General features: G+C 66.2%; 102 protein-coding genes and 1 pseudogene (2 of these 103 cut by a window edge). 61 read left to right on the forward strand and 42 right to left on the reverse strand.

Going from position 1 to position 115,343, the window contains the following annotated elements; translation table 11 throughout:
* Positions 1-406, reverse strand: the 5' end (the start) of a protein-coding gene (locus CNE_RS22775) for an AraC family transcriptional regulator (protein WP_041228597.1). It extends 593 nt beyond the left edge of the window; the window shows 406 of its 999 coding nt (coding positions 1-406); the start codon lies at positions 404-406; the stop codon falls past the left edge of the window.
* Between the two features lie 161 nt (positions 407-567).
* Between CNE_RS22775 and CNE_RS22780 the strand changes: the two genes are divergently transcribed.
* From CNE_RS22780 to CNE_RS22805, 6 genes are all read left to right on the forward strand, one after another.
* Entirely contained in the window at positions 568-1,548 is a 981-nt protein-coding gene (locus tag CNE_RS22780; RefSeq protein ID WP_013952636.1) for a quinone oxidoreductase family protein, read from the forward strand.
* 12 nt (positions 1,549-1,560) lie between these two features.
* Positions 1,561-2,403 carry a TauD/TfdA dioxygenase family protein gene (locus CNE_RS22785; RefSeq protein WP_013952637.1) on the forward strand — a complete coding sequence of 281 codons (843 nt, stop codon included), beginning with the start codon at positions 1,561-1,563 and terminating at the stop codon, positions 2,401-2,403.
* A gap of 50 nt (positions 2,404-2,453) precedes the next feature.
* Positions 2,454-3,512, forward strand: coding sequence for a BKACE family enzyme (locus tag CNE_RS22790; protein WP_013952638.1), 1,059 nt, complete (start codon positions 2,454-2,456; stop codon positions 3,510-3,512).
* Between the two features lie 113 nt (positions 3,513-3,625).
* Positions 3,626-4,636, forward strand: a complete 1,011-nt coding sequence (locus tag CNE_RS22795; RefSeq protein ID WP_013952639.1) for a Bug family tripartite tricarboxylate transporter substrate binding protein — start codon at positions 3,626-3,628, stop codon at positions 4,634-4,636.
* A 134-nt stretch (positions 4,637-4,770) separates the two neighbouring features.
* A complete protein-coding gene (locus tag CNE_RS22800; RefSeq protein ID WP_013952640.1) occupies positions 4,771-5,154 on the forward strand; it encodes a hypothetical protein in 384 nt (127 codons plus the stop codon).
* Positions 5,155-5,211: 57 nt separating this feature from the next.
* Positions 5,212-5,553, forward strand: a complete 342-nt coding sequence (locus CNE_RS22805; RefSeq protein WP_013952641.1) for a zinc ribbon domain-containing protein YjdM — start codon at positions 5,212-5,214, stop codon at positions 5,551-5,553.
* A gap of 22 nt (positions 5,554-5,575) precedes the next feature.
* Here the strand turns inward: CNE_RS22805 and CNE_RS22810 are convergent, their stop codons facing one another.
* The gene (locus CNE_RS22810; protein ID WP_013952642.1) at positions 5,576-6,541 is read right to left on the reverse strand and encodes a LysR family transcriptional regulator; all 966 of its coding nucleotides are present in this window, start codon (positions 6,539-6,541) and stop codon (positions 5,576-5,578) included.
* A gap of 137 nt (positions 6,542-6,678) precedes the next feature.
* Here CNE_RS22810 and CNE_RS22815 point away from each other — a divergent pair, with 137 nt between their 5' ends.
* The gene (locus CNE_RS22815) at positions 6,679-7,998 is read left to right on the forward strand and encodes an MFS transporter (RefSeq protein ID WP_013952643.1); all 1,320 of its coding nucleotides are present in this window, start codon (positions 6,679-6,681) and stop codon (positions 7,996-7,998) included.
* A gap of 29 nt (positions 7,999-8,027) precedes the next feature.
* On the forward strand, positions 8,028-9,524 hold the full coding sequence (locus CNE_RS22820) for a M81 family metallopeptidase (RefSeq protein WP_013952644.1): 1,497 nt from the start codon (positions 8,028-8,030) through the stop codon (positions 9,522-9,524).
* 39 nt (positions 9,525-9,563) lie between these two features.
* Here the strand turns inward: CNE_RS22820 and CNE_RS22825 are convergent, their stop codons facing one another.
* A complete protein-coding gene (locus CNE_RS22825; RefSeq protein ID WP_013952645.1) occupies positions 9,564-12,851 on the reverse strand; it encodes a bifunctional cytochrome P450/NADPH--P450 reductase in 3,288 nt (1,095 codons plus the stop codon).
* A gap of 164 nt (positions 12,852-13,015) precedes the next feature.
* Here CNE_RS22825 and CNE_RS22830 point away from each other — a divergent pair, with 164 nt between their 5' ends.
* On the forward strand, positions 13,016-13,663 hold the full coding sequence (locus tag CNE_RS22830; protein WP_013952646.1) for a TetR family transcriptional regulator: 648 nt from the start codon (positions 13,016-13,018) through the stop codon (positions 13,661-13,663).
* A gap of 80 nt (positions 13,664-13,743) precedes the next feature.
* Here the strand turns inward: CNE_RS22830 and CNE_RS22835 are convergent, their stop codons facing one another.
* On the reverse strand, positions 13,744-14,187 hold the full coding sequence (locus tag CNE_RS22835) for a cupin domain-containing protein (protein ID WP_013952647.1): 444 nt from the start codon (positions 14,185-14,187) through the stop codon (positions 13,744-13,746).
* A 435-nt stretch (positions 14,188-14,622) separates the two neighbouring features.
* On the opposite strand from CNE_RS22835, the gene CNE_RS22840 reads away from it, so the two are divergent.
* Positions 14,623-15,921, forward strand: coding sequence for an MFS transporter (locus CNE_RS22840; protein ID WP_013952649.1), 1,299 nt, complete (start codon positions 14,623-14,625; stop codon positions 15,919-15,921).
* On the opposite strand, the gene CNE_RS22845 is transcribed toward CNE_RS22840, so the two are convergent.
* Together CNE_RS22845 and CNE_RS22850 are read right to left on the reverse strand one after the other, a co-directional pair.
* Positions 15,918-17,144, reverse strand: a complete 1,227-nt coding sequence (locus CNE_RS22845) for a cyanophycinase (RefSeq protein WP_013952650.1) — start codon at positions 17,142-17,144, stop codon at positions 15,918-15,920. The genes CNE_RS22840 and CNE_RS22845 overlap by 4 nt on opposite strands.
* A 426-nt stretch (positions 17,145-17,570) precedes the next feature.
* Positions 17,571-18,794 carry a polyhydroxyalkanoate depolymerase gene (locus CNE_RS22850; RefSeq protein WP_013952651.1) on the reverse strand — a complete coding sequence of 408 codons (1,224 nt, stop codon included), beginning with the start codon at positions 18,792-18,794 and terminating at the stop codon, positions 17,571-17,573.
* Between the two features lie 177 nt (positions 18,795-18,971).
* Between CNE_RS22850 and CNE_RS41065 the strand changes: the two genes are divergently transcribed.
* Positions 18,972-19,325, forward strand: a complete 354-nt coding sequence (locus CNE_RS41065) for a hypothetical protein (RefSeq protein WP_148271651.1) — start codon at positions 18,972-18,974, stop codon at positions 19,323-19,325.
* Between the two features lie 131 nt (positions 19,326-19,456).
* Here the strand turns inward: CNE_RS41065 and CNE_RS22855 are convergent, their stop codons facing one another.
* From CNE_RS22855 to CNE_RS22875, 5 genes and pseudogenes are all read right to left on the reverse strand, one after another.
* Positions 19,457-20,779, reverse strand: coding sequence for a CitMHS family transporter (locus CNE_RS22855; protein WP_013952653.1), 1,323 nt, complete (start codon positions 20,777-20,779; stop codon positions 19,457-19,459).
* A gap of 187 nt (positions 20,780-20,966) precedes the next feature.
* Positions 20,967-22,007: an isocitrate/isopropylmalate dehydrogenase family protein gene (locus CNE_RS22860; protein WP_013952654.1), complete on the reverse strand. Its 1,041-nt coding sequence runs from the start codon at positions 22,005-22,007 to the stop codon at positions 20,967-20,969.
* 313 nt (positions 22,008-22,320) lie between these two features.
* Positions 22,321-23,845, reverse strand: a pseudogene (locus tag CNE_RS43100) (CYTH and CHAD domain-containing protein).
* Entirely contained in the window at positions 23,846-24,076 is a 231-nt protein-coding gene (locus CNE_RS22870; protein ID WP_013952655.1) for a hypothetical protein, read from the reverse strand.
* An 88-nt stretch (positions 24,077-24,164) separates the two neighbouring features.
* Entirely contained in the window at positions 24,165-24,494 is a 330-nt protein-coding gene (locus CNE_RS22875) for a hypothetical protein (protein ID WP_013952656.1), read from the reverse strand.
* A 153-nt stretch (positions 24,495-24,647) separates the two neighbouring features.
* Between CNE_RS22875 and ppk1 the strand changes: the two genes are divergently transcribed.
* From ppk1 to CNE_RS39375, 4 genes are all read left to right on the forward strand, one after another.
* Positions 24,648-26,783 (forward strand): polyphosphate kinase 1, encoded by a 2,136-nt coding sequence (gene ppk1 / locus CNE_RS22880; RefSeq protein WP_013952657.1) that lies wholly within the window; start codon positions 24,648-24,650, stop codon positions 26,781-26,783.
* Positions 26,784-27,330: 547 nt separating this feature from the next.
* A complete protein-coding gene (locus CNE_RS22885; protein WP_013952658.1) occupies positions 27,331-28,581 on the forward strand; it encodes a hypothetical protein in 1,251 nt (416 codons plus the stop codon).
* A 383-nt stretch (positions 28,582-28,964) separates the two neighbouring features.
* The gene (locus CNE_RS22890; RefSeq protein ID WP_013952659.1) at positions 28,965-30,047 is read left to right on the forward strand and encodes an IS630 family transposase; all 1,083 of its coding nucleotides are present in this window, start codon (positions 28,965-28,967) and stop codon (positions 30,045-30,047) included.
* A 12-nt stretch (positions 30,048-30,059) separates the two neighbouring features.
* Positions 30,060-30,359 carry a hypothetical protein gene (locus CNE_RS39375; protein WP_013952660.1) on the forward strand — a complete coding sequence of 100 codons (300 nt, stop codon included), beginning with the start codon at positions 30,060-30,062 and terminating at the stop codon, positions 30,357-30,359.
* A 6-nt stretch (positions 30,360-30,365) separates the two neighbouring features.
* Here the strand turns inward: CNE_RS39375 and CNE_RS22900 are convergent, their stop codons facing one another.
* From CNE_RS22900 to CNE_RS22910, 3 genes are all read right to left on the reverse strand, one after another.
* Complete coding sequence (locus CNE_RS22900; RefSeq protein ID WP_238553121.1) at positions 30,366-30,911, reverse strand: cysteine peptidase family C39 domain-containing protein; 546 nt, start codon at positions 30,909-30,911, stop codon at positions 30,366-30,368.
* Between the two features lie 379 nt (positions 30,912-31,290).
* Positions 31,291-32,199, reverse strand: a complete 909-nt coding sequence (locus CNE_RS22905; RefSeq protein ID WP_041228840.1) for a DMT family transporter — start codon at positions 32,197-32,199, stop codon at positions 31,291-31,293.
* A gap of 112 nt (positions 32,200-32,311) precedes the next feature.
* Positions 32,312-33,631 (reverse strand): MFS transporter, encoded by a 1,320-nt coding sequence (locus tag CNE_RS22910; RefSeq protein WP_013952663.1) that lies wholly within the window; start codon positions 33,629-33,631, stop codon positions 32,312-32,314.
* A 177-nt stretch (positions 33,632-33,808) separates the two neighbouring features.
* Here CNE_RS22910 and cyoA point away from each other — a divergent pair, with 177 nt between their 5' ends.
* The 9 genes from cyoA (at position 33,809) to CNE_RS22955 (ending at position 43,803) form a co-directional block, all read left to right on the forward strand.
* The gene (cyoA, locus tag CNE_RS22915; protein WP_013952664.1) at positions 33,809-34,846 is read left to right on the forward strand and encodes a ubiquinol oxidase subunit II; all 1,038 of its coding nucleotides are present in this window, start codon (positions 33,809-33,811) and stop codon (positions 34,844-34,846) included.
* Between the two features lie 81 nt (positions 34,847-34,927).
* Complete coding sequence (gene cyoB, locus CNE_RS22920; RefSeq protein WP_013952665.1) at positions 34,928-36,931, forward strand: cytochrome o ubiquinol oxidase subunit I; 2,004 nt, start codon at positions 34,928-34,930, stop codon at positions 36,929-36,931.
* Positions 36,924-37,580, forward strand: a complete 657-nt coding sequence (cyoC, locus tag CNE_RS22925) for a cytochrome o ubiquinol oxidase subunit III (protein WP_013952666.1) — start codon at positions 36,924-36,926, stop codon at positions 37,578-37,580. The genes cyoB and cyoC overlap by 8 nt, the downstream gene beginning before the upstream one ends.
* On the forward strand, positions 37,577-38,002 hold the full coding sequence (cyoD, locus tag CNE_RS22930; RefSeq protein ID WP_013952667.1) for a cytochrome o ubiquinol oxidase subunit IV: 426 nt from the start codon (positions 37,577-37,579) through the stop codon (positions 38,000-38,002). The genes cyoC and cyoD overlap by 4 nt, the downstream gene beginning before the upstream one ends.
* Before the next feature lie 59 nt (positions 38,003-38,061).
* Positions 38,062-39,048: a hypothetical protein gene (locus tag CNE_RS22935; RefSeq protein WP_013952668.1), complete on the forward strand. Its 987-nt coding sequence runs from the start codon at positions 38,062-38,064 to the stop codon at positions 39,046-39,048.
* Positions 39,049-39,220: 172 nt separating this feature from the next.
* Positions 39,221-40,213 (forward strand): Bug family tripartite tricarboxylate transporter substrate binding protein, encoded by a 993-nt coding sequence (locus CNE_RS22940; RefSeq protein ID WP_013952669.1) that lies wholly within the window; start codon positions 39,221-39,223, stop codon positions 40,211-40,213.
* 220 nt (positions 40,214-40,433) lie between these two features.
* The gene (locus tag CNE_RS22945; RefSeq protein WP_013952670.1) at positions 40,434-41,414 is read left to right on the forward strand and encodes a quinone oxidoreductase family protein; all 981 of its coding nucleotides are present in this window, start codon (positions 40,434-40,436) and stop codon (positions 41,412-41,414) included.
* A gap of 71 nt (positions 41,415-41,485) precedes the next feature.
* Positions 41,486-42,547, forward strand: coding sequence for a BKACE family enzyme (locus CNE_RS22950; protein ID WP_010809758.1), 1,062 nt, complete (start codon positions 41,486-41,488; stop codon positions 42,545-42,547).
* 260 nt (positions 42,548-42,807) lie between these two features.
* Complete coding sequence (locus CNE_RS22955) at positions 42,808-43,803, forward strand: Bug family tripartite tricarboxylate transporter substrate binding protein (RefSeq protein ID WP_013952671.1); 996 nt, start codon at positions 42,808-42,810, stop codon at positions 43,801-43,803.
* A 160-nt stretch (positions 43,804-43,963) separates the two neighbouring features.
* Here CNE_RS22955 and CNE_RS22960 read toward each other — a convergent pair whose 3' ends face one another.
* Positions 43,964-44,875 carry a TauD/TfdA dioxygenase family protein gene (locus CNE_RS22960; RefSeq protein ID WP_013952672.1) on the reverse strand — a complete coding sequence of 304 codons (912 nt, stop codon included), beginning with the start codon at positions 44,873-44,875 and terminating at the stop codon, positions 43,964-43,966.
* Between the two features lie 127 nt (positions 44,876-45,002).
* Here CNE_RS22960 and CNE_RS22965 point away from each other — a divergent pair, with 127 nt between their 5' ends.
* Both CNE_RS22965 and CNE_RS22970 read left to right on the forward strand, forming a co-directional pair.
* Positions 45,003-46,028, forward strand: a complete 1,026-nt coding sequence (locus CNE_RS22965; RefSeq protein WP_013952673.1) for an AraC family transcriptional regulator — start codon at positions 45,003-45,005, stop codon at positions 46,026-46,028.
* A 140-nt stretch (positions 46,029-46,168) separates the two neighbouring features.
* Positions 46,169-46,981, forward strand: a complete 813-nt coding sequence (locus CNE_RS22970) for a GntR family transcriptional regulator (protein ID WP_013952674.1) — start codon at positions 46,169-46,171, stop codon at positions 46,979-46,981.
* Between the two features lie 37 nt (positions 46,982-47,018).
* On the opposite strand, the gene CNE_RS22975 is transcribed toward CNE_RS22970, so the two are convergent.
* Complete coding sequence (locus CNE_RS22975) at positions 47,019-47,300, reverse strand: hypothetical protein (RefSeq protein ID WP_238553122.1); 282 nt, start codon at positions 47,298-47,300, stop codon at positions 47,019-47,021.
* Between the two features lie 190 nt (positions 47,301-47,490).
* Positions 47,491-49,971, reverse strand: a complete 2,481-nt coding sequence (locus CNE_RS22980; protein ID WP_148271652.1) for a TonB-dependent receptor — start codon at positions 49,969-49,971, stop codon at positions 47,491-47,493.
* A 337-nt stretch (positions 49,972-50,308) separates the two neighbouring features.
* On the opposite strand from CNE_RS22980, the gene CNE_RS22985 reads away from it, so the two are divergent.
* The 10 genes from CNE_RS22985 (at position 50,309) to CNE_RS23030 (ending at position 60,609) form a co-directional block, all read left to right on the forward strand.
* A complete protein-coding gene (locus CNE_RS22985; RefSeq protein ID WP_041228601.1) occupies positions 50,309-51,304 on the forward strand; it encodes a tripartite tricarboxylate transporter substrate binding protein in 996 nt (331 codons plus the stop codon).
* On the forward strand, positions 51,304-52,080 hold the full coding sequence (locus CNE_RS22990; protein ID WP_013952678.1) for an ABC transporter ATP-binding protein: 777 nt from the start codon (positions 51,304-51,306) through the stop codon (positions 52,078-52,080). Before CNE_RS22985 ends, CNE_RS22990 begins: the two co-directional genes overlap by 1 nt.
* Complete coding sequence (locus CNE_RS22995) at positions 52,077-53,105, forward strand: PQQ-dependent catabolism-associated beta-propeller protein (protein WP_013952679.1); 1,029 nt, start codon at positions 52,077-52,079, stop codon at positions 53,103-53,105. The genes CNE_RS22990 and CNE_RS22995 overlap by 4 nt, the downstream gene beginning before the upstream one ends.
* Positions 53,098-54,303, forward strand: coding sequence for a type 1 periplasmic-binding domain-containing protein (locus tag CNE_RS23000; protein ID WP_041228602.1), 1,206 nt, complete (start codon positions 53,098-53,100; stop codon positions 54,301-54,303). Before CNE_RS22995 ends, CNE_RS23000 begins: the two co-directional genes overlap by 8 nt.
* A 7-nt stretch (positions 54,304-54,310) precedes the next feature.
* Positions 54,311-55,123 (forward strand): ABC transporter permease, encoded by an 813-nt coding sequence (locus CNE_RS23005; protein WP_013952681.1) that lies wholly within the window; start codon positions 54,311-54,313, stop codon positions 55,121-55,123.
* 17 nt (positions 55,124-55,140) lie between these two features.
* A complete protein-coding gene (locus CNE_RS23010) occupies positions 55,141-55,920 on the forward strand; it encodes a quinoprotein dehydrogenase-associated SoxYZ-like carrier (RefSeq protein WP_148271653.1) in 780 nt (259 codons plus the stop codon).
* Entirely contained in the window at positions 55,917-56,888 is a 972-nt protein-coding gene (locus CNE_RS23015; RefSeq protein WP_013952683.1) for a quinoprotein relay system zinc metallohydrolase 1, read from the forward strand. Before CNE_RS23010 ends, CNE_RS23015 begins: the two co-directional genes overlap by 4 nt.
* A gap of 201 nt (positions 56,889-57,089) precedes the next feature.
* Positions 57,090-58,832: a PQQ-dependent methanol/ethanol family dehydrogenase gene (locus CNE_RS23020; RefSeq protein ID WP_013952684.1), complete on the forward strand. Its 1,743-nt coding sequence runs from the start codon at positions 57,090-57,092 to the stop codon at positions 58,830-58,832.
* A gap of 120 nt (positions 58,833-58,952) precedes the next feature.
* Entirely contained in the window at positions 58,953-59,276 is a 324-nt protein-coding gene (locus CNE_RS23025) for a c-type cytochrome (RefSeq protein WP_013952685.1), read from the forward strand.
* Between the two features lie 79 nt (positions 59,277-59,355).
* Entirely contained in the window at positions 59,356-60,609 is a 1,254-nt protein-coding gene (locus CNE_RS23030; protein ID WP_148271584.1) for an IS256 family transposase, read from the forward strand.
* A gap of 129 nt (positions 60,610-60,738) precedes the next feature.
* Here CNE_RS23030 and pqqE read toward each other — a convergent pair whose 3' ends face one another.
* The 5 genes from pqqE to pqqA all read right to left on the reverse strand — a co-directional run bounded on the left by pqqE (position 60,739) and on the right by pqqA (position 63,962).
* Entirely contained in the window at positions 60,739-61,890 is a 1,152-nt protein-coding gene (pqqE, locus tag CNE_RS23035; RefSeq protein ID WP_193351095.1) for a pyrroloquinoline quinone biosynthesis protein PqqE, read from the reverse strand.
* A complete protein-coding gene (pqqD, locus tag CNE_RS23040; protein ID WP_010809775.1) occupies positions 61,862-62,134 on the reverse strand; it encodes a pyrroloquinoline quinone biosynthesis peptide chaperone PqqD in 273 nt (90 codons plus the stop codon). Before pqqD ends, pqqE begins: the two co-directional genes overlap by 29 nt.
* Positions 62,131-62,841, reverse strand: coding sequence for a pyrroloquinoline-quinone synthase PqqC (pqqC, locus tag CNE_RS23045; protein ID WP_013952688.1), 711 nt, complete (start codon positions 62,839-62,841; stop codon positions 62,131-62,133). The genes pqqD and pqqC overlap by 4 nt, the downstream gene beginning before the upstream one ends.
* Entirely contained in the window at positions 62,838-63,755 is a 918-nt protein-coding gene (pqqB, locus tag CNE_RS23050; protein WP_013952689.1) for a pyrroloquinoline quinone biosynthesis protein PqqB, read from the reverse strand. The genes pqqC and pqqB overlap by 4 nt, the downstream gene beginning before the upstream one ends.
* 132 nt (positions 63,756-63,887) lie before the next feature.
* Complete coding sequence (gene pqqA / locus CNE_RS23055) at positions 63,888-63,962, reverse strand: pyrroloquinoline quinone precursor peptide PqqA (protein WP_010809778.1); 75 nt, start codon at positions 63,960-63,962, stop codon at positions 63,888-63,890.
* A gap of 92 nt (positions 63,963-64,054) precedes the next feature.
* Here pqqA and CNE_RS23060 point away from each other — a divergent pair, with 92 nt between their 5' ends.
* Together CNE_RS23060 and CNE_RS23065 are read left to right on the forward strand one after the other, a co-directional pair.
* Positions 64,055-65,014 carry an alpha/beta fold hydrolase gene (locus CNE_RS23060; RefSeq protein ID WP_041228603.1) on the forward strand — a complete coding sequence of 320 codons (960 nt, stop codon included), beginning with the start codon at positions 64,055-64,057 and terminating at the stop codon, positions 65,012-65,014.
* Positions 65,014-65,976, forward strand: coding sequence for an MBL fold metallo-hydrolase (locus CNE_RS23065; protein WP_013952691.1), 963 nt, complete (start codon positions 65,014-65,016; stop codon positions 65,974-65,976). Before CNE_RS23060 ends, CNE_RS23065 begins: the two co-directional genes overlap by 1 nt.
* Before the next feature lie 30 nt (positions 65,977-66,006).
* On the opposite strand, the gene CNE_RS23070 is transcribed toward CNE_RS23065, so the two are convergent.
* Positions 66,007-67,995, reverse strand: coding sequence for a sigma-54-dependent Fis family transcriptional regulator (locus CNE_RS23070; protein WP_013952692.1), 1,989 nt, complete (start codon positions 67,993-67,995; stop codon positions 66,007-66,009).
* A gap of 276 nt (positions 67,996-68,271) precedes the next feature.
* Here CNE_RS23070 and pedF point away from each other — a divergent pair, with 276 nt between their 5' ends.
* Both pedF and CNE_RS23080 read left to right on the forward strand, forming a co-directional pair.
* On the forward strand, positions 68,272-68,751 hold the full coding sequence (pedF, locus tag CNE_RS23075) for a cytochrome c-550 PedF (protein WP_013952693.1): 480 nt from the start codon (positions 68,272-68,274) through the stop codon (positions 68,749-68,751).
* An 82-nt stretch (positions 68,752-68,833) separates the two neighbouring features.
* Positions 68,834-69,742: a substrate-binding periplasmic protein gene (locus CNE_RS23080; RefSeq protein WP_013952694.1), complete on the forward strand. Its 909-nt coding sequence runs from the start codon at positions 68,834-68,836 to the stop codon at positions 69,740-69,742.
* Between the two features lie 18 nt (positions 69,743-69,760).
* Here CNE_RS23080 and CNE_RS23085 read toward each other — a convergent pair whose 3' ends face one another.
* Positions 69,761-71,080 (reverse strand): type II toxin-antitoxin system HipA family toxin, encoded by a 1,320-nt coding sequence (locus CNE_RS23085; RefSeq protein WP_013952695.1) that lies wholly within the window; start codon positions 71,078-71,080, stop codon positions 69,761-69,763.
* Positions 71,077-71,337 carry a helix-turn-helix domain-containing protein gene (locus CNE_RS23090; RefSeq protein ID WP_013952696.1) on the reverse strand — a complete coding sequence of 87 codons (261 nt, stop codon included), beginning with the start codon at positions 71,335-71,337 and terminating at the stop codon, positions 71,077-71,079. Before CNE_RS23090 ends, CNE_RS23085 begins: the two co-directional genes overlap by 4 nt.
* Positions 71,338-71,683: 346 nt before the next feature.
* Between CNE_RS23090 and imuA the strand changes: the two genes are divergently transcribed.
* The 6 genes from imuA (at position 71,684) to CNE_RS23120 (ending at position 81,335) form a co-directional block, all read left to right on the forward strand.
* Positions 71,684-72,583, forward strand: a complete 900-nt coding sequence (gene imuA / locus CNE_RS23095; protein WP_238553124.1) for a translesion DNA synthesis-associated protein ImuA — start codon at positions 71,684-71,686, stop codon at positions 72,581-72,583.
* A complete protein-coding gene (locus CNE_RS23100) occupies positions 72,516-74,087 on the forward strand; it encodes a Y-family DNA polymerase (protein WP_013952698.1) in 1,572 nt (523 codons plus the stop codon). Before imuA ends, CNE_RS23100 begins: the two co-directional genes overlap by 68 nt.
* On the forward strand, positions 74,084-77,494 hold the full coding sequence (locus CNE_RS23105; protein ID WP_013952699.1) for an error-prone DNA polymerase: 3,411 nt from the start codon (positions 74,084-74,086) through the stop codon (positions 77,492-77,494). Before CNE_RS23100 ends, CNE_RS23105 begins: the two co-directional genes overlap by 4 nt.
* Positions 77,495-77,732: 238 nt before the next feature.
* Positions 77,733-78,692 (forward strand): MurR/RpiR family transcriptional regulator, encoded by a 960-nt coding sequence (locus CNE_RS23110; protein WP_238553125.1) that lies wholly within the window; start codon positions 77,733-77,735, stop codon positions 78,690-78,692.
* A gap of 228 nt (positions 78,693-78,920) precedes the next feature.
* Positions 78,921-79,106, forward strand: a complete 186-nt coding sequence (locus CNE_RS23115; RefSeq protein ID WP_041228605.1) for a hypothetical protein — start codon at positions 78,921-78,923, stop codon at positions 79,104-79,106.
* A gap of 48 nt (positions 79,107-79,154) precedes the next feature.
* Entirely contained in the window at positions 79,155-81,335 is a 2,181-nt protein-coding gene (locus CNE_RS23120) for a phosphocholine-specific phospholipase C (protein ID WP_013952701.1), read from the forward strand.
* Between the two features lie 350 nt (positions 81,336-81,685).
* Here CNE_RS23120 and CNE_RS23125 read toward each other — a convergent pair whose 3' ends face one another.
* Positions 81,686-82,513, reverse strand: coding sequence for an SDR family NAD(P)-dependent oxidoreductase (locus tag CNE_RS23125; RefSeq protein ID WP_013952702.1), 828 nt, complete (start codon positions 82,511-82,513; stop codon positions 81,686-81,688).
* A 99-nt stretch (positions 82,514-82,612) separates the two neighbouring features.
* Here CNE_RS23125 and CNE_RS23130 point away from each other — a divergent pair, with 99 nt between their 5' ends.
* The 7 genes from CNE_RS23130 (at position 82,613) to CNE_RS23160 (ending at position 89,441) form a co-directional block, all read left to right on the forward strand.
* The gene (locus tag CNE_RS23130) at positions 82,613-82,987 is read left to right on the forward strand and encodes a heavy metal-responsive transcriptional regulator (protein WP_013952703.1); all 375 of its coding nucleotides are present in this window, start codon (positions 82,613-82,615) and stop codon (positions 82,985-82,987) included.
* A 225-nt stretch (positions 82,988-83,212) separates the two neighbouring features.
* Entirely contained in the window at positions 83,213-84,070 is an 858-nt protein-coding gene (locus tag CNE_RS23135) for an ABC transporter ATP-binding protein (RefSeq protein WP_013952704.1), read from the forward strand.
* A 6-nt stretch (positions 84,071-84,076) separates the two neighbouring features.
* On the forward strand, positions 84,077-84,910 hold the full coding sequence (locus CNE_RS23140) for an ABC transporter permease (RefSeq protein ID WP_041228844.1): 834 nt from the start codon (positions 84,077-84,079) through the stop codon (positions 84,908-84,910).
* A 5-nt stretch (positions 84,911-84,915) separates the two neighbouring features.
* Positions 84,916-85,719 (forward strand): ABC transporter permease, encoded by an 804-nt coding sequence (locus CNE_RS23145; RefSeq protein ID WP_041228606.1) that lies wholly within the window; start codon positions 84,916-84,918, stop codon positions 85,717-85,719.
* 327 nt (positions 85,720-86,046) lie between these two features.
* Entirely contained in the window at positions 86,047-86,772 is a 726-nt protein-coding gene (locus tag CNE_RS23150; protein WP_041228607.1) for an SDR family NAD(P)-dependent oxidoreductase, read from the forward strand.
* Positions 86,773-87,274: 502 nt separating this feature from the next.
* Positions 87,275-88,417, forward strand: coding sequence for a 3-deoxy-7-phosphoheptulonate synthase (locus CNE_RS23155; protein WP_013952708.1), 1,143 nt, complete (start codon positions 87,275-87,277; stop codon positions 88,415-88,417).
* 229 nt (positions 88,418-88,646) lie between these two features.
* Positions 88,647-89,441, forward strand: a complete 795-nt coding sequence (locus CNE_RS23160) for an SDR family oxidoreductase (protein WP_013952709.1) — start codon at positions 88,647-88,649, stop codon at positions 89,439-89,441.
* Positions 89,442-89,579: 138 nt separating this feature from the next.
* Here CNE_RS23160 and CNE_RS23165 read toward each other — a convergent pair whose 3' ends face one another.
* From CNE_RS23165 to hppD, 8 genes are all read right to left on the reverse strand, one after another.
* Positions 89,580-90,581: a Bug family tripartite tricarboxylate transporter substrate binding protein gene (locus CNE_RS23165; RefSeq protein ID WP_013952710.1), complete on the reverse strand. Its 1,002-nt coding sequence runs from the start codon at positions 90,579-90,581 to the stop codon at positions 89,580-89,582.
* A 175-nt stretch (positions 90,582-90,756) separates the two neighbouring features.
* A complete protein-coding gene (locus tag CNE_RS23170) occupies positions 90,757-91,617 on the reverse strand; it encodes a MipA/OmpV family protein (RefSeq protein ID WP_404997172.1) in 861 nt (286 codons plus the stop codon).
* Positions 91,618-91,728: 111 nt separating this feature from the next.
* On the reverse strand, positions 91,729-93,942 hold the full coding sequence (locus CNE_RS23175) for a xanthine dehydrogenase family protein molybdopterin-binding subunit (RefSeq protein WP_013952712.1): 2,214 nt from the start codon (positions 93,940-93,942) through the stop codon (positions 91,729-91,731).
* Entirely contained in the window at positions 93,939-94,937 is a 999-nt protein-coding gene (locus CNE_RS23180) for an FAD binding domain-containing protein (RefSeq protein WP_013952713.1), read from the reverse strand. Before CNE_RS23180 ends, CNE_RS23175 begins: the two co-directional genes overlap by 4 nt.
* Before the next feature lie 9 nt (positions 94,938-94,946).
* A complete protein-coding gene (locus tag CNE_RS23185) occupies positions 94,947-95,519 on the reverse strand; it encodes a 2Fe-2S iron-sulfur cluster-binding protein (RefSeq protein ID WP_013952714.1) in 573 nt (190 codons plus the stop codon).
* A 237-nt stretch (positions 95,520-95,756) separates the two neighbouring features.
* Entirely contained in the window at positions 95,757-96,953 is a 1,197-nt protein-coding gene (locus tag CNE_RS23190) for an amino acid aminotransferase (RefSeq protein WP_013952715.1), read from the reverse strand.
* Between the two features lie 108 nt (positions 96,954-97,061).
* Positions 97,062-98,456, reverse strand: a complete 1,395-nt coding sequence (locus CNE_RS23195; RefSeq protein WP_013952716.1) for an amino acid permease — start codon at positions 98,454-98,456, stop codon at positions 97,062-97,064.
* Between the two features lie 187 nt (positions 98,457-98,643).
* Positions 98,644-99,723, reverse strand: a complete 1,080-nt coding sequence (hppD, locus tag CNE_RS23200) for a 4-hydroxyphenylpyruvate dioxygenase (protein WP_013952717.1) — start codon at positions 99,721-99,723, stop codon at positions 98,644-98,646.
* Positions 99,724-99,952: 229 nt separating this feature from the next.
* Between hppD and CNE_RS23205 the strand changes: the two genes are divergently transcribed.
* Positions 99,953-100,426: an Lrp/AsnC family transcriptional regulator gene (locus CNE_RS23205; RefSeq protein WP_010812428.1), complete on the forward strand. Its 474-nt coding sequence runs from the start codon at positions 99,953-99,955 to the stop codon at positions 100,424-100,426.
* Positions 100,427-100,432: 6 nt separating this feature from the next.
* Here CNE_RS23205 and CNE_RS42210 read toward each other — a convergent pair whose 3' ends face one another.
* Positions 100,433-100,681 (reverse strand): hypothetical protein, encoded by a 249-nt coding sequence (locus CNE_RS42210; RefSeq protein WP_013952719.1) that lies wholly within the window; start codon positions 100,679-100,681, stop codon positions 100,433-100,435.
* Entirely contained in the window at positions 100,678-102,243 is a 1,566-nt protein-coding gene (locus tag CNE_RS23210; RefSeq protein ID WP_238553126.1) for a PAS domain-containing sensor histidine kinase, read from the reverse strand. Before CNE_RS23210 ends, CNE_RS42210 begins: the two co-directional genes overlap by 4 nt.
* Positions 102,244-102,379: 136 nt before the next feature.
* On the opposite strand from CNE_RS23210, the gene CNE_RS23215 reads away from it, so the two are divergent.
* Positions 102,380-102,622 (forward strand): Hpt domain-containing protein, encoded by a 243-nt coding sequence (locus CNE_RS23215; protein ID WP_238553127.1) that lies wholly within the window; start codon positions 102,380-102,382, stop codon positions 102,620-102,622.
* Between the two features lie 211 nt (positions 102,623-102,833).
* Complete coding sequence (locus tag CNE_RS23220; protein WP_041228608.1) at positions 102,834-103,340, forward strand: hypothetical protein; 507 nt, start codon at positions 102,834-102,836, stop codon at positions 103,338-103,340.
* Between the two features lie 9 nt (positions 103,341-103,349).
* On the opposite strand, the gene CNE_RS23225 is transcribed toward CNE_RS23220, so the two are convergent.
* From CNE_RS23225 to CNE_RS23235, 3 genes are all read right to left on the reverse strand, one after another.
* Positions 103,350-103,949: a TetR/AcrR family transcriptional regulator gene (locus CNE_RS23225; RefSeq protein ID WP_013952721.1), complete on the reverse strand. Its 600-nt coding sequence runs from the start codon at positions 103,947-103,949 to the stop codon at positions 103,350-103,352.
* 150 nt (positions 103,950-104,099) lie between these two features.
* Positions 104,100-105,002, reverse strand: coding sequence for a patatin-like phospholipase family protein (locus CNE_RS23230; RefSeq protein ID WP_013952722.1), 903 nt, complete (start codon positions 105,000-105,002; stop codon positions 104,100-104,102).
* A 226-nt stretch (positions 105,003-105,228) separates the two neighbouring features.
* Positions 105,229-105,960, reverse strand: coding sequence for a YceH family protein (locus CNE_RS23235; RefSeq protein ID WP_041228848.1), 732 nt, complete (start codon positions 105,958-105,960; stop codon positions 105,229-105,231).
* A 195-nt stretch (positions 105,961-106,155) separates the two neighbouring features.
* Between CNE_RS23235 and CNE_RS23240 the strand changes: the two genes are divergently transcribed.
* The gene (locus CNE_RS23240; protein WP_013952724.1) at positions 106,156-107,892 is read left to right on the forward strand and encodes an FAD-dependent oxidoreductase; all 1,737 of its coding nucleotides are present in this window, start codon (positions 106,156-106,158) and stop codon (positions 107,890-107,892) included.
* A gap of 11 nt (positions 107,893-107,903) precedes the next feature.
* Here the strand turns inward: CNE_RS23240 and ada are convergent, their stop codons facing one another.
* Positions 107,904-108,974 (reverse strand): bifunctional DNA-binding transcriptional regulator/O6-methylguanine-DNA methyltransferase Ada, encoded by a 1,071-nt coding sequence (gene ada, locus CNE_RS23245; protein WP_013952725.1) that lies wholly within the window; start codon positions 108,972-108,974, stop codon positions 107,904-107,906.
* A gap of 8 nt (positions 108,975-108,982) precedes the next feature.
* Positions 108,983-109,789 (reverse strand): 2OG-Fe(II) oxygenase, encoded by an 807-nt coding sequence (locus CNE_RS23250; RefSeq protein WP_013952726.1) that lies wholly within the window; start codon positions 109,787-109,789, stop codon positions 108,983-108,985.
* A gap of 205 nt (positions 109,790-109,994) precedes the next feature.
* Between CNE_RS23250 and CNE_RS23255 the strand changes: the two genes are divergently transcribed.
* Complete coding sequence (locus tag CNE_RS23255) at positions 109,995-110,474, forward strand: nuclear transport factor 2 family protein (protein WP_013952727.1); 480 nt, start codon at positions 109,995-109,997, stop codon at positions 110,472-110,474.
* Between the two features lie 104 nt (positions 110,475-110,578).
* Here the strand turns inward: CNE_RS23255 and CNE_RS23260 are convergent, their stop codons facing one another.
* A complete protein-coding gene (locus CNE_RS23260; protein WP_238553128.1) occupies positions 110,579-112,297 on the reverse strand; it encodes a dipeptidase in 1,719 nt (572 codons plus the stop codon).
* Positions 112,298-112,602: 305 nt separating this feature from the next.
* Between CNE_RS23260 and CNE_RS23265 the strand changes: the two genes are divergently transcribed.
* From CNE_RS23265 to CNE_RS23275, 3 genes are all read left to right on the forward strand, one after another.
* Entirely contained in the window at positions 112,603-113,334 is a 732-nt protein-coding gene (locus CNE_RS23265; RefSeq protein WP_013952729.1) for a glutathione peroxidase, read from the forward strand.
* Positions 113,335-113,475: 141 nt separating this feature from the next.
* Complete coding sequence (locus CNE_RS23270) at positions 113,476-114,867, forward strand: dihydrolipoyl dehydrogenase (protein ID WP_013952730.1); 1,392 nt, start codon at positions 113,476-113,478, stop codon at positions 114,865-114,867.
* Positions 114,868-114,974: 107 nt separating this feature from the next.
* Positions 114,975-115,343, forward strand: the 5' portion of a protein-coding gene (locus tag CNE_RS23275; RefSeq protein ID WP_013952731.1) for a TetR/AcrR family transcriptional regulator. The gene runs 180 nt beyond the window's last position; only the first 369 of its 549 coding nucleotides appear in the window; the start codon lies at positions 114,975-114,977; its stop codon lies off the right edge, out of view.

Genomic DNA, 115,343 nt, shown 5'->3' on the forward strand with positions numbered 1-115,343 from the left:
TGCCGGGCTGGTGCCGGCCCGTCTGCAACGTCACATGCAGCACCGTGATCTCTGGATATTCCGTGACCAGGATGGAGATGGAGTCGCTGAGCCAGTGGCGGTAGCGCTCGATCTCCGCCAGCGCGTGGCGCAGCGTGGGCTGGTGCTGCAGCAGCAGGCTGACCGGGCCGAAGTCTGACAGGCGCCACGATTCCCCCACCATCAGGCCAAGCGAATGGCAGGCCGTGACTCGCGCCGATGCCTCCAGCACTTCGGCCAGGCGCGCTTCCGGGATGCGCAGGTCCGGGGTGTACAGGCAGGCCTGGTCCAGGCCTGCCTGGGCCACCATGCGCACCGGATCCAGGCCCGCGCCCCGGGCAATCTCCAGGTATTTGGTCAGGGAAGCGCTGCGAACAAGGACGGTCATAAGGCTGCCGCGAGAGTGGGTGGGGGCGTCGGTCGTGTCCGTCATCAAATGTCAAATCCTGGCGCGATCGGTCAAGGGTGCCGCGCCATGGCTGTCTGACAATCGTTACCGTCGCGCCAATGATAGCGGCGCGGGCAGGACACGACAATCAGGAGACAGCCTTGGCAAAAGCCATTCGCATGTACGAGACCGGAGGGCCCGAAGTCCTCCGCTATGAGGACGCCGAGGTCGGCGACCCGGGCCCGGGCGAGGTGCGGATCCGCCACGCCGCCGTCGGGCTGAACTATGCCGACACTTACTTCCGCAACGGCACCTACCCGGTGCCGCTGCCCATCGGCATGGGCGTGGAGGCAGCCGGCGTGGTGCAGGCGGTCGGGCCGGGCGTGACCCATGTCGCGGAGGGCGATCGCGTCACATACACCGGCTTTATCAACACCCTGGGTGCGTACAGCACCGAGCGCCTGGTGCCTGCCGCACCGCTGATCCGCCTGCCGGAAGCGATCAGCTTCGAAACCGCGGCGGCAATGACCATGCGCGGCCTGACCTCCGCCTACCTGATGCGCCGCATCTACCCGTTCAGCGGTGGCGAAACCATCCTGCTGCACGCGGCTGCCGGCGGCGTGGGGCTGATCGTCTCGCAATGGGCCAGGCTGCTCGGCCTGACCGTGATCGGCACCGTCTCGACCGAGGCCAAGGCAGAGATGGCGCGTGCCCATGGCTGCAACCACATCATCAACTACAGCCATGAGGACGTCGCAAAGCGGGTGCGGGAGCTGACCGATGGCGCGGGCGTGTCCGTGGTCTTCGACAGCGTGGGCAAGAGCACCTTCATGGCGTCGCTGGATTCGCTGAAGCGGCGCGGGTTGATGGTCTGCGTCGGCACGGCCTCCGGCACCATCCCGCCGTTTGATCCGCAGCTGCTGGCGAGAAAGGGTTCGGTCTACCTGACCCGACCGGCGCTGGCCGACTACATTGCGGACCCCGCCGAAAAGGCCGAACTGGCCGCCGAGGTGTTCGGCCACGTTGCCGCTGGCCGTATCCGCATCGAAATCAACCAGCGCTATGCGCTGCAGGATGCCGTGCAGGCCCACCGCGACCTGGAATCACGCAAGACCACCGGGTCTTCGATCTTTGTGCTGTAAAGGAGCGTCCCCATGCGAGCCCAACCCCTTACCTGCAATATCGGCGCCGAAGTCAGCGGCGTCAGCCTGGCCGATGCCGCGCGCGACGACGCGCTGTTTGCCGAGATCAAGTCCCTGCTGCTCACGCACAAGGTGCTGTTCCTGCGCGACCAGAAAATCTCCCGCGCGGATCACGTGGCATTCGCGCGCCGCTTCGGCGAACTGGAAGACCATCCCGTCGCCGGCAGCGATCCCGACCATCCGGGACTGGTCCAGATCTATCGCAGCGACAAGCGCGAGAACTACGAGAACAGCTACCACACCGACGGCAGCTGGCGCGAAACCCCGCCCATGGGCTGCGTGCTGCGCTGCATCGAATGCCCGCCGGTCGGCGGCGACACCATCTGGGTGAACATGGCGGCGGCCTACGAGCACCTGCCCGAGGACATCAAGCAGCGTATCGCCGGGCTGCGCGCCAAGCACAGCATCGAGCATTCGTTCGGCGCGGCGATGCGCCCGGAAAAGCGCGCCAGCCTTGCCGCGCAGTACCCCATGGTCGAGCACCCGGTGGTGCGCACGCATCCGGAAACCGGCGAGAAGGCGCTCTACGTCTGCGGCTTCTCCACGCATTTCGCCAACTTCCATACGCCCGAGAACGTGCGCTACGGACAGGACAAGACCCCGGGCGCCAGCCATCTGCTGAACTACCTGATCAGCCAGGCGGCGATTCCCGAATACCAGGTGCGTTTCCGCTGGCAGCCCAACAGCGTGGCCATCTGGGACAACCGCTGCACCCAGCACTACGCGGTGCAGGACTACTGGCCGGCGCCGCGCAAGATGGAGCGCGCCGCCATCATCGGCGACAAGCCGTTCTAAGGCGCGCCAGCCGCCGCCAGGCCACGTGCCTTTATCAATGGAGACATGCCGTGAATTACCTCGATGGATCCCTGTTCCCTGAAAACCAGCAGCCGTTGATCATCACGGCGGCACCCTACGCACCGGGCTGGCTGCCGTCCGATTTCCCGGAAGACATCCCCGTGACGATGGAAGACCAGATCCAGACGGCCGTGGACTGCTACAACGCCGGCGCGACTGTGCTGCACCTGCATGTGCGCGAGCTTGACGGCAAAGGCTCGAAGCGTCTGTCCAAGTTCAACGAGCTGATCGCCGGGGTGCGCAAGGCGGTGCCGGAGATGATCATCCAGGTGGGCGGATCGATCAGCTTTGCGCCGGAAAACGAGGGGGATGCCGCCAAGTGGCTGTCCGACGACACGCGCCACATGCTTGCCGAACTCGACCCCGTTCCGGACCAGGTGACCGTCACGGTAAACACGTCGCAGATGAACGTGACGGAGCATGCGGAACTCGCGGATTTCAAGGGCACCTCGCGAGAGAACCCCGCGATCTTCAATGCGTACAAGGAAATGACGGTTCCCGCCCAGCCGGGCTGGGTCGAAGAGCACATCCGGCGTCTTTCCGCTGCCGGCATCCAGAGCGCATTCCAGTGCTACAACATCAACAGCTTCGAATCCGTTGAGCGGCTGATCCGGCGCGGCGTGTACAAGGGCCCGCTGGTCATGAACTGGGTGGCGATCAGCGGCGGCATGGATGCGCCCAGCGTCTTCAACCTCGCCAACATCGTTCGCGCCGTCCCGGATGGCGCGGTGCTGACCGTCGAAAGCTCCGTGCGCAACGTGCTGCCTGTGAACATGATGGGGATTGCTCTGGGCCTGCATGTGCGATGCGGAACCGAGGACTGCCTCTGGAACCAGTCGCGCACGGCCAAGATGAGCACGGTGAAGCAGATCGAGCAGCTGGTGCGCATCGCGGGAGAATTTGGCCGCAAGGTGGCAACGGCCCAGGAAGCGCGCGAAATCCAGAAGATCGGCGTGTTCTACGACACCGTCGAAGAGACGCTGGAGGCCAACGGCTTCGCGCCGAACCGCAATGGCGGCAATCAGGGCTTCCTGCGCAAGGCCGCCTGACCCGGGCCGGTTTGCATTGGCGATCCGCCAGCAGAAGGGCAAGGGTGGCAAAGCACCGGCTCACGATGAAGCCGGCTGCTGCCCTGAACAACCCTCGCACATTGGAGACAACCATGAATCAAGCACAACCGTCGGCGCGCCGCAGGGCGTCGCTGTCATGCATGTTCGGCCTGGCGCTGTCGGTGGCGCTGCCGGCTGCGCTTCCATCGACCGCCCAGGCCCAGGCGTGGCCAACCAAGGTGGTCAAGATCGTGGTCGGCGGCCCCGCCGGCGGCACCGCCGATTTCCTCGGGCGCCTGCTGGCCGAGGGGCTGACGCAGTCGCTGGGCAAGCCGGTGATTGTCGAGCAGAAGCCTGGCGGCGCCGGGGCGATCGCCGTCAACACACTGCTTTCCGCACCGCATGACGGGCATACACTGCTGCTGATCCAGGGCGGCGTCGTCTCCGAGACGCCGCTGGCGCTGAAGGTCTCGTTCGATCCTTTCAAGGACCTGAAACCCGTTGCCCAGGTGGCCCGTACCGGGCTGGTGCTGGTGGCCAACCCCAAGCTGCCGGCGAAGAACTTCAGCGAATTGCTTGCCTACATCAAGAGCAAGCCCGGGCAGATCGACTATGCCTCTTATGCCGCCGGCATGCGCGGGCAGACCATCGGCGTCCAGTTCAACCGCCTGGCAGGCGTGAACATGAACCATGTCGGCTACAAGGGATCGCCGCCCGCGCTGCAGGACGTGATGGGCGGCCATGTGCCGCTGATGTTCGACGGCCTGGCCACGTCGCTGCCGCTGATCAAGTCCGGCAAGCTCAAGGCCTATGCCGTGGCGTATCCCAAGCGCATCCCCGCGTTGCCGGATGTGCCGACCTTCGCCGAAGTCGGCTTCGCGGCGATGACGGAGCCCAGCTGGATGGGGGTGTGGCTGCCACCGGACGTGCCGGCGGCGGTGCAGGAAAGGATCCGCAACGCCACGCTGGCCATCGTGCAGCAGCCCGGCTACCGCGAGCGCGTGGAGGCCATGGGCATGGACGCCGGGCAGCCGCTCAGCAGCGAGGCGCTGTCCAGGGAGGCGCGCGCCGCCCATGATCGGCAGGCGGAGTTGCTGCGGTCGATACATTTCGTGCCGGAGTAGGGGGCCGGCAAGGAGGGCAGGCGCCCTGCGGGCGCCTCAGCGCAGCGTTCAGCAAAGTTGTATGCTTTCTGAATGGCCTGCCGGGCGCCTCCAGCGCGTTCCCGTCACGGCGCAAACAGTATGGCGGTGACGACATGAAGCCTGCTCACGCATTGATTGTGACTTGCGTCATGCTGGCCGCCTGCGTATCGACGGGCGTCGAGGTGAAACAGGAGCAAATGTCGAACTTCCTGCTCGGTTTCTCCACCCTCGACGACGTTACCAGCCAGCTGGGGAAGCCCTCGTCGCAGACTACCCTGGTCAACGGGTCAACCATCCTGATCTATTCGTTTGCGGCCTCCAGGCCGCACCCTGAGAGCTTTATCCCGTTCATTGGCCCGCTGTTCGCCGGCGGCGCGATCCGGTCGTCGACGGTTTTCTTCGAGTTCGACGAGAACGGCGTCCTCAGGAGCCAACGCCTGACGACGTCCGGCAGCGTTTCGGGATGGAGCGTGCTGCCGCCCGATATGTTGCCATAGGCCGGGGCGGTATACTTCTGCTCCTTTACGGCCCTGGCCAGACACCCGAGAGTCCCCATGAGCGCTTTGCCTCCCTGCCCAAAATGTCATTCCGAGTTCACCTATGAAGACGGAGGCCTCTACATCTGCCCGGAATGCGCGCATGAATGGTCGGCGCAGGCCGCGGCGCCGACCGAACCGGAAGCCAGGGTGTATCGCGATGCGGCAGGCAATGTCCTGCAGGATGGGGACACCGTCACCGTCATCAAGGACCTGAAGCTGAAGGGGGCGGCCGGTGTGGTCAAGATGGGTACCAAGGTGAAGAACATTCGCCTGGTCGACGGTGACCACGATATCGACTGCAAGATCGACGGCTTTGGTGCCATGAGCCTGAAATCGGAGTTCGTCAGGAAGGTCTGACCGGGCGTTGCACCTTCGCCGCTCAGTCACCTGCGCGGCGGCTTCCTGGACGGGGTCGTCCCCGACTGCGCGAACGGGCTGTCGCGAACATCTGCATGTCGCGCAGGATGCAGTCCAGCAGCGTATTCGCGGCCACGCCCATCGGGCGGCCTGTCTTCACCAGCAGACGTGCCTTGGCGGCCTCGAACAGCGGATGGGCGATAGGCAGCGTAACCAGTTCGCCGGACTGCAATTCACGATAGGCCGCGAACCCGCCGATCAGCGTGATGCCATCATGCCGCTTCACGAAATGGCGCAGCACGGCCAGGGAGTTCGTGGTCAGCGTCGGGCGGATCTGGACATTCTCCGTGTAGGCCAGCATCTGCACGATCTGCCCGAGTCCGAATGCCGGCGGCATCATCGCCAGCGGGTAGTCGCCCAGTTCGCGCACGTCGACCTTGCCGCCCCGGCGTGCCAGGGGATGCCCGGCATGCACCAGCAGCACCACCGGTTGCGATGACGTGGCAACCCAGGTGATATCGGCATGCGCAGGCGGATTGTAGGCCAGCCCGATATGCGCGCGGCTTTCCGCTACCTCTTGCAGGACGTTGTTGACCGGGAGGATGTCGACGGTCACGTCGAGCCTGGGATAGCGCGCACAGAAATCCGTCAGCACTTCGTCCATCAGTCCGTCGACATAGCCCTCGCTGGTGGCGATGCGCACCTGGCCGTGCTGCAGGCCGCGCAAGGCCTGCAGGCGGTCCTCGAAGAGCTCCTGCTGTGCGCGGCAGCCGCGCCAGTACTCAAGCAGGTGTACTGCGGCTTCGGTCGGCTGCACCCCGCGTGCATGGCGGTCGAACAGCGGCGCGCCGACCTCCTCTTCCAGCAGCCGGATCTGGCGCGTGATCACCGATGGCGAGGTGTTGATGCTGTCGGCCGCACCACGGATCGAGCCATGTGTCAGTACCTCGTGGAAATAGCGCAGCCTGCGCTGGTTCAGTTCCCGCATGTCGGATCCCGCTGTTGCCAATAGGGCAACGATAGCGGACTTAAGTTGCTCTTGCTCTGTTTTTTCATATGCCAGAGGATCGACCCTGAACGACATCGCATCCACAAGAGATAGAGCCGACCACGGGAGAGACCGACATGTCCGCAACCCTGCCCCCACGTACCACGCCGGAGTACGCCAGCGCCGCGCAGCAGGCGCTGTACCGCAAGCTGAACTGGCGCCTGTTGCCGTTCCTGCTGCTCTGCTACACCTTTGCCTACCTGGATCGCGTCAATATCGGCTTTGCCAAACTGCAGATGCAAAGCGATCTCGGCTTTTCCGATGCGGTGTACGGGCTGGGCGCCGGCATCTTCTTCTTCGGTTACGTCCTGTTCGAAATCCCGAGCAACCTGCTGCTGCCCCGGATTGGTGCCCGCAAGACCATCAGCCGCATCCTGGTGCTGTGGGGTATCACTTCCGCGGGCATGATGTTCGTGCGTGACGAGACCACGTTCTATGTGCTGCGCTTTCTGCTCGGCGTGTTCGAGGCCGGCTTTGCACCGGGCATGATCTTCTATCTCACCTACTGGTACGGGCAGCGGCGCATGGCGCGCGTGATGGCCGTGGTGATGCTGGCCGGGCCCATCGGCGGGATCTTCGGCTCGCCGCTGTCCACGTGGCTGATGACAGGCCTGTCCGGCGCGCATGGCCTGGCGGGCTGGCAATGGATGTTCCTGGCCGAAGGGCTGCCTTGCGTGCTGCTCGGTGCCCTGGCGCTGCGCGTGCTGGCCGACAGGCCCGCCGAGGCGAAGTGGCTCAGCGACGAAGAGAAGCGCATGCTGGCGGCTGAACTGCAGGTGCCGGCAGGCGGCCACCAGTCATTCGGCCAGGTGGCACGCGATCGGCGTGTCTACCTGCTGGCCTTTGCCTACTTCACGATGATCTGCGGCATCTATGCCGTGAGCTTCTGGCTGCCGTCGATCCTCAAGGCCGACGGCGTCACGGACACCATGCAGATCGGGCTGTATTCGATGATTCCGTACATGGCGGCGGCGATTGCCATGGTCGTGATCGGCCGCAGCTCGGATCGTCGCGGCGAGCGCCGCTGGCACAGCGCGGTCCCCGCATTTGTCGGCGCCGTGGCGCTGGCCCTGGCCACGGTGTCGAGTGGAAACCTGCCGCTGTCATTGCTTTGCATGACCGTCGCCACGGCGATGATGTGGGCCGCCTACACGGTGTTCTGGGCCATTCCGTCGCAATACCTGAAGGGCGATGCCGCCGCGGGTGGTATCGCGCTGATCAATACCATCGGCCTGATTGGCGGCTTCCTGAGCCCGACCATCATTGGGGCGGTGCGCACCGCCACCGGCAGCATGCAGGCCGGCCTGCTGGTGATGGTGGCGCTGCTGATGGCCGGAGCGGCCGTACTGGTAGCCAACCGGATGCCATCGCCCCAGGGCGCGGTCTCGCCCGCCTGAGGCTGGCCATTCAACTTACGGAGACAACATTGGCAACACGGATTCTGATCGCCGGATTTCAGCACGAGACCAATACCTTTGCACCGTCAAAGGCCACCTATGCCAGCTTCGAGCGCGGCGAGGGCTTTCCGGCGATGGTGCGTGGCGATGACGTGCTGTCGCTGCGCGACGTCAACATTCCGGCCGGCGGCTTCATTGCCGCGGCAGAGCGGCGCGGCTGGACGCTGCTGCCGGTGATCTGGGCCGGCGCCAGCCCATCCGCGCACGTGACTGAGGATGCGTTCGAGCGCATTGCCGGCGAAATCGTCGAGGCCGCGCGCGCCGGCGGATTCGATGCGGTCTATCTGGACCTGCATGGCGCGATGGTTGCCGAACATACGGACGATGGCGAAGGCACCTTGCTCTCGCGCATCCGTGCCGTGGCGGGGCCGGGCGTGCCCGTGGTTGCGTCGCTCGATCTGCATGCCAACGTCACGCGGGCGATGCTAGAGGCTGCCGACGCACTGGTGGCCTATCGTACGTATCCGCACGTGGACATGGCCGAGACCGGCGAGCGGGCCGCGGCATTGCTGCAGCGCTTGCTGGAGGGCAGGGGGCCGCTGCATCGCGCAGTGCGCCGGCTGCCCTTCCTGATCCCGATCAACGGCATGTGCACGATGCTGGAGCCTGCCCGCGCCATGTATTCGCTGCTGCAGCAAGGGGAAAGCGGCGCCGTGGTGTCGCTGTCGTTCGCGCCGGGCTTTCCCGCAGCCGATTTCCCGGAATGCGGGCCGGTGATCTGGGGATACGGCGAGGATGCCGCAGCGGTCGACGCGGCGGTGCGGGCCTTGTACGACCGGATGCTGGCGGATGAGCCTGCCTGGGAGGTCCCGTTCCTCTCGCCGGACGAAGCAGTGCTCGAGGCCATGCGGCTGGCCGAGGGGGCGACGCGCCCGGTGGTCATTGCCGACACGCAGGACAATCCCGGGGCCGGCGGCGATTCGAACACCACGGGCATTCTGCGCGCCTTGCTGCGCCACGGCGCGCGGCACGCGGCCATCGGGCTGATCTGGGATCCGGCCGTGGCGGCCGAGGCGCACCGCGCCGGCGTGGGAGCCACCATCGACGTCGCTCTCGGCGGTGTTTCCGGGGTGCCCGGTGACGAGCCGCTGCGGGGGCGCTTCGAGGTGCTGAAGCTCTCCGATGGCGTATGCCGCTACGGCGGGCCGATGATGAACGGCATGCTGGCCGATGTCGGGCCCGTCGCGCTGTTGAGTATCGACGATGTGCTGGTGGTCGTCAGTGCCGGCAAGGCCCAGATGCTGGACCGCAACCTGTTCCGCGTAGGCGGGGTAGAGCCCGAGGCCATGAAGATTCTCGTCAACAAGAGCTCGGTGCATTTCCGGGCCGATTTCCAGGGCATCGCGCACGCCGTGCTGGTGGCCAAGGCGCCCGGCCCGATGACGGCGGATCCCGCAGACCTGCCCTGGACCAGGCTTGCCCCCGGCATCCGTCTCAAGCCGATGGGCAAGCCCTTCCAGGGCTAGTACCGCGCCAGCGACGCGACCGAGCGACCCGGCGGGGCGTCAGTTGAAGACATCCTGCCGGTACCTGCCCGTGCTGACCAACTCCGCCAGCCAGTCCGACGCAGCCTCTGGTGTCATCCCCCCTTGCTCTGCGCCGATCTGAATCAGCACCTGCCTGACCGCGGGCGCCATATGGCGGCCGTCGCCGCACACGTAGACGATCGCACCCTGGTTCAGCCGGGCCCAGACATCGGCACGGCGCTGCCACAACAGGTCCTGCACGTAGCGCGGCTCGCCATCCACGACGGAACAGGCCAGGTGGACCTGCACCACGCCCTGTGCCTGCCAGCGCGCCACGTCGTCGCGGTACAGCCAGTCGTGCGCGGGGTGGCGGCACCCGTAGTACAGCTGCACCGGGGCCACCGGCTGGCCGGCCGCCTGTTGCGCGGCCCGCTCCTCAAGAAAGCCTCGGAACGGGGCAATGCCCGTGCCGGGGCCGATCAGGATCATGGGCGTGGCCGGGTCCGCCGCAGGAGCGAAGGCGGGATTGGGCGTGCGGATGGCGCCCGCCACCATGGCGCCGGGCGCCAGGCCCTGCAGCCAGGCAGAAGCCACGCCGCGGAAGAGTCCGCGGCCCGACAGCGCCGCAGACCAGACCGTGCCGACGGTGATGGTTGCCACGTCGGGTGAGACCAGCGGCGATGAGGCAATCGAATAGAACCTCGGCCGCATCGGCACGGTGCAAGCCAGCAGGCCGGCCAGGTCCAACTCGATGGCGGGAAAGCGGTCCAGCACGTCGGCCAGCCCGAGCCGGCGCGGTGCCACCTGGGCGGCGTACCCGCTCTCGGCGTCGTCCGAGGCCAGCTGCTGCAGGGCCTGGCGCGTGACCGGGCAGCGCGAAGACTGCGACAGCAGGCGCAAGGTCTGGCGCGACACCACGTCCTGCAGTTCCACAAAATGGGTCAGCAGCTGCCGCACGGACAGGGCCTCGCCCAGCGGCAGGCCGCGCGCGGCCCCGCCGGAGGCGGACAAGGTGACGATGGCGTCCGGGTCGATGCCGATCCGCTCGCACAGGGCCGCGACCATCCCGGGCTGGTTCTGCGGATAGACGGCGAGGTGGTCGCCCGTGGCGTAGCGCACGCCTGCGGGCAGCCTGAGGCGGATATCGCGCGTGGAAGTCCGCGGCGCCTCGCGCGAGAAGTCCCACAGGCCGGATGGATCGTTCACCAGCTCGGTGTTGGCCAGGACCGTGAAGCCCTGGGTGTTTGCCGGCAGCGTGGACGCGCGGATCTCGGCGACGTCTCTCATCTGCACCCGGACCGGCGGCGTTCCGTGGGCCGGCCCGCCCACGCTGTCACCGGCCTGCAAGGCTTGCCACAGCGAGGCCAGCCAGCGTTCCGCGGCCTGGTCGAAGTCGCCGTTGCCGTCGGCTTCGCCACGCGGCAGCAGCGGACTGGCGCCGGCATTGGTGAAGAATTCATAGACCCGGCGCGGGAAGGCCTGGTACGTCGGCCATTGCGAGTTGCCGCAGCCCAACACGGCCACGCTTAGCCCTTCTGCGCGGTAGCCGCTGGCGGCGCCGCTATCGAGCAGCGCTTCGAGGCGCCTTGCCGAGTCCGGCGCGCGGCCATTATAGGTGGCGGCGATGATGACGGCCAGGCCGGTGGTCGGGAGCGCGTCGGCCACATCGTCCAGGTCGCGCAGCGTCGCATCAAAGCCCGCCGCCAGCGCGCCGGCATGCACCTGCTCAGCCAGTTCGCGCGCGGTGCCAAGGCTGGATCCGCACAGCACGGCAAGCGGCCTGCCGCCGCCCTGCACATCAGGGCCCGCCTGCGGCGCTTGCGCGGTCCCGGCGACCGGCGCCGCGGCGATGCGCTCATGCGGCCGGCGCCGGCGCGCACGCACCGTGAATCCGTCGGGTTTGATCGTCAGCGTTTCCTTGATGCGGAACTGGTAATCGTGCGCATCGGTGAACTGGAAATTGCGCAGCATCAGCGCCAGTGCCAGCTTGGCCTCGGTCAGCGCAAACTGGCGGCCGATGCAGGCACGCTCCCCGTTGCCGAAAGGCATGTAGGCGTGGCGCGGCAGCTTTGCCTCCTGCTCAGGCAGGAAACGGTCGATGTCAAAGCGTTCCGGGTCGGCCCACACCTTGGGGTCGCGGTGCAGCGCGGTCAGCACCACCGACAGGCGCCTGTCCTTGCGGATCAGGTAGCGGCCGCCCAGCAGCGTATCTTCAAACGGCGCTACGGCGAAGGCGGGCGCGGTGGGCCACAGGCGCAACGTTTCCTTCAGCACGCGGTCCAGTACCGGCAGCCGCGCCAGGTCGGCGTAGACCGGCGCAGCGTCGCCGGGCAACACGGCGTCCACCTCCGCGTAAGCCTGTGCCATCACGCCCGGGTTGCGCAGCAGTTCATACAGCGCAAAGGTGAGCAGCCCGCTGGTGGTCTCGTGGCCCGCGATCAGGAACGTGATCACCTGGTTGCGGATGTTCTCGTCGTCCAGCCGCTGGTCGGTGTCCGGATCCCGCGCTTCCAGCATCAGGCCGAGCAGGTCGTTGGCCGTGCCGCCCCGGCGTTGCGCCGCGTTGCCCGCGCGCCGCCGCCGGATCACGTCGTCAACCAGGTCGCGCATGAAGCGGGTGTCCTGGTCGAACTTCTGGTGTGCCGCATGCATGAAGCGGTCTTGCAGGGCAAAGCGCGTCAGCTTGGACATCGCCTCTTCCAGCGCGCCGACCATGGCCTCGATGAAGGGGTGCAGGTTTGCGCTGGCGAACGATTCAAAGTCGTAGCCGAAGCCGGACAGCGCGATGGTATCGAGCGTCAGCCGCGTCATGTCGTCCGCGACGGCGATATCGGCATCCGGGCCTTGCCGGTCCCATTTGTCCACCAGTCGGTTGGCCACGCGCAGCATGACGTCGAAGTAGCCCTTCATCGCGCGCTGGCTGAACGCCGGCATCAGGATGCGGTGCGCCTTGCCCCAGTTGGCCTCGTCGGAGCGTGCGGTGAACAGGCCGTCGCCGGCCATGCCGCGCAGGTAGGACAGCGGCGGGCCGATGTACTTACGGAAACGCGCGGCATCGCACAACTCGCTGGCCAGTGCCACCGACGTCACAAACGGCACGCGCCGGCCGGCGAAATTCAGCTCGAAGATGCCGTCATGATGGCGGCTGCGCGCCAGCAGGTGCTGGCCCAGCGCACCGGGTGTGATCTGCAGCAGGTTGCCCACCAGCGGCCAACCCGGGTCGCGCGGGATGGGCTCAGGGTTGGGGGCATGCATGGGGCGGGCAGGGGATGGATGCGGCGCGTCGGAGGCCTGGTCGGGGCTGGATAGCTCAATGGGCGGCGGCATGGCAGGGCGGTGTCTCCTGAACGGGCGCTGACACGCGATTTGCCACGTGCGGCCGTTTCATTTAACGTAGACATCTGTCTACCGGCGCAAGCGTAGACAACTGTAGACATGCTGTCAACGAAGCATGTCGGGCAAAAACCGAGTCCTGCTACTAAACCGCATTCATGGAAGCCATTGCCGACGGCAAACGCCGCCTGATCGACGCCGCGTTGCGGCTGGCCGCAGCCAAGCGCAGCTTTGCGGCACTCAAGCTGCGCGAGATCGCGCGCGAGGCCGGCCTGAATCCCAACACGTTCTACCGGCATTTCAGCGACATGGAAGACCTGGCCATCACCGCCATGGCCGAGGTAAGCGCCGAACTGCGGCCGATGCTGCGTGCGGTCCGATGGGCCGCTGCCCGCGACAACCCGGGTGAAGTGGCCACGCGTGCGTGCGAAGCCCTGTTCTTGTACGCGCAGCATCACCCGGATGCATTCATCGTTGGTGTGTGCGGGATCACGGGCCCGCAGCCCGCGCTTCGCGTTGCCATTCGCACGGTGCTGGATGACATCGCCGCCGAGATGGCGGAAGACATCGAACGGCTGGGGTTGTGTCCCAAGCTCTCACGCCCGGCCATTGACGACGTCTGCGCGTACGTCGTTTCCTACCTATTCCATCAATGCGTCGACTACATCGAAGCCGATGCTGCCGGACGGCGCAGGCTGATGGCGCGCTCGGTGCAGTTGAGCTGCTGGCTGCTGCAGGGCGCGGCAGGGCCGAATGCCCAGCCGGGAACGAAATCAGGCAGGGAGCGCAAGGCCGTGGCTGCGTAGCAGGTTGCGGCGAAACACGCAGAAGGAAGAACCTCAGCCGAGGCAGCGGTCGAAGCGAGGGGGTGTGTCCGGGCCAGCGCTCACCCTGAAATTTTGATGCCACACTCTTGCGCCACCGCCAATAGCTTCTCCATGTCAGGCGCGCCTGGCGGAATTTCCTCATCGAGCCGCGTGAACAAGCGCGATGCGCTTCCGCCGTGGCTGGTGACTGAAATCATTTCGCCGCCGCCGATGCCGAACCGGAAGTAATGCACGGTGCCCGCCGGCACATGAACAAAGGTGCCAGCGACAGCAGTGATCGCTTGATCGCCATAGCCGATCTCGATCGTCCCCCTGGTAACGTAGAACGATTCGTCCCAGTCATGGCTATGGGGCGGTGGGCCACTGCCTTCTTCGCCCTGCTGCAGAAATACCTCATAACCTTGCGTGGCGGCATTGGACGCCAGCACCGTGATCCTTTCCCCTACCACGTTGAGCGCGCGTGCATACGCATCCGGAGTCACTGCAAATGGTTCTGGTTTCATGTTTCTCTGCTCCGTCAGTGAGAACGTCGCCGTGGAGAGGGTAGCCAGGTCTGAGGCATGCGGTCGCTCCAAAGCGAGCCGGCCACGGTGCCAGGCGGTGCCCCTTTTTGATGTCTGGCAATCTTAGGCGCCCCACAATGGGAAGTCATCGCCAGGAAGCGAGGATTGCCGCGGCCAATGTGCGTCAGCAAACATTGCTTCCATGCGCAATGTCACTTGCCCCTGGCTCGTTTTCCCATTTCAATGGAGTTGAGAGAAAGAAGGGATGACATCATCCGGCGTCACATACGATCCGCGAGGTGGCGGCCACGCCGATGGATGGCCCGGAACCTGCGCTTCGTATTTGCCAATGAGCCGGTCGAGCGCCTGGCTGGCATTCGCGAGCGGATTCGCCTGGCGTGGGACATCTGATACGTGCAACGCTGAGCGACGAAAATGCTGGCCGCTTCTGGTCATGATGGTTCCGAGGGCAGCGACCGAACCCTGCTGTATTTCGGTTGCCTGACCCTGCTCATCGCTCTGGCAACACCAGCCGGTTCCCTGGTGGATATACAGACGTCGTACCTGCTCAAGAACCAGTTGCATGCGACCGCAACGCAGATCTCGATATTCCGGCTGGTGACGGGAATACCGGTGTATCTTGCGTTCGTTTTTGGTCTCGCGCGCGACCAATGGAGCCCGCTGGGATTGCGGGATCGCGGCTTCTTCCTGATTTTCGCTCCGGTGACCGCAGTGGCATTCATCTGGATGGCGTTTTCAGGTTTCTCATACGCGGGACTGGTCATCGGGTTGCTGCTGGCAATGCTGTCGTCCCGGTTTATCGCCGCAGCGTATCAGGGGCTGATCGCTCTGGTGGGCCAGGAGAAGCTCATGTCCGGGCGCCTGAGCGCACTGTTGAACGTGGTCGGCTCGGTCCCGGTTGTTGCGGCAGCGTTCGCCTCCGGGTACATCTCCGATCATCTGGCTGCAAAAGAAGCCTTCCTCCTGGTAGCGATGTTCGCCTTGTCGATTGCCCTGTTGGGGCTCTGGAAGCCCGTTTCCGTCTTCGGCCATCTTTACGAGAAGCCGCAAGCCAGGGGCTCGGATCTCGTTGGCAATGTCAGGCGGCTGGTGAAACATAAGGCTGTTTATCCAGCGGTCCTCATCTGCTTTCTGTGGAACTTTGCGCCAGGAGCGGCCACGCCGCTGCAGTTCTATCTGAGCAATGAGCTGCATGCATCGGATTCCGTTTACTCGTACTACAACGGGATCTTTGCCGCCGCCTTCATCCCGACATTCTTGCTGTATGGCTTCTTGTGCAAGAAGGTATCGCTGAACAAGCTGCTGTGGTGGGGAACGATCGTCGCAGTGCCGCAGATGATTCCGCTGGCATTCATTCACTCGGCCAATCTTGCCCTTGTCTTGGCGGCACCGATAGGGCTGATGGGCGGTGTCGCCACGGCAGCATACTTCGATCTCGCGATGCGGTCCTGTCCGCCAGGCCTGCAAGGAACCTTGATGATGCTGGTGGATGGCGTTCTCGCGCTCTCGGCGCGTGCCGGCGATCTCCTGGGCTCATGGATCTATAACAGCAGCCCAACGCACGGTTTCACATATTGTGTGATCGCGACTACCGTGGTGTACGCAATGATCCTGCTTCTGATCCCGCTGGCGCCAAAGGCATTGATTGCTACCAGGGATGGCGAACCAGGCCCGGAGGTCCAGGCGCTGGCGGGCGAGGAGGCGGGCACCTAGTAATGTATGGTGGCCGGGCTCTGGATGCCAGCGTTCTCGTCAACGACATACGCTTCGATTCCCGCGCTGCCGCCGTTCCACCAGTTTGTCATATCAAAGACAGTCTCGTCGTCCAGCCGCTGGACATGGACGCCGTAGATGGTTAGCGGCTTGCCGGGCGCGCAGACCGCGGGCGAAGTCAGTGGCCTCAGGAAGTGAACAGCGCTGGGCGATGTCGTGGATAGGTTGGTGACGCGCTGTGCAATGAAACGGCCTGAGATCTTCTGAATCTGCAATGCTGTCTCGACGTCAAGGCCAATCCCGCGGGCGGCCGACGGGTTCTTCAGGACTCCGCCCTCGCAGCCTGAACCGGACCATGGCGCAATGCTTCTTGACAGGAACGTGACCAGCCTGCCCATGCGATCGCGCGAGTCGAAGTGCGGATCGACGAACGTATCGTCCAGTGCCGTAGCGTTCAGGAAACTGGGCCCGGAGAACCCTTTCGGGTCAAATGTCATGTACTTGTTGTACGGATCGCTCAGCGCCTGCGTCGATGTGACCGTCCCTTCGATGGCGGAGAAAACGAACTGCCCCAGCACGTTGGCCCCGGCGCTGGTGCCGCCAACAGGTACGTTCTGCTGCATGAGCGCGGCGATGGTCGCGTTGAGCTTCGTACCTTTCCAGAACTTGATGTAGTTGCTCTGGTCGCCGCCCGCAATCCACAACGCGTTCGCGCTGCCGACAACGGCATTGACAAACGGGTCATTCGCCGCGGCAGTGTCGGTAATAACCAGCGTTTCCGCCGCAGTCAGGCCGAGGTACGCGCCACCGACATACCCGTCCACCGCGGGCATATCGGTCGCGTTCTTCTTGTTGCTGTAATAGAAGTAAGGGTCGTAAGCGTCGGTGCCGGTCGCGCGAATCACGACCAGGCGGCCGCCCGTTGCTTTCGTAATGCCCGCTTGCTGAATCATCCAGCGATACGCGCCGTCTACATCGGGCCCGCCACCCATGATGACCACCGGCTGCACCGCCTGTGGCTGCGGTGTGGGGAGGGTCTGCACCGGCACCGGATTGCCAGTCTCGAAGTACTTTGTGCCGGTTACGAAGTAGCTGTAGGAGGCGGTAGTCTTGTCACCTGCAAGCGCAGGGGGAATCAGCACCCCGAGGGCCACGCTGATGCAGGCGACCGCGTAGTACCCCAACATCCTGCAACGCTGGGTGAACTTCGAAATGGATTCCATGACGTGACACCCCCTGCCGCTATCTTCTTTGTACAACTCGGTGACGACAGAAAAGCAACGCGCCAGGCCCCTGGAAGGGCTGGCGGATGTCACGTCACCAGGCAAAAGCTCCCGCCGTTACTCCGAGCACGGGTGCGGGACGTGCAGGCGTTCCGTTATAGACGCTGGCGCACAAAAACTCCAGCCGACGCTGACCGCGGCAGCAGATGCGGTGAGGCAGAAACGGCCACCAGCAACAAAGCCCCTATCGCGGCCAGCTTTCAAAGGTCACTACTTGGCAGCGCTTTCGCATGCCGGATTGCCTTGAGAGCAAGGGCGCCACGGCAATCGGAAAGGTCTGTTCGCTGGCATACGCAGGCGTAGCACTGTTTGCCAGTCCCCGGCTTGGAAGCTTGCGCAACCGGCCTCGCCAATGCGACGCAGCGCTCAGTCTGCGCACCGCTGAATGAACTGCGTCATGGCAGGCAGGATGGACTCCCGGAAACGCTGGCCGGCGAAGGTGCCGTAGTGACCCACGCCGTCGACGACCAGGTGTTCTTTCCGGTCGGCGGCAAGGCCTGCGCAGAGCGCGTGAGCCGCTTCGGTCTGGCCGCGACCGGTGATGTCATCGTCGCTGCCTTCGATGGTCAGCAATGAAACGTTCCTAATGGCCTCGGGGTAGACACGGCGCTGGCCGACTTCCATGCAGCCGCGGCACAGGTGATGCTCCAGGAAAACCTTCTGGATGGTTTCCAGGTAGTACTCGGCCGGCACGTCGAGTACGGCGTTGTACTCGTCATAGAACTTGCGATGCCTGGCTGCCTCGCTCTGCCTGCCATCGACCAGGTGGCGGTAAAAGTCGAGGTGAGCACCGGCGTGCTGTGCGACGTTCATCGATACGAAGCCTGCAAGCTGGAGGAAGCCCGGATACACCCGGCGCCCGTTTCCCGGGTAGCCGGCGGGCACCCGTTCGATGACGTTGGCCTCGAACCACGCCAGCGAATGTTGCCGCGCGAACTGGTCGACCGCCGTCGGGCTGACGCGGGTGTCAATCGGCGCGGCGATCAGGGTCATGGAGCGGGGCTGCACCTGCTCGTTGTCTTCGGCCATCTGGGCGACCGCGCAAAGCACCGGGACCCCGGGCTGGCAAACCGCCACGATATGCGTGCCGGCGCCGAGGTATCGCAAGAACTTTTTCAGGTAATCGACATAGCCGCCAAGATCGAAGTGCCCGGCGTCAAGCGGGACCACGCGCGCATCGGCCCAGTCGGTGATATAGACATCATGACCGGGCAGCAATGCCTCGACCGTCGGGCGCAGCAGGGTGGCGTAGTGGCCGGAGAGCGGCGCCACCAGCAACACCCGGGGGCCAGGACTGGACATGTCCTTCCTGAAATGCAGCAGCCGGCAGAAGGGCTCTTCGATGAGCGCGGTCTCGGTGACGGCCACCCGTTGCCCATGTACCAAGACCTCGTCGATCTCAAAGCGAGGTTTCCCGTAGGACTTGGTCAGCCGGGTGAACAACTCAAGCGCGGCGTCGGCCTCGCGCAGTCCCGGAAGCCAGGCGACCGACTCGCCCCAGAAATTGACTGCGCGATAACCTGCTTCGATCATCGCCCCGAGCGGGCCAAGGGACTGCAGCGTGAGTTCCCGCAGAGCATAGAGCGCCATGGCGATTCCCGCCTTTTTGAATTGGTTGGTGTGTTGTTCTGGCGCAGGGGCCGGCAAACCGGGTGCTGCGCAATGCGGGCTTCAGCGCAGTTGGCGTGCCCGACAGCCGCACGGCCGGCTTCGTGCAAGGTGGGCGGGCGGGCGACAGGCTTCTGCCGCGGGTGCGTAGGTGGGAAGGTGGCGCTGGTGCACCCAGAAGTGCTGCGCGCGGCTCAGGTGCCGTCGATGTCGAATGGACTGGCTGCGGGAAGCACCGGTGTTGCCGTGGCGGCCGTTGCGGCCGGACTGATGCGCGCGGCCCAGGTCGCACGCGAATCGGCTGGAATGCTGCATGATGCCCCCCACTACTCAAGCCACCAGCATTGGCGTCGCAATGCCAGCGGTACAGCTTGTAATCAAGTTACGCCATTTACATTCAGTAACATACTCGATCTAACCCTATTGCAACGCTTTGCATACGTCCCTGGCAACGAAGGAAGGCTGGCGGGATCATTCGATGCGAATGTGGCCTTATGTGCCGGCGATATGTGATCCTCTATTGCCAGAAGGGCGGACCCAGCCGGACCGTCTGCCAGGCTATTTGTAAATTTTTGCAAGTTGCGTTCGGGTAAAACGTCAGGCAGGCGGATGTGGTTGACCCGCCCGGTCCCGCTTCCTCGCTGTCACGCTGCCCGGCCAATGAGCGGAATCACGCCGAAGGCAACAGTGGCCAGCATCATGACCACGGCCGCCGACAGCGCCCAGAGCAGCGTATAGCGCTGGTGATCGCCAAATTCGACCTCGGCCAGGCCGACCAGCAGGTAGGTCGACGCGACCAGGGGGCTCAGCAGATGAACCTGCTGCCCGATCAGCGAGGCGCGTCCGATCTCCGCCGCGCCGATGCCATAGACGGCGGCAGCCTTGGCCAGGATCGGCAGGATGCCGAAGTAGAACGCGTCGTTCGAGATAAAGAACGTGAACGGAATGCTCAACACCCCGGTCACCAGGGCCATGTACGGGCCCATCCAGTCCGGCACGGCGCTGATGACGCTGTTGGCGATGGCGTCGACCATCTTGGTGCCCGACAGGATGCCGACGAAGATGCCGGCGGCGAAGATCAGCGACACCACCGGCACGACGTTGGCGGCATGCGCGCCCATGCGCTCCTTCTGTTCGTGCAGGCTCGGGTAGTTGATCATCAGCGCGATGGCGGATGCGATGATGAACAGCGCAGGCAGCGGCAAGGTGCCGAGAATCAGCAGCACCATCAGGGCGATGGTCAGCAGGAGGTTGAACCACAGCAGCTTCGGCCTGGCGATCTGCGGATCGCCGGCGGCAGCCTCCGGCATGGCATGGCCGTCATCACCGGCCCCGGTGCGCATCAGTGCGATGGTGCCAAGCCGGTTGCGTTCGCGGCGGCCGAGCAGGAATGCCACGAACAGGCCCCACATGCCGGTGACAATCATCGGCAGGATCATCGGCACGAACAGCGAGCCCACGTCCACGCCCAGCGCGCTGGCGGCACGCGCGGTCGGGCCGCCCCAGGGCAGGATGTTCATCAGCCCGCCCGCCATCATGATCACGCAGGCCAGCACCAGCCGGCTGATGCCCAGGCGCTTGTAGAGCGGGAGCATCGCGGCGCAGGTGATCATGTAAGTGGTCGAGCCGTCGCCGTCGAGCGACACCAGCGCGGCCAGCACGAAGGTGCCCATGATGATCTTGACCGGATCGCCGCCCACTAATTTCAGGATCACCCGCACCACCGGATCGAACAGCCCGGCATCGATCATCAGGCCGAAATACAGGATGGCGAACATCAGCATCACGCCGGTCGGCGCCAGCTTCTTGACGCCGTCCAGCATCATCGGGCCGAGTTCCGGGCCGAAACCGCCGATCGCGGCGAACGCAATCGGAACGAGGATCAGCGCCACCATGGCGGAGAGCCGCTTGGTCATGATCAGTGCCATGAACACGATCACCATCGAATAGGCGAGCAGGGTCAACATCTTTCTCTGTATCTCTTTGCCGCCCTGCAGCGTGGGGCGCTTGGGGGCGGGTGTGTGTGCGTCCGTCTGGCGCACGAGGTCAAGGGCGAGGCCGATCCCGCCGGCACGGCAGGGCGTGCCGGGTATGGAATGACCGCGGAGGGAGGCAGTCTTGTGCGCTGGCCCAGGCGGGCCGCGCGGGTGTGGCTCAGTTGGCGGATTCGATGCGTTTCACTACCGCGTCCGCAAACTGCAGCGTGGAGGCCGTGCCGTGCAGGTCGCCGGTCTTCACCTGGTCCTGGCTGAGCGTCAGCTCGATGGCTGTGCGCAGGCGCGTGGCCAGGTCCTGTCGGCCCACGTGGTCGAGCATCAGGCCGGCCGCCAGCATCAGCGAGATGGGGTTGGCAATGCCCTTGCCGGCGATGTCGGGCGCGGAGCCGTGCACCGCCTCGAAGATCGCAGCGTCGTCGCCGATGTTGGCGCCCGGCGCCATGCCAAGCCCGCCAACCAGGCCGGCGATCTGGTCCGACAGGATGTCGCCGAACAGGTTGGTACAGAGCAGCATGTCGAAGCGCCACGGGTTGAGCACCAGCTGCATGGCGCAGGCGTCGACAATGATGTCGTCCATGTCCACGCGGCCGGCATAGTCCTGGGCGACTTCACGCGCCGCTTCCAGGAAGATGCCGGTGAGCGCCTTCAGGATATTGGCCTTGTGCACCACGGTAATCTTCTTGCGGCCGTTCCTGACGGCGTACTCGAAGGCGAAGCGGGCAATGCGCCGGCAGGCGTCGCGCGTGTTGGTGCCGGTGGACACCGCTACCGCATGCGGGTCGTCGCCGACCGGGATGTAGTAGTCATGGGCCACATAGAAGCCGCCGACGTTCTCGCGCACCAGCACCAGGTCGATATTCTCAAAGCGGCCCGGCACCAGGGTGCGGGCCGGGCGCACATTGGCATAGAGGTTGAACGCCTCGCGCAGGCGCACATTGACCGAGCGGAAGCCGCCGCCCACCGGCGTGGTCAGCGGCCCCTTCAGGGCCAGGCCGGTGCGGCGGATGCTGTCCAGCGTGTCTTCGGGCAAGGGATCGCCGCTGTATTCGACGCCTGCCATCCCCGCCCGTCGGATATCCCAGGCAAATGGGGCGCCAAGCGCATCCAGCACCCGGACGGTGGCGTCGACGACTTCGGGACCGATCCCGTCGCCGGGGATCAGCGTGGCCGGGATCTGTTCGCGTGCACCGTTTTCCATTTGCGTTCCTGTCGTGAGTTGAGCGTTTCGCTGGCCGGCCAGCCGGGGCCAGGGAGGCTGTGTTTCTCGTCCCTGGCGGGGATTCCGGCGTTCGCGGCCGATCCGGCTAACCAGGGGCCCGATTCTAGGCGGGGAAGGCTGTCAGGAAACTGTCAATGTGCCGGCTATGTCATTGGGGTTTACGCTGAGGGCGACAAACTCTGCTGGCGGGGATCGGCTGACGAATCGGGGCCGGCGACGGTGAAATCGTCTTCGCTGCAGTGCGCAGGGACTGGCCGCGACGATGAACGTGCGCCGATGTTCGGAAGCCGCGCTAAGCGGGCAGGCGCGCCGCCTTGAATTGTTTCCAGAAGCGGCGCAGCGGCTGCCTGTCAACGCTGACACCCTTTGCGATATAGCCGCGCGCATAGCCACAGCCAATCGCAAGTTGCTGCCGCTCTGTCCCCAGGCGCAGCAACAGTCCCTCTGCGACCGCCATATCATTGCGCCATCCCAGGTCATCCTGCAGGCGCGACAGTTGCCGGCGATAGCGGCGCAACTTATTCGCGGCAAACAAGGATTCAAAGAACTCGGTCGCGTAGCGCAGCTTCTTTGCGGCGATACGCGCACGATGGCGCCGCTGCTCATCGAGCCTGGCCATGCCTCGGCCCCGCTTGAGCAGCCTGCGTTGCCGCTTGCGCAACGTGGTCAGCGCGAAGTCCCTGGCGGATCCGGCAAGTGCCGCGCGCTGCGCTTCGTCCAGCCCATGGTCCCAGTCCGCGCTGCCCAGCCAGTGGCTCAGCGTCAGGACCAGCCGGGTGTAACGATCGGAATTCACGGCTTGGGCCGCGCGTTGCCGGGCATCGGCTGCGACTGCCTTCGCCGCGGCAAGCACCGCGCCCGCGCCCACGTCCTCCGGCGCCCCATCGAACGCCTCACGCAAGGTGGTGTTGGCGAGCACGTCCCAGTCGCGTGCGGGGCCCAGTTCATCCGCAATCCATTTGAGTTCCGCTTGCAATGCCGGCGGGCAGGCAATCAGCGGCTCAAAGCGCCGAGCGCAGGCGACGCAGGCCGACACGCATCTGGTGCACGCTTTCCGGATTGGAGCTGTTGACCACGCCGCGTTCGTTCCCCGAGATTTGCGCCAGGCAGTTCCGGGCAATGCACTGAAACACCGCTTCCGCCGACCCGGCGTCGGCCAGCCTGAGGGGCTGCGCCCGTACCGCTTCATTGGCCTCGTCAGCGACCAGTGCATAGCCACGGTCGCCTTTGCTGGCGCGGCTCAGGCGCATTGGCACTGCGTCGAGCAGCCGCAGGGCAAACGCTGACAGATGGGCCGGCTCCCCGGCCTGGATCTCCATCTCAAGCTCGCGGATTGGTTCCGTGGCATCGTTCGCACGGACCATGCCGCGATCGACAGCCAGTTCGACCTCGTCCCCCTGTGGCAAGCGCAACAGCAGGACCGTGCGCCGGACATCCGTGATGAAGATCGGCTTCAGGCGTTCTGCCAGGTCGCCTTCGCGGAGCAGCGTCCCCAACGCAGTGCCCTCGGGCAGCTTGTCTCGTAGTGCACCAAGATCTGGCGTATTTCCGGAAACCGCCGACTCAAACTCTTCCCGCTCGTAAAGCGCCCCATGCTGCGTGCCACAGGTCTTCAAGGTCTGCACGTAATGATCACCCGCTTGTCGTACGCGCAGCGATGCGTGCATACGCCGGAAAGCAAAATCCGACGTATCGAAATACGTGCTCACGAGCCTGTCTTCGTGCGGCGGCTCCACGCAGCAGGACGACACCAGGGGCAAGCCGATCAGGCCTTCGGTCTGGTCCTGCAGCAACTCGAGCTTGAGTTCGCGTTCCATTTATCCGAGCTTTGCCGTGTCCTCGAATTTTGCGTATACGCTGGCCTGGACTGCGTTCATCACTGCAAGGATCTCGTCACTGGCAGGGCCGCTGGTTGTTACGCCCGTGGCGTTCTTCGGCTTCGAACCGGGCGGGTCGAAGACAAAGAGCGTATCGAACTTTCCGGCCGACGCTTTCTTCAGGCGCCGGTTAAGTGCTTTCAGGTATCGCTTCTTGTCAGTCTTTGACATAGGTTCCAAGGTTATCCGCGGTGGTAATCACAACCAAAATCATTGAACTACCTGCTTAGTGAATTCACTGCGTCACCAGGCAGCACTGCTAGTGCGGCTGGCCTCCATTCGACTCCGCGCCGGTGAAAGGGATTTCGTGCTCCCGCAACTTCTGCAGTGATCGGGTCAGCCTGGCGCCGTACTTGCGGTCCGCGGCCAGCAGCAGGGCCTCTATGCCGTCGTCCAGCCCGGCAAGCTCGCGGTCACCCGGCAGCCTGGTCGCTTTCATCTCCTGCAATTCGTTGGCAATGCGCTTCGCCAGCTTGCGCACAAACTCCGGGTCAAGGTGACCTTGCGCTGCAGCATCTCCAATATGCTCGATCAAGCGCTTCAGGCCGTCCGGGGTGGTCTCGGTCGCAGAGAGTATTTCGTGTGTCATCGGCAGCTCCAGTGGGCGCGTAAAATCATTCTACGCATCGGATGCTCATAAGATGGTACGTATTTCGCGGGAGCAGTGCGATCCAATTCGCCCCGATATGCGTGATACGCCAGCTAGAATCTGGAAGGATTCCCCCGCACAGGCACTCACACCATGAAACCCGAATCCGATCCCATGCAAAATGCGTCGCCGACGGACGCGGGGGAGGAGCGCCTCGGCACCCCGGTCGATCCGGATGGCCTGCTGAATGGCAATGAGCTCTATATCAACCGTGAACTCAGCCAGCTGGAGTTCTTCGGGCGCGTGCTGCAGCAGGCCGCCGATCCCGCGGTGCCGCTGCTGGAGCGCCTGCGTTCCCTGTGTACCTTCAGCAGCAATCTGGATGAGTTCTACGAGATCCGCGTGGCCGGCCTGAAGGAGCAGTGCCTGCTTCAGTCACCGGTGGCCGGCCCGGACGGGCTGACGCCGCAGGCGGTCTATGCGAGGGTCAACCAACGGGTCCGGGAGCTGGTCGATCAGCAGTACCGCCTGTTCAATGACATGCTGATTCCGGCCATGGCCGAGCAGCAGATCCGCTTTTTGCGGCGGCCCTCGTGGAACCCTACGCAGGCGGAATGGATCCGGGAGTTCTTCTTCGCCGAACTGATGCCGGTCCTGACACCGATCGGGCTGGACCCGGCGCATCCGTTTCCACGGGTGCTTAACAAGAGCCTGAATTTCGCCGTCGAACTCGAGGGCAAGGATGCGTTCGGGCGCAACTCCGGCTATGCGATCGTGCAGGCGCCGCGAGCGCTGCCGCGGGTTATCGCTTTGCCACCGGATATCGCCGGATGCGAGCATGGCTTTGTTTTCCTTTCTTCCATCCTGCATGCCCACGTCGGCGAGCTGTTCAGTGGCATGACGGTGCGCGGCTGCTACCAGTTCCGCGTGACCCGCAACAGCGAGCTGTTCGTGGACGAGGAAGAGGTCAAGAACCTGCGCGAGGCGCTGCAAGGCGAACTGCCGCACCGTCATTATGGTGATGCGGTCCGGCTGGAGGTGGCTGATAACTGCACGCCGGCAATGACTGCGTTCCTGCAGCAGCAGTTCGGCCTGGCGGCAAGCGAGGTGTTCTCCGTCAACGGACCGGTCAACCTGGTTCGCCTGATGCAGGTGCCAGATCAGATGGACCGGCCGGAACTGAAGTACCTGCCTTTCCGGGCCGGCCTGCCGAAGGTGCTGCACGAGCATTCCGATATCTTCCGCGCCATTCGCGAGGGCGATATCCTGCTGCATCACCCGTTCCAGTCGTTCACACCGGTGGTGGACTTTGTCAGGCAGGCGGCACAGGACCCCGATGTGGTGGCAATCAGCCAGACGGTGTATCGGGCCGGGCACGACTCGGTCCTGCTCTCGGCACTCATCGAAGCCGCGCGCAACGGCAAGGAAGTCACCGTCGTGGTGGAACTGCTGGCCCGCTTCGATGAAGAGGCCAATATCGGTTGGGCAACGCAACTGGAGGAAGTCGGCGCGCATGTCATCTATGGGGTCGTCGGTTTCAAGGCGCACGCCAAGATGGTCATGGTATTGCGACGCGAGGGTGGGAAACTCCGGCGCTATGTGCATCTAGGCACCGGGAACTATCACCACCAGACCACGCGCACCTATACGGATTTTGGATTGCTCACATGCAATGAGTCGCTGACGCAGGATGTGGCGCAAGTGTTCAGCCAGCTGACCGGCCGTGGCCAGACCCATTGCATGACCCATATCTGGCAATCGCCCTTCACGATGAAGCAGGCATTGCTTGAGGCGATCCGGCGCGAAGCCGGGCACGCCAGGGCCGGGCGCAAGGGATGGATCATTGCCAAGATGAATGCATTGCTGGAGCCTGACCTGATCCAGGCGCTGTACGACGCCTCACGCGACGGTGTCCGTATCGACCTGATCATCCGGGGCGCCTGTGCGCTGCGCCCCGGCGTTGCCGGCTTGTCGGAGAACATTGCGGTGAAATCGGTCATGGGCCGGTTTCTCGAACACTCGCGCATCTTATATTTCCACGACGGCGGCGCGGAAAAGGTGATGCTGTCCAGCGGTGAATGGATGGAACGAAGCCTGTCCCGGCGGATCGAGATCTGCTTTCCCATCCTCGATGCCAGGTTGAAGGAACGCGTCATCGCGGAAGGGCTGAAGCCGTACCTGGCAGACCGGTGTGACGCCTGGCAGATGACGCCGGACGGTAGATACGAGCGTCAGGCCTCGCGTGACGGCGAGGCTGCGCAGAATATCCTGCTGTCGGCTTTGACGTGAGCCCTGCATAAGGCGCCGCATCATCCGCTCGTGAATGGCCGGTTGAATCCGCGGATCGAAGCAGGCCACCGCATATTGGATGTGGCCCATGACGTTTCATTTTCTATACATACTTTTTCCGATCGCTCTGGCGGCCTGTCTACTACTTCCTCGCTAAGCCGTTCAGCTCGCGCTAGCATTCCCCTTCAGTGGGGATTGACCGCATTTTTCGGCGCCCTGGATACCAGTTCCGCGGTGCCTGCCGGAACCTCCGGAAACGACTTTCCATGACCGGCAATGCCTTGTCCTGCAAGGCTTCACGGGAATCCCACAGCCTCGCGGCGACTGTTCCCCATGACCAGTGCCGTGCGCTCCGACATTATCCTGCGCGCCGGTGGCGCGGCGTATTTTCATCCGCGCCGCGGGATGCCATTCCGTATAACCGCGGCCTCGTCCATAGAGCCGATTTTCCATTCCAATTCCGCCAGCTAGATTGACCTCATCGTTGGCGCCGCCAAAGCCATCGAATTTTTACGTGCTCAAAAGGCCAAGGAAAGGGGGTCCATCCATGAAACGCATCCACATGAAGCTGGCGGCTTTGCCGCTCGCCTGTCTCGTCATCACGGTCGCAGGTTGCGGGGGAGGCGGGGGCGACTCGACCTCTACCACTGCCGCCACTACAGCACCAGGCACCGGAACGTCAACGTCAACGCCGACGTCACCCACGTCACCCACGTCGCCAACAACGCAGACCGCGGCCAGCAGCAGCGCCATGCTGTCGGGTACCACCGATCCCGGGCCCGAGATCGGTAAAGACGGGGACTTCTACCTGAATACCGTGACCTGGATGCTGTTCGGGCCCAAGGCAAACGGCGTGTGGCCGGCAGGGGTTTCGGTGGCGGGTACCGGCAATACCGGCACGGCCGGGAACACCATCCTGTCCGGCTCGGTCGATCCGACCGACAGCGTCGGCAACAATGGCGACTACTACATCAATACCTCCACCTCGACCCTGTTCGGGCCCAAGGCAAACGGCACGTGGCCACCGGGCGTCCCGATGGGTGGCGGCACCGGGTCGGGCACCGGCGGCGGCGTCGTCCTGACGGGCGCGGGGGCGCCAGCCAACAGTGTCGGCAACAATGGCGACTACTACCTCGACACCAACACCTGGACGCTGTACGGGCCCAAGGCCAATGACGTGTGGCCGGCAGGGGTCACGCTGGTCACCCAGCCGGGCGGCAGCGGCGGCACCGGCGGCACCGGCGGCGGCACTGCAGGCAATGGCGGTCACATCCTGTACGGCAGCGGTGCGCCGACCGACGACATCGGCGTCGATGGTGACTTCTATTTCGACACCACGACCTCGACGCTGTACGGTCCCAAGGCCGGCGGCAAGTGGCCGACGTCGGGCGCGACCGCGGGGACAGGCACCATCTACAACGGCAACTTCAACGTGCCAGCCACGCTAAGCCGCGGCCGCTATGCCATGACCGGCGCCGGCGGGGCGGTGCCGTTGCCGTCGGATTTCGGCGTCGTGATCCCCTACGATTGCGCCAAGGTCACGCTCACTGCCAGCACACTCGGCAAGGTGCAGGGAACGCTGGACATCTCGGTGTACAAGGTGACGGGGTCCGGCGCGTCAGTGAACCTTGCGCCCGTCAAGGATCTGAGCTGCAAAGTCACCAACGGCCTGCAGAACTGCAGTGAAGAGGTGCCGGCCGGTACCGTCAGCCACAACGACAAGCTGCAGGTACAGGTCGACAACAACCAGGCCACCGATTGGGGAGGACTCGCCGTCAACCTCGCCTGCGTCAAATAAGCCGGTTGGATGGAGGCGCGCGTCTGTCTCGGGGGAGGCAGACGCGCAACTGAGCGGCGGCAGGGCAAATTGTCCTGCCTCCTTTCATTTTTTCCGTGGTGCCTGGCATGGTGAACGACTGCGTGTAGCCCGCTCGGCTTGACCTGTTGCATGCTGGGACAGTGCGGATCGCGGAGGGCCCCGGCCGAGTTGATCGCTACGACGTGCGGTTTCCGCTCAACATGACCTATGGGTGGGGGATCTGGCCAAGCAGTTCGGGCAACACGTCGGCATCGCCGACGTCCTGATGCGTCATCAGAGCCGCGCCAGTCTGGCCGGACTCTGACTGGTACAACATCCCGTAAATAGCTTGAATAAATAATCGCCTCGGATATCATGGCGGGATGAGTCGAGGCCGCTATGCAACGCCAGTGAAGCTGGCGAAGAAAGAAAGACAGGAACTGTTATCGCTGATCGAGCGCGAGACGGCGCCGCAGCGAGATGTGATGCGCGCGCGAATCGCGTTGTGGGCCCACGAGGGCCACGCCAATACAGTCATTGCGCGGGAACTGGGTGTATCGGTGCAAACGGTCTGCCTGTGGCGCAAGCGTATTGCCCAACAAGGTGCCCAAGGCATTCGCGAGGGCGAGCGCAGCGGCCGTCCGCCGCGCATCACGCACGAGGCGCGACTACAGTTGATCGCGCTGGCATGTGAGACGCAGGAACCAGAGGGGCGGGTCACGCCCACGCTCGATGAGATTGTGGCGCGCGCCGTGGAGCGTGGCGTTGTCGAGCAGATCAGCCGCAGCCAGGTGCAGCGCATTTTGCAGGCCGGCGACGTGCGTCCGCACCGGGTCCAGCAATGGCTACATAGCCCAGACCCGGCCTTTCGCGAGAAGGTCAACGGCATTTGCAAGCTGTACCGCAAGGCGCCGCGAAACGCGGTGGTGCTCAGTATCGACGAGAAGACCGGCATTCAGGCCATCGAGCGTAAGCACCCAGGACGGGTACCCGCGCCGGGGCGACTGCGTCGGCGTGAGTTTGAATATATTCGTCACGGCACCCAGGCGTTGATTGCCGCGCTAGACGTGCATACCGGACAGGTGTTGGCAGACTGCCGCGACCGGCGCACCCAGGACGATCTGGTCGCCTTCATGGAGCGCGTGGCAAGCGCGTACCCGGGCAAACAGGTGCACGTCGTCTGGGACAACCTGAACACACATTGCGCCCAGGCCGTCTGGCAGGCGTTTAACGCGCGGCACGATGAGCGGTTTCACTTCCACTTCACGCCGTTGCACGCGAGTTGGGTCAATCAGATCGAACTCTGGTTTGCCCGCTACAGGTGCCGGGTACTGCGCCATGCGAGTCACACCAGCATCGCGCACCTGCGCGAGCGCACCGAGCAGTTTATCCGCGCGCACAATCAGGCGGCACGCCCGTTCAAATGGAGCTTCCGGGGCTATCCGCTGCAAACCGGCGCATCGTAATCGAGAATCGACATGCCAGCCTTACCCACCAAACATTACGCTGCCAAATTGCAGCAGCAACTGCGCAGCCTGCTCGGCCACGAGCAGATCATCACACAAGCCTACGGGCGTCACCTGCTGATCAAACGTCTGGACGACGAGGAGCCAACCGTGGTGGCTCGGCTGACCGAACTCGGCCGCAATCGTTATGGCGCCGCCTTTCGCAACCATAGCGGGCGTTGGGAACCGTTGCCAGGCGACGGCTCGCTCGACGAGATGGCCGAGGTGGTCGTCACGCTCCTGCACCTATATCTGCAGCCCGATAATTATTAAAGCCATTTACGGGATGTTGCACTTGCCACCAGCGCGGGCCACATCTTCAGCCGGCAGCCTGCCCCGCAGGCATAGTACCCTGAGGGTCGCGGCAAGCAGCCGCTCCCAACGGCGCCGCCATGATGGCCGTGTCGCGTCGACGGGCAACGGGCACGGCTGTGCCGGCTGCGTATCGGCTGAAACGCCCGCTTGCAGCGCGGGCTGCGCGAAGACGGCGTGCCCGCTGTACTGGGCCAGCAGTTCCTCGCGGCTGACTTCCTGCACCCCACCGCCCCAACCTGGCAGGGCGACGAGAAACCGGCCGTGCTCGCAGCGCTGCAGCAGTACGCACGGCCTGTTCTTGTCCAGCAACAGGATGGCCGGTATCGAGGTATCCGGGATATCGTCGAGCTCGCGTTCCGCCAGCCGGGTTGACAAGCCGGCGCGCGCCGCCGCGGCGCAGAGCAGCGGCAACGTCAGGGCCTGCCCGTCCAGCGGCAGCCCTTCCAGCAGGACCGCTGAAGGCACCGTCCGTTGCAAGGCCCGGTTCAGCAACAGCAGGCAGCCCAGCATTGGATCGTCCGCACCCGTGAGCCGGCTCATTGCGGCAGGAGGCTCCCGGCGGCCAGTCACGAAAGACAGGTCGGAAGTGCCGGGATGCACCGCGGGCGTTGTCCTGGGTTGCTGGGTGCGCCGTGGTGGCGCTGATTCAGCTTCGATGTCTTCTGCTGGCGCCTCGCATAGTGCAAGGTCAGCCGGCGCATGTCGCCCGCGCGGATTCCGTTCACCCATGATTCCCCCCGGCTTCAGTGGTGTGAGCTCTACTGCGAGGGTAGTGCACCAGGGAGCGCGAGCCCATCATGCAAACAGGCTAGTGCATCCGCGGCAAGACTGATTCAGGATTGAAACACCCGGGGCATGCCTGTTCCCTGGCGCGAACCGGCCGGCCCCCTCAACGCCGCTGCGCCAGCCAGATCCCCGCCGCGATCGCGGCCAGCCCCACTGCATGGTACCAGCGGGGCCAGTCGCCCAGCAGCAGTGTCGACAGCAGGGCGGCGAACACCGGTGTCAGGGTGATAAAGAACACCGGCAACTGAGCGCCCGCGCGGGCGATGGCGCGGTCCCAGGCAAAGTAGGCGAGCAGCGAAGGAATGGTCGCTACATAGAGCAGGATGGCCGCGACCTTGCCGTTCCATTGCAGGGGCTGGTCCAGCGTCATCAGCTCCCATGCTGTCACGGGCGCGCTTGCCAGTACGCCGGTGACGATCTGCGCGAACAGCAGCACGGGCAGGGGCACGGCGGGGCGCTGCTTGCGCAGCAGCCAGGTATAGCCGCTCCAGGCAATGGTGGCGGCCAGCATGAACAGGTCGCCGGCGACCAGGTCCAGCTGGGCGAGCCGGCCCAGCTCGCCGCGTACCAGGACGAAGGTCACGCCGACCATGCACAGCAGCGCTCCGGCGACATGCCATGGCTTCACCCGTTCGCCAAAACAGATCGCGCCGATCACGATCAGAAACAGCGGCGTGGATGCGCCGATCAGCGTCACGTTAATCGGTGTCGATGTAGTCAGCGCCAGGTACTGCAGGGCGTTATAGCTGGCGATCGAAAGCACGCCCAGCGCGGTGATGACGCCGGCGTGGCGGCGCAGTGCCGCGCGGTGCTCGATCACGCCACGCCAGGCAAAGGGTGCCAGCAGCAGCCCGGCCAGCACCCAGCGCACAGAGTTCAGGGTGATGGGTGGCACCGTGCCGGCGGCCAGGCGGCCGACGATGGCATTGCCGGCCCAGCTCAGGGGCGGGAAGGTAAGCAGGAACAGCGTGGTCCAGTCGATGCGTCCGGTGGTGTTGCTGCTTGCGTGCATGGGGATGGGGCGCTTGTAAAAAAGCGCATTATCCGCCATGCACGGCGCCGGGGCGCCTGGCGCCAAGATCCAGGGGGAATGTGTCATGGCCTTGCGCAGGCCATGACCGCAGTCATTGGTCAGGTGTCCCGAGCGCGCGGCTGATGCGCAACGCTCCCAGGGTGCCGATCACGCCAGACAGCAGGTAGAGGCTGACCGCCGCCAGGCCGAACAGCGATGACAAGCCCAGCGCCACCAGCGGCGCAAAGGCGGCGCCGAACAGCCAGCCGAAGTCCGTGGTCAGGGCGGCCCCGGTGTAGCGGAAACGGCGTTCGAAGTTTGACGTCACCACGCCCGCAGCCTGCCCGTACGACAGGCCCAGCAGGCCGAATCCGACCAGGATGAAGGTGTCCTGGCCGGTGGCGCCGCCACCGAGCAGCCACGGCGTTGCCAGGCTGAAGATACCGATCAGCACGGCCATGGCCGCCAGCGTGGTGCGCCGGCCGATGCGGTCCGCGATCCAGCCGGATAGCAGCGTGCCGATGAACGCGATGAAGCCGCCCACGATCTGCACGGCCAGCACGTCAGAGATGTCCTGTGTGCGGTGCAGGATCACCCAGGAGAGCGGGAACACCGTGACAAGGTGGAACAGCGCATAGCTGGCCAGCGCAGCAAAGGCCCCCAGGAAGATGTTGAAGCCTTGCGCGTTCACCATCTGCAAGGTGCTGATCGGCTCCAGCTCGTCTTCTTCGAGCAGCTGCGTGTACTCATGGGTCACCACCAGGCGCAGCCGTGCAAACAGCGCCACGACGTTGATGGCGAAGGCCACATAGAACGGATAGCGCCAGCCCCATTCGATGAATTCAGGCGGGGTCAGGCTGGCATGCAGGAACAGGTACAGCGAACTGGCGATGATAAAGCCGGTGGGCGCGCCGAGCTGGCCCACCATTGCATACCAGCCGCGCTTGTTCTCCGGCGTGTTGAGCGCCAGCAGCGACGGCAGCCCGTCCCACGACCCGCCGAACGCAATCCCCTGCAGGAAGCGGAACAGCGCCAGCAGGTAGATCGACGCGGCACCGATCGACGCGTACGACGGCAGGAACGCAATCCCCACCGTGGCCGTGCCGAGCAGGAACAGTGACGCCGTCAGCTTGATGCCCCGGCCCCAACGGCGCTGGATGCGCATGAACAGCGCAGTGCCGAACGGGCGCCCGATGAACGCAAACGAGAAGATCGTGAAACTGTAGAGCAGCCCGGCCAGCTCGCCCGCGAACGGAAAGTAGACCGCCGGGAAGACGAGCACGGAGGCGATGCCGTACACGAAGAAGTCGAAGTACTCCGAGGCGCGTCCGATCACCACCCCGGTGGCGATCTCGGCGGGCGCCACCTGGTGGTGGCCGGGCGCCGGAGGTGCAGTCGGCGATGCGCGATGCTGGTGGGTGAGGCTGGCCATCGTCAAGTCTCCTTCTGGCAGGAGTGCTTCGATACTGCACGTGGAGCCGACCCCATTCGGATGAAATTGGCTCTTAAGTCTCGCACTGACAAGAATAGCGCCTAAACTGCCATAGAAAAACGAAAGGTGGGTTCACCGGCAGTTTGCCGATATTCCTCAGACGCCACATCCGAGACTATGGGCCGCTTCGACGCTGTAGTGCCGCTAAGACGTGTGCTGGGAAGATTACTGCTTCGGTGTGCCGCCGCAGTCATGCTGGCGTGCCTGGCCGGCTGTAATGCAGTGCTGCTTGCGCCATCAGGAGACATGGCCGTGCGCCAGCGCGACCTGATCATCATCGCCACCTGCCTGATGTTGCTGATCATCGTTCCGGTGATCATCCTCACGCTGCTGTTTGCGTGGCGCTATCGGGAAAGCGCAACCGACGCGCCCTACAACCCCGACTGGGACCACTCCACGGTGCTTGAACTGGCGATCTGGGCCGCGCCGCTGCTGATCATCATCGCGCTGGGCGCCGTGACCTGGGTCAGCACCCACCAGCTCGATCCCTACCGCCCGCTGACGCGGGTCGAACCAGGCAGGCCGGTGCCGGCGGACGTGAAGCCGCTGACGGTGGAGGTGGTGGCGATGGACTGGAAGTGGCTGTTCCTGTATCCCGAGCAGGGCATCGCCACCGTCAACGAGCTGGCTGCACCAGTCGACCGGCCCATCGCTTTCCGCATCACCGCCACCTCGGTGATGAACGCATTCTTCGTCCCGTCGCTGGCCGGCATGGTCTACGCCATGCCCGGCATGGAAACCAAGCTGCATGCCGTGATCAACAAGTCCGGCGTGTATGAAGGCTTCTCCGCCAACTACAGCGGCGCGGGCTTCTCGCACATGCGTTTCAAGTTCCACGGGCTGTCGAGCGAGGACTTCGAGCGCTGGATCCAGCAGGTCAAGTCATCGGGCCAGGGGCTGTCCACGGACACCTACCTCAAGCTCGCGCAGCCCAGCGAGCGTGAAGCGGTGCAACGCTATGCCAGCGTGGCGCCAGGCCTCTACGACCTGATCCTGAACCGTTGCGTGGGCGGCGGGCCGTGCGTGGCAGACACCATGGCGCTTGACCGCAGCCGCGGAAAATTCGACCCGTCCGGCGCGGTCTGCACGGCGCGCAACACCCCGGCCACAGCACCGGTGTTCGCGCGCAATGACGGCCGGGTGCTACTGCAGTAAGGCGCGGATCCGGATCTTCCCTTGCGGTACTGGCCAGCCCCATCGGCCATGGTTGGTTAATTCAGGCCCCAGGTGACAAACATGCCCGAGCGCTCGGAACTCGCCAATTTGATCTTCGGCCGTCTTTCATGGGAGGCCGTCCCGCTGCATGAACCCATCCTGCTCGGCACCTTCCTCGTGGTGGTGCTCGGCGGGGGCGCATTGGTCGCAGCGCTTACCTACTACCGCCTCTGGGGCTACCTGTGGCGGGAATGGTTCACCAGCATCGACCACAAGAAGATCGGCATCATGTATGTGATCCTGGGCATCGTGATGCTGCTACGGGGCTTTGCCGATGCGGTCATGATGCGCATCCAGCAGGCCGTCGCGTTCGGCGACAACCTTGGCTACCTGCCGCCGCACCACTACGACCAGATCTTTACCGCGCACGGCGTGATCATGATCTTCTTCGTGGCCATGCCGCTGGTCACGGGGTTGATGAACTTCGTCATGCCGCTGCAGATCGGCGCCCGCGACGTGGCCTTCCCGTTCCTGAACAACTTCAGCTTCTGGATGACCACGGGCGGTGCCATCCTGGTCATGATGTCGCTGTTCGTGGGCGAGTTCGCGCGCACCGGCTGGCTGGCCTATCCGCCGTTGTCCGGCATCATCCACAGCCCTGACGTCGGCGTCGATTACTACATCTGGGCGCTGCAGGTGGCCGGGGTAGGGACCTTGCTATCCGGGATCAACCTGCTGGTGACCATCGTCAAGATGCGAGCGCCCGGCATGACGCTGATGCGCATGCCGATCTTCACCTGGACCGCGCTGTGCACCAACGTGCTGATCATCGCCGCGTTCCCGGTGCTGACCGCGGCGCTGGCGCTGCTTGCCCTGGACCGCTACGCCGGCACCAACTTCTTCACCACCGAGCAGGGCGGCAGCGCCATGATGTACGTGAACCTGATCTGGATATGGGGCCATCCGGAGGTGTACATCCTTGTGCTTCCCGTGTTCGGGGTGTTCTCGGAAGTGGTTGCCACGTTCTGCCGCAAGCGCCTGTTCGGGTATGCGTCGATGGTCTACGCCACGGTGGTGATCACCGTGCTGTCGTACCTGGTCTGGCTGCACCATTTCTTCACGATGGGATCGGGTGCCAGCGTCAATTCGTTCTTCGGCATCACCACCATGATCATCTCGATCCCGACCGGTGCCAAGATCTTCAACTGGCTGTTCACGATGTACCACGGCAAGATCCGCTTCGAGCCCCCGATGCTCTGGACCATCGGCTTCATGGTCACGTTCGTGATCGGCGGCATGACCGGCGTGCTGCTGGCGGTGCCGCCCGCTGACTTCTCCTTGCACAACAGCCTGTTCCTGATCGCGCATTTCCACAACGTGATCATCGGCGGCGTGCTGTTCGGCCTGATGGCAGGCATTACCTACTGGTTCCCGAAGGCATTTGGCTATCGCCTGGTCTCGTCCTGGGGCAAGGCATCGTTCTGGTTCTGGCTGGTCGGCTTCTACTTTGCGTTCATGCCGCTGTACTGGCTCGGGCTGCATGGGGTGACCCGGCGCATGAGCCATTTCGAGGATGCAACGTACCAGGTCTGGTTCCAACTGGCTGCGTTCGGCGCCTTGCTGATCGCCATCGGCATCGCCTGCTTCCTGGTCCAGCTGGTAGTCAGCTTCATCCACCGTGAGGAGCTTCGCGACCTGACCGGTGATCCGTGGAACGGCCGCACGCTCGAATGGTCGACCTCATCCCCGCCGCCGCAGTACAACTTTGCCTTTACGCCGGTAGTGCACGACACCGACGCCTGGTGGCACATGAAGCAGAATGGCTATGCGCGGCCGCAGCAGGGCTTTATTCCGATCCACATGCCGAAGAACACCGCGGCCGGCATCGTGCTCGCGGGGTTCTCCACGCTCTGCGGCTTCGCGTTGATCTGGCACATCTGGTGGCTCGCGGCGGCAGCGTTCGCGGCGACGATCATCGGCGCGATCATCCATACGTTCAACTACAAGCGCGACTATTACCTCCCGGCCGATCTGGTGATCCAGACCGAGGCGGCGCGCACACAACGGATGGCAGGCCATGGCTGACACGACCTTTCCCAACCATGTGAGTGGCACCGCCGCCGCGGACACGGCGCCGCCGGGCGGCTACCAGTTCTACCTGCCCGAAGACCATCACCCGCAGAACGGGACGCTGCTCGGGTTCTGGCTTTACCTGATGAGCGACTGCCTGATATTCGCGTGCCTGTTCGCCGCGTATGGCGTGCTGGGCCGGGAGTATGCGGGGGGACCGAGCGGGGTAGAGCTGTTCGAGCTGCCGCTGGTGGCGCTGAACACCTCGTTCCTGCTGCTGTCGTCGATCACCTACGGCTTTGCCATGCTGCAGATGCAGCAGAACCGCATCGCCGGCACCCAGATCTGGCTGGCCATCACGGGGGTCTTCGGCGCGGGGTTCCTGGCGGTCGAGCTTTATGAGTTCGCGCACCTGGTCCATGAGGGCGCAGGGCCGCAGCGCAGTGCGTTCCTGACCTCGTTCTTCGCGCTCGTCGGCACCCACGGGCTGCACGTGACGTGCGGCATCATCTGGCTGATCGTGCTGATGACCCAGGTGGCGCAGCACGGGCTGATTACGGCCAACAAGCGCAGGCTGATGTGCCTGTCGATGTTCTGGCACTTTCTCGACGTCGTCTGGATCGGCGTCTTTACCTTCGTCTACCTGATGGGAGCGTTGCCATGAGCGCGCACGACGAAACGCTGGACAGCCACGGACACAGCCATGGACATGACGAGGAAGTGGGGCCGCACGCCACGCTGGGCGGCTATCTGACGGGCTTCGTGCTGTCCGTCTTCCTGACCGCCATCCCGTTCTGGCTGGTGATGGGAAAGGTGTTCGACAAGTCGTCCACCACCGCCATCGTCATCCTGCTGATCGGCGCCGTGCAGATCGTGGTGCACATGATCTACTTCCTGCACATGAACGCCAGGTCGGAGGGCGGCTGGAACATGCTCTCGCTGATGTTCACGCTGGTGCTGGTGGTGATCACGCTGACGGGTTCGCTATGGGTGATGTTCCACCTGAACAGCAACATGATGCCGACCATGCAGCATGAGCGCACGACAGACGCCGGCACGGCGATCGTGCCGCCCAGGACCAAGTAGGGACGGGCCCGCGGCGGCGGGAATGGATTCCCGCCTCGTTCCCGTTCACGGGGCCTGGCATGCGCGCAACGCGCCTGGTCGCGACCCTGTGCCTGGCGCTGCTTTCCGTGTCGGCTTGCGCGCAGCGGCTGGCCGTGGAGGTCGAGAACTTCAGCACGCCAGGCCCTTGTGCGGAAGAAGACAATGTCTCGTTCGCTCTGTCCGCCGCCGCGGTTGCCAGGTTCCGGATCCAGGCATTGCATCCCCCCTACGTCAACGCCATCCGCATTGACAGCTCCGCGCCGGATTTCTCCGGGTGCAACTTCGGCAAGACGCCTCACCCGACTGATCCGCGCCATGTCTTCGTGCCGCGCACGGTCATCCTTCATGACGACAGGAACATTGCCATTGTCGGCATCACGTTCGCCAGCTTCTGGCGGCCACATCGGGTCCCGGTCACGGTAGCGGGCAGGGCCGATGCCGGCTTTCACCTGATCCAGGTGTTCCGGAAATCCGGCCGGACGCGTACCGAGGTCCTGGTGCTCTATCCCGCCGATGGCTACTGGCGGGCGAAACCGTTGCCGGCCCGCAATCTGGGTGTCAATGCATATGGCTCTTCGTTCTTGCTGGGGCCGGTAGAGCAGGAAGGGCGCCCGGTGGTCAACATCGTGCGGATAGAAATCGAGCCGCAACCCTTGGCCTTCAGGCTGCATTTCACGGAAGGAGGCCAGGCAACGGTCACGATCACTGAAATCAGCGACATCCGTACGGCGCTCGATGTCCGGTTCCTTCCGGCCCATGACGCCAAACGTCCGTTTGCGATGCTGCGTTCCATGTATGTTGCCGACGACAATGCAGACGCGAGCGAAGTCACCTGGACGACCGGGCCGGCTGGTGAGGCCATCAGGAAGCCAGTGATGGCCGTCACTTCAATGCAGGCGACCGCGGTGAGATTCGGCCGTACGGTCCGGTCGCGTCACAACACCAGTGCCCCCGATTTGATGTTCGACGCCTTCGAAGCGCCTCCGACGGAGGGCACGGCTCCGACGGGAAAGAGGCCGGACTGAGTCGATTCCGGCACCTCACGACAAGCCAATATATTCATGTCGACAATAAAAAATACGACTGCTATGATTGGCCACACGATAGCCTGAGCCGTAGAAATCGCTTGCCGCACAGTGGTGCGGGCTGGCAGCACTTTTCAGGCTGGGAAATAGTCGACAGAGAATGGGGACGACGATGTCATCACTGAAAAAGCTGCTCGCCATCACATTGTGCGCCGGGGCAATCATTGCGCTGTGCGCACCGGGGCCCGTGCAGGCACAGGAAGCCTGGCCCGCGCGCCCGATTCAAATGATCGTTCCGTCGTCTCCCGGGTCGGGAACCGACGCGCTGGCGCGGGCCATGGCGCAACGCCTTTCCGAATCACTGAAGCAGGCTGTGGTCGTGGAGAACCGGCCGGGCGGCAGCGGGGTGATCGGGACCAATGCCGTCCTCAAGGCGGCGCCGGACGGCTACACGATTCTCTACACAACGGCATCCAACATGGTGGTTGCGCCGGCCGTCATGAAGTCCGTTTCCCAGGAGGCAAGGAAGAGCCTCGTGCCGATCGCGCAGACAGCCGCGGGTGGGGTGTTGCTGCTGGTTAGCCCGGATCTGCCGGTGCACGACTTGCCAGGACTCATCGAGCTGGTGAAGGCGAATCCGGACAAGTACAGCTATGGCAGCTGGGCCACCGGCTCGTCCGCGCACTTGACGATGGAATGGCTGAAGAAGCAGACCGGCATGAAGACCGAGCACGTCGCATATCGGACATCCAGTCAACTGCTCACTGAGCTTTCCTCGGGGGTGCTGAAGATCGGCTGGACCGATCCCAGCGTGGCGGTTCCGTTCCTGCGTTCGGGGAAGGTGCGTGGCATTGCCATTGTCGGCAACGTGCGCTCGCCACAGCTTGCCAACGTCAAGACGATGAGTGAACAGGGCTACAAGTTCAATACGGTGGGATGGTTCGGCATGTTCGCGCCGGCCGGAACCAGTCCGGCGATCGTGAAGCGGCTGGCCGATGAGGCCAACAAGGTGCAGGCATTGCCGGAGATCGCGGCGCTGATGAAGAGACTGAACTTCGAGCCACCTCCGGTAAAGACCTCCGCGCAGTTGGGCGAGATCGTCCGGAACGATCTGCAAGTCTGGACGAAGATCGCCAACGACGCAGGGATCAAGGTCGACGAATAGGAGCTGGCGCACCTGCGCCAGCGGATCCTTGTCACAAGAAGGAAAGTTCAAGGCGTGCAAGGTAAAGCGGAACGTTGCGCCTTGCCAGATGATTCAATCGTCGCGAAAGACACTCAGACATCAACCGATCCACTGCGTCACCAAATCGGTCTGTCCTTTGGCGAATTCAAGCGGCGATCCGCAGGTGAACGGTCATATTCGATAGAGCACAGGAGACGACATGGCAAAACTCGTTAAGTTTTATGAAACAGGCGGACCCGACGTCCTTCGTTTTGAGGACGGCAGCGTTGGTGAGCCCGGACCGGGGGAGGTCCGCGTCCGCCACGTGGCGGCAGGCCTGAACTTTGCCGATACCTATTTCCGCAGCGGCACTTACAAGGTTCCGCTGCCCAGCGGCATCGGCAACGAGGCTGCTGGCGTGATCGAGGCCGTCGGTGCCGGCGTTAGCCATCTGGCGGTCGGGGACCGTGTGACCTATACGGGATTTACCAACACGCTGGGCGCCTACAGCACGGACCGGCTGATCTCTGCCGATCCGCTGATCAAGCTGCCGGAGGCAATCAGTTGCGAAGTCGCGGCGGCCATGACGATGCGGGGCTTGTCAGCGGCCTACCTGATGCGCCGGATCTACCCCTTCAAGGCGGGCGACTCCATCCTGCTGCATGCCGCGGCAGGTGGTGTTGGCCTGATTGTTTCGCAGTGGGCCAAATTGCTGGGGCTGACGGTGATCGGCACGGTTTCCACCGATGCCAAGGCCGAAGTGGCGCGCGCCCACGGCTGTGACCACACCATCAACTACAGCCATGAGGAAGTGGCCAAGCGCGTGCGGGAACTGACGGACGGCGTGGGCGTGAACGTGGTCTTCGACAGCGTGGGCAAGGACACCTTCATGTCCTCGCTGGACTCCCTCAAGCGCCGCGGCTTGCTGGTGTGCGTGGGTTTCGCCTCCGGCCCGGTCACCGGGTTCGATCCGGCAATTCTGGCCCGCAAAGGCTCGGCATTCCTGACGCGCCCAGGCCTGGCCGACTATATCGCCGATCCTGCCGAGAAGGCGGAACTGGTAGGCGAGCTGTTCGGCCACGTGGCGGCTGGCCGCATCCGCATCGGGATAAATCAGCGCTATGCCCTGGAGGATGCAGTGCAGGCACACCGGGACCTGGAGTCTCGAAAGACCACCGGCTCGTCGATTTTCGTGATTTGACAGCACGACGCAGCTCTCCCATCCAATTCGACATTCTCAAGATTCACATCTCAACCCGGAGATCCATCAACATGAACTTCCTTGACGGCCACCTGTATCCCGAGAACCAGCAGCCTCTGATCATCACCGCCGCTCCCTATGCGCCGGGCTGGATCCCGTCAGACTTCCCGGAAGATATCCCTGTCACCATGGCGGATCAGATCCAGAAGGCGGTGGATTGCTACGAAGCCGGTGCGAGAGTGCTGCATCTGCACGTGCGCGAAGAGGACGGCAAGGGCAGCAAGCGCCTGTCCAAGTTCAATGAGCTGATCGCCGGCGTGCGCAAGGCCTGTCCCGAGATGGTCATCCAGGTGGGAGGCTCTATCAGCTTCGCGCCTGAAGAGGGCCAAGGCGCCAAATGGCTTAGCGATGACACGCGGCATATGCTGGCCGAACTCGATCCGAAGCCCGACCAGGTGACGGTGACCGTCAACACCTCGCAGATGAATGTGACGGAGCATGCTGGTGTGGATGATTTCAAGGGACTGTCGCGAGGGTTCGCGCACCTCTACGATACCTACAAGGACATGGTCGTGCCCTCGAATCCCAGCTGGTTCGAGGAGCACGTTCGACGTCTGACCGCCGCCGGAATTCAGAGTGAGTTTCAGTGCTACAACATCAACAGCTTTGAAACGATTGAGCGGATGATTCGCCGCGGCGTCTACAAGGGCCCGCTGGTGATGAACTGGGTGGCTATCAGCGGCGGCATGGATCAGGCGAACATCTACAACCTGGCAAATATTCTGCGAGCTGTGCCGGACGGAGCCGTGGTAACGGTGGAGAGTTCGGTGCTGAATGTGCTTCCCATCAACATGATCGGCATGGCCTTGGGCCTGCATGTGCGGTGCGGCATCGAGGACGTACTCTGGAACCAGACCCGCACGGGAAAGATGAGCACCGTCGAACAGATCAAGCAGCTGGTGCGTATCGCCGGCGAATTTGGTCGCCCCATCGCGACGGCGCAGCAGACCCGGGAGATCTTGCAGCTTGGGGTCTTCTACGACACGGTGGAAGAGACGCTTCAGAAGAATGGCTTCGCACCCAATCGTAACGGTGGCCACCAGGGCTTCCTGCGCAAGGCCGAATGCATGTAAAGAGCCCTTGGGGGAACTGATGGCCGGGCATCCTCGACCCACCATGTGATTGCCGAAGGCGGGACCCGCGACGGTATGGGTCCCGTTCTTTCGCCTTGCTGCCGTGGACCCTCAAGACCTCGATCGCCGTGTGGCCGATGCTGCGAGCAGGGTTTTCCCTCTGTTTGCGCGAATCGACAACAACTTGTCGTGATCGGTCAAGCCGGTTGACGCGGGGCGATCCGAGAATGGAGAAATGACGGCAATCAAGAGGTACAGACATGAGGAAGCGGACCAATAACTTATGGTGGCGCGGATACGCCTTGGCGATCGGAGTTGGTGTCGTCGGCGGGATGCCCGGGGCTCAGGCCCAGGAGGATTGGCCAAGCAAGCCGATCCGCCTGGTGGTTGGAGGACCTGCCGGCGGCAGCGCCGACGCCTTGGCGCGGCTGCTGGCGGAAGGCCTGCAGAAGGCATGGAGCAAGCCGGTTATCGTAGAAAACAAGCCTGGTGCCGCCGGCGCGCTGGCGATCAGCGATTTGCAGGCCACCGGCAAGGATGGTCATACCCTTCTGGTCATCCAGGGCGGCGTCGTGAGCGAAGCGCCGTTGGCCTACAAGGTCCATTACAAGCCCTTTGCCGACCTGAAGCCCCTGGCCCAGGTCAGCCGGACGGGGTTGGTGCTGGTTGCCAACAAGGATGTGCCTGTATCCAACCTGAAGCAGTTGGTGGACTACGGCAAATCGCAAAAGGACGGCCTGGTTTTCGCGTCTTACGCTGCGGGATTGAGGGGCCACACCTCGGGCATACTGCTCGGGCAACTCACCCACGTGCCAATGCGGCATGTTGGCTACAAGGGCTCGCCTCCGGCGTTGAACGACCTGATGGGCGGCCACGTGCCGCTGATGTTCGATGGGGTGACTACCTCATTGCCGCTGATCAAGGCGGGAAAGATCAAAGCGATTGCGGTGGCCTATCCAAGCCGAATTTCCGCATTGGCGGATGTGCCTACGTTCAAGGAGCTCGGCTACCCGCAGCTGGCGCAGGCAGGCTGGTTCGCCGTGTGGTCGCGCCCGGATGTCGCTCCGGCAGTCCAGCAAAAAATCCGCGAGGCGACGCTGGCGTACTTCAAGCAACCCGGGGTGCAGAACCGCGTCAAGGATATGGGCATGGAGCAGGGGAATGCCGTCACCTCGGAAGAGATGATGGCGGACCTGAAGCAGGCATACCAGCAACAGGCCGCGCTGCTGAAGTCCATAAACTACCAGCCAGAGTAATACGGCAGTCACCTGGCCGCGCAACTGGCTGGGTGACTACCGTTGCGGCAGGCCCCTAGTGAAGCCCGATCACGAGCGTTTGCGCATGAACGCTTCGGCCTGCGGCCACTCGCCATAGCCAAAAGCGGGGTTCAGATGCCCGACCGATCACGTCGATCTTTCAGTAAGTCGCGTCACCGATGATGGCGGTGCGCTCCATCTTCCGGTGGCACGGGGGGTAATCCATCACTGCGTAGTGCTGGGTTGAACGGTTGTCCCAGAACGCAACGCTGTTTTTCTTCCAGCGAAAACGCACCTGGTATTCGGGGATGGTAGCCTGGCTGACCAGGTAGTTCAGCAAATTGCTGGCACCCGGCGCCTTGTCCAGCCCGAAGCGGACGTTGTCGGGCACGTTGTAATTGGTGAAGTGCGTCGTAAAGCTTCCGTTGACGAACAGGATCTTCTCTCCGGTTTCAGGATGGGTGCGCACAACCGGGTGCTCGGCATCCGGGTACTGAGCCTTCAGTGCAAGACGCTTTTCGATCGGCATGGCGGCACCGAAGCTGGCCTCGATGCCGTGGCGCGCGCGTAATGCGGCGATCTTCGTCTTGATCTCCTCGGGCAACTGGTTATAGGCCTCGACCATGTTGACCCACATCGTGTCGCCGCCCACGGGCGGGCACTCGATACAGCGCAGCACGCAGCCTAGCGGTGGCTTTTCGCGCCAGGTGGCATCGGTATGCCAGGAATTCTCGTTACGATCGGGAAGACTGTCCGGGGTTTTGTAGATCTGGACAAGTCCCGGGTAATCGGGATGGCTGCCCACCACCGGATGGTCCTCCAACTCGCCAAAGCGGCGTGCAAAGGCCACGTGCTGCGCGCGCGTGATGTCCTGGTCGCGGAAGAACAGCACGCGATGCTTCAGGAGCAGGGCACGGATTTCCGCCATCTGTTGGTCGTCTTCGGCCGCCGCACCGAGGTTGACGTTGCTGAGCTCCGCACCGATCGTGCAAGTGACTTGCTCGACCTGGATCGAATTGCCCAGAGAGGTTGCGCGGACCACTGCGGGTGCCGCTTTGAGGCGCTGAATCATGAACCCTGTCTCCTATTGTCGATTAGGCCAATCGATCCTTGCGAGTCTGGATGTGACGGGTTTCTCCCGCTTGACAGTACATGACTGGGATTTATCATTCCATGTCAATGTTCTACTCTGACCGCCAATGTCTTCACTAGTCCGCGCTGCGGCCCTCACCAACTACAGCGAGGTCGCTCGAACCGCCGGACTGGACCCGGTGCGGATGCTCCTTGACGCGGGGTTAAGTCCGAGCGTGCTGCGCGAGCCGGACCTCATGATTCCGGTGGAGCGTGTCGGACGATTGCTGCAGGCGTCAGCAACCCTGTCTGGCAACGAGAGTTTCGGACTGTGCATGGCCGAGTCGCGGCTGTTGTCGAATCTTGGGGCCGTAGGATTGCTGATCCGCGACCAGGCGACGCTGCGCGACTCGCTTCGCATGCTGATGCGCTATCAGGCGTGGCTCAACGGTGCGCTGTCGCTGGCGGTAGAGGAGTGCGGCGAACTGGTCATTATTCGCGAGGCGGTCATCGCTGGCAGTGCACATCAGCCCACGCGCCAAAGGGTTGAACTGGCACTGGGGGTAATGGTGCGGCTGATACGCCAGCTTCTCAAGCCCGACTGGGAGCCGCGGCGTGTATGCTTCGAGCACCCGGCGCCGCGGGACCTTAGTACGCACCACCGGTTTTTTGGCCCTTGCGTCGAGTTCGACTATGAATTCAACTGCATCATCTGCGCGAAGGCCGATCTCGACGCACGCAACCCGTCTGCCGATCCGGCCATGGCGCGCTACGCGCAGCAGCTGATAGACGCGTCTGTCATCTCGCAGCAGGCGACCATGTTTGAGGACGTGCGGCGCATTGTCCTGCTGCTGTTGCCCAGCGGACGTTGCAGCATCGAGCAGGTGGCGGACCACCTGGGCGTGGTGTGCCGCACGGTCCAGCGCCGGCTGGCGGAGGAGGGGCAGAGCTTCTCGTCGATCGTCAACGACATCCGCACGGAACTCGCCGCGCGTCATGTCGTCGAAAGCGATCGCCCGTTGACCGAGGTGGCGACGCTACTCGGTTTTTCCGCGCCGAGCGGATTCTCGCGCTGGTATCACGCGCAATTTGGTTGCAGCCCCAAGGAGAGCCGGGCCACACGCGGCACAGTGCGCCGAAAGACGACTGCTTAGCCTGCACCGACCGAAATGCCACGCCCGGCCATCCGCCCGATACGCCACGTAAGGTAAGATCTTGGACGCTGCGAGCGGTGCAGCGCCGATCGAGGGCAACACCCGACCGGTTCCCCAATAATCGGAAGGATTTACCCCTCATGGGCAGACTCAAGACTACCAACACGCCAGAACTGCAGTTGCTGCTTGCGCCGCAAACACCGCAGAATCCGGTCACGCTGGCGGTCGAGCAGGCGCTTATGCATGGACGCGATTGGTCGGCATCCGTTGCTGACCAGATTGCGGTGCGGCTGGCGGGACTGATTACGATCGACGTGATCCACGCAGGCCAACGCCTGCTTGAGAAAGACATCAGCGAGGTCCTGGAGGTCAGCCGTGCTCCAGTGCGCGAGGCCTTGCGCATCCTGGAGCGGGAGCGGCTGATCGAGTTCCGCGCTCGGCGCGGCGCCATTGTCACCGAGCCCAATGCCCAGGATCTGCGGGATATCTACGTCGTGCGGGACGCACTGTTTGCCATTCTGCTCAGGCAGCTGATGGAAGAGCGCGCGGACGCGCTTGATGCGTTATTCGAGCAATTCATGCCGCGGCTCGGCAAGGCCGTCGAGGAATCCGTGGACGCCTATATCAGCGTGACCTTCCTGGCGAACATGGCCATGGCAGACCTGTCGAGCAACCGGCTGGTCGGGGAGCTGCTGAACTCCATCTCGCTGCGGGTCCTGCGCTATGTGCGGTTGGGGCTCGCCTCCCGTCCCGGGTCGCTGGAGAATTCCTTCAAGACCTGGCGTGCCCTGCAGCGCGCCGTAACCAGGCGGGATATCGATGCGGTCCTGGAGACCGCTCACAAGCGCATCGGAAACTCCCGCGAAGCCGCCATCCGTGCACTGGCATCCGGCGTCCGGAAAGGCAAGGCCGGCCCTGCCGGCCACGGCGCTGTGCCAGCAAGCGCTTTCTGAGTCCGCGCGGGCAGGACTGCCCGCTATGGCTCTCCGGTCAAGGGACCGGCGCCCGGCTGGCGAACGCATTCCATTCCCGGAAGACCGTATCCAGGCAGGACGCCGAATCGCAACGGTCCCGCTTCTTGCGGAACGCTGCAATGTCCGCCTCAGTGATTGCCCGCGCCTTGAGCAGGCGCTGCTGGTCGGCGTAGATGCGCTGGTAGCCCATGGAAAACAGCGCGGATTCGCAGATCAGTCGTTGCGCCTGCGTGGCGCTGGCGGGCGTGGCCGACGGATCGCAGTCGATGTCGGTGGCATGCGCGGTGCTCAGGAACATGAGGCCTGCGGATGCCAGGGTGTGGAGGGCGATGCGGACAATGCAGGTCATGACGGGTTGGGGGAGAGGGCTGACGCTCGACGCAAAGGCGCCGTGTCAGGCGAATAGTAGCGCGCCCCGGTTGCGGGCCGACAGGTTCTCATTGCGTGCCGGCCCGCGTCGCATTGCTCAGCGGAACCTGCGTGGCTTGCTACATCCGGAACACCACCCCCAGCCAGAAGCTCCGCGGCGCGCCCGGTGCCACGAACAGCGCGCTGGCGGCATCCCCCGGTGCCACGTGCGGGCGCACCAGGCTGCCGCCGGGGAACACATCATTCGCGATCTGGCCATAGGTCTCGTAGCGCCGGTCAAAGACATTGGCCACGCGCGCATAGATCTCAAACCGCTTGTTCACCTTGTACGCCGCGCGCAGGTTGAGGGTGGCGTAGCCGGGCACATGCCAGTCAGCGGTCTTCGGCGGCACGCCCGGTTGCGGGTCGCTGCGCAGGCCGTCTTCGTTGCCGCTGGAGACGGTGCTTGACACCGCCACCAGGTCGGCGCCAAGCGTCAGGCCGGCCAGTGCCTGCCAGTCGAGGCCCAGCTTGAGCGTATGGCGGGGCAGGCCAGCCATGCGCATGCCGGGCCGGATGTCGATGGTGCGCTCGCCGGCGGCAAGCTGGCCGGCGGCCTGGTAGGTGGCCTGGAGATAGCTGTAGGCAAGCCGCAGCGTGACATCGCCCACGCGCTGGCGGGCGGTGAGGTCCAGGCCCTGGTTGCGGGTGCGGTCGAAGTTGGCGAAATAGCCGAGCTGGGTGTTCGGCGCGCGCAGGAAGAGGATGTCGTCGTGATTGTCGACGCGGTAGAGCGACGCGGTGACTTCGGTGTCCTTGCCGCGGTGCCAGCGCACGCCTGCTTCATAGGAGTGGGAGACCACCTGCTTCAGGTAGGGGTCGGCCTGCAGGCCGGCCGGCAGGCGGCAGGGCCGCGTCGGGTCGGCGCAGCCGAGTTCGAGGACGGTGGGGACGCGGTTGTTCTGGGCGTAGCCGCCGAACACGGTGACGCCGCCGCCCAGCTTCTGCGAGAGCCCCAGCGCCGGGTTGAGGCGGCGGTAGGTAAAGCTCTCGCGCGGCTGTTCGCTGCCGTCGCTGTTGCGCAGGGTGTTGCTTACCGCGACGTGGTTCCACCTGGCCGAAGCGGTCAGGAAGGTGCTGGGGGTCAGCGACCAGGTGTCGGACAGGTACAGGCCGAGCATGCGCGAGCTGCCGCCGACGCCGGAGAACAGGGCGTTGGGGGCGTCCGGGTCGGCCACCGCGCCGCGGTCGTCGGTGAAGGTGCCGGGCTGGGCGTACTGCGAGTAGGTCAGGCGGCTGCGGTCCAGGGTCAGGCCGGCGTTGAGCAGGTGGTGGTCGGTCTCCCTGGCCATGCTCAGCGCCATGCCGACGGTCTGCTGCCACATATGGGTGGTGTTGATCACGGCGGGATGCAGCCCGGCGCCTTCGGCCCGGGTCATGCCGCAGGCGTCGCCGCGCGGGCTGCCGTCGGGCGCAAAGCCGTCCTCGCAGTCTTCGGCATAGGCCTCGTAGGCGGGGTTGACATCGCCGTTGGTGGTGTCGCGGCGGCTGGTGCGCACATAGGCCAGCGCCGCGGCGCTGGTCTTGTCGTCGAACCAGTGGCGGCCGTTGACGGCGACCTGGGTCAACTGGTTGCGGGTCTGGTCGGGGTAGGTGTACACGGCGCGGCGGTTGGCCTGGTAGAGGTCTGGCAGCGTGCCGTTGCCGCTGGCGCGGAAGCTGGGCACCAGCCCGTTGCCGGTCAGCGTGCTGCGGCCGTGCAGCACGGACACGTCCCAGCTGTCAGTGTCGCCCGCATAGCCAGCCTTGGCGAAGACGTTGCCAAGCCGGCCGCCCGACTGGTCGCGCCAGCCATATTCCTGGAACAGGGTGCCGGCCGCGAATGCGTGCCAGCCGCCGTCGCTGCGCACGCCGCCGGACAGGTCGGCGCGCTTGCGGGCGCCGCTGCCGTAGGACAGGTCGGCCGTGAAGCCGGGCGAGTCCAGCCCGGAACGGGTGGTCATGGCCAGCGCGCCGCCCAGGGTATTGAGGCCGTAGGCCGGGTTGGCACTGGATACCAGCGACACGCTCGCCAGCGCGGCTTCCGGGATCATGTCCCAACTGACCACGTCGCCGAAGGGCTCGTTGACGCGGATGCCGTCCAGGTAGACCGACAGGCCCTGCGGCACGCCCGGAATGGACGAGGCACGGAAGCCGCGGTAGGTGATGTCGGTCTGGAACGGGCTGCCCTGGATGTCGTTGACGTTGACGCCGGCCAGGTTGCGGGACAGGTACTCGGCCAGGTTGCCGGCGCGCGACCGGTCCAGGTCATCGCCGCGCGCGGTCTGCACGGTGTAGGGCACCAGGTCGCTGTCCACGCCGATGCCCGGCAGCGGCGCGGCGGCCACCACCAGGACTTCCGGCAGCATGGCGCTGTCCTGGTTTGGGACAGGGGTGTCCTGCTGCGCAACAGCGGGCCGCTGGGCCATCAGGGCGACCGCCACGGCAATCGCGGTGGCGGCGCCGCGGCTGGCCCTGCCGCGGCAAGCCACGGTGTCGCGCGGCGCCTGCCCTGGCGGTGCGGGGCGGGGGTTGGGCTGGCATGTTCCGTCTCCTCCGGATAAGCGGTGCGATACCTGCATTGGGTAGCGCTTGCCCGGAGCTGAGCAGGTTTCATACCGTGCATCGGGAGTTCGGGACTTGCGCGGCGAGAGGCCCGAGGGACGCGCTGGCCAACCCGCCTTGCGCCGGTGCCTGTCACAAAACAGGACAGCCGCGGGCACAAGCAGCGGGCCGGTGCTCCACCATGGGACAGTCGTGCGCGGCGCACCGCACAAGGCACGGCCTGGCCGCAGCGTCCGGGAGTGCGTCCGGCACGGCCAGGCAACGCCTGGCATGGAGCGCGGCCCCATGCTGCGCTGCACATGGTATCGGCCTTGCTCTGTTCACCCGCATCAACACTCTGCCTGGTGCCCAGCCATGTTCCGCCGCCTCGGTCGCTGCCTTGCCTGCCTGATGTTGCCGTGCCTCGGCCTGGTCCATGCGGGCGCCGCGCTGGCCGAGGGCGCGCACGGGTATCCGTCGCGGCCGATCACGCTGGTGGTGCCATGGCCAGCGGGCGGCGCCACCGATATCTCCATGCGCATCCTGGCGGAGCTGGCCGGGCGTGAGCTGGGGCAGCCGATCGTGGTGGAGAACCGGCCGGGCGCCGGCGGCACGCTGGTGGGTGGCTTGCTTGCCGCGGCGCGGCCGGACGGCTACACCATCGGCCAGCTGCCGCTGACGGTGTATCGCTTCCCGCATCAGCAGAAGACCGCCTGGCAGCCGCTGCGCGACATCCAGCCGGTGCTGATGATCTCGGGCTACACCTTCGGCATCGTGGTGCCCACAGACAGCCCGTTGCGCTCGCTGCGCGACCTGATTGCCTGGGGCCGCGCGCATCCGGGCGAGCTGACCGTGGGTTCCACCGGCATCGGCACCACCGCCCATCTGGCGATGGAGGACGTGCTCGGGCGCAGCGGCGTGCGCTATATCCACGTGCCGTATCACGGCACCGCTGACCAGATGCTGGCGGTGGCCAACGGTTCGCTGATGGCGGGGGTCAATTCCACCGGCTTCGCGCCCTTCGTTGAGATCGGCAAGCTGCGCCTGCTGGCCGTGTTCAGCGCGCAGCGCTCACCGCGCTGGCCTGAGGTGCCGACGGTAAGCGAGCTGGGCTTTGCCGATGCGGTCCATAACTCGCCCTACGGCATCGGCGTGCCGCGCGGCACCGATCCGGCAATCGTCGGCCGCCTGCATGACGCGTTCCGCGCCGCGATGCAGCAGCCGCGCCACCTTGCGGAACTGGCCAGGTACGACCAGGAACTGACTTACCTGAATACCGCGCAATACGATGCCTTCCTGCGCCATGCGTGGGAGACCGAGCGGACCTTTGCCGGGCGCGTGGGCACCGCGCGGCCCGGGGGGCAGCTGTGATGGCCATGCAGGCACCACCGGCGCTGTGCTGCGACGCCGTGCGCAAGGCGTTCGGCAGCCGCGCGGCCCTGGACGGGGTCTCGCTCAGCGTGCGGCGCGGCGAGTTCGTGGCACTGCTCGGGCCCAACGGGGCGGGCAAGACCACGCTGTTCCAGATCCTCAGCGGCCTGTTCGTGGCCGATGCGGGGCAGGTCACGGTCATGGGCAGCGACATGCGGCGCGATCCGGTGCGTGCGCTGGCACGGCTGGGCATCGTGTTCCAGCAGCCGGCCATCGACCTGGACCTGCCGGTGCTGGCCAACCTGCGCTTTCACGCGGACCTGCACGGGCTGCCGCGCCGAGTGGCGGCGCAGCGCATCGCCCGGCTGCTCGATGACTTCGGGCTGGCGGCGCGTGCGCGCGCACCGGTGCGCGAGCTTTCTGGCGGCAACCGGCGCAAGGTGGAACTGGCGCGCGCGCTGCTGCATGAACCGGCCATGCTGCTGCTGGACGAGCCGACGGTGGGGCTGGACCCGGCCTCGCGCGCGCAGCTGGTGGCCGATGCCCGGCGGCTGACGGCGCGGGCGCAGGCCGGCGTGCTGTGGGCCACCCACCTGGTGCAGGAGGTGGAGCACGCCGACCGCGTGATCGTGCTGGACCGCGGCACCGTGCGTTTCGACGGCACCCCGGCCGCACTGCGCGGCGCTGCGGCGTGCGACACCCTGGAGGGCGCCTTCCTGGCCATGACGCCGCCGGCCCCTGTCACTGACCCGGCTGCGAGGCGCGTACCCGCATGAACAAGATGCCATCCCCCGTCTGGTTTGCCTTTACCTTGCTGCTGGTTACGACGCTGCTGGTTGCCGCCGGCCTGGCCGAAGGCGCGCAGGGCGGCGCCGCGCCCCCCGTCGGCCAGGCTACCAACCAGGTCTTCGTCTCGAGCGAGAAGGACGATGCCCTCGCCGTCTTCGATGCCCGCAGCCGGCAGCTGGTCGCGGTATGGCGGCAGTGCAAGCGCCCGCGCCACCTGCAGCTGTCGCCCGACCGCACGCGCCTGTACGTGGCCTGCAGCGACGACAACCGGGTGGATGTGGTCGATGTGGCCAGCCGCAAGACCGTGGCATCGCTGCCGGTGGGGGACGATCCGGAGTTGTTCGATCTCAGCCAGGACGGCCGCACGCTCTATGTCTCGAATGAAGAGGACGGGCTGCTGTCGGCCTACGACACGGCTTCGGGCAAGCGCGTGTTCGCGCTTAGGGTGGGCGAGGAGCCGGAGGGCGTCAGGGTCAGCGCCGACGGCAGGCATGTGTACGTGACCTCGGAGGTGGCCAACCTGGTCCATGTCATCGACGTGGCCTCGCGCAAGGTGATCCGCAATATCCAGGTCGGCAACCGGCCGCGGCGGCTGCTGCTGGTGCGCGGCGGCAAGGAGCTGTGGGTGTCCAACGAGCTCTCGGCCAGCGTCAGCGTGATCCGCACCGATACCTTCGAGGTGGCCCAGACCATCGCCTTCGCGCCCCGGGGCTTTCGCGCCGAGGACGTGACCCCGGTGGGCATGGCGGCCAGCGGCGACGGCACGCGCGCCTATATCGGGCTGGGCCGCGCCAACCATGTCGCGGTGGTCGAGGTGGCGTCGCGCCGGGTGCAGGACTATGTGCTGGTCGGCCGCCGCGCATGGGGGCTGGCGCTGAGCCGCGACAACGCGCGGCTTTATGTCGCCAACGGCCTGTCCGACGATGTCAGCGTGGTGGACACCGCCAGCCGCAAGGCGGTGGCCACGCTCAAGGCGGGCCGGGTGCCGCATTCGGTGGCGATCGATGACTGAGCGCTCGCGTGCGTGGTGGCAGTGGTGGCGTGCCGGGTTGGGCGCCATGGCGTTGGCGTGGCTGCCTGCCGCGGTGCACGCTGCCGAGGTGCGCGTGGCGGTCGTGTCGCAGGCCGACGACGCGCGCTATGCGCCCCGGCGCCTGGCGCAGCGCTATCCCGGCCAGCCGCAGGGCCGTGCGCTCGACGGCGCCCAGGTGGCGGCCGCGGAAGCGCGCGTGGCGCTCGAGGCCGCGGGCCAGTCGCTCAGGCTGGAAGCCCAGGAAGCCCGCACCGGCGCCGAGGTGGCCCCGCTGGTCGCTGCGCTGGCGCGGCAGGGCACGCGCTATATCCTGCTGGACCTGCCGTCGGCGTCGGTCAGGGCGGCCGCGGGCGCGGTCAGGCCGGGCGAGGCCTTGTTGTTCAACGTGTCCGCCGATGACGACGCGTTGCGCGGCGCCGGCTGCGCGCCGGTGCTGCTGCACACGCTGCCCAGCCTGCGCATGCGCGCGGATGCGCTGATGCAGTACCTGGTGTTGCGCAAATGGCGCCGCGCCCTGCTGCTGAGCGGCCCGTCCGCGGCCGATGCGGCGCAGCGCGATGCGCTGGTGATGTCGGCGCGGCGCTTTGGCATTGCCTGGTCGGGGCAGCGCACCTTCAGGCTGTCCAACGACCCGCGTGAGCGCGACCAGGCCAACCTCGGCCTGCTGACCGGCGGCGTGGACTATGACGTGGTGGTGGTGGCCGATGCCGACGGCGAGTTCGCCCGCGGCGTGCCCTACGCCACGCTGCTGCCGCGCCCGGTGGTGGGCGCCAGCGGGCTGGGCGCGCAGGCGTGGCACTGGGCCTGGGAGCGCAATGGCGGGCCGCAGCTCAACCGGCGCTTCATGCGGGCGGCGGGCCGTCCGATGACCGGCTACGACTGGGCTGCATGGGTGGCGGTCAAGGCCATCGCCGAGAGCGTGGCGCGCCTGCCCAGGGCCGGGTTTGCCGGACAGGCGCAGGCGCTTGCCGCCGGGCAGGTGGTGGTGGACGGCTTCAAGGGGCCGCCACTGTCGTTCCGCCGCTGGGACCGCCAGCTGCGCCAGCCGGTGTTGCTGGCTCACCCTGACGGCGTGGTCGGCATGGCCCCGGTGGAAGGCGTGCTGCATCCGAAGAACAACCTCGACACCCTGGGCGCCGATGAAGCCGACACGGCGTGCCGGACCCCATCCGCGTAGCGCACCCATGGCCTCCATCCTGATCCATCGCTGGCGCGCGCTGCGCGCGGTTTGCGGGCGCGAGCTGCGCAAGTACCTGCGCCAGCCCGGGCGCCTGCTGTCGTCGCTGGTGCGCCCGCTGCTGTGGCTGCTCGTGTTTGCCGCGGGCTTCCAGAACGCGCTGGGCGTCGCCATTGCGCCGCCCTATGACACCTACATCGAATACAAGATCTACGTGGCGCCCGGACTGCTGGGCATGATCGCGCTGTTCAACGGCATGCAGTCGTCGCTGGCCATGGTGTACGACCGCGAGATGGGCGTGATGCGGCTGCTGCTGACCGCGCCGCTGCCGCGGGGCTGGCTGCTGGGTTGCAAGCTGGCGGCGGGCACGGTGCTGTCGCTGCTGCAGATGGCCGCGTTCCTGCTGGTGGCGATGGCCTTCGGCATCCGCTTCGAGTCCCTGCACCTGCTGGCGGCGACGGGCGCCATGGCGCTGGCCGCGCTGATGCTGGGCGCGCTGGGCCTGCTGCTGTCGGTCCATGTGCGCCAGCTCGAGAACTTTGCCGGCACCATGAACTTCGTGATCTTCCCGATGTTCTTCATCAGCTCGGCGCTGTATCCGCTGTGGAAGCTGCAGGAGTCGGGCGCGGAGCTGGTGTACCAGCTGGCCCGCTTCAATCCCTTCACCCACGCGGTCGAGGCGATCCGCTTTGCGCTGTACGGGCAGGTGGCACCGCTGAGCCTGGCGGTGGTGGCGGGCAGCGCGGTGGTGTTCTTCGCGCTGGCGCTGCAGGGCTACGACCCGCAGCGCGGCATGGCGCGCCGGGGGCAGCAGGCATGAGGCGCCGGACGCGGGGCATGGTCCTGCTGATGGCGGCCGCACTGGGCATGGCCAGTCCGGCGGTACCGGCTGCCGGGGCAGCGGACGCCGTCATCGCGCACAGCGATCCGCTGCAGTCGCCGCAATGGGCCTGGATCCAGAAGGAGCTGCTGCAGACTGGCCCGGTGGTGTTCGACAGCCGCGTCAGGGTGACCGGGCCGGCGTTTGCGGAAGACCCCATGCGCGTGCCGATCGCCTTCGATGCCTCGGCGCTGGGCGAAGTGGATCGCATCGTGGTGGCGGTGGACCGCAACCCGATCCGCGAGGTGCTGGCGTTCGAACCGCTGCGGGTGCGCCCGTCGCTGTCGTTCCGCTTCAAGCTGGAACAGGCATCGCCGGTGCGGGTGGCGGCGCGCACGCGCGATGGCACCTGGCATGTCGGCAGCGTGCTGGTCGATGCCGGCGGCGGGGGCTGCACGGTGCCCGGCGCCACGCGCCGCGACGGCAGCTGGAGCCGCACGCTCAACCGCGTGGACGCGCGCGTGTTCCCGGGCTTCGGCGGGGCCGCGGCACGCGTGCGGCTGCGCGTGATGCATCCGATGGATACCGGCCTGGCGGCAGGCATCCCGGCGTTCCATATCGAGACCCTGGTCCTGAATGACGCGGCCCGGCAGCCGCTGCTGCGACTGACGCTGCATGAGCCGGTTGCCGAGAATCCGATCTTCTCCTTCGACCTGCGCGATGCCGTGCCGCCGGGCATGACGGTGGCCGGCCACGACAACAACGGCAACCGCATCGCGGCGCGGGTGTCCCCATGAAGCGACGATTGCTACTGTGGTTGCTGCTATGCCTGGCGGGCCAGCCCGTGCCGCCGGCACTCGCCCAGCAGGCCGCGCTGCAGCCTCCTGACTACCGCCTGGCCCCGCGCGAGATCGCCGCGGGCGTGTGGCTGCTGGAAGGCGCCAATGCCGACTTCGCGCCCGGCAACGGCTGCAACATCATCAATACGGCGTTTATCGACACCGGCGACGGCGTGGTGGTCATCAACACCGGCCCGTCGCGGCTGTATGGCGAGCAGCAGCGCAAGGCGATTGCATCGGTCACGGCCGCCCCGGTGCGGCTGGTGCTGAACCTGAACCTGCATCCAGACTATTTCTTCGGCAACCAGGCCTATGCCGATGTGCGCGGCAGCGCCCTGGCCGGCACCATCGACGGGGCGCGGCGCGAGGGCGCCGCTTATGCCGACAACCTCTACCGCCTGTGCGGCGACTGGATGCGCGGCACCGAGTCCGTGCCGGCTGCCCACGCGCTGGCGCCGGGCCGCCGCACGATCGGGCGCCATACGCTGGAGCTCGTGCGCCTGGACGGCCATACCGGCGACGACCTGGTGGTGCTGGACCACAGCGCGGGCGTGGTCTTTGCCGGCGGACTGGTGTTCCGGCAACGCATTCCGACCACGCCGCACGCGGATATCGGCCGCTGGCTGGCCAGCCTGGACCGGCTGCAGGCGCTGCTGGCCGACAGCGGGGCGCGCGTGCTGGTCCCCAGCCACGGGCCAGTGCCTGCGGCCGGCGGCGGCGCAGAGGCCATCGCGCAGACGCGCGGTTACCTGCAATGGCTGGATACGCGCCTGCGCGAGGCCGCGGCGCAGGGGCGGGACCTGGCCGAGGTCATGGCGATGCCGGTGCCGCAGCCCTACGCGCACTGGGCCGCGATGCCCGCGGAGTACCTGCACAACGTCGGCCATCTCTACCCGGCGCGCGAGGAAGCCGCGCTTGGGCACTGACGCCGGCCAGCCGTGGCGGGCTGTTCAATTCTGGAGCAGCTGCAACGCAGTGTTGCGCGCTGGCACGGCTGCCATCACGCAGCGGGGCCGCAACCGGCGTGCTGGTGCGGGGATGCGACTGGCATGGGAATTGCCAAAGGCATGTCTGGTGTGTGGCGCAGTGGCGCACCAGGGAAACCCAAAACAAGAGAGGAGATGGCAATGAGGACGTTACGAGTAGTGATGGCGGTTGCGGCTGCCGCGGCCAGTCTGGCCGCGCAGGCGGCAGTGACCGATGCCATGATCGAGAACGACGCAAAGAGCCCCGGCGATGTGTTGTCGTGGGGCATGGGCCCGCAAGGCCAGCGCTATTCCACGCTGTCGCGCATCAATACGAAGAACGTCGGGCAGCTGGTGCCGGCGTGGTCGTTCTCGTTTGGCGGCGAGAAGCAGCGCGGGCAGGAATCGCAGCCGCTGATCCATGACGGCAAGATGTTCGTGACGGCCTCGTATTCGCGCATCTATGCGCTGGACCTGAAGACCGGGCGCAAGCTCTGGAAGTATGAGCACCGGCTGCCCGAAGGCATCATGCCGTGCTGCGACGTGGTGAACCGCGGTGCGGCACTCTACGACAACCTGGTGATCTTCGGCACGCTCGATGCGCAGCTGGTGGCGCTGGACCAGAAGACCGGCAAGGTGGTGTGGAAGGAGAAGCTGGAAGACTACGCTGCCGGCTATTCGTACACGGCGGCGCCCATGATCGTCAAGGGCATGGTGCTGACCGGCATCTCGGGCGGCGAGTTCGGCGTGGTGGGCCGGGTCGAGGCGCGCGATGCCAAAACCGGGCAGCTGGTGTGGTCGCGGCCGGTGGTGGAAGGCCATATGGGCTACAAGTACGACAAGGACGGCAACAAGACCGAGAACGGCGTGACCGGCACCGCCAACGCAAGCTGGCCGGGCGAGACCTGGAAGACCGGCGGCGCCGCCACCTGGCTGGGCGGCACCTATGATCCGGCCACCGGGCTGGTGTACTTCGGCACCGGCAATCCGGGCCCGTGGAACAGCCATATCCGCAAGGGCGACAACCTCTACTCGGCCTCGACGGTGGCGCTGGATCCCGCCACCGGCAAGATCGTCTGGCACTACCAGAACACCCCGAACGACGGCTGGGATTTCGATGGCGTCAATGAGTTCGTGACCTTCGACCTGGACGGCAAGCGCATGGGCGGCAAGGCTGACCGCAATGGCTTCTTCTACGTCAACGACGCGGCCAGCGGCAAGCTGGTCAACGCCTTCCCCTTCGTCAAGAAGATCACCTGGGCCACCGGCATCGACCTGAAGAGCGGCCGCCCCAACTACATCGCCGAAGGCCGTCCCGGCGACCCCGCCGCCGGCAGCGACGAGAAGAAGGGCAAGTCCGTGTTTGCCGCGCCGGGCTTCCTTGGCGGCAAGAACCAGCAGCCGATGGCTTACAGCCCGCAGACCGGCCTGTTCTACGTGCCCGCCAACGAGTGGGGCATGGATATCTGGAACGAGCCCATCAGCTACAAGAAGGGTGCTGCCTTCCTGGGCGCGGGCTTCACCATCCGTCCGCTGAACGAGGACTATATCGGCACGTTGCGGGCCATCAACCCCAAGACCGGCAAGATCATGTGGGAGGTCAAGAACAGCGCGCCGCTGTGGGGCGGGGTGATGACCACCGCCGGCGGGCTGGTGTTCTGGGGCACGCCGGAAGGCTACCTGAAGGCGGCCGACGCCAGGACCGGCAAGGAGCTGTGGCAGTTCCAGACCGGCAGCGGCGTGGTGGCGCCCCCGGTCACTTGGGAAGAGAACGGCGAGCAGTACGTGGCGGTGGTGTCCGGCTGGGGCGGTGCGGTGCCGCTGTGGGGCGGCGAGGTGGCCAAGCGCGTGAACTTCCTGGAGCAGGGCGGCTCGGTGTGGGTGTTCAAGCTGCACAAGAGTTGAGCCGGCGGGAGGTGACACGGTCCGGCGCACGCGCGCATCGCATCATGGGTGCGCGGCGTGCGCCGGGCGCGGTTGCAACAGGACGAAACGGGTCGAAATGGGACGAAGAGGGACACAGGTATGAAGAAGGAATGGATGGCGCTGGCGGTGGTTTCGGCGCTGCTGCCGGGCGCGGCACTGGCCGGCACGGCCGCCGACATGCAGGCCCTGGCCGACAAGAGCGGCTGCTTTTCCTGCCATGGCATGCAGTCAAAGCTGGTGGGGCCGGGGTTTGCCGAGGTGGCCGCCAAGTACAAGGGCGACAGCCAGGCGGCGGAGCGGCTGGCAAAGAAGATCCGCGAAGGCGGCAAGGGCGTGTGGGGGCGGATTCCGATGCCGCCGCATGGCAGCCTTGGCGAGGATGACGCGAAGAAGCTGGCGGAGTGGGTGTTGAGTGCCAGCTGAGGCGAGCCTGTCAGATTTCTTGTGTGTTGAGGTCATGAGACGATATCGAAAGAAACGCCTTATGACCGAAACAACAAGCATGACCAAGAAGAGAAAGAAATCGAGCGCGCCGAAGCTGTTTCCGGATGAGTTGATCGATCAACTGCTGGCTCAGGTACAGAACAAGGACGCCGAGTCGATTCTCGGTGAATCAGGCTTGGCCGGCCTGCTCAAGAAGCAGTTGGCCGAGCGTATGCTTGCCGCCGAACTGACGCACCATCTGGCCAGCGAGGCCAAGCAAGGCAAGAGCGGCAATCACCGCAACGGCAGCAGTGCAAAGACCGTCATCACGCCCAACGGCGAGCTGGAACTGGACATTCCGCGCGACCGGCAAGCCACCTTCGAGCCGCAACTGGTCGCCAAGTACCAACGCCGGCTGTCCGGCTTCGACGACCACGTAATCAGCATGTATGCACGCGGGATGAGCGTGCGTGAGATTCAGGGCCATTTGCAGGAACTGTATGGGCTGCAGGTCTCGCCTGACCTGATTTCCACCATCACCGACGAAGTGCTGGCCGAGGTCGACCAATGGCAGCAGCGCCCGCTGGAGGCGATGTACCCCATTGTCTACTTCGACGCGCTGCGCCTGAAGATCCGCGACGAAGGCACCGTCAGGAACAAGGCGGTGTACCTCGCGCTGGGCATCCGCGCCGATGGGCGCAAGGAAGTCCTCGGCCTGTGGATCGAGCAGACCGAAGGCGCCAAGTTCTGGCTCAAGGTCTTCAACGAGCTGAAAAACCGCGGCCTGGACGACATCCTGGTCGCCGTGGTCGATGGCCTGCGCGGCTTCCCCCAGGCCATCGAGGCCGTCTACCCGGCCGCGCAAATCCAGACCTGCATCGTCCACCTGATCCGCAACTCGCTCAACCTGGCGAGCTGGAAGGATCGCAAGGGCCTGGCGACCGCGCTCAAGCCGATTTACCAGGCTGCCACGGCCGATGCCGCTGCGACTGCGCTGGATGCCTTTGCCGGCAGCGACTGGGGCCGCAAATTCCCGACGGTGGCCGACATGTGGCGGCGGCAATGGGAGCAGGTCATCCCGTTCTTCGCCTATCCGCCGGAAGTGCGCAGAATCATCTACACCACTAATGCCATCGAGAGCATGCACATGCAGTTGCGCAAGATCGTCAAGAACCGAGGCCACTTCCCCAGCGACGAAGCCGCCAGCAAGCTGCTGTACCTGGCCTTGCGCAACATCGAGAAAGATTGGAAGATGCCGCCCATCACCTGGAAACAAGCGGCCAACCAGTTCGCCATTCTCTTCGGTGACCGCTTCACCAACGCCCTACGCTGAGATTTATTTAACCGACCTCAGCACACAGAATTCCTGACACCTCCGCTGAGGCCGGCGACTGTCTTGACGATGCCGGCTTGCCGGCAAGGTACCCCGGCTGGCGCCTGCCATGCCGGGGTCTTTTCTTTCTTACCGCTGGCCGCTGCTCAGCCGCAGCGAGTTGCCATCGCTGCGAAATACCATCGCTTGTTCGCGCGCCTGCGCCACGGCCAGCCGGCCCTGCAGCACGATCTCGCTGACCTTGTCGTGCGCGCCGGAGCGCTCGCACACCGGGTCTGTCGCGGCGGCGTCGCCGGTGACAAGGAACGCCTGGCAGCGGCAGCCGCCGTAGTCCTGCTCGCGCTGGTCGCACGAACGGCAGGGTTCCTGCATCCACTGCGTGCCGCGGAAACGGCGGAAAGCATCGCTTTCGGTCCAGATCTCGCGCAGCCCCTGCGTGGTGACATTGGGCAGCGCCAGGCCGGGCAGCATGCGCGCCGCGTGGCAGGGCAGCGCGGTGCCGTCGGGCGCCACGCCAAGGAAGGTGGTACCCCAGCCGTTCATGCACTTCTTGGGCCGAGCCTCGAAGTAGTCAGGCACGACGAACAGGATCTGGCATTGCCTGCCGATGCGCGCGCGGGACTGCCGGACCACGGCCTCGGCCTCGCGCAGCTGCTCATAGGTGGGCAGCAGCGCCAGCCGGTTCTCCCAGGCCCAGCCGTAGTACTGCGTGTTGGCCAGTTCCAGGTATTCGGCGCCCATCTGCAGGGCCATCTCGATGATGGTGCCGACATGCGGCAGGTTATGCCGGTGCAGCACGCAGTTCATCACCATCGGGTAGCCGTGCGCCTTGATCATGCGCGCCACGCGCTGCTTCAGGTCAAACGTGCGGGTGCTGGACAGGAAGTCGTTGAGCTCGCGGGTGGAGTCCTGGAACGACAGCTGGATATGGTCCAGGCCGGCTTCGCGCAGGGCGGCAAGGCGGGCGTCGGTCAGGCCCACGCCGGAGGTGATGAGGTTGGTGTAGAAGCCCAGGCCATGCGCATGCCTGACCAGTATCTCCAGGTCCTTGCGCAGCAGCGGCTCGCCGCCGGACAGCCCGAGCTGCACCGCGCCCAGCGCCCGCGCCTGGCTGAACACATCGCACCATTGCGCGGTGCTCAGCTCGGCCGTATGCCGGGCATAGTCCACCGGGTTGGAGCAGAAGGCGCAATGCAGCGGGCAGCGGTAGGTCAGCTCGGCCAGCAGCCACAGCGGCGGGCCGGGCGGGACCTCAGACCAGCCAGCCGCGTTCGATGGCATGTTTGACAAAGGCATGTACCTCCGGGGCGATGCCCTGCACGCCAAACGCGGCCTGCAGGTCGTCGATCAGCATGTCCAGCGTGTGGCTGCCGTCGCAGCGCTGCAGGATCGCGGCGGCGCTGTCGTTGAGGGTGACCATGCCTTCCGGGTACAGCAGCACCCAGCTTTGCTGGGACGCTTCCCATTGCAGGCGAAAGGTCCGGTGCAGGGTCGGTCTGGCGAGGTCTTGCGTGCTGGCTGTCATGGGTTGGCTTGCTGGATGGCGTCGAGCATCGACCAGAGCACGTCGAGCTTGAACTGCAGGATGTCGAGGGCGCGCTGCTGTTGCGCCGCGCTGCGGAAGTGGCCCAGCGTCACGCGAAGGCCATGGTCCACGTCGCGCTGCGCGAGCGGAATGCGAGAGCGGAAGTAGTCCAGCCCGGCGGCCTCGATCCACGGGTAATGCGTGGGCCAGCCGGCCAGGCGTTCCTTGTGGATTGCGGGCGCGAACATCTCCGTCAGCGACGAGCACACGGCTTCCTGCCACGGCGCGCGGCGCGCAAAGTTGACGTAGGCATCGACGGCAAAGCGCACCCCGGGCAGCACGTGCCGGTGGCTCAGCAGCGCTTCGCGCTCCAGGCCCACCGCCTGGCCCAGGCGCAGCCAGGCCTCGATGCCGCCGGGTTGGGTGTCGGTGCCGTCGTGGTCAAGGATGCGCACCACCCACTCGCGGCGGGTGTCGCGCTCGGGGCAGTTGGACAGGATGGCGGCGTCCTTCAGCGGGATGTTGTCCTGGTAGTAGAAGCGGTTGGCCACCCATGCGCGGATCTGCGCTGGCGAACACTGGCCCGCCGCCATGCGCTGGTTGAAGGGATGGTGGATGTGGTAGCCGCTTTCCATGGCGCGCAGGCGGGCCTCGAACTCGGCCTCGGTCCAGGCGATGAGGGAGTTGGAGGGAATGGCAGATGTCATAGTGCGATTTCCATGCCGTCGTACGCCACCTCAATGCCGTGCCGCGCCAGCTCTGCGCGCTCGGGCGAGTCTTCCACCAGCACCGGGTTGGTATTGTTGATATGGATAAGGATCTTGCGGCTGGCGGGCAGCCGCCCCAGGACCTCGATCATGCCGCCGGGTCCGGACAGGGCCAGGTGGCCCATGTCGGCGGCGCTCTTGCCGGAGAAGCCCGGCGCCTGCATCTCGTCGTCGCGCCAGAAGGTGCCGTCGATCAGCACGATGTCGGCGCTGTGCAGCTCCGCAAAGACGTGGTCGTCGATGCGGCCCAGGCCGGGCGCGTAGAAGGCGCGACGGCCGCTGCGGCGGTCTTCGATGCGCAGGCCGATGTTGTCGCCCGCGCGCGGCGCGTGGCGGTTGGGCGAGTAGGGCGGGGCCTTGCTCTCCAGCGGTATCGCCGTCAGTGTCATGCCGTCCAGCGGCGGGACTGAAAACGCGGTGCCGTCGCAGGGCAGGGCGTGCGTCTGCAGGCCGCAGTAGTGCGACAGGATGCGCGTCAGCGGGAAGGCCGCGCCCAGGTCGTCGAGGACGGCGGCCGTGGCATAGACCGGCAGCGCCTGGCGGTGTTCGCGCAGCATCAGCAGGCCGGTGATGTGGTCGATCTGCGCATCCATCAGCACGACCGCGGCGATGGCGGTGTCGCGCGGCGCGCGCGCGGGCTGCAGCGCGGGCGCCTGGCGCAGCTGCTGCAGGATATCGGGCGAGGCATTGACCAGGATGGCATCAGGCCCGTCGCCCGTCAGCGCGATCGAGGATTGCGTGCGCGGCGTGGCGCGCAACGTGCCGCGGCGCACGCCGTCGCAGTTGTGGCAGTTGCAGTTCCACTGCGGAAAGCCGCCGCCGGCGGCAGACCCCAGTACCCGGATGCTTGTCATGGCGTGAGCGCTTGGTGTTGGGTCATGGCTTCACGGAGCAGGCGCCAGCCCTGGCGCCTGCCTGCGTTGGTTGTGCTTGCGGTCCGCGGCTTGCCTGTCGGCGCACCGCCGGTCGCAGGCGCCGCGGCACGTTCAGCGGTTGGCGATGTACATCGTGATTTCAAAGCCAAGCCGCAGCTCGGTGTAGGCGGGGGTGGTCCAGCGCATGTCTCTCTCCTTGGGTGGCATGGTTAGTGAATATCGTCTTGCCGCGGCGCCTGGCTGCCGCCCGACTGCCGCATTCCCTCAAGGCAACATCCATGCCCGACGCATCCACGATATCCGCCGGCTTTTCCGGCACGACCACCACCTTCTACCTGCGTACGCCCGACGCCCAGCGCGTGCATGTGCGGCTGGCCGGCACCGCGGACGGCGAGCCGTGGCTGGTGCTGCATGGCGGGCCGGGCAGCGGCTGCTCTGCCGCCATGGCGCAATGGTTCGACCCGCGGCGGCACCGCGTGGTGATGCCGGATCAGCGCGGCGCCGGCCGCTCCAGGCCGGCTGGCTGCCTGCGCCGCAATACCGTGGGCGCGCTGCTGGCCGACCTGGAGCAGCTGCGCCGCGCGCTGGGCATCGAGCGCTGGGGCGTGGTGGGCGGATCATGGGGGGCGGCACTTGCCCTGGCGTACGCGGCGCAATGCCCGCACGCCGTGGCGGCGGTGGTCCTGCGCGGCACCTTCCTGACTGGCCGCGACGATGTGCTCGCGCTGTTTTCACCGCGCCATGGGGGCCGCCGCATGCTGCATTGCGTCAAGGCATGGGGCGAGCGCTTGCCCGATGCGCGCGCGCGGCTGCTCACTGTGTCACGGCTGTTGCAAAGTGGTACGCCTGTTCAAAAACGGGACACTGCCGCGGCGTGGCAGGCGAGCGAACAGGCGTTGCTGGGTCTTTCCCCTGCGTCGCCTACGCGCCGGCAGCCGCGGCGTGAGCGCATGGCCGCGGTGAACAAATACCGCATCCAGGCGCACTACCTGCGCAACCGGGCCGGACTGGGCAAGCCGGCCTTGCTCAGGGCGGCGCGGGTCATCGGCGCGCATGGCCTGCCGGTGACGCTGCTGCATGGCCGCGCCGACAAGGTCTGCCGTCCTGCCAACGCGCTGCGCCTGCAGGCCGCCATGCCGGGCGCAAGGCTGGCCTGGGTGGACGGCGGACACCTGGCGGCCGGGCTCATGCGCGACGCGCTGGTGGCCGCGATCCGCGCCGCTGGCTGGCAGCGGTGATGCCCACGACGCGGCGCGGCTTTCTTGGCGCCACGCTTGCGCTGGCCATGAACGGCTGGCGCCCGGCGGCCGCTGCCGGCACGCGGGTCACGCTGGAGCGGCTGCAGCCAGGCGTGTACGTGGCCCGCGCCGGCAATGCCGAAGTGGCGCGCGCCAACGCCGCCGAAGTGGTGCCGACCCTGGTCCATCTGAGCGGTGCGGGCGTGCTGGTGGTGGACCCCGGGCCGCAGGCGACGTGGGGCGGTGCGCTGCTCGGCGCCATCCGGGCGCTGACGTCGCAGCCCGTGCGTTGGGTGGTCAATACGCACGCCCACCCGGAGAACGTGCTGGCCAATGCCGCGTTCGCACGGCTGCGGCCCCGGCCCGTGTTCCTGGCCTCCGCCGCCACGGCTGCGCTGATGCGGCAACGCTGCGCGGCCTGCCTGGCCCGCATGGCCACGCTGCTCGGGAACGGTGCCATGCGCGGCGCCGCGATCGTGCTGCCGGAGCCCGCGCTGCAGCCCGATGGCTGGCTGCACACCGGCGCTACCGCCTGGCAGGTGCAGGTTTACGCGAACGCGCACAGTGCCTCGGATACGGTGCTCTACGCGCCGCGGCTGCAGCTGCTGTGTGCGGGCGGCCTGGCTTACCGCGAGCGCGTGCCGGAGATGCAGGAGGCCTCCCTGCAGGGGTGGCGCCGTGCGCTGCGGCGGCTGCAGGAGCTGCCGGCGCGCACGGTGGTGGGCACCGCGCCGGGCACGCCCGCCCAGACGCTGGCGCCGACGCTGGCCTACCTGGATGCGCTGGCGGACGGAATCGGCGCCGCGCTGGCCGCGGGCAGCGATGCCTCACGCGCCAGCGACGCCGTGGCGGCGCAACCGTTCCGGCATTGGCGCCATTTCCAGTCGCGCCACCCGCTGAACGTGCAGCGCGCCTGGCGCGAGCTGGAAGACCAGTGGATGCAGGGCGAACCGCTGGCCTGAGCGCGCGGCTGCCCTGGTGCGTGGCCGGGATCAGCCGGCCTGGTGGGGCAGCCCGCGGGCCTCTTCCATTTTCCGGTAGACCGTATTGCGCGAGATCCCCAGCGCCTTGGCCGCCGCAGAGATATTCCCGTTGTGCGCCTTGACCGTGGCGACAATGGCCATGGCCTCGACATCGGCCAGCCGCGTGGGCTGCGCGCCCGGCAGCATATGGGCCGCGGGCACCGCCGCATGCCCCTGGCGCTCGCGCAGGTCATCGAGGAAGTCGTCGGGCAGGTGGTCTTCGGTGATCTCGGCTTCGCCTTCAGCCATCAGCCGCGCGGTGCGCAGCAGGTTGCACAGCTGGCGGATATTGCCCGGCCAGTGGTAGCGGCGGAACATCTCCATCACCGACTCGCGGATGCGGGGCGGCTCGCCGGGTTGCACACCCGCCTGCTCCTGGCGCAGCAGCCTGGCGGCCACCGCGTCGAGGTCGCCGCGCTCGCGCAGGGCCGGCAGCCGCACCACCAGCCCGTTGAGGCGGTAGTAGAGGTCTTCGCGGAACTGGCCGTTGGCGACCAGATCACGCAGGTTGCGGTTGGTGGCGCACACCACCGAGACGTCGACATGGATGACCTTGCTGCTGCCCAGCGGCGACACCGCGCGTTCCTGCAGCGCGCGCAGCAGCCGTCCTTGCAGATGCAGCGGCATGTCGCCGATCTCGTCCAGGAACAGCGTCCCGCCGTTGGCCAGCAGCATCTTGCCGATGCCGCCCTTCTTGCGGGCGCCGGTGAAGGCGCCTTCTTCATAGCCGAACAGCTCGGACTCGATCAGGTTTTCCGGGATGGAGGCGCAGTTCACGGCAATGAACGGCCCGGCATGGCGCGGGCTGTCGGCGTGGATGGCGCGCGCCATCAGTTCCTTGCCGGTGCCGGTCTCGCCCAGCACCATCACCGGAATATCCTTGCCGATGACCTTGCGCAGCTTGCCGATGACCGCGCGGATCTGCGCGTCGCCCGTGTCCAGGTCGTCCAGCCCGGGCGAGCGGGCCGGGCCTGCGGCCAGGCTGCGCGGTGCGGCGGCCGTGCCGGGCGGGGCTGCGTGGCCGGCATCGGTGTTGCCTGGCAGCGATGCGGCGGGTGACTTCCATTCGACCCGGGCGCTGACCTTGACGCCGCTGGGCAGGTGCAGTTGGACGATGCCCGCATGGGCCGCGCGCACCGCGTCGAACAGCTGCGACATCGACAGCCCGAACAGCGAGGAAAAGGTGTGCGCATGCAGGGCGCCATTGGACAGGCCAAGCTGGAACTGCCCGCTGCGGTTGGCTGACAGGAAACGCCCGCCGGGCGTGAAGGAGACAATGCCCTCCACCAGCGTGCCCAGGAACTCCGCGCGCGAATGGAAGCGGATGCACACCATGTCGCGGAAGGCGTTGCCGAACAGCTGGTTCTCGATCATCTGCGCCGACATCCGCACCAGCGCCATGGTGTGCTTGTGGAAACCGCGCTGGTCGCCGGTCACATCCAGCGCCCCCACGGTCTTGCCGTAAGGGTCGAGGATGGTCATGCACGAGCAGGTCAGGAACTGGTTGGCCTCCAGGAAGTGGTCGGCGCCGTGTACCAGCGTGGCCCGGTTCTCGGCCAGGGCCGTGCCGATGGCGTTGGTGCCGCGGCGCGCTTCCGACCACTCCGCGCCCGGGCGCAGCGCGACCTGGTTGGCCCGGGCCAGAAAGTCGTCATCGCCCATCGAGTGCAGGATCAGGCCATCGGCGTCGGTCAGGATGACCATGCTCTGCGTATTCACGATCTGGTCGTAGAGCGTTTCCATCACCGGCAGCGCATAGGCGAACAGTGACTGGCTACGCTCGATCCGCGTTTTCAGCTCGCTCTGCAGCACCGGGCAGAAGTCGGGCGATTCATAGGGACGCAGGCCATAGGACTCGGAACGCTGGTGGGCCTGGGCAATCAGTTCGTCGCGCTCGGGCTGCCTCGTGTCACCCGGGGCGCCCGCCGCGGGGCGGGCCGGTTCCGGCTGGAAGGTCATTTCTCTGTCTCCTGTGGAAAGTCCGCCCGCGATCTTTGCGCGGGTCGCTGTCGGCGCCTTCGCCAGGCACATGGTCGACAGTGTTGCGTCATGAAGCAAAACACTTGCCAGGGTGTGGCAATCCGGGACACCCGTGCCGCGATGCTGCGTTGCACAGAGCGATGGCGGCGCGGCGAAGCCTGCCTGCAGGCGCCTCCGGGCCGGGTCCGGCTGGCTGGTATGGCTCTTGCGGAAATGGGGCAAACCACCAAGACCCATCCACTGTAGGAGACATCCATGAAAACGCAGCGCCGCCTGCTTGCCTTGCTCGCGCTTTGCGCGTCCCTGACCGCTGTCCCGGCCGGCTCTGTGCTGGCCCATGGCGACGTAACGCCCCAGGCCGTCGATACCAAAGCGTTACCACAACTGGGCGACGAATGGCGCCCGGACAATCCCTACCGCAGCGGCGATGCGCACAAGGAGGCGCTGCGCATCGGCACCTCGGCCTATAACCAGAACTGCGCGCGCTGCCATGGCCTGGAAGCGGTGTCAGGGGGCATCGCGCCGGACCTGCGCAAGCTTGACGGCGACTGCGTCTCACTGGCGGATGCAAAGAAGAAAGAGGCGTGCATGAGCGAGATCTCGCAGTTCTACACCACCACCGTGCGCAAGGGCCGCACGCGCGACGGCCGCGTGTACATGCCGCCGTTCGACGGCGTGCTGAGCCAGGAGGCGGTGTGGGCCATCAAGACCTACCTGGAGTCGCGCCGCGAGTGAGGGGCGGCTGCGCCGGCAGCCCTTCCCGTTGTCCAGCCCCGGCCCGCAGTGCCGGGTCAACGCATCTTCCAGGAGCCATCCCATGCCTGCCAGCCCTGTCCGCGGCCCTAGGCTTTCCGTGTCCCCCATGCCGGCGGCGCCGGCCGGCGCCGTGCGCTGGCTGTGCGGCGCCTTGCTGGCTGCCGCCGCGCTCGTCTGCGCGCAACCGGCCCAGGCCGACCTGGCCAGGATCCGCCAGGCCGGCACCCTCAAGGTGGCGGTCTACAAAGGCTTGCCGCCGTTCTCCGCGATCGCGGGCAGCCAGGTCGCGGGCATCGATGTGGCCCTGGCCAGGGCACTGGGCAAGGAGCTGGGCCTGTCGGTGGCGCTGATGCCGTTCGATGCGGATGAAAACATGGCTGACGACTTGCGTGCCATGGTCTGGCGCGGCCATTACCTTGGCTACGGGCCAGCCGACGTGATGCTGCACGTGCCGGTCGACCGCGCCTTCATGCGCGAGAACGACAAGGCGCTGATCTTCGCGCCGTATTACCGCGAGACCTTCGTGCTGGTGCAGGACCGCGAGCGCGTGCCGGCGGTGCGCGGCCTGGAAGACCTGGCCGGGCAGCCGACCGGCGCCGCAGCCGGTTCGGCCGGGGCCAATGCGCTGCTGTCCGGCGCGGGCGGCGCCTTGCGCGACAAGGTCAGGATCTACCCCGAAGCCGACGCGGCATTGCGCGCGCTGTTTTCCGGCGAGATCGTGGCGGCGATGGTGACGCGCGCCCAATACGAGAGCGCGCTCAAGGCCGCGGGGCAATCCGGGGCGCGCTTTGCCGCGACGGAACCCAGCGCGCCGCTGCTGCCGCAGCGCGGGTGGGCCGTCGGCTTGGCGGTCAAGGCAGACGAGCGGGAACTGGCCGAAGCGCTGGAAAAGGCGTTGAGCGCGCTGCGCAGCAATGGCGAGTTGGCGCGCATCTTTGCCGGCTATGGGGTGTCGATGCAGGCGCCGTGAGGGCGGCTGGCGGGCGCCTCACCTGGCCGGCCTGCCGGCCCGCGCAAGCGGCAGCGTCTGCAGTCGCTCGGCAACGACATTGCGGATGGCCTGCGGCGCGCCCAGGTCGTCCAGCATGCGCGGCCAGTTGGCATGCGCCAGCGCGACGGCTTCCCTGACGGCGGCGGTCGCAATGCGCCGCGGGACGCCGGCCTTTTCCGCGATGGTCTCATACGTTGCCAGGGTTTCTTCACGCTGCCGCTTGTCGATGGCAACGTTCTGGCCATAGGTCGCAAAGCCGGGAAGGGCGGCCACGCAGACGATGTCATACGCCGGTGACAGTTCTGGCAAGACCCCGTTGTGATAGGTTACCGAGAAGTTCTTCAGGTGCGCATCGCTGTTGCCGATCAGCGTGTTGACCGCCTGGCGGAGGAAGAACTGCCGGGCATGCTCGACCCCGCTCGGACTCAGGCGATACAGGGTGGCAACGAGCTGAATGTAGCTCTCGATGCCGGCGTACTTCTTCGCTGGCATCCTGCCCAGCATCTGGCAGCCATCTTCGGCGTGCACACGTCCGGCCGGAGTGCGGTCAAACCTGTCCACCGCAAGGTAGTGCAGGTTTTCGCCCAACGATTCAACCAGTCCCTCGACCTCGATGGTCGAGACTGGCAGCACTCTCGTCGGCGCAACATGGACGCCGGCGGCGGCCGCGAGCTGCATCGAGATCGATTCGTTGAATACCTGCGAATCATCGTTCCGGGCAGGAAGCTTGGCGATGATGTCGGACACCCTGCCTTTGGCTGGCAGGGTGTAGCGCTTGTCCTGCAGCACTGTCGACAGGGCCAGCTTGTTCTGCACGCCGGACACCGAGGCCGCGCCCTGCGTGGCGCCCTCCACCACGGCAATTTCCAGGTTGTCCGCGCCGCCGGTCACGCCATACGTCCGCGCATACTCCGGCAAGGCGCCGATGTCCGCCGGCACGATGACGACGGCCCCAGGGAGATCATTTCCGGCCGATGCCAGGATGCCGAAATCGTCCTTGTCATCGGGATTGCTCCGCGTTGCCTCGAGCCGCTTGCGCAGTTCGCCCTCGGGCAGCAGGCCGGCAAAGTAGGGCGGCAGTTCATGGCCCGTGCTGTAGACGGCAGGATGAAAGGGGTTGTCCAGCACCTCGGCGGTGGCCTTGCGGCCGGCCTCGGTCGGGACGCTGATCGACAGGCTCAGCGTGGGGCGGCGCGTGTCGCCCCGGAAGGCTTCGGATGGCACGAACCGGACATTGCCGCTGGCCTCGCACAGGTAGCCACATAGCTGGTCGTACAGCCGGACCTCAAGAAAGCGCGGATGCAGTTCGTAGCTCATTCCTGGTCCAGGAAGATGTCGACCGCGCTGCGGGCACTGCGGTCGGGCCCGCTGCCTTTGCCTTCGAGGACTTGCCTGACTTCCTGTGCCCGCTCGTTGGGCACCAGGACCCATTCCGCATCCAGCGCGGCCGCCAGGGCTTCGAGGGTCGATGCGCGGCTGTCCTTCTTCCCCAGCAGAATCGCCGACAGGTTCTGGCTTGCCATGCCCAGCACCCGCCCGAGATCGGTCAGGGTCTTGCCTCTCGCTTTACGCATGTCGCGGCACTGGGAAACTAATGACATAGCATTATTTCGCTGATGTATGCATGTTTTAGTATGATACATCGGCGCGCCGATAGCCAGGCACATATCATTCGATAGTAGCTATATTTTAGAAAATTAATGCTATCGAATTATTTTTTCTATTGCGGACCGCCGCCCGGGATGAAACCGGCTGGGGAGCACATGAAGACGGGCCGCCGCCCGCCCGTCTCACTTCCCCGGTGTCCCCCAGGCCACCCCTCGCCGCTACCCCTTGCGCTGGCACCGGATACTGTATAAATATACAGTTATCGTAATCATACTAGTTCCTCGCCGCCCCGGCGAGCGACGCCAACTCCACATGACTGCGCAATCGCACGCAGCCCCGCCCATGGCGGCGGAGGGCCTGCTGTTCCCTGCGCCGGCGCCCCCGGAGCCTGCCCCGTCTGCCCCGGCCTCGCGCCAGCAGGCGCTGTCGGCGCTCGAGCAGCGCTATCCCGGGCTGTGGCGGGCCGGCCAGCTGGGCCGTGCCGGCGGTGCGGCGGTATGCCCGACCGGATATGACGCGCTGTCGGCGGAGCTGCCCGGCGGCGGCTGGCCGGCGGGCGGGCTGACGGAACTGCTGACGGCGCAGGGTGGCGCGGGCGAGCTGCGCCTGCTGCTGCCGGCGCTGCGCGCGCTGGCCGGGGCGGGGCGCCGCATCGCGCTGGTGGCGCCGCCTTACCTGCCCAATGCGATGGGGCTGGCCGCGGCCGGGCTGCCGGCGCGCCAGCTTTACTGGATGCGCCCCCCGGCCGGCGCCGGCAAGGCCGCGCAACAGGCCGACATGCTGTGGGCGGCCGAGCAGGTGCTGCGCAGCCAGGCCTTTGGCGGCGTGCTGGTCTGGCTGCCCGCGGCCCGCCCCGAGGCGCTGCGCCGCCTGCAGGTGCTGGCGCAGACCGGCGACGCGGTGGCATGGGCGCTGCGCCCGGCCACGGCGCTGCGCGAGTCGTCGCCGGCGGTGCTGCGGCTGCTGCTGGCGCCGCTGCCCGGCAATGTGCTGTCGATCACCTTCCACAAGCGGCGCGGGCCGGTGCGGGACACGCCGCTGCTGCTGCGCCTGGACGGGATGGCAGCGGCCACGCGCGCAGCCGCCTGGCCTGTCCCGGCAGGAGCACCTGCCTTGTCTGAATCGTCTTCTCCATCTTCTTCCGATGTCGTACTGGATCGCGGTGCACCTGCCGCGCCTGCCCCTGGACGCCCTGCAGCCCAACTGGCCTGAGCTGGCGCCCGCCGTGAGCCCGCCTGCCGCCACCGCCACGCTGCACCATGCGCTGCCGGTGGCGGTGATGGCGCGCGAGCAGGTGGTGCTGGCCAACGGCCCGGCGATGCAGCTCGGCGTGCGCTACGGCATGCGCCGCGGCGGCGTGCAGGCGCTGTCGGCCGACATCGTGCAGCTGGAGCGCGACCTGGCCGCGGAAGCTTCGTTGATGGAGGCGGTGGCGCTGGCGCTGCTGCATTTCACGCCGGGCGTGACCGTCGACGAGGAACCGGAGTCGGCCACGGTGATGCTGGATGTCACCGCCAGCCTGCGCCTGTTTGGCGGCCACCGCGCGCTGTGCCGCGCGGTGCGCGCCTGCGTGCGCCAGCTTGGCACCTTTGCCCAGGTGGGCTCCGGTCCGACCGCGCACGGTGCCGCGTGGCTGGCGCGCCAGCCGCTGCGGCGCACGCGGCGCGGCGTGGTGCGGCCCGGGCGCCGCGCGGTGGGCATGGCGCGCCTGCACCGGCTGCTGGACCGCCTGCCGGTGGAGGCGCTGCACACGCTGGCCGATCCGGCCTGGCTGGACGGCATCGGCTGCCGCACGCTGGGCGAAGTGCGGCGCCTGCCGCGCGCGGGCCTGACGCGCCGGCTGGGCCCGGCGCTGCTGGCGCGGCTGGACCAGGCCTATGGCGACACGCCGGCGCGCTTTGTCTGGTTTGTGGCACCGCCCGCGTTTGCGCAGCGCATGGACCTGCCGGGCCGCATCGAATCCGCTGAGGGTGTGCTGACCGGCGCGCAGCGCCTGCTGCTGGCGCTGGCGGGCTGGCTGGCAGTGCAGCAGGCCGGCGTCACGCGCTGCGTGCTGGTGCTGGAGCATGAGCGCTACCGGCGCGGCGTGGACACCGACGGCACCGAGGTGCCGGTGGGCCTGGCCCAGCCCAGCCGCGACCCCGCGCACCTGTCGCGGCTGCTGCGCGAGAAGCTCGACAAGCTCAATTTCCACGCCCCGGTGACTGGCCTGGCGCTGCGCGTGGAGGCGATGGCCGCATGCGTGCCGCAAAGCGATGCGCTGTTCCCCGAGCCCGGCGGCACGCCGGAAGACCTGGGCCGCCTGCTCGATACGCTGATGGCGCGGCTGGGCCGCGACAACGTGCTGCAGCCGCGGCCGCTGGCCGACCACCGGCCCGAGCGCGCCAACCGCTGGTGCCCGGTCGACGAGCCCGGCGGCAACAAGGCCGCCAGCCTGCCGGGCCCGCAGCCGGAGCGCCCGCTGTGGCTGCTGCCGCAACCGTTGCCGCTGCCGGTGCAGCGCCACCGGCCCTGCCACGGCGGCCCGCTGGCGCTGCTGAGCCGCCCTGAGCGCATCGAGGCCGGCTGGTGGGACGGCGCGCTGGCCACGCGCGACTACTTTATCGCCGAGCGCGCCGACGGCCTGCGCTGCTGGATCTTCCGCGAGCGCCCGGGCCATGCGGCGCAGGACGATGGCGGCGAGTACCGCTGGTTCCTGCATGGGTTGTTCGCATGAGCGCGCTGTCCTTGCCTGCCTCGTTGCCGGGTTTGCTGCCGGCGTTGCCGGATTACGTGGAGCTGCACTGCATCTCCAACTTCACCTTCCTGACCGGCGCCTCGCACCCGGGCGAGCTGATCGAGCGCGCCTTCCGCCTGGGCTACAGCGGGCTGGCGCTGACCGATGAATGCTCGGTGGCCGGCACCGCGCGCGCGCACGATGCCATCGAGACCCTGCGCAAGCGCCTGCACGATGCGGTGGCGCGCAGCGCGGCACGCGGGGAGGAGGGCGTGGATGAGCCGCTGCTGGACAATGACGAAGAGCCTGACGCCGGCGATGACGATCCCCATGCCCACGCCAGCCGCCACCAACGGCTGCAGGCGCTGGCCCGCGCTGCCGATGCCTTCGCGTTGCTGATCGGCAGCCGCTTCAGCCTGACCCCGGCCGATGGTTCGGCGCGCCCACCGCTGCGGCTGGTGCTGATTGCCCAGCACCGCGAGGGCTTTGGCAACCTGAGCGAGCTGATCACGCTGGGCCGGCGGCGCGCGCAGAAGGGCACCTACCGGCTGCATCCCGAGGACCTGGCCGCGCCTGCCGCTGACGAAGCGCACCTGCGCGGCATGCCCGGCTGCGTGGCGCTGCTGCTGCCCGACTATTGCGCCGATCCTGAACTGCTGCGCGAGCAGGCCGAGTGGTGCCGCGCGGTCTTCGGCGAACGCGCCTGGATCGCGCTGGAGCAGTTGCAGGGCCATGCCGATGCACTGCATCGCGCGCGTCTGGAAGCAGTATCGGCACAGACCGGCGTGCCGCTGGCGGCGGCCGGCGCGGTCACTATGCATGTGCGTTCGCGCAAGCCGCTGTCCGATGTGCTGGCCGCGATCCGGCTGGGCCAGCCGCTGGCCGAATGCGGCATGGCGCTGGCGCCCAATGCCGAGCAGCACCTGCGCATGCGCCAGGTGCTGTCGCGCCTGTACCCGCGCGAGACGCTGGCGCAGACGCTGAAGATTGCCGAGTCCTGCGACTTCTCGCTGGGGATGCTGCGCTATGAATACCCCGAGGAACTGGTGCCGGCCGGCGAGACGCCGATCTCCTACCTGCGCAAGGAGGTCGCGCGCGGCAAACTGGAGCGCTTTCCCAACGGCCTGAAGCCGGAGTGGGAGACACAGCTGGAAGAAGAACTGCAGCTGATCGAGGAAAAGCATTACGAACCCTTCTTCCTCACCGTGCACGACATCGTGCGCTTTGCGCGCGGGGAGGGCATCCTGTGCCAGGGGCGCGGCTCGGCCGCCAATTCGCTGGTGTGCTTCTGCCTGTATGTGACCGAGGTCAGCCCCGAGCAGGCCAACCTGCTGTTCGGCCGCTTCCTGTCGCGCGAGCGCGATGAGCCGCCCGACATCGACGTGGACTTCGAGCACCAGCGGCGCGAAGAGGTGATCCAGTACATCTACAAGAAATACGGCCGCCACCGCGCCGCGCTGGCCGCGTCGCTGATCACCTACCGCTCGCGCAGCGCACTGCGCGACGTGGGCCGCGCGCTGGGCATCGATGCCAGCGTGGTGGAGCAGGTGGTCAAGGGCCAGGCCTGGTGGGACGGCGGCCGCGGCTTTGTCGAGAAGATCGCCCGCTATGGGCTCGATCCCGAATCGCCGGCGGTGCAGCAGTGGGCCAGCCTGACCGCGCAGCTGCGCGGCTTTCCGCGCCACCTGTCGCAGCATGTGGGCGGTTTCGTGATCGCGCGGCACAAGCTGTCGCGGCTGGTGCCGATCGAGAACGCGGCCATGGCCGACCGCAGCGTGATCCAGTGGGACAAGGACGACCTGGAGTCGCTGGGCCTGCTCAAGGTCGATGTGCTGGCGCTGGGCATGCTGTCGGCGATCCGGCGCGCGCTGCAGATGATCCCCAACCCGGACCCGGCGCGAGCGGGGCTGCCGGCGCGCATGGAAGACATCCCCAAGGAAGACCCGGACACCTACGACATGATCTGCAAGGCCGAGACCATCGGCGTGTTCCAGATCGAGTCGCGCGCGCAGCAATCGATGCTGCCGCGGCTGCAGCCGCGCAAGTACTACGACCTGGTGGTGGAAGTCGCCATCGTGCGGCCCGGCCCGATCCAGGGCGGCATGGTGCATCCCTACCTGAAGCGGCGCGAGGCCTTCCGCCGCACCGGCAAGCCGCCCACTTACTTCAACCCGGTCATCGAAAAGGTATTGGGCCGCACGCTGGGCGTGCCGATCTTCCAGGAGCAGGTGATGCAGCTGGCCATCGACGCGGCCGGTTTTTCACCAGGGCAGGCCGACCAGCTGCGCCGATCGATGGCGGCCTGGCGGCGGCGCGGCGACCTGCGCCAGCACCAGGACGCGCTGGTGCGCGCGCTGACCGGCAACGGCTACCCGGAATCCTTCGCGCTGGCGATCTGCAAGCAGATCGAGGGGTTTGGCGAGTATGGCTTCCCCGAGAGCCACGCGGCCAGCTTCGCCAAGCTGGTCTATGTCAGCGCCTGGCTCAAGTGCCATCATCCGGCCGCCTTCCTGTGTGCGCTGCTGAACAGCCAGCCGATGGGGTTCTATTCGCCGTCGCAACTGGTGCAGGACGCCAGCCGCAATGGCGTGCAGGTGCTGCCGGTGGATGTCACCCTCAGCCACTGGGACAGCACGCTGGAGCCGGTGGAGGCCGATGTCGCCGACGCGCAGGCCCGCACCAGGCCGCAGCATCCGCGCGTGCGCCTGGGCCTGGGCCGCGTCAAGGGCATGCGTGAAGCGGCCGCGCTGCGCATCGAGGCCGCGCGCGCCCAGCGTCCGTTCGACAGCGTCGAAGACCTGGCGCTGCGCGCCGGCCTGGACCGGCACGACATCGACGTGCTGGCCGCCGCCGACGCTCTGGCACCGCTGGCCGGCAACCGCCGCCAAGCCCGCTGGCAGGCCCGCGCCGCCGCCGCGCATGCCGCGCACCGCGACCTGCTGTACGAAGCGCCGCCCGCCGAAGCCGCGCTGGCGCTACCCGCGCCCCGGCTCGGCGAAGACGTGACGGCGGACTATGCCAGCCTGGGCCTGTCGCTCAAGTCGCACCCGCTGGCGTTGCTGCGGCACAAGCTGGCGGCCATGCGCTTTGCCACTGCCAGCCAGCTCGCGCGCTGCGCCAACGGCCGCCGCGTGCGCGCCTGCGGCATCGTCACCGTGCGCCAGCGCCCATCCACGGCCAGCGGCACCATCTTCGCCACCATCGAGGACGAGACCGGCTCCGTCAACCTGATCCTGTGGCCCGACCTGGTCGAGCGCCAGCGCAAGGAGGTGCTGGGCGCCACGCTGCTGGGCGTGGTCGGCACCTGGCAGCGCCAGGGCGACGTGCGCCACCTGGTGGCCAAGGAACTGGTGGATCTAAGCCCGATGCTGGGGCGGTTGATGGTGGGGAGCCGGGATTTTCATTGAGACGGACAGCGGACCGGATGCAACACTCTGCATGGAAGCCGGGCGCTCGCGACCAGTTCCGTGGCAGGGGCAACGGAAAACGGTACCGTCAACGCAAACAGTTATCATCGTGCCGTGCCTTGCCGGTTTCATCCGGAACACTGAATTCACCATACACTTTTGCAGGTCGATCGATGCCGATTCCGTTTTGCCACCCTGGCTTCGCGCCCTACCGTCAGTCCGTGGGCGGGCGGGGCCCATGGTAAAGGGCCGCCGCGGCGCGGGCGTATCGCAGAGCCGGCAATCATCGTCGCAGGCGTCATCGGCCAGAACGGAGGCCGCGCAGACCGCCGAGCCAGCACCGCCGTCGGCCACCACGTCGGCGATGCTCGCGCGCATTCACAGCATGCGGGACTCGCTGGGGCCGGCCGGGCAGCGCATTGCCGATTTCGTGACCCGGTATCCGCAGACCGTGATCCATATGTCGGTCAGCGAAGTGGCCGAGCGCACCAGTGCGAGCGAGGGCAGCGTGGTCGGTTTCTGCAAGAGCCTGGGCGCGACGGGCTTCCAGCAACTGAAGATCCTGCTGGCGCAGGAACTGGTGCAGGGGGTCCAGATCATCCACGAAGACCTCGAGCCCGGCGACACCTGCCCGGCGGTCATGCGCAAGATCTTCCAGAGCAACGTCCAGACGCTGCATGACACCAGCGCCGTGCTCGACGTGGCCGCGATCGAGCGCGCGGTCGCATTGCTCAGGGCGGCCGAACGCATCGAGATCTATGGCATTGGCAGCGCGGCGCCAATCGCCGAGGATGCGCAGTACCGCATGCTGCGGATCGGGCTCAACGTGAAGGCGGTCGTGGATTCGCATATCCAGGCCATCAGCGCATCGCTCGCGGGCCCCAGGGTTGCCACGCTGACCATCTCGCATTCGGGCAGCACGCACGAAACCGTGACAGCCACGCGGCTGGCCCGGGAGAGCGGTGCCAGCACCATCTGCATCACCAATTTCGGCAAGTCGCCGATCCAGGCCTTCGCCGACGTCGTGCTGTTCACGATGGCGCGCGAGACCCGCTTCCGGACCGAGGCGATGACCAGCCGCCTGGCGCAACTGGCGATCATCGATGTGCTGATCGCCTGCCTCGCGCTTACCGACTACGACACCTCCGTCGAAACGCTGCGGCGTACGTTCGACGTCCTGTCGCTCAAGCGATATTGAGCCCCAGCCGGCCCGCGCCGGCATCCTGACATTCTCCTGCCGCAGTTGTCGTCCAGCCTTGCTCCCGTCAGTGGCGGGAGCGGGTGCTGTTCCACGTCCAAGGAATGAGGATAATTCAAATGTGCAAACAAATGAATTGAGCAATATTCATTTATATGTCACATGGGGAACCTAGTCTTCGAGTCGCGTCAGCCCCGTCCCCCTGACCCTCGAACACTAGGAGTCCTCATGAAAAAGCCATTGTGGTATGGCCGTGCCGCGCTGCTCGCGGCGCTCTTGTCCCTTGCCCTCACCGCGTGCGGTGGCGGCGAGGATAGCAGCAGCATCACTCCCCAGGCCGTCAAGACAACCATGCAGGCGGCAGCAGCCGACGACGCGGCAGCGTCGAAGAAGGGCATGCACTGCGCACCCTGACACGCCCGCGATCCTCCCCCCATCGTCCGCACCTACCATTCCCCGATCATGACCAAAATCGATCGACGCACCTTCCTTACCGGCGCCGTCAAAAGCGCGGCCGCTGCTTCGGTTCTGTCGATGCTGCCGCCCAGTATCGCGCGCGCACTCGCCGTTCCCGCTGCGGTCAATACCGGCACGATCCAGGACGTGCAGCACGTGGTGATCCTGATGCAGGAAAACCGCGCCCTGGACCATTACTTCGGCGCCATGCGCGGCGTGCGCGGCTTCGGCGACCGCTTCCCGGTGCCGGTGCCGTCAGGCAAGCCGGTGTGGTACGAGTCGAACGGCACGCGCGAGATCACGCCGTTCCACCTCGACAGCGCGACCGTCAACGCGCTGCGCGTCTCCGGCACGCCGCACAGCTTCATGGATGCGCAGAATGCGTGGAACCAGGGCCGTTTCGGCTTCTGGGCCAAGTACAAGAACGACCATTCGATGGGCTACTACCGTCGTGAAGACATTCCGTTCCAGTACGCGCTGGCCGAGGCCTTCACGCTTTGCGACGCCTACCACTGCAGCCACGCCGGTGGCACCGACCCGAACCGCATCACCTTCATGTCGGGCTCCAACTACAACCCCGCGATGCGCGAGGCGGGGCGCAACTGCACGCTTGACGATGCGGAGGTCAACAACCTGCGCTGCAGCGTGGGCGGCAAGCTGCCCACGCCGGGCTACACATACAAGGGTTCCGCCTTCCAGTGGTCCACGCTGCCGGAACTGCTGCAGGCAAAGGGCGTCAGCTGGCGCATTTACCAGAACCCCAACGCCAACTGGGGCGGCCTGCTGCATGGCGGGCTCGCCTTCAAGAGCTTTCGTGAATCGCAGCCGGGCAATCCGCTCTACGACAACGGCATGAGCAGCTGGACCATCGAGCAGCTGGCCGCGCATGTGCGGGACGACACGCTGCCGGCCGTGAGCTGGATCCTGCCGACGCCGGCGCAGTCCGAACATCCGGGCGGCCCGTCGAGCGCAACCGAAGGCGCGGCCTTCATCAACACGGTGCTGACGGCGCTAACCGCCAATCCGGAGGTCTGGAGCAAGACCGTGTTCTTCATCACCTTCGATGAGAATGACGGCTTCTTCGACCATATGCCGCCGGCCGCGGTGCCGTCCTACGACGCCAATGGTGTCCTGCACGGCAAGTCGACTGTCGACGTCACCGGCGAATACTTCGACACCGCCGGCAATACGGCGCTCGACGGCACCACCACCAGCGGCGAGACCATCCGCCTGCGCCCGTACGGGTTCGGCCCGCGCGTGCCGATGTATGTGATCTCGCCGTGGACGCGCGGCGGCTGGATCAACTCGCAGGTGTTCGACCACACCTCGATGGGGCGCTTCCTGGAACAGCGCTTCGGCATCACGGTGCCCGCGATCAGCCCGTGGCACCGCGCAGTGGCCGGCGACCTGACTTCCGTCTTCGATTTCAGGACGCCGAATGACCAGGTGTTTCCGACGCTGCCGGATACCAGCAACTACCAGCAGGTGATCGCCGAGCAGCTGGCGAAACCCAAGGCGACGGCACCGGCCGTGCCGGCGTCGTTGTTCCAGGAGACTGGCACCAAGTATTCGCGCGCGCTGCCCTATGTCCTCCATGCGAGTGCGCTGGCCGAGCCCACCATAGGCAAGCTGAAGCTGATCTTCAGCAATACGGGGGAGCAGGGCACGGTCTTCCATGTCTACGACCGGCTCCATCTGGACCAGATTCCGCGCCGCTACACGGTCGAGCCCGGCAAGACGCTGGACGATGAATGGGATGCGCGCACCACGGACAACGGGCGCTATGACCTGGCGGTCTACGGGCCTAACGGCTTCGTGCGCATGTTCAAGGGCCAGCTGCCTGCGGACGCCATGGCCGATGCCCCTGAGGTACGCGTCTGCTACGACCTGGACAAGGGCAGTGTCTACCTGTCGGCACGCAACGACAGCAAGGGCGCAGTCAACGGTGGCGGCAAGCCGCTGACGCTGGTGGTGACGCCCAACGCTTATCGTAACGACGGTCCGTGGCAACTCCATATCACGGCCGGCGCCGAGGTGGAGCACCACTGGCCGCTGCAGGAGAGCGGCAACTGGTACGACTTCACGGTCACGGAAGCCGAAAGCGGATTCGAACGGCGCTTCGCAGGTCGCCTGGAGACCGGCCAGCATGGCGTGACGGACCCGGCGATGGCAACCGGGCTGGGCTGAGCGTCCGGTCGCTGCGGTCGGGCCGGAATGCGTGCCGGATCGCAGTTTTGCGCGGTGATGGCATATCGCCTCGAAGCTCCGGATCTCGTGCGGATCTGCAGCTTGCATCGCTGGTGGGCCGCCCAGCCTCTTTGAGGCTGCCGTCGACCATCGGGAAGAGGCAAACGGCGCGAGACCATCTGGCTCACGCCGTTTTGCCGTCCAGCGCTGCTCATCCGTTGCGCGGGTCAGCAGCTGTTCGAGTAGTGATCGGCGGAGGTCGCTTGTCGGCCAGTTGCAGCCATTCGCTATCCGCCGAAGACGATCTGAGGATCGCGACGTCGAGACTACCATCTGGAAACGGCGCAGCCCTACGCCTTGAGATCTGTTGCCGCGAGATCCTGAACTTCTCTTGGCCGAAGGATTTTCTCAACGAGCCGAGCCGACATCTGGCGGCTCAGTAGTCTCTGTAAGTTCGCCAGCAGTCGATTTCGCGCCCCCACAACCCAATAGCTCAGATTGCGATCGAGCGCCCACAAGGCATCCTGCACCACGTTCGCGACCGGCATCGGCACGCCGACAGCAGCCTCCTTCGCGCCAACAACGTCGAAAAAGGCCGTTTGCGTCGCGCCAGGACATAGCGCGACGACCCGGATGCCCCGATGCCGGTTCTCAGCCCAAACAGCTTCCGAAAATGACAGGAGAAAGGCCTTCGTCGCACCGTAGACGGCCATATACGGATCGGGCTGGAATGCCGCGGTTGACGCGACGTTGATGACTGCGCCGTCGGATCGCGCTTGCATCCCCGGCAGCAGAAGATGAGTCAGCTCGATCGCGGCGATGCAGTTCACCAGAACTTCATCGCGCTGGCACGTCAACGGAATCGTTTCAAAGCGCCCGTAAGCTGCGAAGCCCGCATTGTTGATTAGCACATCGACGACCGTGCCGGTTTGCTTCAGATGACGATCGATCGTGTCGACGGCGTTGGCCGCGCTCAGGTCGACCGTCAGAAAATCGGCGTCGCACGCATAGTCGCGTCGCAGTTCTGCGGCCAGATTGCGCAGCTTGTCGTGAGAGCGTGCGACCAGCAGGAGTCTCGCACCGCGTTCGGCCAACGCATAGGCAAACGCGCGCCCGATACCCGACGATGCACCGGTGACGAGTGCTGTTTTTCCGCCAAAATCGAAAGATTTGCTCATAGCTTGCTGATGGAGTGGAACGGGAGTTGCACTCTAAACCGTTGACTATAGGCAACGGTCAAGCGTAAATGTCGTTCCACGACATTGATTGGAGGCAGCATGCGCATCGGCGAGCTATGCAAGAGGGCGGGTGTATCGCGCGACACCGTCCGTTACTACGAACGTATGGGTCTGCTGGACAAACCAACACAACCTAACGCGACGAACACTTACAAGCGCTATTCCGAACTTTCGTTACAGCGGATACGGCTGATCGTCCACGCGAAGGAGTTGGGCTTCACGCTGGCGGAAATTGGCGACGTTGTCCATGTATGGGAAAGTCCGACGTTCGGCGTTGACCAAAAGGTCGCGTGCCTGCAAGCAAAACTCGCCGAACTCGACGCAAAGAGTCTTGCGTTGAACACGCTGCGAACAGGGTTGCTGAATGCGTTGGCCAAAGTTGGCGGCGATTGTGTCGAAGAAGAAATAGCGTGATGAGTCGCGGCCGTGCAAGTGTCATGCTGCCTCGAACAGGAACGTCAATGGCCGCTTTGGGTCGACAAGAGACCTTCGTTCGCCTTAGATAGCGGGACTCCTCCACAGATTTTCGTGGCAAGGCAAGCAGTCCCACAGCCGCACCGCGGTCGCGAGATCGGAAAGGGGGGGGTAGGCCACGGCCCGCACTTCGTGTAAAATCCCCCGCCCTCATCGTGCCCAGCCATGCCCCAGATCGTCGTCAGTCATCTACGAAAGACCTACCGCATCCACGAGCGCGACCCGGGCGTGCTCGGTGCGTTGCGCGCGCTGGTGCGGCCGCGCTATCGCACGGTCGATGCGCTGGCCGGGGTGTCGTTCGAACTGCAGCGCGGCGAACTGCTGGGCTTCATTGGCCCGAACGGTGCGGGCAAATCGACCACCATCAAGATTCTTGCGGGCATCTTGCGGCCAGACGGCGGCCGCGTTGAAATCGACGGACGCGTCCCGTTCGATGACCGCGAGCGGCATGTGGCGCGCATCGGCGTGGTGTTCGGGCAGCGCACGCAGCTCTGGTGGGATCTTCCGGTCGGTGAGGGATTCGCGCTGCTGCGCGACATCTATCGGGTCGACCCGGTGCGCTTTGCCCGTACGCGCGACGAACTGGTCGCGCTGTTGCGTCTCGAACGCCTGCTCGACCAGCCTGTGCGCCAGCTGTCGCTGGGGCAGCGCATGCGCGCCGAGATCGCGGCGGCGTTGCTGCATGAGCCCGACATCCTGTTCCTGGACGAGCCCACCATCGGGCTGGATGCGCCTTCCAAGCTCGCGGTCCGTGACTTCGTGCGGCGCGCCAACCAGGAACGCGGCACTACCGTGCTGCTGACCACGCACGACATGCATGACATCGAGGCGCTGGCCAGGCGGGTGATCGTCATTGGCCACGGCCGCGTGCTGGCCGACTGCGCGGTCGAGGCGTTGCGGTCGCAGGTGGTGGCTGCACGCCGCCTGGACGAGGGCCTCCCCGAGGACGCGGAGGACGAGGGCATGACCATCGAGGCCGTCATCGCGCGTTTCTACGCGATGCACGGCGCGGCCGAGGCCTAGTCCATGATGGCGCCGCGCGAACTCGTGCGTCCCTATCTCGCGGCGTTCAGGTCCCGGTTCCTGCAGATGCTGCAGTACCGGGTGGCGGCCTACGCGGGTTTCCTTACGCAGTGCTGGTGGGGTGGTATCAAGGTCATGATTCTGGTGGCGTTCTACGGCAGCGCGGCGGCGAGCGCGCCGCTGTCGCTCGCACAGGCCATCACCTATACATGGCTGGCTCAAGGCCTGCTCGCGCTGCTGCCGTGGTTGGGCGATCCGGAAGTCGCGCAGGCGGTGCGCACCGGCGCGGTGGCCTACGACAGGCTGCGGCCGGTGGATGCCTATGCGCTGTGGTTTGCGCGCTCGGCCGGGTGGATCGCGGCACGCGTGCTGCCGCGCATGGCGTTGATGGCCGCGTTTGCGGGTATCGCGCTGCCATTGGCCGGGTTTGGCGACTGGGCCTTGCAGCCGCCCGCGGGGCCGGCAGCGGGCATGGGCTTCATCGTCTCGATGCTGTTTGCGCTGCTGTTGTCCACCTCGCTTGTGATGCTGCTCAACATCGCGGCGGCTGCGGCGCTCAATGAACGAGGCATCAATACGCTGGCGGGGCCGGTCGTGGTCGTGTTCTCAGGCAACCTGCTGCCTCTGGCGCTGCTCCCCGACGCCTGGCAAACCGTGCTGCTGATGCAACCGTTGGCTGGCGTGATGGATATTCCGGCGCGCATCTACTTCGGGCAACTCGGCGGCGCGGAAGCGGTCGCCGGATTGGGCCTTCAATGCCTGTGGATCGTGCTGCTGGTCGCTGCCGGCCATGCGGCCATGAGCCGAACGATGCGCCGGCTCTACGTGCAAGGCGGATGAGGCGCATGGGCTCGCTGGCATTGTTCGTCCGCCTTGCGATGGCCTCGCTGAGCAGCCAGGCGCGCTATCCCGCGTCGGCGCTGATGCTCACGCTGGGTCAGTTTCTTGCCACCGGGATCGAGGTGATCGCGGTCTGGGCCCTGTTCGACCGCTTCGGCGACGTGCAGGGGTGGCGAATCGGCGAAGTGGCGCTGTTCTACGGGTTGGTGAACTGCATGTTCGCCATCGCCGATGCCATCGGGCGCGGATTCGACGTGCTGGGCACGACCTTTTTGCGTACCGGCGAATTCGACCGCTTGCTATTGCGGCCCCGCCCTTTGGCTCTGCAATTAATGGGGCATGACGTCCGCATCAGCCGCCTGGGGCGATTGCTGCAAGGGCTGATGGTGTTGGCCTTTGCAACGGTGCAGGTGGGCATCGCGTGGACACCGGCATCAATCGCCATTGCCCTGTTTGCGGTCGCAGGCGGCGTGGCGCTGTTTCTTGGCATTCTCGTGTTGCAGGGTACGCTGTCCTTCTGGACCATCGAGAGCCTCGAGATCGCCAATGTGCTCACATACGGTGGCGTACAGGCGACGCAATATCCGGTGGCCTTGTATGCGCGGTGGTTCCGGTACGTGCTGACCTTTGCTGTGCCGCTGGCCTGCGTCGCCTACTACCCTGCGTTGGCGATATTGGGCAAGCCTGATCCGATCGGTGCGCCGACCTGGACAGGGCTGGTGTCACCGTTGACGGGTTTCGTTTTTCTCCTGGCGGCCATCGGCGCATGGCGTATCGGGCTGCGCCACTACACGTCGACTGGCAGCTAGCTGGTCACGGTCTGGGCCGTTATTGAGTTTCATCGCCCACGGTGGCGCAGATTGACGACCGCGAGAGGGACTCCGCTGACATCTGACGGCCGGCGAACACCATGTCTGTGTGGCCGCCTTCGACCATGCAAGTATTTGTCTGGAAGCGAACAGAGCATGCCCGACGAGGGCTAGTACCGTAGGGATCGGCGGGTGGGTTGCATGGCAAGTCCTGTCGCCGATGACGCGACGAGGCAAGGCTCAGGGTATTGCCTGCGTCATAAAGCGGGGGCGGCGTCTGCCGTGCGCGCTACCGCTTCTACGCAGCCATGGCGCGCTGGGGATGCCGTGTCAAATATCTATGATCTATCGGGGAAGGCAGCGCTGGTGACCGGCGGTGCAAAGGGGCTCGGTCGGGCGATCGTTGCGCAACTGATCGACAGTGGTGCGCGTGTGCATGCTTGGGATATCGTGCCGTTCCAGATGGAAGGTGCCAGCACTGAGGTCGTCGATGTCTCCGATGCCGGGCAGGTGGGGCTGGCGCTGGCGCGACTGGTCGATGCGGGATATCGCTTCGACATCCTGGTCAACGCTGCCGGCTACCTTGGCCCAATGCAGCCATTCGAGAATCACGAAGCCTCACAATGGCATCGCATCATCGCCGTGAATCTCCTAGGGACCATGTACGTCGTGCAGGCGATGTTGCCGCACATGTTGCGCTGGGGAGGTGGCCGCATCATCAATATGGGCTCGCTGGCTGGCAAGGAGGGGCTGGCGGGGCTGGCTGCATACTCCGCGGCCAGCGGCGGCGTGGTCGTTCTAACCAAAGCAATCGGCCGCGAACTGGTGAAGCGCAACATCTATGTTAATTGCGTGGCACCCGGGCCCATGGATACCGACATGATTCACGCGCTCGGCAGCCACGAGGTGGCGGCCATGGTTGCTGATAGCCCGGCCGGGCGCCTGGGTGATCCGGCCGAGGCTGCGCACCTGGTAGCGTGGCTATGTTCGGACGCCAGCCGCTTTAATGCAGGCGCTGTCTTTGACATGTCCGGTGGGCGAGCGCGATTTTAAGGAAGTGCGGATCTTCGGTTGGCATGTCGTGAGATCGATTCGATAATCCACTCCGACCCGGGCGTCAACGGCTTGATCTTCCCCAAATCGCAGCACGCGACACAGACGGCTTTCGAGCCAAGCTTCGTGGCGCGCACGGCTGCCGTCTTGCCCCGGCGATGGGCATTCGGCGGGCGGCCTGACATCGTAGTTCCCCCGCAAAAGTCGGGACCGCTGATTGGCTGGTTTGCCAATCGCCATGGTTGGCTTTGCGCAGCGCCGGGCTGATAATCACGACAGTGGCCTCGGGAGGATGCATGACGATAAGGGCTGAGGGGGTGAGAATAGCCAGGTCCTGGCTGGATGCGGCGTTTGCTGACGCGCACCAGCGCGCCTGGGCCGTCCCTCAGGAGCCGTCGCCGTCGCTACCTGCCGCATCGCAACGACATATTCCGGATTCCGCTGCTGCGCCTGACTGGCACCCGCCGGCGGTCTTCCTGTCCCAGTTCTCCAGGAGCTAGCCATGAATGATCCACAGAAATCTCCGTTGACCATTGCCGAGGGTTGGCAGGCGCCGCCGGACCGCACCAGCGTGACTGACGACGCCCGCGTCGAAGACATCATTCCGCTGCCCCCGCCTGAACACCTGATCCGTTTCTTCCCCATCCGGGGCACGCCGGTCGAATCCCTGGTCACCCAGACGCGCCAGCGCATCTCGCGCATTCTGCATGGCAAGGATGACCGGCTGCTTGTGATCATGGGACCTTGCTCGATCCACGACCCGCAGGCGGCACTCGAGTACGCACGGCGGCTGATGGAGCAGCGCCAGCGCTACGCCGGGACCCTGGAGATCGTGATGCGTGTGTACTTCGAGAAGCCGCGTACCACGGTGGGCTGGAAAGGACTGATCAACGACCCGTATCTGGACGAAAGCTATCGCATCGACGAGGGCCTGCGCATCGCGCGCAGCCTGCTGGTTGATATCAATCGCCTCGGGTTGCCGGCGGCCGGCGAGTTCCTGGACGTGATCTCGCCCCAGTACATAGGCGACCTGATCTGCTGGGGCGCGATTGGTGCCCGCACCACCGAGAGCCAGGTGCACCGCGAGCTGGCTTCGGGCATATCAGCACCGATTGGCTTCAAGAATGGCACTGACGGCAACATCAGGATTGCCATCGACGCTATCCAGGCCGCATCGCGTCCACATCACTTCCTGGGCGTGCACAAGAACGGGCAGGTGGCGACGGTGCATACCAAGGGCAACCCGGACTGCCACGTCATTCTCCGTGGCGGCAAGGCCCCGAACTACGATGCGGATTCCGTGGCGGCCGCCTGCAGGGAACTGGAAGCGGCCGGGCTCGGCAACTCGCTGATGGTGGATTGCAGCCACGCCAACAGCAGCAAGCAACACCTGCGGCAGGTCGATGTCGCGCGGGACGTGGCGCAACAGATAAGCGGCGGCAGTGACTCCATTTTCGGGGTAATGGTCGAAAGCCATCTGTTCCCCGGCGCACAGAAGTTCACCCCGGGCGTGCACAGTCCTTCCGCGTTGTCATACGGGCAGAGCATCACCGACGCCTGCATCGGGTGGGACGACTCGGTGGCGGTGCTGGACATGCTTAGCGAGGCGGTCAGTCTGCGCCGCGGGCCGGATTCGCAGCCGTAGGAAAGACGTCAGGGCATTGCATGCCTCCAGTATCCGGAAGGGCAGCTGACAGCTCGGTTGGAGGTACTTCCGCCGGCGACACGCCGCGTCCACTATAACTAACGGACACAGGCGGGGACGGGCGTGCCCGTCCAGCTCGGAATGTCCTGCAGAATGTCTGCCAATCGGCCTGTCTGGCGTGCTGCGTGAGCATGGCAAGCCTGTCACCAGGCTACCGAAGGAGAGCGACATGTCCGAGACAAGCAAGGTAGTCCTGGTGACGGGTGCTACCGGAGGCATCGGGAGCGCCGTCTGCTTACGGCTGGCGAACTCAGGCTATTCGCTGATTCTTGCCGCGCGCGACATTAGCAAGCTGCAAGCCGCTTGCGCGGCGCTGGACAGGCCGGGCCTCCCGTCACATCGCTGGATCTCCGTCGACATGTCCAGTGATGCCTCTATCGCATCTTTTTCCCATGAGCTTGCGACGGACGGAACCGTTCTCGACGGCGTCGTATTGATGCCCCCGCAAATGCGGCCCACCGGCGATTGCCAGCCTCCGGCGGACATGTGGCGACAATTGTTCCAGAGCAACTTTATCGGCCCCCTCGAACTCCTTAAGAGCGCGATCTCCACAATGCGGCCAGATCCTTCCCAAGGACGCCGGGCAAAAATTGTCATCATTTCTGCCATCACCTCAGTGCAAGCCCTTGGAAACTACGCCACCAGCAATGTCCTGCGTTGTGCCTGGCTGGCTCAGGCCAAGACGCTCGCTTTCGCGATGGGCGAACGAGGAGTTCACGTCAATACCCTCTCCCTCGGTGGCACCCTGACCCCAGACTATGTGGCATCGATCGACCTGCGCGCCACCAAGGCTGGCGTGACCTTCTCTGAACGGTTAGCCGAGGAAACATTGAACATCCCCTTGCGAAAGTATGGAAGGCCTGAGGAGGTCGCCCTGGCGGTCGAAGTCTTGTTATCCCCCTTCTCCGATCACATGACTGGCGTGAACCTGCTGCACGATGGCGGGTTCACGAGAGCCTATTGAGTATTAACCAGGGAAACAGCGTTCCTTTTCAGTCGACAAGAGACCTTCATTTACCTCGGAAGTCGCCATCCAAAAAAAACATGGCGAGCCTGGTAGCTCGCCATGTTTATACCCGGGCATGTATTGCGGTCTGCAACCTCAATCCAGCGTAATCTTCCCCGCCTTAACAATCTCCGCATAGCGCGTAGTATCGCGCTCGATCAGCTTGCGGAACTCCTCAGGCGTACCGCCTACCGGCACAAATCCTAGGTCGGTCAGCTTCTTCGTGACCTCCGGGCTGCGCGTGGCCGCGGCGATTTCCTTGGCCATGCGGGCCACGATCGGTTGCGGCGTGCCAGCCGGCGCCATCAGCCCGGTCCACGAACTCATCACGAAGCCGGGGAAACCTGCTTCTTCCATGGTCGGGATGTTGGGCTCGCCGGGCCAGCGCTTGGCGGAGGCCACGGCCAGCACATTGATCTTGCCCGACTTCACATGCGGCATCGGCACCAGCAGCGGGTCGAAGGCCACGGAGACTTCGCCGGACACTAGCGCGGGCAGGATCGGCGCGCTGCCGTTGTACGGCACGTGGGTCAGCTTGAGCTTCGATTCCATCGCCAGGCGCTCGCCCGTCAGGTGCGCGGAGCTGCCGACGCCGCTGGAACCGAAGGTCAGCGTGTCGGGGTGCTTCTTGCCGTAGTCGACCAGTTCGGCGACGGTCTTGACCGGCAGCTTCTTGCTGGAGAACAGGAACAGCGGCAGCTCGGCCATTTCCGCCACCGGCACCAGGTCCGTGGGCTTGTAGCTGAGCTTGGAATACAGCGACATGTTCGCGCTGTAGGCGGCCAGCACCGACACGAAGGTGTAGCCGTCCGGCGCCGAGCGCGCGGCCACGCCGACGCCCAAGGTGCTGTTGGCGCCGGGTTTGTTCTCGATGATGATCGGCTGGCCCAGCCGCTGCGAGACTCTTTCGAACACGACGCGCGAGACGGTGTCGGTGGAGCCGCCAGGCGTGTAAGGCACGATTACCTTGATCGGCTTGGCCGGCCACGCTTCGGCGGCGAGGGCAGTGGGGGCGGTGTGGGCGGCGGCCAGGCCGGCAATGGCCATGGCGGCGAAACGCGCGCTGCGCGATACGCGATGCTTGATGCTGGACTTCAACTACATCTCCTTCCTTGGCTTCTTCGACTATCCCCTGGCGGGGATGCTGCGGCCGGATATTCCGGCCGGCCAATTATGCGGGACGCAGTATTGAGGTTCCGGGGCAATACCGCCCAAATCGCGGACGCCAGCCATCCACTGTGCGATAGCCGCACGGCGCGGCCGACGATCCGGCTCAGAATTCGTAGTTGATCGACAGGTCGAAGACCCCGTTGGTCGACTTGCGCGTGATCGGGCTGTCCGCCGCATCGCCGGCCAACTGCGAGATCGCGATGTCGCTGGTGGCAAACCAGTGCTTGTTGAAATACCACACCGCGCTGACGCCGAAGCCGTAGGACTTGATGCCGCCGCGCGCATGGTAGGCGGGCCGCCCGGCGCGGGCCTGCGAGTCGCTGACGCCGTACCAGGCGTTCATATAGCGCGAGTCGGCCAGCGTCACGGTGGGGCCGGCAAACCAGAAGAATTTTTCGGAGCTACCCGGCAGCGGCATATAGGCGCCGATATCGCCGACCCAGCCGTCGCTGCCGCCCAGGCTGCGGCGCGCGTCGATGCGCAGCACCAGCGGGAATTCCTTCGAGACCGCGTATTCCGCGAACAGCTTGCCTTCCGGCGCCGGGTTGATATTGCCCATGCCGTCCAGGTGCGGCGAATCCTCCTTTGCGCGCCGTCCAAGGTTGTAGGTCAGCGCGATCCCCGCGCGCCAGTTCTTGCCCCGCAGCAGGTTCACGCCCAGTCCTTCGCCGATCGAAGCAAAGGCCAGGTCGCGGTAGCGGATATCGATGCTGGGCCCGCCGATGACGATGTATTCCGACGAGCCGTCGTAGCGCGGCCGCACCATGGCCGCGGCGCCGAGCCGGACTTGCCAGTCGGGGATGGTGTCTTCAAACAGCTTCTGGAGCGGAATGCCGGCGGAGAACTGCCATTCCGCCAGCGGTGCCGGGGTCTGGGCGCTGGCCAGGCCCGGGGCCAGGACGGCGCCGGCGGCCAGCAGCAGGGCAATGCACGAGGACGGACGCTTGGGGTAGAGCTCGGTCACGGCAGCCTCCAAGCCCGCCAGGCGGGCAGTCAGGTTGCGGGCGCGGGGCCCGTGGGCCACATCTTTCCATTGGATGGCGGCCAGCGCAACCACCCGGGGCCTGGGCGGGTCTCAGTCCAGCAGCTTGTCCAGCGTAATCGGCAGGTCCCGTACGCGCCGGCCGGTGGCATGGTACACGGCATTGGCGATGGCCGCGGCCACGCCGACGATGCCGATCTCGCCGATGCCCTTGGTGCCCAGCGCGTTGATATGTGGATCGTCCTCGTCCACCACTGTCACGTCGATGGTGCCGACGTCGGCATTGACCGGCACGTGGTACTCGGCCAGGTTGGCATTGGCCACGCGCCCGGTGACGGGATCCAGCTCGGTCTTCTCATGCAGCGCCATGCCGATGCCCCAGATAATGCCGCCCTTGAGCTGGCTGTGCGCGGTCTTGCGGTTCAGCAGCCGGCCCACGCCGTAGCTGGCGACGATGCGGCGGACGCGGATCTCGCCCAGGTCTGGATCGACATGGACCTCTGCAAAGACCGCGCCAAAGGCGTGCATTGCGTATTGCTTCCGCTCCTTGCCGGGCTTGGCGCTGGCCCGCGCTTCGATCGCGTGGCCACCTGCGCGGGTGATCGGCGCGGACACGGGTTCGCGCTGCGTCGGATCGGAGCGGCGTTGCAGCCAGCCGTCGGCAATCTCCACGTCTTTCGCCGGCACGCCCGACAGCGGCGAGGCCGGGTCCGCCACGGCTTGCCGGATCAGTTGCCCGCGCGCGGCCGCGGCGGCTTGCTGCACGGCAGGCGCGACGCTGGCGACCGACTGCGAGCCCCCCGACACCGGGGCCTCGGGGAAGGCCGTGTCGCCCAGTTCAAAGCGCACGCGCTCGGGCGGCAGCCCCAGTGCGTCGGCTGCGACCTGCGTCATGACCGTATAGGTGCCCGTGCCGAGGTCTTGCGAGCCGGAGCGTACCAGTGCGGTGCCGTCCGGCAGCAGGCGCACCATCGCGCTGGCGCCCGAACGATAGGTGGGATAGGTCGCGGTGGCCATGCCCAGGCCCACCAGCTTGCCGTTGGCGTGCATCGAACGCGGTTCGGGGTTGCGGCGCGCCCAGTCGAAGCGCTCGGCGGCCTCCCGATAACATTCACGCAGCGATTTGCTGGAAAACGGCAACTGCTTCTCAGGGTCGGTATCGGCGTGGTTGCGCAGGCGCAGCGCGACCGGGTCGATGCCGAGCTGTTCCGCCAGCTCGTCCAGCGCGCATTCCAGCGCAAAGCTGCCAGTGGCTTCGCCCGGCGCCCGCATGAAAGTGGGGGTGCCGATGTTCAGCTTGACCAGCCGCTGGCTGGTCTGCAGGTTGGGGCAGGCATAGAGCCGGCGCGTGATCAGCGCCGCGGATTCAAGCCAGTCTTCGATCATCGAGGTGCAGGCGGTCACATCGTGGCGGATTGCGCTCAGCGCGCCGTCCTGTGCCGCGGCAGCGACCAGATGCTGCTCAGTCAGGGGCCGCGCGCCTACGGTGCCGAACATCTGCGTCCGGTCCACCACCAGCTTCACCGGGCAGCCCGCCTGCCGCGCCGCCATCGCGGCCAGCATCACGTGGGACCATACCGAGCCCTTGCAGCCGAAACCGCCGCCTACGTATGGGCAGATCACGCGAACCTTCTCCATGGGAATGCCGAACGTGGCCGATGCGACCTTGCGGACGCCGGTGACGTATTGCGTCGCGTCGTACAGCGTCAACTCGCCGCCGTCCCAGACGGCGATGGTGGCGTGCGGCTCCATCGGGTTATGGTTTTCCATCGGCGTGGTGTAGACCGTGTCGACCACGGCGGCGGCGCTGCGCAGGCCGGCGTCAGGATCGCCGCGATGGCTGTCGGCCGATCCGTCCTCGTCCTCGTCGGGTTTGCGTGCCTGTGTGCGGGCCTGCGCAAAGTCCAGCACGGCGTCGGCGCGCCGGTATTGCACCGGCAGGCAGCGGGCGGCGTCGCGCGCTTGCTCCAGGGTGTCGGCCACGACCACGGCGATGGGCTGGTTGTTGTAGTGGATGGCGGTGTCCTGCAGCAGGTTCATGACGTGCCCGGCCGTGGCAATGTCCGCGGCGGCCTTTCCGCCCTTGGGCAGGTGCGGTGCATTGAAGGGTGTCATCACCAGCCGCACGCCTGGCATGCGCTCACAGGCGGCGGTGTCCATCGACGTGATCTTGCCGCAGGGGATGGTGCTGGTCACCATCACCGCATGGGCCAGGCCCTGCAGCGGATGGTCGGCGGTATAGCGGGCGCGGCCGGTGACCTTTGGGATGCCGTCGACACGGTCGAGGGGGGCCCCGGTTACGCTCATGCTGAGGCTCCTTGCGGCCGGCTGGCGACCTGCAGCGCGCGCAGCACGGCACGTTGCGCCAGTCCCACCTTGAAAGCGTTGTGGGCATAGGGATGCGCGCCATCAAGCAGCAGCCGCGCGGCTTCGGCGGCGCTGTGCGCGCTCAGCGGACGGCCCGCCAGGGCCCGCTCCGCCGCCGGCACGCGCCACGGCTTGTGCGCCACGCCGCCCAGCGCCAGGCGGGCGCTGCGCACGGTGTTGCTGTCGATTTCCAGCGCCGCGGCCACCGAGACCAGCGCAAAGGCAAAGCTGGCGCGGTCGCGCACCTTCAGGTAGTGGGCATGGGCGGCATAGGGCGAAGGCGGCAGGTCGATGGCGACGATCAGCTCGCCCGGCGCCAGCATGGTGTCGCATTGCGGCGTGTCGCCAGGCAGCCGGTGGAAGTCGCCCATGGGGACGCGGCGCTCGCCGGTGGTGGCGCGTACCACGACCACGGCTTCCAGCGCGGCCAGTGCCACGCACATATCGGACGGATGCACGGCGATGCATTGCTCGCTTGCGCCCAGGATGGCGTGGATGCGGTTGATGCCATCGCGCGCGCCGCAGCCGGAGCCGGGCTTGCGCTTGTTGCAGGCGGGGAAGCCGGGATCGTAGAAGTAGTGGCAGCGCGTGCGCTGCAGCAGGTTGCCGCCCACCGTGGCCATATTGCGCAGTTGCCCGCAGGCGCCCGCCAGCAGCGCTTGCGCCAGCAGCGGATAGCGTTCGCGCACCAGCGGGTGGTTGGCCGCATCAGTGTTGCTGACCATCGCGCCGATGCGCAGGCCGCGGTCGGGCAGCGCTGCCACCTGGGCCAGCGGCAGCCGGCTGACATCTACCAGCAGCCGTGGCGCTTCCACGCCGGCCTTGACCAGGTCGAGCAGGTTGGTGCCACCGGCGACATAGCGCGCCCCCGGCTGGCCGCCCAGGCGCATGGCGTCGTCGACAGACTCGGGCCGTTCATAGGAAAAAGGATTCATGCCCGGTCCTCAGCGGCTGCCGTGCCGGCTGCAGACCTCGCGGACCGCGGCAACGATATTGGGGTAGGCGCCGCAGCGGCACAGGTTGCCGCTCATGCGCTCGCGGATTTCATCGTCGCTGAGCGGCAGGGCCGCCGGGCGCAGCGACTGGACCGCGCTCGCCTCACCGGCCTGCGCCTCGGCCAGCATGCCCACCGCAGAGCAGATCTGGCCGGGCGTGCAGAAGCCGCACTGCAGCGCGTCGTGCGCGATGAAGGCGGCCTGCATCGGATGCAGCGTGTCGCCGCTGGCCAGGCCTTCGATGGTGGTGATCTGGCGGCCTTCCTGCATCACCGCCAGCGTCAGGCAGGCGTTGATGCGCCGCCCGTCAACCAGCACCGTGCAGGCGCCGCACTGGCCGCGGTCGCAGCCCTTCTTGGCGCCGGTCAGGTGGATCACTTCGCGCAGCGCGTCAAGCAGCGTGCAGCGGGGCTCCAGCTGCAGCGTGCAGGGCTTGCCGTTGATATGCAGCGTGACCGGGCGGGCAGCGGCGCCGGGGGGCAGGGCGGTGCTGCACTGGGCGGGGGCCTTGTCTTCGGACATTTGCGGGCCTTCTGTGGGGACTCCGGCACGGTGGGGGACGGTGCCTGGGATGCAGGAAGGCTGCAAGTTCAGTGCCGGGGATGGCCGTGGCGATGGGCCTGAGGAAAGCCAGGGGAAGCCGTGGCTGGAAAGTCAAAAACTCCACGGCGTTTGTAGAAATTACGCTGGCGCGTCCCATGCGCCGCAAAAAAAACGGCGCCCGAAGGCGCCGCCTGGTAATGCCGTCTGCCGTCAGGTTTAGCCCTGCAGCACACTCCCGATGGCCTTGGCCACGATGCCGACATTGCGCTCGTTCAGCCCGGCCACGCACATGCGGCCCGAGCGCAGCAGGTACACGCCGTGCTGCTCGCGCAGGCGCTCGGCCTGGTCGGCGGTGAGGCCGGTGTAGGTGAACATGCCGCGCTGGGTCAGGTAGCGCGACAGGGCCTCGCCGCTGACATGGTCGCGCAGGTTGTGGTGGATCGCCTCGCGCATGCGCGCGATGCGGTTGCACATCTGGGCCAGTTCTTCTTCCCACAGCTGGCGCAGCTCGGGCGTGGTCAGCACCTTGGCCACCACGCGCGCGCCGTGCGTGGGCGGGTTGCTGTAGTTGGCGCGCACCGCGCCGGTCAGCTGGCCCAGCACGTTGGCGGCTTCGCCGGCGGTGTTGCAGAACACGCTCAGGCCGCCGCAGCGCTCGCCGTACAGCGAGAAGTTCTTCGAGAACGAGTTGGCCACCAGACAGGGCACATCCTGCGCCACCAGCTCGCGGATGGCGAAGGCGTCGTCTTCCAGGCCTGCGCCAAAGCCCTGGTAGGCCATGTCGACAAACGGCAGCAGCTGGTTGGCCTTGAGCAGCGCGATCAGCTGGCGCCACTGGTCCTGGTTCAGGTCCACGCCGGTCGGGTTGTGGCAGCAGGCGTGCAGCAGCACGATGCTGCCCGCGGGGATGGCGCGCAGCGCGTCCATCATCGCGTCGAACTTCAGGCCGCCGGTGGCGTCGTCATAGTACGGGTAGGTATTGACGGTGAAGCCGGCGCGCTCGAACACCACGCGGTGGTTTTCCCAGCTGGGATCGCTGATCCACACCTGCGCCTGCGGGTAGTAGCGCTTGAGGAAATCAGCGCCCACGCGCAGCGCGCCCGAGCCGCCCAGCGTCTGCAGCGTGGCGATGCGGCCGGCGGCGCGCGCCGGCGAGTCTTCGCCGAACACCAGCGCCTGCACCGCGTTGCGGTAGGCCACCAGGCCCGACATCGGCAGGTAGGGGCGCGGGCCCATGTCGGCCAGCAGCGCGGCTTCGGCCTTGGCCACGGCCTGCATCACCGGCAGGCGGCCCTCGTCGTCAAAGTAGATGCCGATGCTCAGGTTGACCTTGTCGGTACGCGGGTCGCGCTGGAAGTCCTCGTTGAGCGAGAGGATCGGATCGCCGGGAAATGCCTCGATGTGTGCAAACATGGGGTGCGATGGAATTGGGTCGGGGGGCAGCTGCCGCGGCGCAGGGGGCGTCGCGCAGCCTGAATTCTAACCGGCGGCGCCCGCAGCCTGCAGGCGCCGCCTTGCCGCTCAGCGCAGTTGCTGGGCGGCCACGCCGCTTTGCAGCGCGGCGGCCGCGTTTTTCTGGCGCACCAGGTAGCTCACGCCGAGCACCACCAGCCACACCGGGATCAGGTAGACCGAGAGGCGCAGGCCAGGCGTCAGGTACATCACCACCAGGATGCCGGCCAGGAACACCAGGCACAGGTAGTTGGTGAGCGGATAGCCCCAGCTCTGGAACTTCGTGGCCTGGCCCGCGCGGCGCTTGTCGGCGCGGAACTTCAGGTGGATCAGGCTGATCATCGCCCAGTTGATGATGAGCGCCGACACCACCAGGCCCATCAGCATCTCAAACGCCTTGCCGGGCATGAAGTAGTTGATCACCACGCAGGCCGCGGTGGCCACGGCCGAGAACGCCAGTGCCGTCAGCGGAATGCCGCGCTGGTTGACCTTGAGCAGCGCCTTGGGGGCGTTGCCTTGCTGGGCCAGGCCGTACAGCATGCGGCTGTTGCAGTACACGCCGCTGTTGTAGACCGACAGCGCCGCAGTCAGCACCACCACGTTCAGCACATTGGCCACCCAGTTGCTGTTCAGCGCGTGGAAGATCAGCACGAACGGGCTGCCGCCGGTGACCACGTTCTCCCACGGGTACAGCGACAGCAGCACTGCCAGCGCGCCCACGTAGAAGATCAGGATGCGGTAGATCACCTGGTTGGTGGCCTTGGGGATGGTCTTCTCGGGCGAATCCGCCTCGGCCGCGGTGATGCCCACCAGCTCCAGCCCGCCGAACGAGAACATGATCACCGCCATGGCCATCACCAGGCCGCCCATGCCGTTGGGGAAGAAGCCGCCGTGCTGCCACAGGTTGGCCACGCTCGCTTGCGGGCCGGCATTGCCGGACACCAGCAGGTAGCCGCCGAAGCCGATCATGCCGATGATGGCCGCGACCTTGATGATCGAGAACCAGAACTCCATCTCGCCGAAGGATTTCACGCTCGACAGGTTGATCGCGTTGATGATCACGAAGAAGGCCAGCGCCGAGACCCAGGTCGGGATCTCGGGCCACCAGTACTGCACGTAGATGCCAACGGCCGAAAGCTCGGCCATGCTCACCAGGATGTACAGCACCCAGTAGTTCCAGCCCGACAGGAAGCCGGCGAAATGGCCGCAGTATTTGTCGGCGAAGTAGCTGAACGAGCCGGCGACGGGCTCGTCCACCACCATCTCGCCCAGCTGGCGCATGATGAAGAACGCCACGATGCCGGCGATCGCATAGCCCAGCAGGACTGAGGGGCCCGCCATCTTGATGGTCTGGGCGATGCCCAGGAAAAGGCCGGTGCCGATGGCGCCACCCAGCGCGATCAGCTGGATATGCCGGTTCTTCAGGCCGCGCTTGAGCGTGCCGTCATTGCTGCTTGCATGCATTCAGTTGTTTCCTCTACCCATTCTCATGGAATGCGGGCCCGCGTTTCTGGCTTGTATTGAGTCGAACGCTTGGGCCTGGGGGACGTCACCACCCGCGCGGCAGGGTGACTGCCGCGAAGGTGGTGTGCGCGTTTCCGGACCCGGCTGTGCCCGTCAAGGGCTGCCGGTCAGGGAAGGCCGATGCCGGTCAGGCCTCGACCTTGAGCGTGCCGCGTTCGATCTGGTCGCGTTCCAGCGACTCGAACAGGGCCTTGAAGTTGCCTTCGCCGAAGCCTTCGTCGCCGCGGCGCTGGATGAACTCGAAGAACACCGGGCCGAGCGCGGTCTTGGAGAAGATCTGCAGCAGCAGGCGAGGCTTGCCGCCTTCGGTGGTGCCGTCCAGCAGGATGCCGCGCGACTTCAGTTGCTCCACAGGCTGGCCGTGGCCGGGCAGGCGCTTGTCCAGTGCTTCGTAGTAGTAGTCGTTCGGCGCGGTCATCAGCGGCACGCCTGCCAGTTGCAGGCGGTCGATGACCTCGATCAGGTTGTCGGTCAGGAAGGCGATATGCTGGATACCCTCGCCGTTGAAGGCCATCAGGAACTCTTCGATCTGCCCGGCGCCCTTGGACGATTCCTCGTTCAGCGGGATGCGGATTTTACCATCCGGCGCGGTCATGGCCTTGGAGGTCAGGCCGGTGTATTCGCCCTGGATGTCGAAGTAGCGGATTTCGCGGAAGTTGAACAGCTTTTCGTAGAAATTGGCCCAATAAGCCATGCGGCCACGGTAGACGTTGTGGGTCAGGTGGTCGATCAGCTTGAGACCGTGGCCGACCGGGTGGCGGTCGACGCCTTCGATGAACTCGAAGTCGATGTCATAGATCGACTTGCCTTCCTCGAAGCGGTCGATCAGGTACAGCGGCGCGCCGCCGATGCCCTTAATCGCGGGCAGGCGCAGTTCCATCGGGCCGGTCGGGATCTCCACCGGCTGTGCACCCAGTTCCAGCGCGCGGGCGTAAGCCTTGTGCGAATCCTTGACGCGGAAAGCCATGCCGCAGGCGCTCGGGCCGTGTTCGGCGGCAAAGTAGGCGGCGTGGCTGTGCGGCTCGCGGTTGACGATGAAGTTCACTTCGCCCTGGCGGTACAGCACCACGTCCTTGGAGCGGTGCTTTGCCACCAGCGTAAAGCCCATCTGCTCGAACAGCGGCTCAAGCACGTTGGGGGTGGGCGAGGCGAATTCCACGAATTCGAAGCCCATCAGCTGCATCGGGTTGTCAAACAGGTCGGCCATGGCTTTCTCACTAAAGGGGCGGGAAATAATATTGTGGCGGCGGCACTTGGCGGTGGGGTCGCGCCGGAGTCAGTCGGCTCGGCGGAACCTCTTACAGGACAGGCCTGTAGTGCGCTTGCTTGGGATGCAGTGTATATTCCGGACGGCAAAATTGGATTTCGTAAAACAGGCAGGGAAACCCTAGATTATGAAATCTGATTGCGTGAATCACTGATATGAGGAAATCAAAGTGCAATCGATCGAGCTGGACCGTACCGATCGCCGCTTGCTGGGGGTGTTGCAGGAGCAGGGGCGGGCTTCCAACCTGGAACTGGCCGAGGCCATCGCGCTGTCGCCGGCGCAGACTTTGCGGCGCCACCGCCGCCTGGAAGAGGCCGGGCTGGTCAAGCGCTACGAGGCGCGGCTGGACGCGGCGGCGCTGGGCTTTGGCGTGGTGGCCTTTATCCATGTGACGATGGAGCGCGGGCATATCCGCGACCTGTCCAACTTCAAGCGCCTGGTGGCGGAGCTGGCACAGATCCAGGAATGCTTCTCGGTGACCGGGGATATCGACTACGTGCTGAAGGTGGTCGCCAAGGACCTGAAGTCGCTGTCTGACTTCCTGCTCGATACGCTGATGCGTATCCCGGGTGTCAGCGGCGTGAAGTCCAGCGTGTGCCTGGACGAGATCAAGTGCACCAGCGCGGTGCCGCTGGAGGCCTGAGCGGGCTTAGTCTTCCGGCTGGTCGAGGCGGTCGCACTGCACGTTCATCGCCCGGCACACTGCGCACCATGACGGCCGCGAGCCGGGCTTGACGCCGCAGTGGGCGGCCTCGTCACGCGTGCCGGCCTGGCGATCGGGCGTGCTGACCTGCACTGGCACGGCCACCCTGCGCGCCCGGTAGCCACTGGCGCAGGCTTTTGCCACCGCCGCATCCAGCACCTGCAGGCCAACCGGCTTGACGATCACGGCATTCATGCCCGCCGCCAGTGCCGCGGCATGGTCCGCCGCGACGGCGCTCGCCGTGCAGCCGATCGCCGGCACGCCGCCGCAGGCATCCTTGCGCGCGCGCACCGCCCGTGCGAATGCCAGGCGTCCATGACCGGCATGGCGCAGTCGCACACGATCACGTCGAAGCTGGCCCGGTCCAGCCTGGCCAGCGCTTCGCGGCCATCACAGGCGGTGCTCACGCGGTGGCCCAGGTGTTCCAGCTGGCGCTGCAGCAGCAACCGGTTGGGCGCATGGTCGTCGACCACCAGGACGTTGACCCGGCGCCGTGCGCAGCCCGCCGTGGGCGGCGGCACCGGCTCGGGCAGTTCCGTGGCGACGGCAAGCGTCAGCGGCAGCGTCACCATGACGCGCGTGCCCTGGCCCGGCTGGCTGGACAGCGAGATCTGGCCTCCCATCGCGCTGGCCAGGCGCTGGCAGATTGCCAGCCCCAGCCCGGTGCCGCCGGCATGGGGGCGGGTGCGGTCATGCACCTGTTCGAAGGGTTCAAACATCCGCGCCTGCGCGTCGGCGGGAATCCCGATGCCGGTGTCGGAGACGGTCAGCATGACCTGCTGCACGCCGTCGCGAGGCGCCAGCGCGTCAAGCCTGACATGGATCGTGCCGCTGTCGGTGAAGCGCACCGCGTTGGACACCAGGTTGGCCATGATCTGACGGAAACGCAGCGCATCGACCTGGTGCAGTGGCGCGACGGCGGCGCCGATGCCGCTGGTCAGTGGCAGGCCCTTCTGCGCCGCCACCGGTCCGAAGATCAGCAGCGTATCCTTGACCAGCCCGGGCAGAGAAACGGGTGCCGGGTGGATGCTGAACTTGCCGGCCTCCATCTTGGACAGGTCCAGGATGTCGTCGATCAGCGCCTGCAGGCCCAGCGCCGACTTGTGCGCGGTGACCAGCTGCAGGCGTTCCTGCTCGGCCAGTTGGCAGCGCGCCAGGGTCAGCTCCAGCATGCCGGTGATGGCGTTCATCGGGGTGCGGATCTCATGGCTGACCGAGGCCAGGAAGGTGGACTTGGCGCGGTTGGCGGCCTCGGCTTCGGTCTTGGCGTGCGCCAGCTCGGCCAGCATGTCGTGGCGTTCGGTCAGGTCGACGCAGCCGCCGGCCAGGCCCTTGACCGTGCCATCGGCGCCGCGCAGCGGTGTCATCCAGTTCAGCACGTGGTGGGTGCGCCCGCCCAGGCGCAGGCAGCGGTCCTTGTGCAGCGGGGTGCCGTCTTCGATCACCTTGTGGTAGTCGCGAACCACCTCGGCCATGTCGATGGCGATGGGATGCACCCGGACCGACGCCTCCAGCGGCTGCCCGCGCAACGTGTCGCGCGTGGCGCCGACCAGTTCTTCATAGCTGCGGTTGCAGGTGATGAGCCGCAGCGAGGCATCGCGCAGGTAGACGGGCTGGGGAATGCCGTCGAGCAGCGCCGACTGGATCGCGATGTTGTCCTTCAGCGCAATCTCCGCGGCCCGGCGCCGGCGCACCTCGCGATACAGCACGAAGATCCATGCCAGCAGGCAGAGCAGTCCGGTCGTCCACCCCAGCACCTGCCAATGCGCCTGTGGCCTTGCGTGCGGTGGTGGGGCGCTGCGGGGCGCTGGCGTGCGGATCGCCGGTGGCGGGGCTGGTTGCAGGGCAGGTGCCTCGGGCGAGGCAACAGGCCTATCAGCCAGGGATGGCACCATGGCGGGCGCTGGCGCGGGCCGCCCTCCGGACGGTGCGCTCGACACGGTGCGCAGCGTCGCCCACCGGCTCAAGGCATCTGCCCACTACGTCGGCTGCCACGGCTTGCGTGCTTTCGCCCAGCGCCTGGAGCATGCCGCCGGCGACGGCGATTCCGCCAACGCTGCTGCGCTGGCCGCGATCGTGGCGTCGACGGTAGCGCGGCTGCTCATCCTGCTCGCGGCGCTGCCATCAGAAAAATAAGACCGCGGCGGTCGCCGGCAGGTCCGGTGCGGGAATACACCGGATTGGCCCGGTGAGGTAGGTTGATTATGCTCAATATATCAGGGCGGCGATTTTCAATATTCTGGAATTAATGGCGCCGATTAATGCGGTGCGGATTTATATGACGGCACGGGCGCCGGATTTTAATTTCGGCGGGACGGTAGTTTGACGATATTTTCCGGGAGCGGGCATGGGTCAGATCATGGCGTCAATGCCGGATTCGGCGTTCTATTTCCACCTGGCGGCGGTGACGATGCTGCTGCTGGGGTTGGCGGTGTATCGCGTGGTGTCGTACGTGTTGGCCACCCCGGACGGGCGCAAGGCCCGCGCGCAGCGGCTGGCACGGGTCACCGCGGGGCGGCTGCTGGCGCTCGGTGGTATCTGGACCGCCATTGCCTATGGCCACGGCGCCTGGGAGCGGGCCGGCGCGCATAACTGCCGGCACCTGCCGTCGTTGGATGCTGCTGCGCGGTACGCAGCGGAATACTGCTATCTGGGCCGGGAGCGGGTGTTGCTGCGCATCTACGGCGTGGAGCGCAACCGCGTGCTGGCCCAGCGCACCTTCAACAGCAGCGGGCCGGTGCGGCTCAGTTGGGACGGCCAGGCCGTGGTCTTCGATGCCGCGGCGCCTGGCAAGGCAGGGCGCCTGGCGCTGCCGCCTACGCTGGGCGACCGGTTGCTGGCGCGGCTGCCCTGATCCGGCGCTTCACAACCAGTCCGCGTGCATGCGCGCCAGCAAGGCGTCCAGCCCGGCCGGGGCCGGCAGGCGCGCCATCAGCCAGCGCACCGCTGCGGACAAGTCCTGACCGTCATAGTCCGGTGCAAAGCTGTGCAGCGTGGCGCCGTGCAGGAAACAGCGTAGCGCCAGCCATTCCGGCTCTGGCGGCGCGTCCGGCGGCTGGCCGAACAGCATCTGCGGCACGGCCTCCAGCGGCGCACGCACGGCCGTGGCCAGGCGCGCGTCGCCACGCGTTGCCATCCACACCTCCAGTATGGCCAGCGAGGTATGCCGCTGTGGGCGGGTCGCCAGGACATGCAGCATCAGGTGCAGGCGCAGCGAAGGGCTGAGCGGGCCCAGCGCGGCCAGGCGCGCCGCCTCGCGCTCCAGCAGCCAGGTGAGCATGGCTGGCAGCAGGTCATAGCGGCCTTCGGGGAAATGGTGCCGCAGGGAGCCGCGGCTGCTGCCGGCCAGCTCGCACACGCGCGCTTCTGAAAAGGCCGCATAGCCTTGCTCGATGAGCAAGGCCGCGGCGGCGTCGATTAGGGACTGGCGGGTGCTGGCGCTGCGTTCGGCTTGGGTGGACATCTGTCGGATTGTAGCAATGGCCAGAGGGCAGCCTGGCGCGCGGGCAGCGTGGGCAGGCCTTGGTCCGCGTCGACAAGGGCCGGTACAAGGGCGACCAGTATGCGTCGCGGCACAATCCGTTCGTGTACTTCCAACCCGTGCTCAGCCGCTTCAGTGGGGCGCCGACGCCGGGATGTCGGCGCTGCAGCTAGGCGCCGCTTCGTCGTGCGAATGCGGCGCCAGCGCGCTAGGTATGCGCTGGCTGTCCAGCCCCTTGCCTTGCAGCCACTGCGCGGTGGTGGCCGCGGCGCGGTCGATCAGTTCGCCGCATTTGGAGTAGTCGTAGGGCGAGATGTCGAGCGGGCACAGCGGTGGCACCACGCTGATCTGCGCGCGGTCGGCGAAGTGCTGCAGGTCGTGCACGAGCTGGCGCGCCACCAGCAGCGAGAGCGCGTTGAACGCATGCTCCAGCGCGCCGCGCGGAGGGCGGCGCTCAGCACAGGTGAAGCCCGCGGGAAGCACGATCACGCGCGTGGCACCCAGTGCGACCGCGGTGGATACCGGGGTGTTGTTGGCCACGCCGCCGTCGATCAGCGTGCGGCCCTCGAACTGTACCGGCGGAAACACGCCGGGGATGGCCGCGCTGGCCAGCACCGCGTCGACGATGCTGCCGCTGGACAGCAAGACCTCGTCGCCGCTTTGCATGTCGGTCGCCACTACATGCAGCTGCAGTTCCGCTGCCTCCAGCCGCCGCGGCCCGAAGTGCTGCGCCAGCAGCGCGCGCAGCCCGGCCGCCTCGACCAGGTGGCCGCGGTTGCCGCCGAACATGCTCCAGACGCTGCGCCAGCTCCACGGCAGGATGTCCGAACGCCGGATGCCGCGCCACAGCGCGTCAAGCCGGCCGGCGCCGGCCACGCCCGGATTGCAGGCAAAGTAGGCGCCGTTGATGGCGCCGGCCGAGGCGCCGATCACGATATTGGGCATCACGCCCCACGCCACCAGTTCGCGCAGCATGCCGACCTGGATCGCACCCAGGCTGCCGCCGCCGGCAAATACGAAGGCTGTCTTGTCCATGTCTGCGCCGGTCTCCCTGTCCAGTCTGCGGTCCTGAGCAAAGCATAGGCGACATCCGGGCCATCGGGCAGGTCGAACGGCAAGTCGTCTGCCGCGCTACGGTCTGAGCCTGTGGCTCCGTCTTCGCAAGCTGATAACGCAATTAACCGCCAAGAATATCCACCAACCACCAATGCTGTCTGGCAGCGGGGTGGTCGGTACCGTCAGGTATGGCACAGGCGGGGTGTCAGTCGAGAAACTCGTCGACGGGGATGCCAAGTTGCCCGGCTATGTGTTCGACCAGGCTTTGCAGCTTCGCCACCTTCTCGGTCAGGACCTGCTGCTCGGCGCGCAACTGTTCGAGCTCGCCCGGCGAGGCAGTGCCGCCGCCGGTGGTGCGTTCGGCATCGTCGGCATCCGCTGCGGCGCTCACTTCGCCGCTCAGCAGGTGCATCCAGCGATTTTCGCGTGCGCCCGGCGCGCGCGGCAGCCGGACGACAAAGGGCGGCGCATGGCTGGCCAGTTCGTCAAGGAAGGCCTCGACCGACGAGATATCGGCAAAGCCGTGCAGGCGCGCGGTATTCAGGCGCAGCTCCGCCGCGGTCTGCGGGCCGCGCAGCAGCAGCAGCGCCAGCAGCGCGACGGACTGGCTGGGCACGGCCAGCACGCGCTGCATATTGTGTTCGAAGCGCGGCACGCGGCTGCTGCTGCCTTCAAAGACCAGGCTCAGGCCCTTGAGGCCGTCGATGGCTTCAAGGATCTCGGCCTCGCTGACGTTCATCACCGGGGCGCGGGCGGTCTTCTGGTTGCAGCCCGAGACCAGCGCATTGAGCGACAGCGGGTAGGTATCGGGCACGGTGTGCTGTTTTTCGACCAGCACGCCGAGCACGCGGCCTTCGACAGGCGTCAGGGGGCGCAATGCCGGACGGGCGGGACGGTCGCCAGTCTGGCTGGCGTCGGATTCATGGTTGGATTGCATCAAGACTGGTTTTTTGCTGAAGGTGACGGCGAATGCCGACACGCCGAGGCGCTCATTCAATCCCAAGCCGGCGCAATCCGCAACTGCGCCGTGCGATCCTCGCATTCTGCGCGCCGCGGTCTACTATCGATAGGCCGCGCGGCGGCAACCGGGAAAATGCGCCAGGGCAGGCGCGGGTCCAGACGGGGAGGGAGCATGGCGATTTCGCAGTCGGAGGCAATGGCACCGGATGAGGACACCGGCCCGGAAGCTGGTGGCGGCCTGGAAGCGCCGTATTCCACGCTTGAGTCACGCTGGCACCAGATGTTCCCGCAACTCAGCGCTGACGACATGGCGCGCGTGCGGCGCTTTGGCACGCCACAGAGCTGGCGCGCGGGCGAGAAGCTCTTTGCCATCGGCGAGACGGGCCGGGGCATGTACCTGATCGGCAGCGGCCGCGTGCGCCTGATGCGGCGCGATGGCCTGGGCCGCGAACACCAGATCACCGAGCAGGGACCCGGCCACTTCCTGGCCGAGGTCGGCACGCTCAGCGGCCGCCCGGCGCTGGTCGACGGCGTGGCAGTGACCGATACCCAGGGCTATTCAATCACACCCGAGCGGCTGCGTGCCCTGCTGGTGGCCGAGGCCGAACTGGGCGAGCGCATCATGCGCGCGCTGATCCTGCGCCGCGTGGGGCTGATCGAATTCGGCAGCGGGCCGGTGCTGGTCGGCCACGGTACCGAGCCGCAGCTGGTGGCACTGCAGGCCTTCCTGCGGCGCAACGGCTACCCGCATACGGTCATCGATATCGACGCGGAACGTGACTGCTCATTGCTGCTCGATTATGCCAACGCGCCCGCCAGCGACTTCCCGCTGGTGATCTGCGCCGACGGCCGCGTGCTGCGCGCGCCGGACGAAGGGCAGCTGGCTTCGTGCCTGGGGCTGTTGCCGGAGTTCGATCCGGCCCATGTCTATGACGTGGTGGTGGTCGGCGCCGGGCCGGCCGGGCTGGCCACGGCCGTGTATGCCGCGTCCGAAGGCTTGTCGGTGGCGGTGATCGATTGCCGCTCGCCGGGCGGGCAGGCGGGCGCGAGTGCCCGGATCGAGAACTATCTTGGCTTTCCCACCGGCATCTCCGGGCAGGCGCTGGCCGGGCGCGCGTTCGTGCAGGCGCTGAAGTTTGGCGCGCATATCGCCATCCCGCTGGAGGTCAAGGCATTGCATTGCGGCGCGGACCCGATCCGGCTGGAGCTGGCCGATGGCCGCATGATTCCGACCCACACCGTGGTGATTGCCACCGGCGCGCAGTACCGGCGCCCGGACATCGCCGCGCTGGAGCACTTTGAAGGTCGCGGCGTGTACTACTGGGCTTCGCCGGTGGAGGCCAAGCTGTGCAAGAACGAGCCGGCGATGCTGGTGGGCGGCGGCAATTCGGCCGGGCAGGCAGCGGTCTACCTGGCCTCGCACGCGGCACACGTGCATATGCTGGTGCGCGGGCCGGGGCTGGCCGCCACCATGTCGCGCTACCTGATCGACCGCATCGGTTCGCTGCCCAATATCACGCTGCACACGCACGCGCAGATCAGCGCGCTGGCGGGGGAAGGGTGGCTCAGTTCGGTGCGCTACGAATGCCGGGCGGAAAGCCCGGCCCCGGTCACGATGGACGTGCGGCACCTGTTCCTGTTCATCGGCGCCGATCCCAATGCCTCGTGGCTGCGCACCTGCAACGTCGAGGTCGATGACAAGGGCTTCGTGCGCACCGGCGGCGGCGAGCTTGGCTGCGCGTCGGCGGTGCCGTATCCGCTGCAGACCAGCGTGCCGGGCGTGTTTGCCATCGGCGATGTGCGGGCGGGGTCGACCAAGCGGGTCGCCGCGGCGGTGGGTGAGGGCGCGGCGGTGGTGGCGCAGATCCACGACTACCTGGCTCGGGTGCAGGCAGCCGTGGCGCGCTGAGCGCGCGCCACTCAGGCTTGCGCCTCGCGCTCCAGCAGTTCGCGCTTGCGCGCCACGCCCCAGCGGTAGCCCGACAGGTTGCCGTCGCTGCGCACCACGCGATGGCAGGGAATGGCCACCGCCAGGTGGTTGGCGGCGCAGGCCTGCGCCACCGCGCGCACCGCACGCGGCGCGCCGATGCGGGCCGCGATCTCGGCATAGCTGGCGGTGCTGCCCGCAGGGATCTCCTGCAGGGCCTGCCATACACGCTGCTGGAACGCGGTGCCGCGCACATCCAGCGGCAGCGCCAGGCCGATCGACGGTGCCTCGATAAAGCCCACCACTTGCGCCACCAGTTGCTCGAACTGCGCATCGCCGCCGATCAGGTTGGCGCGCGGGAACTGGTCCTGCAGGTCCTGCAGCAGCGTTTGCGGATCGTCGCCCAGCAGGATCGCGCAGACACCGCGCTCGCTCTGGGCCACCAGGATCGCGCCCAGCGAGCACTGGCCGATGGCAAAGCGGATATCGGTGTCAGCCCCACCCGCGCGGTAGCGCGACGGGGTCATGCCCAGCACCGCGTCCGAGGTCTCGTAGAAGCGGCTGTTGGAGCCGAAGCCGGCGTCGTAGATCGCCTCGGTCACGGAGTCGCTGGTGCCCAGTTGCTCACGCAGCTTCCTGGCGCGATGCGCGGCGGCATAGGCGCGCGGCGTCAGGCCGGTGGCGGCCTTGAAGAGGCGGTGGAAGTGATAGGGGCTGACGCCCGCCGCACTGGCCAGTTCGGGCAGCGTGGGCAGGGTGTCGGCGGCCTTGATGCGGCGGCAGGCGTCGACCACGATGGCTGCATGCTGGGCCGCCAGCGCAGGCGCGGCGGCACGGCGGCTGGGCCGGTAACCGGCGGCTTCGGCGGCGGCGGCGTTGTCGAAGAACTCGACATTGGCCGGATGCGGCAGGCGCGACGGGCTGCTCGGCAGGCAGTACACGCCGGTGGTCTTGACCGCATAGACAAAGGCACCGTCGGCGCCCGGATCGCGCGCCAGCACGCGGGCCCAGCGCGGGTCGCGTTCGATGGTGCTGGCTTCCGGTTGCTGTGTGGAACGGGTCATGGAATACCTCACGTGGCGTCGTGGAAGATGATGCCCAGCGTGTAGCGCTGGCCCGCGTGCAGCCGGCTGACGCCGTGCCGCAGGTTCACGCGGTAGCTGCCGCGGCTGCCCTGCACCGGGCGCTGGCTGACGGCGAATACCACCGCGTCGCCCTGGTGCAGCGTCACCACCTCGGCCCGCGACTGCATGCGCGGCCGCTGCTCGGTCATCACGAACTCTCCGCCGGTAAAGTCGCGGCCCGGCTCGGACAGCAGGATGGCGACCTGCAGCGGGAATACGTGCTCGCCATACAGGTCCTGGTGCAGGCAGTTGTAGTCGCCCGGGCCGTAGCGCAGCAGCAATGGCGTCGGGCGCAACTGGCCGGCGTCGTGGCAGCGGGCAAGATAGTCGGCGTGCGCGGCGGGATAACGCACATCGATGCCCATGGCGGCGTTCCAGCGGTTGGCCACCGGCACCAGGCGCGGATACAGCGCCGTGCGCAATGCGGCCACGGTGTCGGGCAGGGGGTAGCGGAAGTACTTGTACTCGCCCTGGCCAAAGCCGTGCCGGCGCATCTCGATGCGAGAGCGGTACAGCGCGTCCTGCGCATAGCCGTCGGCAAGCGCGTCGCATTCGGCTGCCGACAGCAGGCCGCGGATCGCGGCGCAGCCGTAGTCGTCGAGTTCGCGTGCAATGGCCGCCCAGTCGGTGCCATCGACGCGGGTGGCGATATCGGCTCCGTGCCCACGCCCCCGCGCCGTGCCGCGCGCCGGCGGTATTGGCCTGCGCGGCCCTGTCACGGCCATTTCGGGGCGTTGTATCTGGCTGATGCTCACCGCGGGTCTCCTGTCTCTCGCTTGCATGGTGCCAACTTTAGGCCGCCCGCGTGCGCCTCGCACTCCGGGTCTTGCTTTTGAATTCTGCCCGACAGCCTGCCTTGACAAGACAGATCTGTCTATCAATAATGATACAGGTCTGTATCATAACGAGCAGGCTGTTCTTCCCACCTGATCCACCCTGTTTCAGCAAAGGAGTCTCCGCATGTCCGCACAAGCCGAAATCCGTCCGCCGTTGCCCCCATTCACCCGTGAATCCGCCATTGCCAAGGTCCGTGCAGCCGAGGACGGCTGGAACAGCCGTGACCCCGAGCGCGTGGCGCTGGCCTATACGGTCGACAGCGCCTGGCGCAACCGTGCGGAATTCGTCAACGGCCGCGCCGACATCGTCGCCTTCCTGCAGCGCAAGTGGCAGAAGGAGCTGGATTACCGGCTGATCAAGGAGCTGTGGGCGCACGACGGCAACCGCATCGCCGTGCGCTTTGCCTACGAATGGCACGACGATTCCGGCAACTGGTACCGGTCATACGGCAATGAGAACTGGGAGTTCGATGAGGCGGGGCTGATGCGCAGGCGCTATGCCTGCATCAACGATGCGCCGATGAAGGCGGCGGACCGCAAGTTCCACTGGCCACTGGGCCGGCGGCCGGATGAACATGCGGGGTTGAGTGAACTGGGGTTGTAAGGCTGTTGGGTATCAGTACGGCGATATTCGCTGAACACCGCAAGCCAGCTCCCTCTCCCGCGCGTGGGAGAGGGGGGCGAACAATCGGGCTTGGTAGAACAGCCTTACTGCATCTTGTCCAGGTTCCCGATCCGCACCAGCATCTCAGTGAACATCTGCATATCCAGGTTCAGGTCGGCAACTTCCTTGTACTCGCGCGCATTGTGCGCGGTGTACTTCTTGCCCGGCATGGCCGGCCCGAAGTTGATGGCATTGGGCATCAGCTTGGCGGTGGTGCTGCCGGCGGTGGAAACCGGCTTGGCTTCCAGCCCGGTGGTATCGCCAAAGATGTTCAGCAGCGTGGACAGCCACGCGCCCTTGGGATCACGCGCCATCCAGTTGCCCTGGTCGTACTTGATCTCGACCGGGCCATGGGTGGCGGCCCAGCCGAAAATACGCTTGGTGATCTTGCCGCCCAGCTCATCCGGGGTGCGGCCGCGCGGCATGCGCACGTTGGTGACCACGTCGACGTATTCGCCGCGCTCGCGCACCAGCGTGGGCGACATGGTCAGCGGGCCCATGAACGGGTCGCGGTAGGCCACCTCCATCCTGGTGCCGAGGTAGTCCAGCCCGTACAGGTCGTTCAGGTAGCGGACCGCGTTCAGGTAATGGTTCTCGGCAAATTGCACGCCGCTGGCCTGCAGGAACAGCGCCAGCCGCGGCAGCGGGTTGACCCCTTCCTCCGGGCGCGATCCGTGCGCCGAGACGCCGGTGACCTTGACTTCCACGTCGTTGCCGGCGCGCTTCACTTCGATGGAGAACTTGCCGCGCGGGGTGTGGCGGTGCAGGAATTCAGCGCGCGCCTGTTCCAGCGTGGCAGCCACGGCGGCAGCATCGCCGCCGGCAATGCGCGCGGTGGCGGTCTCGGGGATGGCGTTGGCCGAGGCCGCGCCGCGCATGGCAACGATGGCCGGTCCCTTGTAATCGGGCTTGCCCTGCGCGCTCTTGCCGTCCGCTGCCTTGATGCCGAAGGACACGGTCAGTGTGCCCGCGCCTTTCTCCGCCACCACCGCGGGGTATTTGCTGTCGAGCACGACGTTGTACTCGGGCAGGGTGGTGTGCTGGCGGTAGTACTTCATGCCGTCGCCGCCGGTTTCCTCGGTGGTCTCGATCATCAGGCGGATGGTGCGCTCCAGCGGCACGCCGCTTTCCTTGACGGTCTTCATGGCATACATGACCGCGGCGATCGAGCCCTTGTCGTCGATGGTGCCGCGCCCGTACAGCGTGTCGCCCACGCGCGTCATGCGGAACGGATCCAGTTTGGTGCCGTCCTCCAGCACCCATTCCTCGGCCACCGCAGGCACCACGTCGGCGTGGGTCAGGATGCCGAAGGTATCCTTGGCGCCGCCGGGCAGCGTGACCTCGAAGACCCGGTTGTCGACATTGCGGTAGGCCAGCCCGAAGTCACGCGCCATGGCCTCGATCATCTTGCCGAACTCGATGATGGCGGGGTTCTCGTGCTGCGGGACCTTCTCGTCGCGCACGGTACGCAGCGCCACCATCCTGCCGATGGTGTCGATCACCCCGGCCTCGTTGTGGACGCGGTTGTAGACGCCCAGCAGGCGGCCGATATTGGCCAGGTTGTCGCCGGCCAGCGGCGACCGGGCTTGCCACGCCGCCACGGCCGGCGCCACCGAAGGCTCGGCTTTGGCCGCGGCGGCCATGAATGCCTGCAGGTCGGCGTGGGCTGCCGTTCGGGTGCCGGAGACCAGCGCATCCAGGGCCGGTTTCTTCAGGGTTTGCGCCTGCGCGGGGTGCGCCAGCATCAGTGACAGCGCGAGCATCGGGGCCCATCGGCAGAGAGACGGCAGGCGGCAAGGTCGGGTCATTGCGGACAAAAATGGGAGTCTGAGTGGATGCCGCATGATAGGGCACTCGCCGGTATTTGCCGAAAAAATATGCTCTTGCGTGCGCGCGGATGAGGTGCCATTGCCGGCGCAATAGGGAGTGGCTATGCCGGATCAATAGCGTAAGGCAATCGTCGTGGTTAAAACGATGAATTGTACAAATCACATCCCGGTCGACAGAATGGGGCCTTCGCTGCAACCCGCAGCCGAAACCAACCCGATCCAGACCAAGGAGTGAACTGATGCTGCAATCCCGTGAAGGCCAACGCGTTCCCAATGTCGCTTTCCGCATGCGTGAAGACAACGAGTGGAAGACCGTCACCACCGGCGAGCTGTTCAACGGCAAGACCGTGGTCGTGTTCTCGCTGCCGGGCGCCTTCACGCCGACTTGCTCGTCGACCCACCTGCCGCGCTATAACGAGCTGGCTCCGGTGTTCGCGAAGCACGGCGTGGACGACATCCTGTGCGTGTCCGTCAACGACACCTTCGTGATGAACGAGTGGGCCAAGGACCAGGAGTCCGAGAACATCACCATGATCCCCGACGGCAACGGTGAATTCACCGAAGGCATGGGCATGCTGGTGGACAAGGCCGACCTGGGCTTCGGCAAGCGCAGCTGGCGCTATGCGATGCTGGTCAAGGACGGCGTGGTGCAGAAGATGTTCATCGAGCCGGAAGAGCCGGGCGACCCGTTCAAGGTCTCCGACGCCGACACCATGCTGGCCCACATCGCGCCGAATGCGCGCAAGCCGGACCAGGTGGTGGTGTTCTCCAAGGTCGGCTGCTCGTTCTGCGCCAAGGCCAAGCAACTGCTGGACGACAACGGCTTCGACTACATCGACGTGCCGCTGGACAACAAGGTGCGCGGCAAGGTGCTGGGCGCCGTGTCGGGCGAGATGACCGCACCGCAGGTCTTTATCAACGGCAAGCTCATCGGCGGCGCCGAGGCGCTGCAGCAGTACCTGGGCAAGTAAGCCGATTCCCCTTCCATCCCCCATCCGGGGACCGGCAGTCGCCGGACCCGATGGGGTCGCCTTGCCCGGCGGCATGGCGGCCCCATCCAGCCCGCTGATTGACACCAGTTTGACGCCATCAAGACAAAGGAAACGACCGCCATGACCACCATCCAGACCGACGTCGCCGTGATCGGCGCAGGCACCGCCGGCCTTGCCGCCTACCGTGCCGCGATTGCCGCGGGCAAGCGCGCCGTGATCATCGAGGGCGGCCCGTACGGCACCACCTGCGCGCGGGTGGGCTGCATGCCCTCCAAGCTGTTGATCGCTGCCGCCGAGGCCGCGCACGAACTGCGCCACACCGCGCCGTTCGGCGTGCACGTGGATGGGCAGGTCCGCATCGACGGCCGCGAGGTGATGGCCCGCGTGCGCAGCGAGCGCGACCGCTTTGTCGGCTTTGTGGTGCGCGGCGTGGAGAGCATCCCCGAAGCCGACCGCATCCGCGGCTATGCCCGCTTTATCGACAACACCACGCTGGAAGTGGATGGGCACACCATTGTGCGTGCCAGCCGCGTGGTCATCGCCACCGGCTCCACGCCGATGCTGCCGGCGCCGTTCCAGGTGTTCGGCGACCGCCTGATCGTCAATGACGATGTGTTCGCCTGGGAAGACCTGCCCGCCAGCGTGGTGGTGTTCGGCCCCGGCGTGATCGGGCTGGAACTGGGCCAGGCCTTGTCGCGCCTCGGCGTGCGGGTGCGCGTGTTCGGCGTCAGCGGCTCGCTCGGCCCGCTGACGGATCCCGTGATCCGCGCCTACGCGGCGAAGACCTTCAACGGCGAGTTCTATGTCGATCCGGACGCCAAGGTGACCGACATGGCCCGCGACGGCGACCAGGTGGTGGTGACCTACCTGGACCGCGAAGGCCGCAGCGTGACTGAGCGCTTCGACTATGCGCTGGTCGCCACCGGCCGCGTGCCCAATGTTCGCGGCCTGGGCCTGGAGCATGCCGGCCTGGCGCTGGATGCGCGCGGCGTGCCGCTGTTCGATGCGCGCACGCTCCAGTGCGGCAATGCGCCGGTGTTCATCGCCGGCGACGCCAACAACATCCTGCCGCTGCTGCACGAGGCCGCCGACGAGGGCAAGGCCGCGGGCGAGAACGCCGCCAGCTACCCGCAGGTGAAGCCGCTGGCCCGCCGCGCGCCGATCGCGGTGGTGTTCACGGACCCGCAGATCGCGATGGTCGGCCAGCGTTACGCCGACCTGGCCGAAGGCACGTTCGTGACCGGCGAGGTCAGCTTCGAGGACCAGGGCCGCAGCCGCGTGATGCTGAAGAACCGCGGCCTGATGCACGTCTATGCCGACAAGGCCTCGGGCCGCTTCCTGGGCGCGGAATGGACCGGCCCGCGTGCCGAGAACATCGCCCACCTGCTGGCGTGGTCCTACCAGCAGGGCCTGACGACCGGGCAGATGCTGGGCATGCCGTTCTACCACCCGGTGGTGGAAGAGGGCCTGCGTACGGCGCTGCGTGATGCGGAGGCAAAGCTGCAGGTCTGAGCGGGCCAGGTTTGCTAGACAGGTCTGTCTGTCATAGTATCGACCTATAGAGGCCGGGCGGCGCAGGGTGCTGTCCGGCCGCTCCCATTACCGACTCCGCAGCCAACATGGCCACGCCTTCCGCCCGCGACCGCATCCTCGACACCGCTGCCCGCCTGTTCTACCAGGAGGGCTACCGCGCCACCGGCATCGACAAGATCATTGCCGAATCCGGCGTCGCCAAGATGTCGCTCTACCGCCATTTCGCCTCCAAGAACGAGCTGATCTCGGCGTTCCTGGCGCGCCGCCATGATGAGTGGATGACCTGGTTCCGGCAGGACGTGGAAGTCCGGCTTGCCGCGCGCCCGCACCTGGACGTGATTGCTGACGCGCTGGCGGACTGGTTCAGCCGCGACTTCCGTGGCTGCGCCTTTATCAACGTGGTGGCCGAGGCGGGCGGCGACGCGCGCGCGGCGGAGCAGGCGGCGGCCCACAAG

The sequence above is a fragment of the Cupriavidus necator N-1 genome, from assembly GCF_000219215.1.
GTDB classification, from domain to species: domain Bacteria; phylum Pseudomonadota; class Gammaproteobacteria; order Burkholderiales; family Burkholderiaceae; genus Cupriavidus; species Cupriavidus necator.

Coding starts and splice junctions, on each gene's coding strand:
- pedF (WP_013952693.1), top strand. CDS start 68,272: ATGAAAACGCAGCGCCGCCTGCTTGCCTTGCTCGCGCTTTGCGCGTCC.
- CNE_RS23065 (WP_013952691.1), top strand. CDS start 65,014: ATGCCCACGACGCGGCGCGGCTTTCTTGGCGCCACGCTTGCGCTGGCC.
- CNE_RS23145 (WP_041228606.1), top strand. CDS start 84,916: ATGGGCTCGCTGGCATTGTTCGTCCGCCTTGCGATGGCCTCGCTGAGC.
- CNE_RS23125 (WP_013952702.1), bottom strand. CDS start 82,513: ATGAGCAAATCTTTCGATTTTGGCGGAAAAACAGCACTCGTCACCGGT.
- CNE_RS23260 (WP_238553128.1), bottom strand. CDS start 112,297: ATGCTCGCGCTGTCACTGATGCTGGCGCACCCCGCGCAGGCGCAAACC.
- CNE_RS22795 (WP_013952639.1), top strand. CDS start 3,626: ATGAATCAAGCACAACCGTCGGCGCGCCGCAGGGCGTCGCTGTCATGC.
- CNE_RS23085 (WP_013952695.1), bottom strand. CDS start 71,080: ATGAGCTACGAACTGCATCCGCGCTTTCTTGAGGTCCGGCTGTACGAC.
- CNE_RS22875 (WP_013952656.1), bottom strand. CDS start 24,494: ATGACACACGAAATACTCTCTGCGACCGAGACCACCCCGGACGGCCTG.
- CNE_RS22905 (WP_041228840.1), bottom strand. CDS start 32,199: ATGCACGCAAGCAGCAACACCACCGGACGCATCGACTGGACCACGCTG.
- CNE_RS23010 (WP_148271653.1), top strand. CDS start 55,141: ATGGTCCTGCTGATGGCGGCCGCACTGGGCATGGCCAGTCCGGCGGTA.
- CNE_RS23130 (WP_013952703.1), top strand. CDS start 82,613: ATGCGCATCGGCGAGCTATGCAAGAGGGCGGGTGTATCGCGCGACACC.
- CNE_RS22890 (WP_013952659.1), top strand. CDS start 28,965: ATGAGTCGAGGCCGCTATGCAACGCCAGTGAAGCTGGCGAAGAAAGAA.
- CNE_RS23240 (WP_013952724.1), top strand. CDS start 106,156: ATGGCGATTTCGCAGTCGGAGGCAATGGCACCGGATGAGGACACCGGC.
- CNE_RS22805 (WP_013952641.1), top strand. CDS start 5,212: ATGAGCGCTTTGCCTCCCTGCCCAAAATGTCATTCCGAGTTCACCTAT.
- cyoA (WP_013952664.1), top strand. CDS start 33,809: ATGGGCCGCTTCGACGCTGTAGTGCCGCTAAGACGTGTGCTGGGAAGA.
- pqqC (WP_013952688.1), bottom strand. CDS start 62,841: ATGACATCTGCCATTCCCTCCAACTCCCTCATCGCCTGGACCGAGGCC.
- CNE_RS23070 (WP_013952692.1), bottom strand. CDS start 67,995: ATGACCTTCCAGCCGGAACCGGCCCGCCCCGCGGCGGGCGCCCCGGGT.
- CNE_RS23220 (WP_041228608.1), top strand. CDS start 102,834: ATGGGTCAGATCATGGCGTCAATGCCGGATTCGGCGTTCTATTTCCAC.
- CNE_RS39375 (WP_013952660.1), top strand. CDS start 30,060: ATGCCAGCCTTACCCACCAAACATTACGCTGCCAAATTGCAGCAGCAA.
- CNE_RS22870 (WP_013952655.1), bottom strand. CDS start 24,076: ATGTCAAAGACTGACAAGAAGCGATACCTGAAAGCACTTAACCGGCGC.
- CNE_RS23185 (WP_013952714.1), bottom strand. CDS start 95,519: ATGTCCGAAGACAAGGCCCCCGCCCAGTGCAGCACCGCCCTGCCCCCC.
- cyoB (WP_013952665.1), top strand. CDS start 34,928: ATGCCCGAGCGCTCGGAACTCGCCAATTTGATCTTCGGCCGTCTTTCA.
- CNE_RS22985 (WP_041228601.1), top strand. CDS start 50,309: ATGTTCCGCCGCCTCGGTCGCTGCCTTGCCTGCCTGATGTTGCCGTGC.
- CNE_RS23190 (WP_013952715.1), bottom strand. CDS start 96,953: ATGTTTGCACACATCGAGGCATTTCCCGGCGATCCGATCCTCTCGCTC.
- pqqB (WP_013952689.1), bottom strand. CDS start 63,755: ATGACAAGCATCCGGGTACTGGGGTCTGCCGCCGGCGGCGGCTTTCCG.
- CNE_RS22840 (WP_013952649.1), top strand. CDS start 14,623: ATGCTGGCCGCTTCTGGTCATGATGGTTCCGAGGGCAGCGACCGAACC.
- CNE_RS22815 (WP_013952643.1), top strand. CDS start 6,679: ATGTCCGCAACCCTGCCCCCACGTACCACGCCGGAGTACGCCAGCGCC.
- cyoC (WP_013952666.1), top strand. CDS start 36,924: ATGGCTGACACGACCTTTCCCAACCATGTGAGTGGCACCGCCGCCGCG.
- CNE_RS23025 (WP_013952685.1), top strand. CDS start 58,953: ATGAAGAAGGAATGGATGGCGCTGGCGGTGGTTTCGGCGCTGCTGCCG.
- CNE_RS23020 (WP_013952684.1), top strand. CDS start 57,090: ATGAGGACGTTACGAGTAGTGATGGCGGTTGCGGCTGCCGCGGCCAGT.
- CNE_RS22860 (WP_013952654.1), bottom strand. CDS start 22,007: ATGGAAAACGGTGCACGCGAACAGATCCCGGCCACGCTGATCCCCGGC.
- CNE_RS22970 (WP_013952674.1), top strand. CDS start 46,169: ATGGGCAGACTCAAGACTACCAACACGCCAGAACTGCAGTTGCTGCTT.
- CNE_RS23265 (WP_013952729.1), top strand. CDS start 112,603: ATGCTGCAATCCCGTGAAGGCCAACGCGTTCCCAATGTCGCTTTCCGC.
- CNE_RS23115 (WP_041228605.1), top strand. CDS start 78,921: ATGAAAAAGCCATTGTGGTATGGCCGTGCCGCGCTGCTCGCGGCGCTC.
- CNE_RS22785 (WP_013952637.1), top strand. CDS start 1,561: ATGCGAGCCCAACCCCTTACCTGCAATATCGGCGCCGAAGTCAGCGGC.
- CNE_RS23110 (WP_238553125.1), top strand. CDS start 77,733: ATGGTAAAGGGCCGCCGCGGCGCGGGCGTATCGCAGAGCCGGCAATCA.
- CNE_RS22960 (WP_013952672.1), bottom strand. CDS start 44,875: ATGATTCAGCGCCTCAAAGCGGCACCCGCAGTGGTCCGCGCAACCTCT.
- CNE_RS22850 (WP_013952651.1), bottom strand. CDS start 18,794: ATGGCGCTCTATGCTCTGCGGGAACTCACGCTGCAGTCCCTTGGCCCG.
- CNE_RS23215 (WP_238553127.1), top strand. CDS start 102,380: ATGGCGGGCGCTGGCGCGGGCCGCCCTCCGGACGGTGCGCTCGACACG.
- CNE_RS22855 (WP_013952653.1), bottom strand. CDS start 20,779: ATGTTGACCCTGCTCGCCTATTCGATGGTGATCGTGTTCATGGCACTG.
- CNE_RS22995 (WP_013952679.1), top strand. CDS start 52,077: ATGAACAAGATGCCATCCCCCGTCTGGTTTGCCTTTACCTTGCTGCTG.
- CNE_RS22845 (WP_013952650.1), bottom strand. CDS start 17,144: ATGGAATCCATTTCGAAGTTCACCCAGCGTTGCAGGATGTTGGGGTAC.
- CNE_RS23015 (WP_013952683.1), top strand. CDS start 55,917: ATGAAGCGACGATTGCTACTGTGGTTGCTGCTATGCCTGGCGGGCCAG.
- ppk1 (WP_013952657.1), top strand. CDS start 24,648: ATGAAACCCGAATCCGATCCCATGCAAAATGCGTCGCCGACGGACGCG.
- CNE_RS22810 (WP_013952642.1), bottom strand. CDS start 6,541: ATGCGGGAACTGAACCAGCGCAGGCTGCGCTATTTCCACGAGGTACTG.
- hppD (WP_013952717.1), bottom strand. CDS start 99,723: ATGGCCGACCTGTTTGACAACCCGATGCAGCTGATGGGCTTCGAATTC.
- CNE_RS23135 (WP_013952704.1), top strand. CDS start 83,213: ATGCCCCAGATCGTCGTCAGTCATCTACGAAAGACCTACCGCATCCAC.
- CNE_RS22900 (WP_238553121.1), bottom strand. CDS start 30,911: ATGCTGGGCTGCCTGCTGTTGCTGAACCGGGCCTTGCAACGGACGGTG.
- ada (WP_013952725.1), bottom strand. CDS start 108,974: ATGACCCGTTCCACACAGCAACCGGAAGCCAGCACCATCGAACGCGAC.
- CNE_RS23175 (WP_013952712.1), bottom strand. CDS start 93,942: ATGAGCGTAACCGGGGCCCCCCTCGACCGTGTCGACGGCATCCCAAAG.
- CNE_RS23100 (WP_013952698.1), top strand. CDS start 72,516: ATGTCGTACTGGATCGCGGTGCACCTGCCGCGCCTGCCCCTGGACGCC.
- CNE_RS22990 (WP_013952678.1), top strand. CDS start 51,304: ATGGCCATGCAGGCACCACCGGCGCTGTGCTGCGACGCCGTGCGCAAG.
- CNE_RS23180 (WP_013952713.1), bottom strand. CDS start 94,937: ATGAATCCTTTTTCCTATGAACGGCCCGAGTCTGTCGACGACGCCATG.
- CNE_RS22950 (WP_010809758.1), top strand. CDS start 41,486: ATGAACTTCCTTGACGGCCACCTGTATCCCGAGAACCAGCAGCCTCTG.
- CNE_RS42210 (WP_013952719.1), bottom strand. CDS start 100,681: ATGAATGCCGTGATCGTCAAGCCGGTTGGCCTGCAGGTGCTGGATGCG.
- CNE_RS23160 (WP_013952709.1), top strand. CDS start 88,647: ATGTCCGAGACAAGCAAGGTAGTCCTGGTGACGGGTGCTACCGGAGGC.
- cyoD (WP_013952667.1), top strand. CDS start 37,577: ATGAGCGCGCACGACGAAACGCTGGACAGCCACGGACACAGCCATGGA.
- CNE_RS22835 (WP_013952647.1), bottom strand. CDS start 14,187: ATGAAACCAGAACCATTTGCAGTGACTCCGGATGCGTATGCACGCGCG.
- CNE_RS22800 (WP_013952640.1), top strand. CDS start 4,771: ATGAAGCCTGCTCACGCATTGATTGTGACTTGCGTCATGCTGGCCGCC.
- CNE_RS22935 (WP_013952668.1), top strand. CDS start 38,062: ATGCGCGCAACGCGCCTGGTCGCGACCCTGTGCCTGGCGCTGCTTTCC.
- CNE_RS22940 (WP_013952669.1), top strand. CDS start 39,221: ATGTCATCACTGAAAAAGCTGCTCGCCATCACATTGTGCGCCGGGGCA.
- pqqE (WP_193351095.1), bottom strand. CDS start 61,890: ATGCCATCGAACGCGGCTGGCTGGTCTGAGGTCCCGCCCGGCCCGCCG.
- CNE_RS22825 (WP_013952645.1), bottom strand. CDS start 12,851: ATGCCGCCGCCCATTGAGCTATCCAGCCCCGACCAGGCCTCCGACGCG.
- CNE_RS22945 (WP_013952670.1), top strand. CDS start 40,434: ATGGCAAAACTCGTTAAGTTTTATGAAACAGGCGGACCCGACGTCCTT.
- CNE_RS23230 (WP_013952722.1), bottom strand. CDS start 105,002: ATGGACAAGACAGCCTTCGTATTTGCCGGCGGCGGCAGCCTGGGTGCG.
- CNE_RS23080 (WP_013952694.1), top strand. CDS start 68,834: ATGCCTGCCAGCCCTGTCCGCGGCCCTAGGCTTTCCGTGTCCCCCATG.
- pqqD (WP_010809775.1), bottom strand. CDS start 62,134: ATGACAGCCAGCACGCAAGACCTCGCCAGACCGACCCTGCACCGGACC.
- CNE_RS23195 (WP_013952716.1), bottom strand. CDS start 98,456: ATGCATGCAAGCAGCAATGACGGCACGCTCAAGCGCGGCCTGAAGAAC.
- CNE_RS23105 (WP_013952699.1), top strand. CDS start 74,084: ATGAGCGCGCTGTCCTTGCCTGCCTCGTTGCCGGGTTTGCTGCCGGCG.
- CNE_RS23225 (WP_013952721.1), bottom strand. CDS start 103,949: ATGTCCACCCAAGCCGAACGCAGCGCCAGCACCCGCCAGTCCCTAATC.
- CNE_RS23030 (WP_148271584.1), top strand. CDS start 59,356: ATGACCAAGAAGAGAAAGAAATCGAGCGCGCCGAAGCTGTTTCCGGAT.
- CNE_RS22885 (WP_013952658.1), top strand. CDS start 27,331: ATGAAACGCATCCACATGAAGCTGGCGGCTTTGCCGCTCGCCTGTCTC.
- CNE_RS23000 (WP_041228602.1), top strand. CDS start 53,098: ATGACTGAGCGCTCGCGTGCGTGGTGGCAGTGGTGGCGTGCCGGGTTG.
- CNE_RS22980 (WP_148271652.1), bottom strand. CDS start 49,971: ATGCAGGTATCGCACCGCTTATCCGGAGGAGACGGAACATGCCAGCCC.
- CNE_RS22975 (WP_238553122.1), bottom strand. CDS start 47,300: ATGTTCCTGAGCACCGCGCATGCCACCGACATCGACTGCGATCCGTCG.
- CNE_RS22955 (WP_013952671.1), top strand. CDS start 42,808: ATGAGGAAGCGGACCAATAACTTATGGTGGCGCGGATACGCCTTGGCG.
- CNE_RS22965 (WP_013952673.1), top strand. CDS start 45,003: ATGTCTTCACTAGTCCGCGCTGCGGCCCTCACCAACTACAGCGAGGTC.
- CNE_RS23235 (WP_041228848.1), bottom strand. CDS start 105,960: ATGCAATCCAACCATGAATCCGACGCCAGCCAGACTGGCGACCGTCCC.
- CNE_RS23255 (WP_013952727.1), top strand. CDS start 109,995: ATGTCCGCACAAGCCGAAATCCGTCCGCCGTTGCCCCCATTCACCCGT.
- CNE_RS22910 (WP_013952663.1), bottom strand. CDS start 33,631: ATGGCCAGCCTCACCCACCAGCATCGCGCATCGCCGACTGCACCTCCG.
- CNE_RS23060 (WP_041228603.1), top strand. CDS start 64,055: ATGCCCGACGCATCCACGATATCCGCCGGCTTTTCCGGCACGACCACC.
- CNE_RS22830 (WP_013952646.1), top strand. CDS start 13,016: ATGGAAGCCATTGCCGACGGCAAACGCCGCCTGATCGACGCCGCGTTG.
- CNE_RS23140 (WP_041228844.1), top strand. CDS start 84,077: ATGGCGCCGCGCGAACTCGTGCGTCCCTATCTCGCGGCGTTCAGGTCC.
- imuA (WP_238553124.1), top strand. CDS start 71,684: ATGACTGCGCAATCGCACGCAGCCCCGCCCATGGCGGCGGAGGGCCTG.
- CNE_RS23005 (WP_013952681.1), top strand. CDS start 54,311: ATGGCCTCCATCCTGATCCATCGCTGGCGCGCGCTGCGCGCGGTTTGC.
- CNE_RS23155 (WP_013952708.1), top strand. CDS start 87,275: ATGAATGATCCACAGAAATCTCCGTTGACCATTGCCGAGGGTTGGCAG.
- CNE_RS23270 (WP_013952730.1), top strand. CDS start 113,476: ATGACCACCATCCAGACCGACGTCGCCGTGATCGGCGCAGGCACCGCC.
- CNE_RS23090 (WP_013952696.1), bottom strand. CDS start 71,337: ATGCGTAAAGCGAGAGGCAAGACCCTGACCGATCTCGGGCGGGTGCTG.
- CNE_RS23120 (WP_013952701.1), top strand. CDS start 79,155: ATGACCAAAATCGATCGACGCACCTTCCTTACCGGCGCCGTCAAAAGC.